Here is a 115343-nt window from a genome sequence, read left to right on the forward strand (position 1 = left end):
GGGCAAGGGTTGACCAGTTTTGGCGGATGACTTGACAGGCTTGGGGAGACTGTTCGATCGCCACCACCCACTGGGCACCCCGCAGCAGGGCTTCTGCTCCCATGGCACCGGTACCAGCACACAAATCCAGCCAGCAACATCCTTGGAGGCGACCTTGCCAAATATTGAAAATGGCTTGGCGAACTTTGGCACGGGTGGGACGGGTACTGTGACCGGAAAGGGTTTTGAGCGATCGCTGGCCAGAAATTCGCAGAGGCATACGCTTAAGGTAACGGCTTTCGCCCAAAATAAAAAGCCCCGGGAGTCTTGCCGTGTTTCGACCCCAGGACTTTTGTTTGCGAATCACTCCTCACTACCTACAAGATACTCTGAGTCCTTGGGAACTCCTGTAGCGACACATGACACTTTCTGAAGCGGCACCCTTTTGGCTTTAGGCTGCGGGCGTTGACTGCATTGTCGTGGTTCCTTTGGTTTGGGCAAGCCTGCCAATTTCCTGATCAATAAAGAAGAGTCCTTGCCCCTCCGTGCCAATCAGTTCAATCTTGTCAAGGATACTCTTGAACAAAAACTCTTCTTGGTGCTGCTCGGCCACATACCACTGCAAAAATTGCAACGTCGCATAGTCAGGCTCCGTATCCGCTAACTGCACTAACTCATTAATTTTGTGAGTTACAAACTGTTCATGCTCATAAACTTTACTGAACATCTCCCGCAGGGACTGAAATGTGTGTGGGGGAGCTTCCATACCGCCTAGGATTGCCAAGGCACCGGTTTCATGCATGTAGTTCAAAAGCCGCCGCATGTGTGCCATTTCTTCATCAGCATGTTGACTGAGGAACGCCGCACAACCCTCAAGGGCTTTGTGGGCACACCAGGAACTCATCTGCAAGTAGAGATGTGCTGAATAAATCTCAAGGTTGATTTGCTCATTGAGCCGGTTGGTCATTGCTTGGGATAGCATTGTTGATTCTCCATTCGTAAAGTTCAAGAGGGTAAAAACCACACTGATGACAGCCGCCACAGTGGCTAGGGATGATTTTTTTCACCCGTCCTTTGCGGATGAGTTGGCTAAGGATCAGTTCAATCATCGCTGGCGGTACCTGAAAATGGGCAACCAATTCTTCCAAGGAAACCACGTGGTGCTTCTGAATATAGTCCTGCAGTTGCAAGAGCATAATTATGTCCCCTGTGGCGAGGAAAACCGCTGGCGATCGCCCCAATATTTCAAGGCCATGATTACCATCCCCATCACTGCCCCTAGAGCCAGTAACCAAATTAGCGAGAACATCGGATGCGCCGCAAAGGTCATGAGTTGGTAGTAAGCAGTGGCGACCCAGTAGGCCAATCCCGTTGTCCAAGCCGCTACAAAGATAGTCCAGCCCAAATTGGTTTCTCGATAGACGGCGGCAGTGGCCGATACACAGGGAAAGTAGAGCAAAACAAAGAGCAGGAAGGCGATCGCTGCCGTTGTCGTGCCAAACCGTTGTGCCATCTGGCCAAATGTTGTGTAGTGCACGCTCTGAAGTTCAGCTGCGGCTTCGGGGTTATCTGCCTCTTGCAACACATGGAACCCTAAAGGATCAAGCACCCGTTGCCCCAGCTCACTGAGATTTTTGGGAATGCTGAGCACCGCTTCCTTTAATCCCCCCCAAACTGAAAAGGGTTCTTCTGGTCTATCTCCAGCTTCAGTGCTTTGGGCTTCTTGGCGAGCTAACTCTGTATAGAGGGCATCCATCGTTCCCACCATCACTTCCTTGGCAAAGATCCCCGTAAAGAGTCCTACGGTTGCTGGCCAGTTGTCGGACTGAATCCCCATTGGCGAGAAAATCGGCGTAATTTGGCGACTAAAGGCGCTCAAAATTGATTGAGTACTATCCTTTTGGCCAAAGCGACCATCGGTGCCGACAGAGTTGAGCAGTCCGAGAATGACCACAAGGACGACAATCATCTTGCCCGCTCCACTAATAAAGGTTTTTAGCCGCTCCCAAGCCCGCAGGAGTACCCCTCTGAAGGTGGGTAAACGGTAGGGGGGCAATTCCATTACAAACGGAGCAATCTCTCCTTGAAAGAGGGTGCGCTTCAGCAAGAATCCCGTGAAGATGGCTGTGGCAATTCCCACCATATAAAGCAAAAACACGATATTTTGGCCGCTGCGGGGGAAGAAAGCAGCAACAAACAGGGCATAGACCGGTAGGCGGGCACCACAGGACATAAAGGGATTCATCAAAATCGTCATCAGGCGATCGCGCCGATTCTCGAGTGTGCGGGTGGCCATAATGCCGGGGATATTGCAGCCAAAGGAAACCATCATCGGTACAAAGGACTTACCGGGTAAGCCCAGCCAGCGCATCAACCGATCCATGACAAAGGCTGCCCGTGCTAAATAACCAGAGTCTTCAAGAAGTGTGAGAAAAATAAAGAGCAAGCCAATTTGAGGAATAAATGTTGCCGTTGTTTGGATACCGCCCCCCACTCCCTCTGCCAGAAGACCAATGAGCCAACCGGGGGCATTAAATGTTTCCAGCACTTGGGTCGGCCAACCCACGACCAGCGTTCCGACACCAATATCAAAAAAGTCAATAAAGGCACCCCCCACGTTAATTGAGATGAGAAATATCAAGTACATGACGGCCAAGAAAATGGGAATTCCCAACCAGCGGTTGAGTGCAATGCGGTCAATGCGATCAGAGACTGTTGTTGTCAGGCGATCGCCCTGTTCCAGAACCTCAGCCATTAGGTGCTGAATCCAGCAATAGCGACTATCGGCAATCACAAGGTCTATGTCTTCTCCTAGGGTCTGGTGAATCCGCTCTCGCCATTGGCGCAGTGGTGCTACAACATCATTGGGAACTGATTCAATATATTGCAGCCAAGCCAAGGCCTGTGCCCGATTTTTGAGGCCTTGAGTCAGCAAATCAGCAATAGCCTCTTCAATCACAGGGGGTTGGGGCACACTAACGCTAGAAACAGGTGGTGCTGCCAAGGCAGTGCGAATAGTTTGCCGCAGTTGAGCAAAATGCTGTTGTTGTTTGGCACAAAAAGGCAGCACCGGTAGACCTAAGCGCTGGCTCAAGGCTGGGATATCCATCTTGATTTTGGTGGCACGAGCCACATCCATCATGTTGAGGACAAGGATGAGGGGGACTCCTAGATCAAGCAATTGTGATGTGAGGTAAAAATTGCGCTCTAAGTTAGCGGCATCCAGAATATTCACTACCAAGTCATATTCCCCCGCCAATAGAAACTTGCGGGCAATCTGCTCGTCTAAGCCAGTGCTATCCTCAGCATCGAGGGCATAGACCCCCGGTAGATCCACAACTTGGACAGTGATGTCGCGATCCCGATAGCGGCCTTCCTTGCGCTCAACAGTAACTCCTGGCCAGTTCCCTACCCGCTGATTTGCCCCCGTAAGACCATTGAAAATTGTTGTTTTGCCACAATTTGGGTTACCAATTAACGCAATTGTTGCTGCCATGTCACACTCCTTTGCTAGAGCAGATGGACTTTGAGGGCATCAGCTTCATCCTTACGCAAGCTCAAATGAAAGCCTCGCACCTTAATATCTGTGGGATCACCCAAGGGGGCATGGCGGACAACCTCAACTTCGGTGCCGGGGGTTAAACCCATGGCTAATAATTTGCGTTTGTAACTGGGGGTGGTAGGGGCATAGCCGATAATGCGCAGGCGAGCACCAAGGGGGGCACTGCGTAGGTTTACAGCTGCCAATTCCAGCTCTTTGAGCAAGATGTTTTGGGCTAGCTCGTGGTTCACACAAAACCGCTTTGAGTCAAGAGCCACCATGACTGCCCCGCGATCGCCCCGATGGAGGATGCTAATTATCGCCCCCGGTGCCAGACCCATCCCCAACAGTTGCTGGGTATTGCTGCACATTAATTTCACAATGCAGTAGCGATCGCCCACCTTAGCTTCAGCAAGAGAAATCAGATTAGACATGCCTCGTCTCCATCGCTGTCTTCGAGAGTGGGGGTCGGCGATATAGGTAAAGGGTGGCCACAAAGGTGATGACATATTGCATTTAATGATTTTTTGAAAGCTAATTATTGCATATGATTCTCAATTTATAGCACAGCTTTGCAGTGGCACCGTGACTTTAGCAAGTCTTAACCTATCTCCAATCATCCTAAGAGCTGAGCCTATTTGAAAGTTTTGGTGTGAATTTTGTCTTAAGTGAGATATTGAGACTTGCAATAAGTCTTTTATTGAGATGTCTAATCTCATAAGAGATTTTACAAAGAGCGTTTTTTATGGATGCGCAAAGCTCCTGCAAGTCACGGCGATCAAATCCGCTCAAAACGACGAAAGTCCCTATGGGTTTAGAAATCACCCTTGCTCATAAAGGCAGCTTGAAAATTTGCCTAAGTTTTGTCGTTAGCCAAGTTTTGATGCTGTTTTTCTGCGATTGGGTCATCTCCGCCTCGATAAAACAAATAAACAGGCCAGCGAGGTCAGAGCTTGTGATTGCCAAGTAGCGTTTGAACTCATTGGGTTTTTCAGGCCAATGGGGTAAGGTGTCATCCCCCGTTCCCAGCACTTTGGCAGCGACAATTAAATCGTAGTAATCCGTGTGGGTCATCCATATCGGGGAAAAGCCGAGCGTTGCCAATCAGGTAAAGGAGAGCGACTAGGATCGTTTTTCTGGTGCGGTAGAGCTGTCTCGGCGGGCAATGTTCTGCTGTGAGCAGATGAACAAGACGAATCAGGGCAAACACGCGACTTAAGGTGATCTCGAAGTCTGACCGTACTTGATGAGGGGGGATGTTCTTCTCCTTAAGGTTTACAGTTGCCATCCCCAGAGACAAGCGTTGCTATTAAACCCTTGGAAAACGGCTCTACCTGACTGGTTCTGTTTGACCGATTGTGGGTGCCGCAATAGAGCAGATTTTTCAAACTCCCTTCTGAAGAGGGTTTTCACTGCCTTAGTTTGAACTATGGACTAAAACTGGACTAAATTTCCTAGGTTGTGCCAACCGCTCCATCGCCATTGAGGAAAACCCCAGCAAGTGTTATCTTAGATAAGTTATCGGGATGTAGCGCAGCTTGGTAGCGCACTTCGTTCGGGACGAAGGGGTCGCAGGTTCAAATCCTGTCATCCCGATTGGTTAGCCTTAAACTGTTAAGATAGGTAAGAAATACCCTTGGATTTTCTTGTGCTATGACCTCGGCTGCATCCTCAGTTGCCCGTTCTGACTTAGCAGAATTGCGTCGTCTCAAATCTCTCTTGCCACCAGAGCTGCAAAGCTGGGTGACGATCGAACCGGCCAGTGGGGTGAATCCTCCCCTCATTACCTGCGAAGAAATTGGCAAAGATGAGGTGGAGATTCAAATTGATTTAGCCCGTTGGGATCAATTGGCCAAGGATCAGCGCAATCTCCTCTTTTGGCATGAGGTCGCCCGCATTCAAAATGACACGATTCCCCGCGATGGCTGGGAGATGGCAGCACTGGCGATTGGTTTAGGGGGTGCTGTGGGAGAACTCTGGGTGCAGGATGGCCTGTTGCTGCTGCTTGCCCTTGGGCTGTGTGGCTTTTCGGGCTGGCGGCTCTACCAGCGCAATAATGGTGAAAAGGTTCTCAAGGAAGCCATTGCTGCTGATGAGCGGGCGATCGCCCTTGCGACTCGTTTTGGCTATGAACTCCCTAACGCCTACAAAAGCCTTGGCAGTGCCCTCAAGCTCCTAATTGAGCAAGCCCCCAATCGCCGCCAACGCAAACGCTATGAGATGCGTCTGCAAGCCCTGAAAAAAAGTGCGGCCAAAGCCAAAGCCCGCATGCAGGCCATGCAAAACGACACTCCAGCAGAATCTTAATCATGGCTCGGCCAAAACGCCAACTGCTGCTGCCAACCCTCATTCTCCTATGGACAGTGGCCAGTCTAGGGTTTATGGCGCAGTGGGATTTACATCCTGTCCTGCGGTACTATGGCTGGGTCTTCACGGCGCAAGTTGCCTTTTTGATTTTCTTTGCGCCAGCGATCGCCCGACAGCTCAGGGGTACCAAACGTTCCCAAAAAAATGAAAGCCTGCCTTGAATTCATAAAAAACCCTCGATCGCTCTGACCGAGGGCAGCACCTATGGCTCAAGAGGGGAACTATTGCAATTAATTTTCAAGAGCTGGATTGAGAAAAGTCTCCAATTGTTTGAAATTGAATCCCATGGCGCGCAGGGCATGCCAAAGGTGACCCTGTAGGAAGAAAAAGGCAAGGAAGAAGTGGGCATTGGCCAACCAAGCCCGCGGGGTATGCTGCCCAAGGGGTAAATCAATGGTGTCCGCAAAGTAGGGAGCAATTCCCAGTTTCACTTCTAGGGGTGGTCCGTAAAACTCTACGGGATAGGCGAGGGTATTCACCGCACAAAAATAGGCCGCCACAAATCCCGCGAGGGCAATGCCGCCAAGGGAGTAGGAAAGGATAGCTTCAGCATTAAACATCAGCACTTTCCGTGCCCAATTCAGCGGCGGCACAAGAATATGCCAAATGCCACCCGCAATGAGCAAGAGGGCAACATAGATATGCCCGCCCACGAGATCTTCCAAATTGTTAATACTGGCGAAGTGGGTTTGATAGCCATAGATGACAAAGGGATCCAAGGTGGGCTGGGTGACAAGGCGTACCGTCTGCAAATTGGCATCGTACAACCCGCCCCAGATGGTTGCTTTGAGCACTAATAGCAAGGCACCAAACCCTAAAAAGAGCAAATGATGCCCCAAAATAATCCCCAGTTGTTTCGGATCGTCCCAGCGGAAATGGAAGCGCCGCGCCCGCCCTGTGGCGGTACTGAGATCGTGAGGGGCACGAAAGGTATGAAAGAGGGCACCCGCACCCAGTACGGCTGAGGAAATGAGATGCACGGCGCCAATGACAAAGTAGGGGTACAGATCCACAACTTTACCGCCCTCGCCAATGCCAAACCCTAAGGTCGCTAAATGGGGCAGCAAAATCAAGCCCTGTTCCCCCATGGGTAGATCGGGTTTGTATTGGGAAATTTCGTAGAGCGTAAAGGCACCCGCCCAAAAGACAGTTAGCGCTGCTTGCGCCACATGGGCAGCAATAAATAGACCCGACAGGTTCACGAATCGGGCATTGCCTGCCCACCAGTCGTACTTGACATTGGCTTGGCCATAGGTTTGTAAACCTGCACCTGTTGGTGGTGGTGTAGTCACAGAGGTTGGGGATTCACTGGCGATCGCCATACATTCCTCCTTCGATAAACGCATAATATCGACGCTGAACTTATTGAGGATAAATCTCAATAAAGCCTAGGCCTACTATAGCACCACTATTGAGAATTATTAGCATCTGGCAAGGATAAAATGTAAAGATATGTAACTCCCCTCCAGCGGCAATCTGTATCTCCGAGAACTTGAGCAAGATCAAGCCAAGGCAGTAGGGTAATAGCAATAGGCTGTTGGCGAGCAAGTATGGCCATTTTGCTTTATCACGACGACGTGGCAACGGCAGCAACGTTGGTCTCCATCTTGACCACTGCGGATCATCGGGTGGATGTCGTTGCTCGCTCTGAAGACCTCTGGGGACTATTGGCCAGTAGTCGCTATCACCTATTGATTGTGGATGAGTCCCATTTAGGCACGGCAGTTGAGGCCTTTTGCCAGCAGGTGCGCGATCGCGGGTTTCAAGAGCCAATTTTGATTCTTACCCGCAAGGATTGGCCAACCCAGCCAGAAACCCAAGTGATTTATTACCACTATCCCTGCTCCCCAGCAGCGCTCCTTGAAATCGTCCAGCAGCTCCTCAGCGCGATCGCCACCTCCAAGCCTGACAATCATAACGACTCAGGCCTGCCCCTTGTCCTGCACATTGATAACGACGCCGAGTTAGTTCGCTCCCTTGAGGAGCACTCCGTTGATGGTGGGTTCCGCTACGTCGCAATGGATAGCTGGCCGCTGGTCAACACCTTACTTGAGGAATGCTGGCCCAATGCTGTCATTCTCAATCCTGAAGTGATGCCTGATGAGGTAACCACCCGCGAGTTCTTGCAGCAGTTGCGGCAACATCGTCCCCCCATCCCCGCCCTAGTATTTACTGCCCGTGACACCTGGCGCGATCGCCTCGCCGCCATTCGCCTTGGCTCACGGATCACCTTGAGTAAGCCTGTTGATCTTGAGCGACTCTTGCAGACTCTCGAACAGTTACTGCAACCTCAAGAAATGACCTCCGCTAGTATCCTGACCGTGGATGATGACGCCGTCACCCTAGCCATCTTGAAACGGCTCTTGGAACCCTGGGGAATGAGTGTCACCTCCCTTCAGGATCCCGATCAATTTTGGGATGTCCTAGAGGCCACCAACCCCGAATTGGTTATTCTCGATGTCCAAATGCCCGGCATTAACGGCCTAGAACTCTGCCAAGTGGTGCGCAATGATCCCCACTGGAACCAGCTGCCAATTCTTTTTCTTACCGCAACCACCGATCCAGCCCTTGTCACCCAACTCTTTGCCGCTGGCGCCGATGATTTTGTTAGCAAGCCAATTGTCGGCCCTGAGCTAATGACGCGGATCATCAATCGCCTAGAGCGCACCCGCCTCCTGAAACGCTTGGCAGAGGTAGATCCCCTCACGGGATTGAGCAATCGTCGTAAAGCCACAGAAGAGATTGAACGCTTTTTGACCCTTGCCAACCGCCAACAGCAAACTCTTTGCATCGCCGTTTTGGATTTAGACCATTTCAAACGCATCAATGACACCTATGGTCACGACGTTGGCGATCAGGTATTGGTGACCACCGCTCGAATGTTGCGACAGTCCCTACGGATGGAAGATGTCGTGGCTCGCTGGGGTGGCGAAGAATTTTTAATTGCCCTCTATGATATTTCCCTTGATGTGGCCAAACACCGCCTTGCCATCTGTTTACAGCGATTGCGCAACCATACCTTCCACGCCCCCAACCATGACAGCTTCAAGGTGAGTTTTAGTGCCGGCATCAGTCAGTTTCCCACCCACGGGGAGACCTTACTACAACTGGTGAAGATAGCCGATGATGCCCTCTATGCCGCTAAGGCAGCGGGACGTTCTCAGATTGCCACGGCGCCAAAGGAGATGTCTCCAGAGCTGGCCAATGCTTCCCCCCAACAGGAATAAGCTATCCTATAGGAGCACCCTCATTCTTAGTAAGACTTGGCGTCAGCACCGTTAACTGCTCTGAATGTATGAACCTTGAGGCGTCCCCTGCGCAAAATGCCACGATTCTACTGGTAGATGACGACCCTAATCTTGTCCTCTTGGTCAAGGATTACCTTGAGATGCAGGGGTATCGTGTACTGACGGCAGCCCATGGCAACGAAGGTCTGGCAATTCTGCAGCAGCAGACGCCCGACTTAATTATTTGTGATGTGATGATGCCCCAGATGGATGGCTATAGCTTTGTCAGTGCAGTGCGACAACAAACACACCTCAGTTGGTTACCGGTGCTCTTTCTCTCGGCCAAGGGGCAAACCCACGATCGCATCAAAGGGTTGCAAACCGGCGGTGATGTTTACCTAGTCAAGCCCTTCGAACCGGATGAACTCCTCGCCCAAATCCAAGCCCTCCTCAAACAAACGGCTCGCCTGCGGGAAGCGCAACGACTGCAATCCCCTCCTGCGCCTACACCACCCCCCGGTGTCGAACTCACTCCCACAGAAACCCGAATTCTCCAATACGTTGCCCGCGGAATGTTGAATCGTGAAATTGCGGCAGAACTACATGTCAGTCAGCGTACCGTAGAAAGCCATGTCAGCAATATTTTGGGTAAAACCGGCTGCCATAATCGCACTGAATTGGCTCGCTGGGCGATCGATTACCATTACGTGTAACATACTCTCGACGATCGCGGGGCTTCCCACCTAGTCGCTAAACCCATATCACCGCTGCATGTGTTCTGCCAATAGGGCTTGGGCGCGGGGTTTATAGAGCAGATAGAAGAGTGCCTCCATATAGCGCATCATGTCTTCGCGGTTTTCTTGGGAAGAGAAGTTCCAGAAGCCGTAGATCTTGGCAAGGGAAAGCAGGCGTGTACAGTGAATTTTCCAAGTGTAGGTGCTATAGACCCGCTGGATACCCGCTTTGGAAATTCGTTGCCACTGCTGCGGATCGCGATCGCAAGCCTCTATAAAGCGGCGGATAGTCTCCGCCATTTCTTCTAGGTGGGTTGGGTTGATATAAAAACCATTCACCCCATCTTGGATAATTTCCAGAGGGCCACCAAAGCGGGTACCAAAGGTGGGCAGACCACTGATCATGGCTTCCAAAATCGTCAGGCCAAAAGCTTCAAACAACGCCGGCTGGACAAAAATCCCTTGGCGATCGGCAATGATGCGGTAAACTTCCCCCGAATCTGCTTTCGGTAAACGAATCCCTAGCCAGCGAATCTTACCGTGGAGATTGTACTCGTGGATGATTTGATAGAGCTTCTCAATTTCGGCGATTTCCTCGCGATCGCTGGAGTCTTCGGTACGCAATTTCCCTGCCACCAAAATTAAATTACACCGCTCTTGCAGTTCTTTGCTGCGGCCAAAGGCTTCTGCCAGTCCTGTGAGGTTTTTAATCCGATCCAGCCGTGCCATCGAAAAGAGAGGGCGTTTGTTCGGATTTTCTAAGTAACCATAGATCTGCTGCGGATCCTCAAGGGTAAAGAGCAGTTCCTCCAACCGCTGGCGATCGCCCTCTAGCCGCTCCGTATAGTGGTAGTAGGGAAAGTAAACCTGTTCATTCACCCCCGGTGGCACCACATTAAATTTCGGGCTAAAGAGTTCAATGCCGTTCACCACATGGTACAGGTCAGGCATCGTAAAGGATTGATAGGACTCGTACTGGCCAATACTGTCGGGTGTGCCCACAATCTCTTGGTAGGTGCTGCTGATGATGAAGTTGGCAGCATTCATGGCAATCAGATCCGCCGTAAATTGCATTGAGAAGTGATATTTATCCTCTAAGTCCTGCCAGTAGAGGTTACTAAAGAGGTACTTGGATTTCTCGAGGGCATGGGCAATGTTGCATTGGGTCACCTTCATTCGCCGCGCCAGCAAAAAAGCCACCAAGTTGCCATCGGAATAGTTACCAATAATTAAATCGGGCACATGGCCAAATTCCGCCCGCAACTCCCGCTCCGCGTCAATGGCAAAGGTTTCCAAATAGGGCCAGATTTCAAAGCGAGAAATCCAGTTTTGGGTCACCTTGGGATTAAATTCCCGAAACGGCACCCGCAGGATCCAGGCGTTGTTGGTGCCGTAGATTTTCTCTAGGCGTTGGTTGCACAGCGTCCCTTCGGCATTGGGAATCAGGCGGGTGAGCACAATAATTTTAGGTTGTGCTGCCAGTACCCCCAGCCCGGCCAGTTCTAAATCCTCCCGCATTTGTTTTTCAAGGCTTTTCACTTGATCGAGGATATAGACCACCTGCCCGCCGGTGTCGGGTCGCCCCAGCACCCCCTCTTGGCCAAACCAGCCGTGGGGAGAAATGAGGGCAATGCGAAAGAGCATCGGAATCCGCGAGACAAAGGCCTCTAGCACTTGGTGATCGGGCGAATCCAAGAGTTGATCTAAAATTTCTAGGGTGTCGCGTACCCGTGCCGCCGTATTGCCCCAACCCGGTTCAAAGCCCAGATTTTGCAGTTCAAAGCGAAACTCACTGTAGGACTCGTCGGAGGCGCGATCGCTCAAGGCCACAAGAGCTTGCTTCACCTGTTCTGAGAGGTGTTGAGGAGAGCGAATCCGCTCATTGATCAGAAGTTGATAGCCGTTGTAGCGGTGAATTTGCAAAAAGTTAAAGAGGTTCTGCTGCCACTGGCGCGGGTCTTGGAAAAGCTTGCTGGATAAATAGCGATTGAGAAATTCCACCCCCTTACCGATATTCTTGGCATCACGGATAATTGGCGAGTAGTCATAGAAGGGCTGGACATCAATTTCAAAAACATCCCCCTCATTGGGATGGTACCGATTGACTAGGCGATCGCGCAGATCCAGTAGCTCTGGAATTGTCATCGGCACGATCGTCAAATCCTCCACCAGCAGCCGACACACCTCCTGCTGCGCAATCCGTGGCCGAATAATCCAACACAGACTTTCGTTGTCAACAATGATCTCTTGGGTATAGAACACCAGCTTGCTGAGGCGGGATTCGAAGGGTGTGGGGACAGGGCGATCGAGGTCGCGACAGTAATCTGCAAAGGCGCCCAAAATATCATTGCGCAGGAGATAGCGTTTTTCCCCTAGTTGCAGGATGCGTGAAAATTGGCGCAGATCGGCACGTTCATCACTTTCAACAACGGATTTGAGGAGCACAGAGGTCATCGGCAAACTCACAACACGGCTTTTACCTGAGACAGCACAGCGGCTCAAGTCGTTTCTATTCTAGGGTTCTCCCTGAATGGGGTCAATTTTGCGCCAAGGATCGCCGGATTTGGCCATAGTTCCAGAATCCAAACACTAACCACAGGCCTAACAGCCCGCCCGTGAGCGCCAGTACAGGCACCACCCCAAAATTACGGATCAGAATTGGTGCCGCCGCCGTAAATAACCCACCGCCGACAATCGGCTCAAAAAGAATCTGTTTGTAGGCAAAACTTTCCAAGGCGCCCGATTGGTTGTGGGGATCCACCATACGAATCAGCAATAGCCCAGTAGATGTCACCCCCATCGATTGCCCCATGTCGCCAATTCCCCGCTCAAACCAGAACATGGGCAAAATTCGCGGCGCTAAATAGAGCATGACAAAGAGATTCCAAGCAATTCCCCCCACACTCAAGAGGAGAAAGGGAATGAGATTTTCACCAATGGCGGCTAAAGAGAGGGTGGCCAAGGCGGTAATAATCGTCACATCCAAGGCGACACCGCCAATACGGTTAATCAGTGGCCGGCTAATCAGGTACTGTTTGCGCCAACGGGTCAGGATGAGCTGCACAATAATGCCACCGATCAGCGCCAAGGGAAATAGGGGCACATAGGCCATGAGCTTTAAACCCGTTTGTCCCCAAGTGAGACGCTCTAGGAGTCGCAGCGCTTCAAGAATCACCCAGCCCACAATAATCGCCAAACCCACAAAACAGAAATTTAATGACAAAGGATCAATGAGTAACTCCCGCAGCAGTTGTCGCCGCCGTTGCCGTGTTTCTAGGTCATCGTGGGGATGAGGGTCGAGATTCTCCGCGGTTTCAGAGTCCACCAAGGGTTTGATCTGCAAGCGTCCTGTGCGCCGTGCCCAGTTGATCAGTGCCACTCCAAAAACCACCCCAGAGACTAAGCCCACAGTGGCCAAGCCCAAGGCCATATCAGCCCCAGCGGTAAAGTTTAACTCCCTAAAGGTATCGGCCATGCCGGCGGCAGTCCCATGCCCCCCCTCAAAGGTGATCTCAATCAGGGCACCAGCAATTGGATCCATGCCAAATACAGGAGTGAGAACAAGCAACGTCAGCAGCAGCCCCACCACGTATTGCCCCCAAGCCAAAATCTGACCAAAGGCGACCTGCGGTGAAGCTTTCTGCCAAATTTCCCGAGGGCTAGGGATGATCTCCCCTAGAAATAGACAGGCAAAAACTATGTTGATGAAAATACTGGGAGACTGTTTCCAAACTTCGCGGATGTCTTCGGCAAAAAGACCGTTCCCTAAACCGGAGTTGGGAGCAATTTGACTGGCGATCGCCCCAAGGACACTAGGGCCAAGAATGAGTCCCAAAACGCCCGCAATGACTGAACTGGGCATATAGAGCGATCGCATCAGTGCCCAACGCTGCCGCACAATTCGCCCCAACAGCAGCAAAACACCAATAAAAATAAACGCCCAGAAAACCGTAATCAGCCTAAACATCTGCCATGCCAACTCTGAAGATTGTCGTGATCATAGAGCCTGCAACCGTAGGACTCAACCCCTCACAAGTTCGTGGCTGCGCAACCAATCCAAAAGCAACGCATTGACGCGATCGGGCTGCTCATCGTGGGGACAGTGCCCCGTGTGATCCAACTCCACCACCTGCATCCTTGGTTGTACCTGTTGAAACTGCTGGCTCAGCATTGGCGGGATGAAGCGATCCTGTCGTCCCCAAATCAGCAATAGGGGTTGGGGCACGCTCTTGAGCATTGTCTTGGCACTCGGCCCAAAGTCCGTGCGGCTCATGGCGCGAATGATTTGCCCAAAGGCGCGATCGCTATCACGGTCATAGGCAGGGGTGAGCAGGATGTCCAGCAATTCATCATCCACACAGTTGGGGTTGGCGTAGGCCAATTGTGCCCAACGCTTGACAATGAAGGGACGGCGAATCGTGTAAAAAAGGGTGCGCAGCAGCCAAGGAGCCGTAAAAATCTGTTCAATTCCGCTCACAAGGGGAGCGATCGCCCTCGGAATCAACTCCTCGCGCACCGCTGGATCCGGCAGACTTAGCATCACCACCCCCGCCGCCATCTGCGGATAGCGATAAGCACAGGTCAGGGCAATCAACGCCCCAATGGAGTTGCCAACAATCACCGCTGGCTGCCCGACAATCTTTTGCCAAAAGGCATGAACCTGAGCCGCCCAAAACTCAGCCCCATAGGCCGCAATGGGCTTTTCTGCTGCCCCCAATCCTATTAAATCGAGAGCATAGGTCGGCTGATAGTCTCCCAAAACCCGAAGATTGTATCGCCAATGCCGTAGAGACGCCCCAAAGCCGTGGAGCAAAATCACTGGAGATCTCCCCTTCTTCTCATCTACAGCAGCAGGCCACCAAAAGCTATAGCGACTCTGCCATCCTCGCCAGCACCACTCCCGCTCGACGCCATAACGATAGGGGTCTACCAGTTGTCTCATGCACCTATTCGTCCAATAATGACTTCTATCTTAGTTATGAAGTTTTGCAACAGGTTCATCCAACCCCAAAAAGGAGTTCCACATTGAGTCCATCACCGACAGTACAGACAAAGGATGCGATCGCCCCCCACGGCGGTATCCTCGTCAATCGGATTCTCTCCTCCGAACAAAAACAGGCGTGGCTCGCCCGTGCCGATCAATTGCCCCGCATTACCCTTGATGAGCGCGCTGTCTCCGATTTAGAACTCATCGCCATTGGTGGCTTTAGTCCTCTGACGGGGTTTATGGGACAGGCCGACTACGAGCGGGTCGTTGAAGAAATGTACCTTGCCAATGGTTTGCCTTGGTCAATTCCCATTACCCTCTCTGTCAGTGCGGAGGTGGCTGCTCGCCTAGAAATTGGCCAAACCATTCGCCTCGATAACGCAGCGGGTCAGTTTTTGGGTATTCTCGAACTCACCGAAAAATATACCTATGACAAACGCCGTGAGGCGCGCTGTGTCTATCGCACTGAAGATGACAAACACCCCGGTGTCAAGGTGGTCTATGAACAGGGAGAAGTCAACCTTGCAGGCCCGATTTGGCTCCTAGAGCGGCATCCCCATCCCCAATTTCCCAACTACTGCATTGATCCGGTGGATTCCCGTGCCCTCTTCCGTGAAAAAGGTTGGCGCACCATTGTGGGGTTCCAGACCCGCAATCCGATCCACCGCGCCCACGAATATATCCAAAAATGTGCCCTTGAAATCGTCGATGGTCTCTTTTTGCATCCCCTCGTAGGTGCCACCAAGGAGGATGACATTCCCGCCGATGTGCGGATGCGCTGCTATGAAATCATGCTCGAGCACTACTTCCCCAAAGATCGGGTGATTCTGGCCATTAATCCGGCAGCCATGCGCTATGCAGGGCCACGGGAAGCGATTTTCCATGCCCTCGTCCGTAAGAACTACGGCTGTACCCATTTCATTGTTGGTCGCGATCACGCGGGTGTGGGGGACTACTACGGCACCTACGATGCCCAACATATCTTCGATGAATTTGATCCAGCAGCCTTGGGGATTATTCCCTTGAAATTTGAGCATGCCTTCTACTGCACCCGCACCCAGTCTATGGCCACCAGTAAAACCAGTCCCAGCAAACCCGAAGAGCGCATTCACCTCTCAGGGACAAAGGTACGGGAAATGCTGCGCCGGGGCGAATTGCCACCTCCAGAGTTTTCGCGTCCAGAAGTAGCAGCAGAACTGGCACGCGCCATGCGACAACCGCAACTCACGCCATAGCCTAAACATAAAACGAGGGGGTCAAGCTGATGGCAGCAAGACCCCTAACGAAGTTAGCAATGACGAAGTAACTCAACAACTAACGTGGACAAAACGTGGTTTTAGCTGGCGATCAAAACCCCCACTAGGCGATCTCAACCGATCAAGCTTGGAGCATGGACACTAGGTAATGGATTGCTGTCAACGTTGACGACCTTGGATACTAGGAGGTTACCTAGCTTTGCCTTAACTCCCATGGACGACAGGATGGGGACTTCGGCAGTAACCACACAAACGATAAGGCTGGATAAAGCGAGAGGACAACTATACAACGGTGAAGCTCAAAGGATTGGTTTTGATATTACTCGCAAGACAGGAGTGAGATTTATCTTGGAGTAACTTTGCTTTATCCCGAACTCAAGGACTGGGAGGCACAAGCCTTAAGTTCACTCTTATCGTTAACCTTTCTTTCTGTGCCTACTTTTAAGTTAGCATAGGCCTTTGGGAATGCTCAAATGTTAACGGGAAATTCAATATCTGAAATATTCCTTAACTGATTCTGAAATATGCCGTTAGATTCAGTGGTTGCAACCTTTTGGTGGTACCCTTAGCGCTGAGCGTTATTTCTAGGTTTTAACAGTTTGGGCGATCGCCCCAAGCTCATAAAAAACTGCACCAGCCCCATGATTGCCGCTATGGCGGAGCTGATGCGGAAGGAATACCAGTTATTTTTACCTGTAAAGTCTCTACAGGGATTCTGCTTGCGGAAGACAGTAACTAACTCTTACGGGAGGGTGTTCCCGTGAAGGGCTGTGCTCCTGTGGAAGGATAGTGATCATTGCGAGGGGTGAAGATGCGCCCAAATGCCTCCATCAAAAAGACCATCATACTTTGCAGTTTCTCACGTAGTGCTTTTAACATAGGTCAACTCCTAAAGAAAGCGATTTAGGCTTCAGCCTTTGGCTTAATGATTGAACACCGCAGGAAAAACTTGAAACTTGCTCTACCGGAGCAACGGAATCGGACTTTGCCTCAAGATCATTAGGTACAGCCCTTTTCACATGAATGGAACACACTCAAAACAACTAAGGCTCCTATAGAGGAGGTTCATTTCCCCTTATGCAGCCCGTACTTAGAAAAGGGCTGTAAAGGCTGTACTTTTAGTATAAAAAATCAGACCAGTGACCTGAGGGAGTTTGAGACAATTTTTTATATGCTGAATAAGAAAGTTATTCATTTGTGAAATTTTGCTCTGAATGAGATCACACCCATGACATTTATTCCCCCTCTTTCTGAGCTTTCGCTGCGGGCACAGGTGGCGCAGATGGTGGTTGTACGAGCCAGTGGCTACCTCTACGACAGCCAGATTCAGTATCCCGCTTGGGAGCCGCCCCAAAACACCTTAAAACACTGGATTAAAGACTGGGGAGTTGGTGGGGTGATTCTCTTGGGGGGCAGTGCCGTCGAAGTGGCAGAACGCTGTCGGCAACTCCAATCTTGGGCCACGATTCCACTATTACTAGCAGCGGATATTGAGGAGGGGGTTGGTCAACGCTTCAGTGGTGCCACACAATTTCCCCCGCCAGCAGCTTTAGGCGCCATTGCCCAAAAGAACCGAAAACGGGCGGTTGACCTTGCAAAGGAAATGGGGGCATACACCGCAGCCGAAGCTTTAGCCATTGGCTTGAATTGGGTTCTCGCCCCGGTGGTGGACGTGAATAATAATCCCGCAAACCCAGTGATTAATGTGCGCGCCTTTGGCGAGGAGCCAGACATTGTGAGTGCCCTTGCAACCGCGTTTATTCAAGGGGCACGGGCCTATCCAGTGCTCACAACGGCAAAGCATTTTCCCGGCCATGGGGATACAGCCACGGATTCGCATTTGGAACTGCCCGTGATTCCCCACGATCGCGATCGCCTGCAAGCTATTGAATGGCCGCCCTTTATTGCTGCCATTGCTGCCGGGGTGGATACCGTCATGAGCGCCCATGTCCACCTACCCGCCTTGGATGCCGAGCGACCCGCCACCCTGTCTCCCCCGATTCTCACGGGAATCCTGCGCCAAGAGATGGGGTTTAAGGGTCTAATTGTAACCGATGCCTTGGTCATGGGGGCGATCGCCAACACCTACGGTACCGCCGAAGCTGCCGTCAAAGCCGTAGAAGCAGGTGCCGATATTCTGCTCATGCCCTTGGATCCGCCGGCAGCCATTGAAGCGGTGGTTGCCGCCGTTGAGTCAGGGCGGATTCCTCCTGAGCGCATTCAGGCCGCTGTAGCCCGCATTCAAGCCGCGAAGGCTCGCCTTCAGCCTCTAGCATTACAGTTGGACTATTTCCAAACGACACCAGCCGTTGAGGTGGCCACCACCATTGCCCAAGAGAGTCTGGAACGTGGCGGTTCAGCCTTGCAACCTGTGCCCTTAGGGGTGAATTGTCTGATCGTGGATGATACTCTGCACGCTAGCTTTTTGAACCGTACTTGTCCCGCATTGACACTGCCCCCCACTTGGGGCTTTGACCAACGGGTGGTGATTGATCAGCAAACGCCCCTCACCATGATTGAGGGCTTCCCCAAGGCACCGACCTTAGTGCAGGTGTTTAGTCGTGGCAATCCCTTCCGAGGCAAAGCGGGTTTAAGTGCGCCAGCGATCGCCACCCTCGAACGACTGCAAGCCCAAAATCAACTGGCGGGTCTGGTGGTCTATGGCAGTCCCTACGCCTACCGCGAAATTGCCCAGCATCTGCACTCCGATGTGCCCCGCGTTTTTAGCTATGGGCACTACAGCATCGCCCAAGGTCTGGCTCTAGCGTCCTTGCTAAAGGTTTCCTGATCTTTTGCGAGGGAATCGATAGGGAACCCCTATACTCTCTGTACGTCCCTAGAGATACCCCCATAGAGCTTGGTCTTTCATCACCATGATTAAGTTTCCCACTGCGGTTGGCTTGGCAACGCTCTACACAGTCACCACAACGCTGGCGATCGCCCCCATGAGTTTCGCCGCCCCCCAGTCTTGGCTCGATCAACCGCCGCGCAACTGGAATCCCAACCTTCCTATCCTAGAGATTCCCCCACGGGGCAATCCTGATCCCAGTGAGTTGAACCGCTGTCGCAGCACCCTACGTTCTCCCCAATCCATGGCCGATCGCCTGATCCAACAGCGAGGCTGGTATCTCGTGGGCACCCCCATTCGCCATCAGAATGTGGAAATTATTCTTGGCAATAGTCGCTTTGATGGCATGTGTCGCCCGATGGGGTATCAGGCCTTTGTTTTTTCCGGAGGACGTTACTTGGGAACGCTATCGCCGAATCTCATGGATTCCCGCGCTGATGGCTCATTCCTAGGCGAGGTCAAGTTCCAAAACGATGGCACCTTCACCGCAGACTTTGCCCGCTACACGCCCAATGATCCCCTCTGTTGCCCCAGTCGCATCAGTACTGTCACCTATCGCCTCGAAGGGGGACTCCTACCCCTGCCGCGCTTGGTGCCTGTGGCGGTTTCCACACAAGCAACAGCAAATAACCCTCCCTCCCAACCCCCAGAACTGAGCCTCAGCGGTCAACGCTGGCGTCTCAGACGCATTGGCAATCAAGCCGTGCCAGTGGATACCGCCTTTATTGAGTTTGATAGTGCTAACCGCCGTGCCAATGGTTTTACGGGCTGTAATAGCTTTAATGGTGGCTACACCGCCAACGGCCCGCGGCTGCTTTTTGCCCCCTTAGCCACCACCCAACGCCTCTGCGGCCAAGAACCCCTTCAGAGTGTGGAAACCCAGATGCTACAGGGACTAAGTCGCACCAATCGCTACCGCGTTCAAGGAAATACGCTGCAACTCTTTGAGGGCAATCGCCTGCTATTAACCTTTGAAGCGGGTGCGACGGAAAGTCCCCTCAGTGGCCGCTGGCAACTGCAGCGCCTAGCCAATATGCCGATGCCACCGCGCAATCCCATGAATACGGCGTTTATTGAGTTTGATAGCAATGCCCAGCGAGCAACGGGCTTTAGTGGCTGCAATAACTTTAACGGTGGTTACAGCGTCAATGGCCAGCAATTGCGGTTTTCGGCAGTGGCGACAACGCGGCGCGCCTGTATTGGCCAACGGGCACAAAGGATGGAGATGTCGTTTTTACAGACCCTTGAGCAAACGAACCGCTACCGCATTGAGGGAAATACATTGACGTTCTATGATGGCGATCGCCCCCTTGCGATGTTTCAGCGAACACCCTAGGGAAGATCTGCAATCTTAGTGACTCTTCATGACCGAGAAACCTCGTCCCCGCAAAAAAAACCGACCGACCGCGACCCGCCCTCCTCACCCCCAGCGACGCACCCCAGCTCAACCAATTCGGAAAGCACCCCCACCCCCAACTGCCGAGGATGTCCCCGAACTCCTCTATGGTCGCCATGCCGTGCTCTCAGCCCTTGAAAGTGGCCGCCCCTGCAACCGTATTTGGGTGATTCCCTCGCTGCGCTATGATCCACGCTTTCATCAACGCTTGAATGACGCAAAACAGCAAGGAGCGATCATTGATACTGTAACCCCCGAACGCCTCGATCAACTGTGCCAAGGGGGGCGCCATCAGGGGATTGCCCTTCAGGTGGCTGCCTATCACTACTGGTCTCTTGAGGATCTCTTGGCCAAGGCCGCAACCGTGAATCAACCCGTTCTTCTAGCGGCAGATGGCATTATGGATCCGCAAAATCTCGGTGCCATGATCCGCACCGCAGAAGCACTGGGCATGCAAGGAATGATTATTCCTCAACGGCGAGCCGTGGGCATTACTGCAACAGTGGCCAAAGCCGCTGCAGGGGCGCTGGAGTATTTACCGGTGGCACGGGTGATTAACCTCAATCAAGCCCTTGAAACCCTGAAGGCGGCGGGCTATTGGATCTATGGCCTCTCGGAACGTGGCGCGGTGCCCCTACCGAAAATTACCTTCGATCGCCCCACCGTCTTTGTCGTTGGCAGTGAAGGGGAAGGGATTAGCCTACAAACCCAAAAACACTGCGATGAGATTGTCGCTATTCCCCTAGCGGGGCGCACCAATAGCCTCAATGCATCAGTGGCAGTCGGTATTGCCCTCTACGAGATCAGTTGTCAGCGATCGCCCGCTTGGGATTTGACCCAAGCATCAGAGGCCTAGGAAACCGCTACCACAGACCGCAGGGCAAAAATTTTATTGAGAACCGCCTCGACCACCTTATCGGGAGTGGAGGCACCGGACGTAATGCCAATGGTGATTGGGCGATCGGGCAGCCAGTTCTCGGTAACGGTGAGAGCGTGATGCAGCGGTTTGTGTTCAATGCGATTCCCCGGCCCAATGCGATCGGCAGAATCAATGTGGTAGGAAGGAATCCCATGTTCAATGGCAATTTCTTGAAGGTGGGTGGTATTCGAGGAGTTGTAGCCACCGATCACCACCATCAGATCTAAGGGTTCCTTGACCAAGTTCAGCATCGCATCTTGGCGTTCTTGGGTGGCATCGCAGATGGTATTGAAGCTCATGAAGTGCTCATTGAGGCGATCGGGACCATACTTTTGGATCATCGTGCGTTCAAAGAGTTTGCCAATTTGTTCGGTTTCCCCCTTGAGCATCGTTGTTTGATTGGCAATGCCGACCCGCACCAGATCGCGATCGGGGTCAAAGCCCGCAGAACAGGCCTTGGCAAACTTGGCCATGAAGGCCTCGCGATCGCCCCCTTTGAGGATGTAATCGCAGACATAGCGGGCTTCTTCGAGGTTGAGCACAATCAAATAGGTGCCCGCAAAGGAACTGGTGGCGATCGTTTCTTCGTGGTTGTACTTACCGTGAATGATCGAGGTGAAATTGACCTTTTTGTGCTTTTCAACACTGTGCCACACCTTCGACACCCACGGGCAAGTGGTATCGACAATCGTGCAGCCCCGCTCATTCAGCAGTTGCATTTCTTGGACACTGGCACCAAAAGCGGGCAAAATCACCACATCCCCTTGGCGCACCTCACTAAAGTCCTTTGCCCCATTGACCACCGGAATAAATTCCACGGCCATTTGCCGCAGGCGCTCATTCACCGAGGGATTGTGGATAATTTCATTCGTGATCCAGATGCGCTCGGTGGGAAAGTGGGTGCGGGTTTCATAGGCCAAGGCAACGGCACGTTCTACCCCCCAACAAAAGCCAAAGGCCTCCGCCAAGCGAATCGTTACATCCCCCTGTTGCCAGCGATAGCCATTGGCGCGGATTTGTTGAATCAGCGAACTTTGATACTCCCCTTGCAGCTGCTGGTTTACTTCCTCACCGTGACCAAAGCCTTTGCGGTGGTAGTTTTCGGAACTGTGTAGCGATCGCTTGAATGCGCGGGTATCCATTGGTTTTCCTCTGAAGCAATCTGTATGGTATTTTGACACACTCTATAGCGCAATCATGGGGCGAACTCCCCGTTGTGCCAACTCCTGTACCGTTTCTCGCGCCCAGCGATCGGCGGCCAAAATGTCCTCTAGGGTAGGGTTGTTAATGTTTTGGGCAGAGTAGCGATCGCAGGTCATCTCAATCAGGCGGGGAATCTCAAGGAACGAAATCGCCTCGGCAATAAAGAGCGCCACCGCCTGTTCATTGGCAGCATTCAGGACTGCCGGCATGGCTCCCCCAGCGCGACCCGCCGCATAGGCCAGCCCCATACAAGGATACTTTTGGTGATCCGGCGATCGAAAGGTTAAATCCCCCGCCTTCACCAGATCCAGTGCCGACCAATTCGTGGGAATTCGCTCTGGCCACGAGAGGGCATACAACAGCGGCAACCGCATATCTGGCCAGCCCAACTGCGCCAGCACGGAGGTATCCTGCAACTCAATCAGCGAGTGGATAATGCTTTGGGGATGGATCACAATCTCGATATTGTCGTAGTCCATGCCAAAGAGGTAGTGGGCTTCAATCACCTCTAGGCCTTTATTCATCAGGGTTGCCGAGTCCACAGTAATTTTGGGTCCCATTGACCAGTTGGGGTGTTTGAGGGCATCGGCCACCGTCACTTGCGAGAGTTTTTCCACCGGCCAATCACGAAAAGCGCCTCCGGAAGCAGTGAGAATAATTTTCCGCAGTCCTCCCTCGGGCACCCCCTGCAAACACTGAAAAATCGCCGAGTGCTCAGAATCAGCGGGCAAGAGCTTGACACCGTACTCCTGAAGCAGCGGCAAAACCACGGGCGCACCGGCAATCAGCGTTTCCTTATTGGCCAAGGCAATATCTTTACCCGCTTTAATGGCGGCGATCGTCGGCACCAGACCGGCACAACCAACAATGCCGGTGACCACAACATCGGCATCCCCATAGGCCGCTACCGTCGCAATACCGCATTCCCCCGCCACCAGTTGTGGTTTTTGGGGCAGATCGGCCAGTGCCGCCTCTAACTCTGGCAGTTGCTTGGCATCGGCAATACTGACAATCTCCGGCTGAAATTGGCGAATTTGCGGAATCAGTCGCTCCAAGTTGCGCCCGGCAGCAAGGCCAACAATACGAAAGCGATCGGGATATTGGGCAACAATGTCAAGGGTTTGGGTACCAATGGAGCCAGTGGAGCCAAGGAGAGTGAGTGCCTTCACAGTTTTTGGGGGAGGGTCAGTGGACACCTTAATATCTACCGCAGGAGGGGACACAAGGCAAACCCATACCTATTCCGTTGAGAATAGCAAGAGGCGTTTCTCTAGTCTTTCCCAGTCATGGTGTTACCCCTTTTCCAACTGGTGCAGCAACTAAATCATAAAAAGGCCGAATTTCTCAGCTATGACACCGCCCTAGCTCAGGTGCGACAGGCCTATCAACAGGCTCTCAAGACATGGCAGCAGCAAACCATTGCCGACATTACCGCTGCCATTGATCCGCAGATCCCAGATTGGGGGGCACGTCCTATTGAACCATGGCATCAGGGGTGGCGCATTCCCTTGGGGGTACAGTGGCCCCATCGTCAGGCGGCGCGGGAGTGGGCAATGACTCAACTCATGGATGTCACCACTGTGGCGGTGGATGGTTCCCAGATTGTGCCCAGTGAAGAGCTATTTTTGCCCGTGGGTGTGGTACAGGCGGGGTGGTTTCTCAATCCCCATCGGCGCGATCGCCCCTACGCCAAGGAAATTGTCCTTGAACTAATTACACCAGCGGAACTGCGCCAAGCGGAAGAACAGTTGCGACAGCCGCAAATTTATCGCTTCCACGAACGCTATATCCACCTGCGCCGCTTTGAACTGGAACTAAAAACCCTTCGGGAGCGCATGGCCGAGGTAACCGCACCCGCGTTGCTATTGTTTGATGGCTCCTTTGTGGCCACGTTTGCCGAGTCCTATGCCCCCGAGTGGCAGAGGCGATATGTGGCGGCACTGTGCCAAACCCTTGCCGCGAGCCGGCAACACCAGATTCCCTTGGTGGCCTATATTGATAGCTCTCAGGCACGGGATTTGGTGACCCTTTTAGGACATCTGGAGCAGCTGGCGCCGAGTCCCCACCTCTCGGATGCCCAACTGTTGAGCACGGTGTTGACCCAATGGGGCGATCGCTCCCCTGTGTTTATCTGCGATCGCGGCGGCATCCTTGAAAATTACGGTGCTTGGGCCAAGGGCATTGGCTTTTGCTACCTCAAGGCCCATCAAGGCTATCCCGTGCGCCTCGAACTCCCTCTCTGGCTCTACGAAGCGGGCTTACTGGATCAGGTGATTCGCTGGCTCTGCGGGGAGCTGATTACCGGTCAAGGCTATCCCTATGCCCTTGGAGCTGCCGATCAATTGGCCGTTCTCCAAGGGAGCGATCGCCAAGCCTTCCTCAAGCAATTGCAAGTCTGGGCAGAGGGCGTCGGCATGGAACTGCGCTTTAGTCGCAAATGGGTGAGTAAGCAGCAGCGGCGTTAGCTCTATTGGGACGAATTTTGCAGCGCCTTCAGTGCCTGTTCCAATTCCCCTTGCGACCTCGGCATCCAGTCTTTGCCCCGCAATCGCCGCAACATTTCTAGGGCTTCCTCACGGGTTTGACCAGTATTTTGTTGGTGCCGTTGCCAGAAGTCGTCCCACCAGCCGGGGGGTTCCTGCTTGCTGCCTGTGTATTCCGTGGGGCGCCCAGTGTCACCATCAATCACGAGGCTGCCGACATAATCGGCATTGCTATAGACCTTGGCAATTTGATCATGGATGTGGCGCATATCTTCGGCAGCAACAACGCCATTATCGGTGGCTTTATAAAATTGCACCGTGACGCGGATGGGGAAGCGGGGATCCCGCTCGATCGGCAGGTTATCAATTTCAGTGAAGGGGCCTTCCACCTTGCCATAACTAATGACTGCCGCCTCGACATTGGAGCGACCAGCGCTAGGTGCTGCCTCCATGAGGGCGGGGGCGGGCATCGAGAAAGGGGGCATAACCGATCGGGGCCGAGGGGCTTGCTTCAGGGGCACTTGGATCAGCATCACCATATTCATTCCTGCTGCCTCCGCTTGGGCAGAGGTGATCTCGCCACCGCCGCTTCTCACTCCAAAATCACTGGCGCGTTGTCCCACTAGGCTCGCCCGTTCGCCATTCTTATTGAAAAATAATCGCTGTCCCCACGTCCTGCCGGCTTCAAAGGCATCCCGCTTGTTGTCAATAACGGTGGCACTGGTACCTTGGCGCGTGACCAAAATGGCTAAGACGGCTGGGTTCTTTTCATAGCTTTGGTAGTTAAACAGCACAGGGTTAAAGGTGGCTTCCCCTTGGGAGGGAATGGGTAGGAAACAGGCTTGGGCACTGACGAGGACATGGCTATCGCGATCGGCCAAAAGGGAGCGACGATTTCCTGCCCACGATCGCGGGTTGTGGAGATACTTGCGGAAGTTACCGAGAAATTCCTTGAGGTTGACCCGTTGGAGTGGCTTGCCCTTTTCATTGCCCACAAGGATAAAGAAGCGCTCAAGGGGAATATCCGCTGTGCGATCGCTAAAATTGGGAAAGCGAATCACGGGCATCAGACTCAGTTCATAACCCTTGGTGCGTGGGTTGTACTGCTGAATTTGAATCGTCATGTCACTGATATTAGGGCCGACGGCAGAGTTGTGGTAGCGAGCGGTGTCCTCCCATGTGATGTCAAGAATGTTCAAGCCATATTGCTCGGCAAGCCGCCGCGCTTCTGAGTTGTGGATCATGCTGCGGGTGCGCTCAATGACTTGGCGATAGCGATCATAATCAGCCACAGAAACGCGCGGTGGCGGTTCAGGTTTAGAGAGTGGCGAGGGGTTTGATTCAATTCCCCAATTGGGTTGACCTTGGGCAGAGGACATAAAGTTTTCTCCTGGGGAGAGCAACTTCCCCGCTAAAAGGGTACCGAGAGCGAGTAAACCAATGAGGCCAAGGGAGAGTTTGAGGGGCACAGCCATAGTAGCGTTCTGAATCCTACCCTCTAGCCTAGTCAAGGAGACTGAAAATCCTGCCATGGTTTCACTTTTTGCAACAGGGTTTTAGGATCAAAAAGCATCCTTGCCCGCAAATTGCCTGTGTTATCCGCTGCTGAAATTCGCGATCGCGCCACCCACCTCAAATCAACACTTCCCCCCCATGTCCGCCTCATTGCCGTGAGTAAGTTTATGCCAGCGGCCGCGATTCGGGCTGCCTACGAAGCTGGCATTCGGGATTTTGGCGAAAGTCGCGTCCAGGAAGCAGCCAGCAAACGCGCTGAATTGGCTGACCTCACGGATATTACTTGGCATCTCATTGGCCACCTGCAAACCAATAAAGTGCGGCAGGCGCTGCAACTCTTTGACTGGATCCACACCGTTGACCGCTGGAAATTAGCCGAGCGCATCAATGCCATTCTTAGGGAAACCGACACTCCCAGTCCCCACTGTCTATTGCAGGTGAAGCTCCGCCCCGATCCCCAAAAACACGGCTGGGAAAGATCCGAACTGGAAGCAGCCCTGCCCCAACTCGATGCCCTCTCCCATCTGCGCTGCTGTGGCCTAATGACGATTCTGCCCTTGGGGTTGCCTCCCGCAGAACAATTGCAAGTCTTTCAGGAATTGCGGGCTTGGGGCGAGGAACTGCGTACAAAACCGTGGCAGCAGCTGCAGTGGCAGGAGTATTCCATGGGTATGACGCAGGACTATCCCCTTGCGGTACAGGCCGGGGCAACCATGGTGCGCATTGGCACGGCGATTTTTGGCGATCGCCAAGCAACGCTAGAAATTCACCATGAGTAATGTCCTTGGAAGGGGTTGGTTCGGGAATCATCGCCGGTGGCGGAAAGAGGGGACTGCCCGGCGACCAAAGTTCAACGCTATCGCAGTGCTGATCGTAGTACTCAGGATCAGTGGTGACCCGCACCGCTTGGGGTAGGCCGGGGGCGAGGTAGGTCACATCTTTGCTACCAAGGCCAATTTTGACGGTGACGCCCGGCGGCAGTAGGTGGGGTTGCTCAAGCAGCGATCGCAAGTCGGCCAAGGTATAGGCGGGTTCAGACTGGGGCGGTAGGCTCAAGTCCAAATCAGGGACGGGATCGAGATCAACCGTAGCCGTAGGCGAGGTGGCGGCCATGGCGGCTAATTGTTCCACTAGTTGGGTCTGCGGTTGCTGCCGTTCTTGGCGACGACTAAAAATCAGGGTGGCAATAGTGCTTTGCAGATTGGCCGAAACGGGCTGAAGCGACAAAATGGGCTGCAAATTGCCGACAAAGGTTTTGAACTGGGCAATGCGCGGGCGAGGTACGTATTGCTGAGCAATTTCAAGGGGCATCGGGCCATAGTGGCGTTCCATGGCTTTGAAGAGGTGCGCCAGCATTCGCCAGTCTTCGCGGCTCGGAGCAGGGCTAGCAGTGAGTTCAAAAAAAGCGACAAAACTGCTCTGCTGTCCACCTTGGGGGCAAGCCCAAGAGATTGAGCAAGTCCCAAACTTCGATTCGGATCCACTTGCATGGGTGTCGCCGTGAGCAGCACTAAACCTTGGGTGCGATCCTTGAGGTGCTGCATCAGCCGCAGCAATTGGTTGGGGCGATCGCGGGAGAGGCCTTGCCGCCGCGCATGGTGGGCTTCATCGAGGGGGAATCTGCACCAAATGCTGGTGGATCACCTGTCGGAATTCATGCCCGCGGGCGATCGCCAGTGCTTCCTCGGGTGCCAGCTTCCAGTTGGGCGAAAGCGGAATCACCCCCCCACAGTAGGGACACGTAATCGTTCGCGCCCAGAGGAAATTTGTTGGGATAGCATTTGGGTTGGGTTCGTTAGGAAAGTAAGGTAATAGTCTCTCTTCCCGTCGCTTGAGAAATTCATTTTTGAGGCGGTTAAATTCCTCTAAGAGAGCTTTGCCATATTTGGCAGGCCATTCATAGGTGGCTTTTTGAACCAGAACAGCTACTCGTCGGGCAGAGTCAATTTTTCGTCTAGTTGCAACAGGATCGCAGCGCGAGGCCAACGAATTGATGGAGAGCGAGTGAGGAAGCGTCAGAAAAGAGAGAGTTGAGTCGCAGGACGGTATAGACACCAGAAAGACTTCATAGCGCCGATGCTGTTTTCAGGATATTTGAATGCGTTAGGGTTTGTGAGCTGGCTGAGTCAATACTGTTTGCCAGCGTTAGAGAAACGTTCCCTGTTGATGATGGATAATGCACCGATTCATCCGAAAGGGGCGATTCAGGCAGTGGTGAAAGCGGCGGGTCACGAGGTGTTATTTTTACCGAAATACTCTCCTGATTTGAATGTGATTGAGCACGACTTCAGTGCGTTGAAGCGAGCGCGGAGGTATGCAGGGTCAAACAGTTCGATTGATGAAGTGATTCGCAAGTATTGTGCTGGATGATGTCTCATTCTTGATTGGAATAGCTATAGGTTCACTTCAATAATTTGCGGCCGATCCCCTGCTGTAGAAGTGGAAAAGTTGACGACAACCCCTACAGGAATTTTGAGGGTTTCCATATACTTCTTGACTTGCTTGACTTCCTTATCGCCAATGTTCTGAACAGCCTTGAGTTCAACGACTACAACCGCTTGGCCATCGTCACGCACAATGAGATCGGGAATGGCCTCCCCCACAAAATAACCGTGAAAGAAAATCGGTACCTTGCGTTGTTCTTCGTACTCAATTTGCCGTTCCCGCAGGGCAACCTCAAAAGCTTTTTGATAGATGGCTTCGCTGAAACCACTGCCTAATTCTTGGAAGATGTCTTGGGCAATCTCCTGAATAAGCTGGATCCATTGTCTCATAGGGACGTAGCGTGCTGACGGTACCAAGCAATTGTACGTTCTAAGCCTTCTTTGAGGGGAATTTGGGCACGAAACCCAAAGGCCTCTTTTGCCTTAGTGGTATCTAGGCAACGTCGGGGTTGACCATTGGGCTTATCGGTTTGCCATTCAATCTGGCCTTGAAAGTCCATCAGGTCGCAGATGAGTTCAACTAAATTCTTAATGGTGATTTCTTCACCCGTACCGAGGTTAATTGGATCAGGATGATCGTAGGCTTGGGTGGCCATGACAACCCCACGGGCAGCATCTTCAACATAGAGAAATTCGCGGCTAGGGCTGCCATCCCCCCACACGGGAATCACCCTCTCCCCCTGTTGCTGAGCAATGTAAACTTTGCGAATTAAAGCAGGAATCACATGGGAACTCAGGGGGTCAAAGTTATCCCCCGGCCCATAAAGATTCACGGGCAAGAGATAGATACCATTAAAGCCATACTGCTGCCGATAGGCTTGCAATTGCACGAGAAGGGCTTTTTTAGCAATGCCGTAGGGGGCATTGGTTTCTTCGGGGTAGCCGTTCCAAAGATCGCTTTCTTTGAAGGGAACAGGGGTAAATTTGGGATAGGCGCAAATCGTCCCCACACAGACAAATTTCTTGACTCCCGCGCGATAGGCACAATCAATGAGTTGTGCCCCCATCATCAGGTTGTCATAAAAAAGTTCAGCGGGCTTGACTTGATTGAGGCCAATTCCCCCCACATGGGCAGCAAGGTGAATGATAATATCTTGGTTTTGAACGACGGCTTGGCAAGCAGAGAGTTGGCGTAGGTCGTAGTCGCGCGATCGCACCACTGTGATTTGCTCAGGCACTGCCCCGGCGTTTTGCAACTGCGCCACCACTTGGCGTCCCAAAAATCCCGCCCCACCGGTGACAAGAATCCTTTTTTTACTGAGATCCATCACTAGTCTGCCTTACTGATAAACTGCCGCTGGGCAATGAGATCCAGCACGGTGTCGGAGGTGGTTTTGGGGGTTGTTCCTTGAATCCCCACCGCATGGAGATCCGCTTCCACCATCAACGCCACCAGTTCCGGAAAGGTAACCGAGGGCTGCCAGCCCAAAACGGTTTTGGCTTTGGTTGGATCCCCCAAGAGTAAATCCACCTCTGTGGGACGCAAATAACGGGGGTCAAATTCCACATAGTCCTGCCAGTTGAGACCGACATGACCAAAGGCCAGTTCTAAAAATTCCCGCACGGAGTGGGTTTCGCCTGTGGCCACCACATAGTCATCGGGTTTCTCCTGTTGCAGCATCAGCCACATGGCACGCACATAGTCCTTGGCGTAGCCCCAATCTCGCTTCGCTTCTAGGTTCCCCAAATACAGCTTGTTTTGCTGGCCAGCCACAATGCGGGCAACGGCACGGGTAATTTTGCGGGTCACGAATGTTTCACCGCGCCGCGGGGAGTTATGGATCCAGCCTTGGCCAATACCGGCATGAAAGGTGCCAGAGGTGGTTGCCAAATCGAATACCCATCCTTCATGGGCGATCGCGTGGGCTTTAATGACTTCGTCCTTGGGTTTACAGAGATGCTGTCCCGATTGGGTGGTCTGGGGACTGTTCAAATTCAGCTTGTAGTAGGTGCGATCGCCCCGTTCTTCGAGGCCAAGGGTAATACGCTGCTCCAAGGTGGTGCTCACCAACCAATAGAGGCCTGCCGCCAATACGGGTGAAGCCGTGCAAAAGCCCTGAAATTCATAGGTACAAGGGGTAGTGCGCAAACCATCCCCAGCGTTAAAGCCCTCAAGAAACGCCAAGCGAGCCGCATGATCAGCGTTGAGAATGCGTTGGGGAATCCGCTTGTGACCCTCACGGGTATAGATTTGGGGGTAGAGGTAGCGGCCATAGTCGCAATTGCCATTGAGATGCAGTTGGGTCACAGGCTGAGCGTTTGGGAAGCTGCTCGCAGCAGTGTACTCACTGGTATATCCTGCGGCAACTTTTCGCCATGTGGCACTGACCCGCGCCAATAATTCTGGGTTTTGGCTAGCGACTTTCACTTTACCGTCAGGGGTAATATGCCCCTCTGCAACTAGAATCCCGAGGAGCCAAGCTTCGCTGGGGCTGACATCCACTTGCTCTGTAGGGGGGGGCAGATCAATGAGGGCAAGGCGATCGCCCACCTGAACCTGCTGTGTCTCCTTCGCACAGGGCGTTTCCCTATCGAGGACAAAAACTTGATGATCAGCAGTTGTTTCGTAGAGAGCCGCCCGTGCCATGATCCGATGAACGGTTTTATCGCCGCCATTCCAAGTGGCCGTCATGCAGGTCACACTGGTCCAGCCTTGGGCATCCCAGACCTCAAAGCGATCCTCGGGTGCCAAGTCGGTTGTGTAGCGCTTACCATGCTTCGGATCCGTGCGATGGGGAACAACATCGGCAATGGGCAGAATATCCATCAGTCCCCGCCGCCGCAGAATCACTGGTGTGGTGCCAGTCACACACTCGTGGTTAAAGAGAATCCCATTACAGGCAAAAAGATTATAGGCCTCGCGATAATTCACCGTTTGCCAGTGGGCATAGACCTTGGCACAGGCATAGGGACTGCGGGGATAAAAGGGGGTCGTTTCCCGCTGCGGCACTTCCTGCACAAGGCCAAACATCTCCGAGGAACCCGCTTGGTAAAACTTCACCTGTTTGCCCGTGCGCTCTTGGTATTCGCGAATCGCCTCTAGGAGTCGCAGCGTCCCCATGGCCACCGTTTCGACGGTGTATTGCGGCGCATCAAAGCTCACCCGCACATGGGATTGCGCTCCCAAATTGTAAATTTCATCGGGCTGGCTCAGTTCTAAAATCCGCCGTAGGGTACCGCCATCGGTGAGATCGCCATAGTGCAGGCGCAGAGCCGCCCCCTCTTGGTGGGGGTCAACGTAAATGTGGTCAATGCGATCGGTGTTAAAGGTGGAGGTGCGGCGAATAATGCCGTGAACTTCATAGCCCTTTTCAAGCAGGAGTTCACTCAAATAGGAACCATCTTGACCTGTGATACCCGTAATTAATGCCCGCTTGCGATCGCCCATCCTTTATTGCCTTGTGCCTAAACGTGTTTGTTCTGGATAGCCCACAGCCCGCTTTAATGCGGCTAGGGAGCGATTATAGTTCAAAATGGCAGCAAGAAGGTTCCCTTGGGCTTGGGTCAAATTCGTTTCGGCATTGGTGACTTCTTGTTGCGTTCCTACCCCCGCTTGAAAACGCAGCCGAGCGAGGCGCAGCCCTTCAGTGGCTTGGGTAACTGCTGTTCGTGCTGTAGCAATGTTTTTCTCATTGGCTCTGAGATTGGTGTAGGCTGTTTCCACCTCTAGGCGGATGATGTTTTTCTGATTGGCATATTGTTCCTCAGCAGTTGCTGCAAGGGCTTCTTGGCGAGCCGCACTGGCGCGGGCATTGCCGCCATCAAAGAGGGCTAATTGCATTTGCAGTCCTACCCCATAGCCAAAGCGAGGTGCCAGATCATCCGTGACCTTGTCCAGCAGATTGCCACTGGCAAAGAGACTCAGTTGGGGACGGGTAGCCGCCAATACTACCTGACGATTGTTCAGGGCAATCGTGCGCTGTAGCAGCCGCTGCTCTAGCTCAACACGGTTCTGATAAGCAAGGAGAATACTATCCTCAAGGGAAAGTGACCATTCTTCAGCGGGTTCGACACGGTCAGCGATCGCCACATCCACCGTCTGATTCACATTCAATCGCTGTGCCAACTGTCGCCGGGTGGTGATTTCCAAATGGCGCGCTTGGCTCAAGTTTTGCTGGGCATTGGCAAGGTTCACCTCGGCAGTTAACACATCCAATAGAGTGCCAATCCCGGCTTGCTCAAAGGCCGTCGCATCCCGCAGGGTCACTTGGGCATTGGCTACGGCAGCTTCAGCAATTTGCACCTGAACCTTGGCCTGTTGTGCCAAGTAATAGTCATTGGTTACCTCAAGGATCAGTTGCTGGCGTTGACGCTGTACCTCCAGTTCACTGAGGCGCACTTGGTTGCGAGCTGCTGCAATGGCCGCCGATCGCCCGCCCCCAGCAAAAAGGGTATAGTTCATCACCAAGGCTGCGTTGGCAGTGGCGCCAGGCGTTGCGCCAAAAAGGTTGGTGAAAAAATTCCTGTAGTTCAATTGATTCAGTGGCGAAAGGGTAATTGGCCTGAAGTTGGAGGGGGTAGCCGCCTGACTGGCACTATTTTGCAGTTGTTGCAGTTGCTGTTGCAGCTCAAGGTTTTGCTGATCTGAAAATGCTGTGAGTTGCGGGCCTTGAAATCGCTGTTGCAGCTGTTGCACCTGAGTATTCAAAATACGGCTGGCAGCCAGTTGCTGCGTGAGAAGCTGTTGCTGCGCCTGTTGCTGTTGCTGCTGTTGCAAGGAGAGTTGCTGCTGAAAGTTGAGGGGCAGGTAGGCAGGCTGGCCACCGGGGGAGGTATTTTGGCCAATGCTGGCTTGAAACGCAAGGGTGGGATAAAGCTGTGCTTGCACCTGTCGCAGTTGTGCCCGTGCCTGTTGTAGTTGTAGCTCACTAATCTGGAGGTCAAGGTTATTGCGAAGGGCCACCTCAATCGCTTGCTCGAGGGTGAGGGGTTGCTTGAGATCAATGTTGACCGTTTCAGGAAGCGCCAGTTTATTGGGATTGGGGTTGAGGGGCGTAAGGGCATCCAAGGCTGGTATTTGAGAAGAAGATGCCTGTGCCACTGGCGTAGTGGTGGGTGTAGCTTGAACTAAGCTAGGCAGCGTCACTGTGGCGATCGCGAGGAGTCCGGCCATCAGCATTGTCTTGGGATTCAAGGCAAGAGCATTCATCATGAGGACTTAGACGCACAACCTACTCAACTCAGCCCCTAGAGGAATTCGCCTAAGCACCGCTAAAGCTTGCCAGCATCCAGCCATGTGCTTCACTCCCACAACACACCCATTCTGCAAAACTCTAGCATGGATTCTCGATTGCGATCGCCCCCTAGAGCAACAGCCGCAGACCACGAGGATTGAAAAGGGGGAGAAAACTGATCTACAATAAGGAACCCTCAAAAAGGAGAGGTGGCTGAGTGGTCGAAAGCGGCAGATTGCTAATCTGTTGATAGGCAGGTAACTCCTATCCGAGGGTTCGAATCCCTCCCTCTCCGTTGAAGAAAAGATCATCAAACCAATAGCTGACACTTATCCTTTGCTACCCCTCAGCAAAGCGCGAACGGGGCAAGGGCAGGAGATAATGAATTCACATAAACATCTTTGGGATAAGACGATGGCCAGCGACTTAGCAATGATAATTCTCCCCGGTATGACCGTGAAGGTCACCAATCCCAACGATACCTACTACCAATTTCAGGGGATTGTACAGCGGGTTACAGATGGCAAAGTGGCAGTGCTCTTTGAAGGCGGGAACTGGGATAAATTGGTTACTTTTCAGACCAGTGAGCTAGAGCCAGTGGTGACCACGCCCAAGGGAAAAACGAAAGCGAAAAAGTAAACGATGGCGCGGCGATCGCCTCCCCCCCAGCCCTTTGCGGAAATTATCCAGACAGCAACGGATCACTGCATTGCGCAGTGCCACGAACCCGCTAGCCTCGATTTTCCCGTGGTGCCCGCCTTGGGTAGTTGGGTGCGGATTCCTGAAGGCGATCGCGTCATTTATGGCGTTGTTGCTTATGTAGTAACGGCTCCCCTCGACACCATTCACCGTGCCACCGCCTTGGGGTTATCGTTGGAGCAACTACGGCAAGAGCAGCCCCATATTTTTGCCATGTTGAAAACTGAGATCACGATCGCCATCACTGGCTTTCAGGAACAGGAACGCTTTTATCACCACTTGCCCCCCCGCCCACCCCAAATGCACCAGCAGGTCTATGGCTGTCCTGTTGAGGAAGTGATTGCCTTCAGTGGTACATTGACCTTTTTGCGAACACTGTTGACCCTGCGCTATGGTCCCGGCGATGCCTTGGTGGCGGCAACGCTGCGTTCCTTGTATCAACTCCGCCAGCGCGATCGCCAGTGGCTGGTGCAGGCAGCCCAATACCTGAACCGACTCCTCAAGGATGACTACGATCGCCTGCGGGGCATTATCGAGCAGTTATGATAGCGGGCAAAACAAAAGCAATCACAATCCCCAGCAAAATAACAATTTCTAGGCTCAACAACACTTGATTGGAAGGCTTGAGCCTACCGCCACGCCACCAGTTCCCGATCCGCCGCTCCTCTGGAATGAAAAGCGAGGAGTGCCAAAATCGCGATCGCCCCATGGGCAAGGCGCAGCAGAAGGGGTTGATAGGGAATCGGTTTGGCCATCGTTATTGACGAGCGGGATGTAATTGCTTGACGAGGCGATCGTACTGCTGCGTTTCCGCCCAATCTAGAATTTCCCGTGCCCGCAGCACCGGTAGTGGGTGAGTCAGTTGACTGGCCTGCAATTCCTTGAAAAGGTTGTACCAACCCCGATCAGCGGCCTCATAGTCACGTGCTTGGGCAATGAAGGCATCGAGATTCAGGCGATCGCTCCACTGGGGCGAGCCACCACAGAGTTTCATCAGCACCGAGGCCACAACCCGCGGGTCTTGGGTCACCAACAAGGCCGCGCGATCGCAGGTGAGTTCAGCACAGCGCAACCAATGCATCAATTGGGTTTGCAGTCCTTGCGCCAAGAGCAAGCCCCAAGGGGAGAGTTGACTGGTGGCAAACAGCAGCAGGTTGGCGATCGTCAGATACACGCCATGCTCGCACTTGAGATGTCCCAACTCGTGCGCCAGTACTGCCTGCAATTCCTTGGGTGTCAGCAATTCCACAAGGGAGGAGTGCAGTACCACAAAGGGCTGCTTGCCCCGCATGGCAAAGGTATAGGCATTGGGGACAGGATGCTGTTTCAGATACAGTTGGGGTGGCTCTAGGCCTAAAATACGGCAAGCCTCGATATGAAGCCCGTAAATGTCTGGAAGTTGCTGTTCACTTAGGCGCAGACTGCTGCCAATATTTTCAAGATAAAAGGCCTGCTCCGCCACCGAACCTAGGAGCGATCGCACGAGAAGATCTAACCCCGGCAGTTGTTGGAGGGCTTGGGTGGCCTCGCGATCGCAGGGATGACGAAACTGATCAGCCCTCAGGCTGGAATACGCTGGAACAGGCATGAAATCGTGATTTTTACTTTGACCCCTCTACTGCCAATTTTAGGGTATGGCACAGGTTTCTCGCATCCCTGCCAAAACGTTCGGCGGTGTTGGGCATGATCTGCGACCTGAGACCAAAAAAAGCTACGGCAAGTGCACCCATCGCTTGCTCCTAGATTAGGTGCTCACCTTTACCGTAGCCTTCTTTAGTCAAGGGAGTTTTAGTTAAAAGGCGTCATCCTCCTCTTCCTCCCCATAGTCATCGTCCTCGTCTAGGAGTTCGTCCTCTTCATCGTCAGCATCACTACTGGCGAATTCAAAATCGCGAGTCCGTCCAGTGATTTTTTCAATCACGTGGGGCGCCGTTTCATCGTCAATGAGGACATCCTCACCGAGGTCAGCGGTCACATTGACCGTCATTGAGGGGGGTTCGGGTTCAGGGCTGATAACGTGGGTTTGACCCAAGCGATCTTCACCCTCTTCCCACTCTTCGTCGCCGTTGCTACTTTCCTCGTAGCTGTTGAAGCCGGTGCCCGCTGGGATGAGACGGCCAATGATGACGTTTTCCTTGAGTCCCCGCAGCCAATCGGACTTGCCTTCAATGGCTGCTTCCGTGAGTACCCGTGTTGTCTCTTGGAAACTGGCGGCTGAAATAAAGCTATCGGTATTCAGCGAAGCCTTGGTAATCCCCAAGAGGACAGGGGTATATTGGGCAGGTGCACCACCGGTGAGTGCCATGGGTTCGTTGGCTTGCTCCGCTTGGCGCAGACTCATGAGTTCCCCAGAGAGAACGATTGTATCGCCGGCATCATCAATCCGTACTTTCGAGGTCATCTGGCGGACGACCACCTCAATGTGTTTATCGGCAATCTCAATCCCTTGGGTGAGATACACCGACTGCACCTCATTGACCAAGAAGGATTGCACCTTCTCAAGGCTAATTTGGGCAGCTTTGAGCAACCCTTGGGGTTTGTAGTACTCAAAGTAAATGGAGAGGATGTCGTGGGGATCCACAGGGCCATCGGTGAGGGGGTCAGCGAGATTGACCTTTTGACCATCCACCACCAAGGGGTTTTGACCCGGCAGGACAGGGTATTCCTGAATCGTGCCATCCTCTTCAATGACTTTGATATCTACGCTGTCATCACTGTTGTAGGTGACTTGACAGGTGCCGGGGCGCACAGCCAGCACGCATTTTTCCTTGGGATGGCGCGCTTCAAGGAGTTCTTCAATCCGAGGTAACCCCTGAATAATGTCCCCCGTTTTCGCCCGCTCAAACACCAACAGGGCGAGGTTATCCCCGCGCTGCACAAGGTCACCGTCCTCAATTTGCAGCACTGCCCCCGGCGAGACAAGGTAGGGACGAGCTAAGCGCAGGATCACGTGCTCATCGGCCACCGCCATGACCGCTGCTGTTTCTGGGGCAGTCACCCCCTTGGCCAGTTCATCGCCGGGACGCACGAGATCACCAACTTTGACCGTGGGTTTAGCCCCGTTGGTCTCGATCCGCAGGCAATCGCTCTCAGTAACGACCAGAATACGGCGAACCGATTCCCCACTGCGCAAGATCCCCTGCACTTCACCTGCCTGCTTGGCTTTGATGTCCGTGCGGGCAATCACGGCACCGGGGCCAATGTGATCGCCATCCTTGACCAAGAGGGAAGTAAACGTACTGCCTTGGGTTTGATCGGCAGCAATGTCACGGCGAATCACCAAGGATTCCAGAATCACCAGTTGAAGGCGCTGGGCTTCTGGATCCACCTCATCCGTCACAATTTCAATGTCAGCAGCCAGTTGGGGGGCTTCGCTGCCAATTTCAAGGACTAACTGTGTCCGCAGCAGATCAACGCCATCAACGGACTTAACTCGCTCATCGTGTTTGTAGGGCAACCGCTGCACAGCCCGCAGGCGAATGGACTGTCCTGAGCTATCACTGGAGTCTTGGCTGGGTACCGATGGCTCATCAGGCACGCTAAATTCTTGGACGGGGCGCAGCAGAATCGCTGGTCCTTCGGGAGTGTCCTCCAGATAATCCACTTGCGAGAGGGTTTCGACCACAAGGCCGGGGAGTACCTCTTCACCCGGACGCGCCAACACACCATGCTTCAGCCGCGCGGCTTCCGGATCATCCACAAGGTGCAGTTCGCCGGGCTTGATAATAATTTCCCGCAGGATGTCGTTTTTCTGGATGACTTCGACGACACCGCTGTTTTGACAGAAGATGTCCTTGACAACCTCCGTCCCTGCTTCGACGTATTGGTTGTCCTCGACCATGAGCAGCGAGATGTCTTTATTGACCTCATGGGTTTCTTCGGGAATCCACAGGAGCGTCCCCCCCTTGAGGACTTCGTAGCCCTGCTTGGCTTTGCCTTTTTTGGCCACTTCAATGTCGGCATATTTGAGGATACCGCCAGTCGTGGTGTGGTAGCGATCGTCAATGAGTTCGGCCACCACTTGACCATTGGCGACTTTCGTACCGGGGGCAGCTTTCAAGGAGAAGCGCTGACCAGTGGCGGTTTCAATAATGTAATGCTCGCGTCCCTGCTGGGTTTCTTTGAGCACCTTGGCTTTATCGAGCATCACCGAGGCAGTAATAATTTCCACCTCGCGACCGCCTTTGCTGTCCTGTTGCTCAGGGAGACGCACGACACCGCCATGCTCGGTTTTCACCGTGGTTTCTGCAAGCACGGCTCCGGCTTCAATGCGATCGCCATTTTTCACCACTGGCTCCGCACCGGGGGGCAGGTTATAGACTTCCCCAGACAGTACCCAAATCAAGCCACCTTTGGGGGCAATGCGCGTTGTGGTGCCTTGGCGATCGCGCTTCTCCTCTGCTTCGAGGTTGACGAACTTCACTTGACCCGCCAAATCCGAGGCCACATCCTTGGTCACTTTCTCCGTGGACTTGCGGACACTGCGGGAGGCCTGCGCCACTTCCGCCAACAATTGACCCGCTGCAACGGTTTCACCCTCTGCCACTAGCACAATTGACCCTTGGGAGAGGTCAAATTCTTGGCTTTGCTGACCACCTTTGATCACAAGCTTGCCAGCGGTTTCGACAATAAAGGCATCATCCCCGTGACGAGTGCGGTAGGGACGTACCCGTAATTTCTTGCCGTACTCCACCGTGCCAGCAAAGGGAGCGCGTTCTTGGCGAGCCACTTCCCCCGTAAACACCCCACCGGTGTGGAATGTGCGCATGGTCAACTGCGTACCGGGTTCACCAATGGATTGAGCCGCAATAATCCCTACGGCTTCCCCCATATCCACCAGTTGGGCATGGGCAAGGCTCCAGCCGTAGCAGAGACGACACACAGAGCCAGTGGCCTCGCAGGTGAGGGGCGATCGCACCACTACTTCTTCGATACCCGCATCAACAATTTTCTTCGCTAGATCAGCAGAGATGGCTTGATTTTTGGCCACCAGCACTTCGCCCGTTTCCGGATGGCAGACATCATTGAGCACCACTCGACCCAAAAGCCGATCCTCTAGCGCCAGTACCTTATCCCCCACCGTCATACTGCGCAGCGTAATGCCCCGCTCCGTTTCACAATCCTCTTCGCGGATAATCACATCTTGAGAGACATCCACCAAGCGCCGGGTCAGGTAACCGGAGTCCGCCGTCCGCAGTGCTGTATCCACCAGTCCTTTACGCGCACCGTAGGAGGAGATAATGTACTCCGTCACCGTCAGCCCTTCGCGGAAGTTGGTTTTAATCGGCAGGTCAATGATTTCCCCTTGGGGATTGGCCATTAACCCCCGCATTCCCACCAACTGGCGCACCTGCGAGAGGTTCCCCCGTGCCCCCGAGAAGGCCATCATATACACGGAGTTGAGGACATCAGTATTACGGAAGTGCCGCACCACCTCGTTTTTCAGTTCTTCGTTGGTGGTGTTCCAAGTGTCAATCACCTTCTGGAAGCGTTCCACCTCCGTAATTTCACCCCGCGAGTAGCGCTCTTGAGCGGTTTTAATTTCCTTTTCAGCGGCTTCGAGGAGTTCCTGTTTTTTCGGGGGCACGAGCAGGTCATCAACACTGATGGAGACACCGGCGCGGGTGGCATAGCGAAAGCCAAGGTCTTTGACTTTGTCGGCCATTTCCGCTGTGCGGGCGGTGCCAAAGTTGCTAAACGACCAAGCAATTAGGTTCCGCAAGCCTTTTTTGTCAATGATGCGGTTAAAGAAAACAGGCTTTTTCTCAGTCATGGTGTTGGGGTCTCCCAAATTAACTGGCTAGGGCTTCTTGAATCGTTTGGTTGTAGATGATGCGACCGGGGGTGGTGCGGATGTATTGGGAAATCAGTTGACCGTTAGCATCCTCCTTGACCCGCCGCAGGGAATACTCCAGTAAACGGGAACCATCTTCATAGGTCGTAATCTGAGGTTCACTGGTATCACCATCGTCCACCTCACCGTCGTAGCGCACCCAGACAAAGGCATGGAGCGGCAAGTGTCCCTGTTCGTAGGCCATGACCACGTCTTGGAAGTTGGCATAGTAGCGATCGCTATAATCTGGCAGCTTCGGATTTTCTGCCGTCAAGTAATAGCAACCCAAAACCATGTCTTGGCTGGGGGTAATAATCGGCTTGCCCGTAGCCGGCGACAGAATATTATTTGAGGCTAGCATCAGCATCCGCGCCTCCGCTTGAGCCTCAATCGAGAGGGGCACGTGCACCGCCATTTGGTCACCGTCAAAGTCCGCGTTGAAGGCAGGACACACCAAGGGGTGCAGTTGAATGGCACGCCCTTCCACCAGAATCGGCTCAAAGGCCTGAATCCCCAAACGGTGGAGGGTCGGCGCCCGGTTGAGCAGCACGGGGTGACCCTCAATCACCTCCTCCAGCACATCCCAAATTTGGGGGTCATTGCGCTGGATCATCCGCTTTGCTGCCTTAATGTTGTTGACAATTTGTTGGCGAATCAAGCGGTGAATCACAAAGGGCTGGAAGAGTTCAATGGCCATTTCCCGAGGCAGGCCGCACTGGTGCATTTGCAGTTTTGGCCCCACCACAATCACCGAACGACCGGAGTAGTCCACCCGTTTCCCCAGCAGGTTTTGGCGGAAGCGACCCTGTTTCCCCTCAATAATGTCGGAGAGGGACTTCAGGGGACGGTTATTGGCGCCCACTACCGTACGACCGCGACGACCATTATCAATCAGGGCATCCACCGCCTCTTGAAGCATGCGCTTCTCATTCCGCACAATAATCTCGGGGGCGAGAATCTCTTGCAGGCGGGCAAGGCGGTTGTTGCGGTTAATGACGCGGCGGTACAGGTCATTAAGGTCAGAGGTAGCAAAACGCCCGCCATCTAGCTGCACCATTGGCCGCAGATCCGGTGGAATCACGGGAATGACCGTCAAAACCATCCACTCTGGCTTTGCTCCAGTGGCAATGAAGTTGTCAATGACCCGCAGCCGTTTGATGAGCTTGGCGCGTTTTTGCCCCTTGGAGTTGAGGATTTCCTGCCGCAGTTGGTCGGCCTCCGCTTGCAGATCTAAATTCTGAAGCAGGCGTTGAATGGCTTCAGCCCCAATACCCACCTCAATACCCTCTAGCTCCGAGTCTTCGCTGTAGATCTCTTCTTCAATTTCCTGCCACTGATCTTCGCTTAGGAGCTGCTTGTAGCTGAGACCGGGGTGATTGCCCGGATCTAGCACTACATAGGAGTTGAAATAGACAATTTGCTCTACATCCCGCAGGGGCATATCCAGCAGGATCGCCATGTAGCTGGGAATCCCCTTCAGATACCAGACATGGGTCACTGGGGCAGCCAACTTAATGTAGCCCATGCGATGGCGGCGCACCCGCGATTCGGTGACTTCAACGCCACAACGTTCGCAGACAATGCCACGATGGCGCACCCGCTTGTATTTACCGCAGTGGCACTCCCAATCCTTAGCAGGACCAAAAATCCGCTCGCAGAAGAGGCCGTCCATCTCCGGCTTGAGGGTGCGATAGTTAATGGTTTCTGGTTTAGTCACCTCGCCCACCACTTGACCGTTGGGGAGCGTGCGCTGCCCCCATTGGATGATGCGCTCCGGTGACGCGAGAGACACTTTTACATAATCAAAGCGTTGCTCGATTCTGGGCATAAACTCACAAATCCTTTGGCGGTGAATGGATCAAGGGGGCGATCGCCCCCCAAACAAGCTGACTCAGTTCTAAGTGTTTAGAATGTCGTTGCCCCTTCTTTGTCGTCCGTGTCGTCGAGGGCACTGTAGTCAATTGTGGGTCGTGCCGGGGTACGGCGAGGGCTGACATCCACCATCAAATCCACCTCGGGGTCAGGTTTCATTTCGCCATCGTCATCAAAGCTGGGAATACTGGCCTTGCGCACGGAAATATCCAAGCACAGGGATTGCAGCTCCCGCATCAGCACCTTGAAGGACTCTGGCGTGCCCGGTCGTGGAATGGATTGCCCTTTAACAATGGCATTGAGGGCTTCATTGCGTCCTTGCATATCATCGGACTTGACCGTCAGCAACTCTTGGAGAATATAGGCGGCACCATAGGCCTCCAATGCCCACACCTCCATTTCGCCAAAGCGCTGACCCCCTTGCTGGGCTTTACCACCGAGGGGCTGTTGAGTAACCAAAGAGTAAGGCCCTGTGGAGCGGGCGTGGATCTTATCGTCCACCAAGTGCACGAGCTTCAGCATATAGGCCATCCCCACCGTCACTGGCCGGTCAAAGGGTTCACCGGTGCGGCCATCATAGACGACCATTTTGCCCGGATCCTCAGGATTAAAGACCCAATCTTGACCCGTGACTTCTTTGGCCTCTTGTAGCTTGGCATGGACGGTTTCGCGGGATTTTTCCTTGCCGTGCATTTCATCAAAGGGAGTAATTTTGAACCGACGACCAAGACACTCCCCAGCCCAGCCCAGCAAACACTCATAGACTTGCCCCACATTCATCCGTGAAGGCACCCCCAAGGGATTGAGGACAATATCCACGGGGCGACCATCGGGCAGGAAGGGCATATCCTCCACCGGGAGAATGCGGGAAATAATCCCCTTATTGCCGTGGCGGCCGGCCATTTTGTCCCCCACCTGAATTTTGCGCTTCTGGGCCACATAGACCCGCACCACCATATTGGCACCGGGGGGTAGTTCATCTCCCTGCTCACGGGTAAAGACGCGCACATCGACAACGCGACCTTTTTCACCATTGGGCACCCGCAGGGAGTTATCCCGCACATCCCGCGCTTTTTCACCAAAGATGGCACGCAGAAGTTTTTCTTCGGGGGGCTGATCCGATTCCCCTTTGGGGGTGACTTTACCAACGAGAATATCGCCCGCCTCGACAAAGGCACCGATGCGGATAATGCCGTTTTCATCTAACTGTCGCAAGGCATCCTCGGACACGTTGGGCACTTCGCGGGTAATTTCCTCTGGTCCAAGTTTGGTTTGCCGCGCCTCGATCTCGTACTTCTCAATGTGGATGGAGGTATAGACATCCTCTTGAACTAGCCGCTCGCTGATCAGGATGGCGTCTTCGTAGTTGTAGCCTTCCCAAGGCATATAGGCCACAAGGATGTTTTGGCCAAGGGCTAGTTCGCCCCCCTCAGTGGCGGAGCCATCAGCAATCACCTGTCCTGCCTGCACGCGATCGCCGACAAAGACAATCGGTCGTTGATTCAAGCAAGTATCTTGGTTGGAGCGCTGGTACTTTTGCAGCGTGTAGGTCATCTCAGGGCCGTTATCGGTTTTGACGCGAATTTGATTGGCATCCACATAGGTGACCACACCATTGGTCTGGCTGAGAATCACCATCCCAGAGTCCCGTGCTGCCTGAGCCTCTAGACCTGTACCCACTAAGGGACGGTGCGGTCGCAACAGGGGGACTGCCTGCCGCTGCATGTTGGATCCCATGAGGGCACGGTTGGCGTCATCGTGCTCTAGGAAGGGAATCAGCGAGGTGGCCACAGAGATAATCTGTACTGGCGAAACTGCCACGTAGTCCACCTGATCGGGGGTGGTGGTGGTGAAATCTTGACGATAGCGTACCGGCACCACATCCCCAAGGATGTAGCCGTTTTCATCGGTGGGCACATCCCCCGGTGCTACCCGCTTATCATCTTCTTCGTCAGCGGTCATGTAGATAGGCGGCTGATCCCTCAGGACGCGACCATCTTTCACCGGATAGAAAGGCGTCTCAATAAAGCCATATTCATTGACGCGGGCATGGGTGGCCAAGGAACCAATCAACCCAGCGTTGGGACCTTCAGGAGTTTCAATGGGGCAAATGCGACCATAGTGACTCGGGTGAATATCCCGCACCGCAAAGCCCGCCCGCTCACGGGTGAGCCCCCCAGGGCCTAGGGCACTCAAGCGCCGTTTATGGGTGAGTTCCGCGAGGGGGTTGGTTTGATCCATGAATTGGGAAAGCTGGCTAGAGCCAAAGAATTCCTTAATGGCCGCCACCAATGGCTTCGGATTCACCAGCGAAGTGGGCGTCAAAGAATCCGTGTCAGACACCGTCATCCGCTCGCGGATAATCCGCTCTAGGCGATTAAGGCCAACGCGCACTTGGTTTTGCAGCAATTCACCCACAGAACGGACGCGGCGGTTGCCTAGGTGATCAATGTCATCAATCGTGCCCAGATCAAACTCGAGGTTAATTAGATAATCAATGGCCGCAAGAATATCTTCTGGGGTGAGGATGCGTACCGAGTCGGGAATATTCAGCTGCAACTTGCGGTTGAGCTTATAGCGACCCACCCGGCCAAGGTCATAGCGTTTGGGATCAAAGAAGCGCGACTCCAGAAGCTGTTGTCCCCCTGAAACCGTGGGCGGCTCCCCTGGGCGTAGTTTTTTGTACAATTCAATGAGGGCGTCTTCTTCGGAGAATTTGCCTTCTTTTTCAACAGTTTTTTGGTAGTACTCGGGGTGACGCAGCCGCTCTAGAATTTCGCTATCGGTTAACCCCAAGGCCTTGAGGAGAACATGGGCTGAAAGCTTGCGGGTTTTGTCAATGCGCACCCACAGCAAATCATTCTTGTCGGTTTCAAACTTCAGCCAAGCCCCTCGGTTAGGAATCAGGCTGGCATTGTAGGTACGGCGACCATTTTTGTCGGTTTCTGATTTGTAGTAAACACCAGGACTGCGGACAATCTGGTTGACAATGACGCGCTCTGCACCATTGATAATAAACGTGCCGCGATCGGTCATCAGGGGCAGATCGCCGATGAACACATCTTGGTCAATGATATTACCATTTTCTTTGTTAATGAGGCGAGTCGGGACATACATTTGCATTGAGTAGGTGGCATCCCGCCGCTTGGCCTCATCGACGCTATACTTCGGCTCCTTGAGTCGGTAGTCCTTGGCCAAAAAGTGCAACTCAATTTTGCCGGTATAATCAGTAATGGGGGAGAAACTCTCTAGCTCTTCAATGAGTCCTTCTTCCAGAAACCATCGGAAGCTGGCCCGCTGAATCTCGACAAGGTCTGGCAAGGTAAAAGCGGGTGGCGTGTAAATCTGATTACTAGCCATGTATATCCTCTAGAGGGTATCGCTAAAACGCGGATCTTGCATCTTAAATGAAGAGGCGTTGCCCTGTCAAGCACACCAAAAGCTCCGCTTACGGCAAACACTGCCGCCGGAGACCTCTGGCAAGATGAAGCTGTTGGAAACGAGAAGAGTTGACAAGTGCCACTGCCGCGCTTGCAAGCCGCTACCTATGACCATAGCACAGAGTTCTTACAGTTAAGCGACAGTTCACTAATAGTTATGGGGTTTGCTGCAACTTCAATCCTGTGTGCAGGGTTTCCAAAACAAGCGTTAAATGACCGTCTCTTAGGGCTGGCCAGTGTAGCCACAATCCAGAGAAGTGCCCACTGCGAAAAATGCCGTGGTCATCGGGCGCTTGACGGCGGTAGCTTGTTCCTTCCCTGAGATACCAGTGAAAATCCTGCTCCGGTACCACCCAGACCAAGTATTCCTGAACCCCACAGCGACAATAAACCTCTAGTTTGTCGTGGAGATCGTAGGCGGCACTGCTACTGGCAATTTCGACAATGAGTTCAGGCGCCCCTTCAAGATAATCATCCTCGCTGATACGGGAGGTGCCATTGACAAGGCGCAGCAGGGCATCGGGTTGCACCACTGTTTGGGCATCTAAGCGGACGGTGGCATTATCGAGCACCATGACGTTGGCTGTTGCCACTTCAAAGGCCATCAACCAGCCCATGACGAGACTGTGGGGACGGCTGTGGGAATTCACCCGCACAGGGGAGGCCACGTACACGACTCCGTTAATGAGTTCAGCTTTTTTAATATGGGGACATTGGGCATATAGGCGCTCAAAGGCCTCGCGACTGAGGCGATCGCCACTCTCCAACATTGGCACTGTCCCCTGCGGAGCTGCAAACATGATCGGCGGATTTGCCCTGCACTGCTTGCCTCTATTCTAGGCTAGGCGGAAAGGCCAATTGTGGTTTCTGAGAGGCGGCCATCTTCCATGTGAATAATGCGATCGGCGACATCAAGAATACGGTTATCGTGGGTCACAATTAAAATGGTGCAGCCCTGTTCGCGGGCAAGGGTACGCATAATTTCCACCACATCGCGCCCGGATTTTTTATCGAGGGCAGCCGTCGGTTCATCGGCAAGGACAATTTTGGGATGTCCCACGAGAGCGCGGGCGATCGCCACCCGTTGCTTTTGCCCCCCCGAAAGTTCATGGGGATAGTAGTCAAGGCGCTCTCCAAGACCAACGGCACAGAGCATGGCTTCCACCCGCTCTCGAACTTCCTGTGGACTGAGGTGGGGTTGCAAATCCAGCGCCATTTGCACATTTTGGCGAGCCGTCAAGGCATGGAGCAGATTGTGCCCTTGGAAGATGTAGCCCGTTTGCCGCCGAATTTGAATCTGCTGCTCTTTTGTGGCGTTGCGTAGCTCCTGACCCAGAACCCGCAGACTGCCCTCTTGTGCCGATCGCAAGGCACCGATCAGGGTTAACAGTGTGGTTTTCCCTGACCCCGAAGGCCCCGTCATGATCACAATTTCACCCGCCTCAATGCGAGCGCAGAGATCAAAGAGAATTTGCTTGCGCAGTTGCCCCTGACCAAAGTAGTGATTGAGGCCTTGAATGTGGATCACTGGCTCCATAACACTCTCCTAGAAAATATCGGCAGGATCAGCTGCTTGGATCCGCCGCATGGCGATCGCTCCCGAAAGGGTACACATTAAGACCGTGAGGGTAAAGACCAAACTGGCGCGCTCTACGGTCATCCACACTGGCAGTGACGTGGCTCTGGCAATCAGGATGTAGAGTAAAAATGACACGATAAAGCCTGGAACATAGCCGATACAGGAGAGAATCAAAGACTCCTGCATGACCACGCCATAGAAGAAGATATCGCGGTAGCCCATGGCCTTGAGGGTGGCATACTCCGCCAAGTGATCCGTGACATCGGTGTAGAGAATTTGATAGACAATCACCGAGCCAACGATAAATCCCATCAGGGCACCAAGGGAGAAAATAAAGCCAATGGAGGTACTCTTTTCCCAATAACTGCGCTCAAACTCAGCAAACTCCTCACGGGTCATCACCAGTACATCATTGCCGAGGGAAGCATTCATCCGCCGTGCCAATGCTTTCGTATTCACCCCCGGCTGCACCCGTACTAAACCCACATCGATTAGCCCCGGATGACGTTCGGGGAAAAGGCGCAAAAAGTTCAAATCACTCGTGAGCAAATTACCATCGGCACCAAAGTTGGCTCCCATGCGAAACAAGCCTGCCACGGTGATTTTGCGGCCAGAGACTTCGGTCGTGACCTCTTCCCCCTGGCGGTATAGCTCAGGAATCGGGCCAAACTCAGCGCGGGATTGGGCATCAAAAAGAACATGGTCCGCTAGCTTAATCGCATCTTGCCAGTGGGGGGTATCGGATACGGCAATGGATACCGCCAGCGGATCGACGCCAATCACCATCAGTTGGCGAGTACTTTTGTTAATGGGATTGCGCCAGAGACCAAAACTCAGGTAGAGGGGAGAAACCGACTCGACCCCTTCAAAGCCCGCTGCTTGGTAGAGTCGCCGCCGCGGGAAGCTGCGCATGGCAATCAGCGCCGTCGATTGGGGACTAATGAGGACAATATCGGTGTTTAAGCTCTCGTGGAAGCGCACTGCCGCCTTAAAGAGGGCATCGCGAAAGCCAAACTGCATCAGCATCAGCACCACTGCAAAGGCAATGCCCGCGATCGCCACCAAGAGCCGAATGCGCTCTCGAATCAGTTGTAGCCAAGCTAAGGGAATTGCAAAAATCATCCTTGAACCTCAGCGCGGATCAATGGCAATTTCCACTTGCATATTGGTTAGACCCGCCACCGGCTCACTGTTGTCAAGGCGAATTTTCACTTCCACAACCCGCGCATCGGTTTTTGCGGCTGGATCCGTATCAGTCACGTCATTCTTGGCCACCACCAAACCCACTTGCGCCACGCGGCCGGTAATGGGGGCCTTCAAGGCACGACTGCGAATTTCCGCGGGCTGACCCACCCGCACACGGGGAACATCGGTTTCATAGACTTCAGCAACGGCATACATTTGATCGGTGTTGCCCAGTTCGAGAATCCCGCGTTCGTTGATGGTTTCGCCGGCTCTGGTGTGAATCCGCAGCACCCGACCATTGCGGGGGGCGCGAATAATGGTGCGCTCAAGGCGGGCTTCCGCCAGTTGCAGATTCCGTTCCGCTGAGAGGAGCTGCACTTGGGTTTGTACCCGTCCCAGATTGGCTTGGGCGGCTTCGATCTGAGCAGTGGCGGTGGCAAGTTCCGTACGCCGTTCCTCCTGTAGGCGAACAAGGTTGGCTTGGGCGTTGCGTAATTCTTCCTGTAAGCTCCGGACGCGGACCGTGCGATCGTCGAGATCCTGTTGCGACACTGCCCCATCGGCAAAGAGTTGGGCAAAGCGCTGATATTCGCGGTTGGCGGTCTCGAGTTCCGCTTGAATGCGTTGAATCGTGGCCTGCTGGGCTTGAATGGCGGCAATGGCCGGTTCATTGGCGCGATCGCGACGGCGCTCGGCTTCGGCAATTTGAGCAAGAGCTAAGCGGGTTTCGGCCTCATAGCGTAGGCGGGCTTCCTGCAACTGACTGGCGGCCAAATCGCGTTCGGCTTTGCGCTCTGGATAGGTATCTAAATAGGCAAGGGGTTGACCGGCCACCACGCGATCGCCCTCGCGCACTAACAACTGCCCTAGCCGTTCGGTCATTGAGGGAGCACTGACAGCGACAACTTCCCCTTCGGGTTCCAATCGACCCAAGGCGGTAATGCGATCGCTCATGGGATCGGCAAGGGCTGCCTGAATTGCCTGTTCTTCATTGACCCGTTGACGTTGCTGCCAATAGTTCAAACTGAATGCCAAGCTTCCTAATCCGATGGCGATCGCCCCCCCGATCAGCCATGGACGACCAACTTTGCTGAGCAACGGCTGTCCCATGGGACGACCTCTTGAATGCAGTGCAGTCAAAAATAACAAGTGTTACCTCATCTTAATATAGACGCCCTCGGTTATTAAGGAATGCTAAGCAAGTCGGGCCGGTCGCCGACCACAGGCTTGCCAAAGGGCTTGCCGTTCTTGGGGCAGAACCTCGCGCCATTCTCCGGGGGCAAGGTCACCCAATTGCAGGTTGGCGATCGCCACCCGTACCAAGCGCAGCGTAGGTAACCCTACCGCAGCCGTCATGCGGCGGACTTGGCGATTGCGACCTTCCCGCAACGTCAGACTCAGCCAATGGGTGGGAATAGAACGACGATAACGAATGGGTGGCTCCCTAGGGGGTAAGGAGGGTTCCTGTTTCAGTACCTGGACAACCGCAGGTCGCGTGCGATAGCCTTGGATGACAACGCCTTCGGCTAACTCAGTCAGGGCTGCTGGGTTGGGTTCCCCTTCTACCTGTACCCAATAGGTGCGCGGGTGCCCGTAGCGCGGATCCGTCAAGCGGTGTTGCAACCAGCCATCATTGGTGAGGAGAACCAACCCCTCGCTGTCGTAGTCGAGGCGGCCAGCGGGATAAACATCGGGAATGGGAACGTAATCCTTGAGGGTCGATCGCCCCTCTTGATCCTGAAACTGACAAAGCACCCGATAGGGCTTGTACAGGAGAATGTAGCGATGGTTCATGGTTAGGAAAAGTCTAACCGCGACGCCGTTTTACCTCAGTTTATGACCTAGTAAAGCCTAGGGGGGAATGCTAACCGTAGACTTAGAAGTTTCTGGCTCAATGGCCAGTCTACTGCCGCCCACAGTGTTGATTCCCAAATGTTTTGCAATTGTAGATCACAAAACAATATTGGCAGTCACCAACGTCGCAGCCAAACTAGAGCTAGTATAGCACATCTACTCTGGGGGCTGGCTTTAGATATCGAGGTTTTCTAGGGCCAACTGGGGGCCATAGGTCTCGATAAATTCGCGACGAGGTGCCACGCGATCGCCCATGAGGATGGTGAAAATGCGATCGGCCTCAGCAGCATCTTCAATTTCCACCCGTTTGAGAATGCGCGTCTCTGGGTTCATCGTCGTTTCCCACAACTGCTCCGGCATCATTTCCCCGAGACCCTTAAAGCGCTGGATCGTGTAGTTGGCATTTTCCGGGAAGGCGGCAATCTGCTGCTGCAGCTCGCGATCGCTATAGCAATAGAAGTGCTGTCGCCCCCGTTCAACCTTATACAGGGGTGGGCAGGCAATATAGACAAAGCCTTGGTTAATCAATTCCTGCTGATAGCGATAGAAAAAGGTCAGCAACAAGGTGCGAATGTGGGAACCATCCACATCAGCGTCTGTATTGTGGGCACACAACCCACCGACACCACAAATAAAGTTTTCATCCCCCTCCACTGAGAAGTCATAGACATACTCACCCACGGGTGGAATTTCCGCAACTTGCGTCACCTCTAGTGCCATTAAGTCTTCACTAATAGGGGTAAAAGCCAGTGGCTTGTGGTGGGGCAAAGCCAGATAGGGCTTCAGGGATTCACTGTGGGGATGACGCTGCCAAATGGGCAGCGCCGCTTCCAGTTGGGGCTTGCCGCTCAGGGTGAGGCAATGCACTTCATGGCGGGTTGGTACCCGTGAATTGGCAACGGCTTCTGGTTTTAGCGTTGTCCAGCTTGCTACCCAGCCCAACTGACCAAACAGGTAGAGGAGGCCATCTTTGAGGGTAGGAGAAGTGGTGGTCATAGAGATGTGGCTGCGGGCGATCGCCCCATCGCCGAGGAAATACCCCTCCAAAAAGGCCAACTGTAGCTCTAGTGGCACCCGCCACACCAAGGAGGGCAGGCACTTCTCGTGGGCTTTGCCCCCCACCCCCAAGGCTTTGAGTAAACAGGCTGCCAAGACACTGTGGAAGTAGAGTTTTTGTCCTTGACTTTCAGGGTCAGCATCGCAGTGAGGAGACTCGCCAAAGAGGGTTTCAATGGTACGGCAGAGTTCAGGGATAAAGGGCTGGTCTTTTCGCCCCAAGCTGAGGCTAACTTGATGTTGACTCAGGCTTCCTTCGGCTACATACCAGCCTAAAAACCACAGTAACTCCCGATTGACCTCTAAATATCGGCCAAAAGCTTTGTCATGGTGGGCATGGGGTACAAGTTGCACCTCCCCAGTGAGGCACTCTAGTTCCGCAAGGGTAAAGCTATCGAGGGGCTGATAACCGCTGATTTGGCGGTAGGGGGCATTTTTGCTGTCGTCACTTTGATGCTGTATCCTTTCAAGCCGCGACAGTAACGTTTGGTATTGGAGTGGGTAATGCCACTGAATGGCCTCGAGGTAATTGAGGAAGTGTTTTAGGGTCGGCCTGGTTTGACCCCGTTCCCATTGGGAAATGATGATGGCCTGTTTGACCCCGACTTGGGCAGCAACGGCCTCTTGACTTAGCCCTTGGACTTGACGCACTTGCCGCAGGGGTTCCCACAGCTGGGGATCATAGGCAACACGCGGTTCTTGCCCCTCCGAGGAGCACTCGACCCGTGCTAGGAGTTGTTGGCCACACAGGGCTTTGACACCTTCCCCCTTGAGATACAGCCCCTCCGTGAGACCCACTTGGTAAAACAAGTGCAGCAGATCAATGCGCTCAACAATTGGGGGACGCGGTAAGCGGCGACTGGCAACAAGGCGATCGCCCACTCGAATCTCATTTCCTTTTTTCAACTTGATCTGACCGTCTTCATAAACATAGACACTGTGGGAGGCCGTCACCTTAATGGAGCGATGGTAGCGGGTTTGAATTGCATACATTGGCTCTTCATGGGAATGGCGAATCACTGCCTTCAGGGGTTGAAAGCGAGTCTGACCCGTCTTGGGATCAAAAGACATCACCTGATAGTGCTCAGCAATCCGTTGCCCCTCAATGCACTGATCAATAAACTCGCCAATTTTGACCAATTCCACATGGCCGTAGGCATTCATAACAAGGGTGGGTTCATCCCCGGCCACACTCATAATAATGATGCGGTGATAGCGCAACTTGGCAGGATCAAACTCCTCACCCTTCACGCCCAGACCAAGGGCAGTAATTAAGGACTGCACCTCATTATTCTTGTAGATTTTGGCATCATCCGTTTTTTCAATGTTGAGAATCTTGCCCCGCAGCGGCAAAATCGCTTGGAAGCGGCGATCGCGCCCTTGTTTGGCACTGTTGTGAACAAAAACGCCACTGGCCAGCGCAAAGTTATGGGTTCCCGGCACTTCTAAATCGTAAACATCAATCTTTTCACCCATAACCTCAATTGAGACAATGCGATGGTTATAGTTTTTGATTGCTTCTAAGGCACGATTTGAATCGCCATCAAAGTACCGATTACAGAAAGTTTCAAAGTGTAGGAGCGACTTATCACGTGTTTGGCAACGATATTCGCGATAAGACTCTAAATCAATATTACCTTGTTCTAACTCAATTTTCTTTAGGGCTTTAATTGTCTTGTCAAAGTAGGTCTTTGATAGTGCTTCTTTCCGCTTCTGACGGCACTTCTCCTTAACTTCAGGACGATGTAAGGTTTTATCAATGTGCTGGCGATGAAGTTCAAGATGTGCATCAGCAGACAGACGAATCAGATTCGTGGGATTATTGTTTCGCTTGTTGAAGTCAACATGATGACAATGCTCACCACTTTCTAAGGCGTATTTTTCTTGCCAGCGGTTATACCAATCTGCAAGCATGTGGGTAAACAGCCAAGAATTTGATCGAGGATCCCAAACCCTTTCGTAGCCATCGATCGTAATTCCCGAATCAGCGCTGCTAGATGCTTTTCGATAAAGTGGCATTAGGGAATCATCGGGAGTTAACGCCTGTGCCTCTTTATACTCACCATTGCGGAGCATGAAACGGTGATCGGGGGTGCAGATAATCACCTCGCCGTTGTCAAGGGTGAGCTTAATGACTTCAGCATTTGTTTTGGTTTTGCGGACGTTGACCAGTCGCTCAATACCAATCGTGCCATCGTGGCGAACTGTGTAGCCAAAATGCTCCTCGCCTGCCGCTTGTTCTGCCATTAACTCCACAAAACTGAGGCAACGGCCATCGGCGAGAGCCACCTTTGTATCACCAGCAAAGCAGCCACCCGCAGAATCACCTTCGACAATGAAAATTTCCGAGACAGCGGGATCCCGTGAACTGCAATCCGCCAATTTCCCCGGCAGCGTCGAAGACTCCAGCACCGACTTGCGCCGTACCATTTCCCGTGCCCGCCGCGCCGCTTCAGCCGCATTAAAGGCTTGGATGGCTTTTTCCAAGATCGTGTCGGTGACGGTCGGATGAAAGTCAAGGTATTCCGTTAGGGCTTCGCCCACAATGGCATCCACAATGCCGCGTACTTCGGTATTGCCCAGCTTGGTTTTTGTCTGCCCTTCAAATTCAGGGTTGGGCACCTTTACTGAAATAATGGCGGTGAGGCCTTCGCGAATGTTTTCCCCCGCCAAATTGGCGTCCCCCTCCTTGAGTTTATTGCGCTTGCGGCCAAGGGCATTGAGGGTCCGCGTTAGGACTGCCTTTAGCCCCTCCATGTGGGTACCGCCATCAATGGTGCGGATATTATTGGCAAAGCCTAGCAGGTTTTCACTGTAGGCATCGGCACACCACTGTAGGGCCGCTTCCACCTGCACATCGTTTTTTTCCCCCTGAATGTAGATGATCTCTGGGTGAAGGGGTTCCTTTTCCTGCACCATGTAGCGGACATATTCACGGATACCGCCTTCATAGCAGTAGGTTTCACTCAAGGGGGGCGTAACGCGCAAATCCTTGAAATCAATACGAATGCCGGCATTGAGATAGGCCAGTTCCCGCAGCCGTGTCATCAGCACCTTGGCGTCAAATTCAATCGTTTCTGTGAAAATCTGGCGATCAGGAAAGAAGGTCACTGAGGTACCCCGCCGTTCCTCACTATCGGGGGTCTTTTCGAGGGGAGTAATGGGAACCCCCCGTTCATAGCGCTGATGATGGACAAAACCATTGCGCCACACCGTCACTTCTAACCATTCCGAGAGGGCGTTGACCACAGAGACACCCACACCGTGCAACCCCCCTGAGACTTTGTAGCCACCATCGCCAAACTTGCCCCCGGCGTGGAGCACCGTCATCACCGTCTCAACCCCAGAGACGCCGGTATCGGGGTGAATATCCGTTGGAATCCCGCGCCCATTGTCGGTGACCGTGACGGAGCCATCAGCATTGATCTGAACTAGAATGGTGGAACAGTATCCCGCTAAGGCTTCATCAACGGAGTTGTCCACGACTTCATAAACCAAGTGGTGGAGTCCCTTGGGGCCAGTGCTGCCGATGTACATCCCCGGTCGGGTTCGTACGGGTTCAAGGCCTTTGAGTACCCGCAACTGGGCAGAGGAATACTCGGCGGTCATGGCAACTCCCTAACTGCTATAGAATCGAGGCAAATGCGTCTTCACTTGCCTAAATGTCAAATCTGACCTAAATTTTAGCACATAAGGGTTATAGGCGATTCTAGGAAATTTTCAGGCTGTATTTGAGTGGGGGATGCAGGGCTAATTGTTATTGGGGGGGCAACGGCCACCGGCAAAACGGCACTGGCGATCGCCCTCGCGCAGCAATTGAATAGCGTGATTTTGAGTGCCGACTCCCGCCAAGTCTATCGCGGCTTTGATATTGGCACCGCCAAGCCCACCCCCGCCCAGCAACAGCAGGTGCCTCACCACCTCATTGATATATGTGACCCCCGCGATACTTTGACCCTAGCGATTTACCAAGCCAAAGCCCAAGCCCTCATTGCCCACTACCACGCCCAAGGAATCACACCCCTCTTGGTGGGGGGGACAGGATTGTACATCCGCAGTATTACCCAAGGGCTAACAATGCCCCAAGTCCCACCGCAACCACATCTACGGGCACAGTTGATGGCGCTGGGTCAGCAGGAATGCTATCAATGGCTTCAGCAGGTGGATCCTGTGGCGGCGCAACGCATCCATGCCCACGATCACGTGCGTACCCTGCGGGCTTTGGAAGTCTATTACGTAACGGGGGTACCCCTCAGCCAGCAGCAGCGGCGCGAACCGCCTCCCTACCCGATTTGGTACTTTGCCCTGCCAGGGGGCGATCGCCAACAGCAGCGGGCACGGATTGAAGAACGCACCCAGCAAATGCTGGCCATGGGATGGCTCGATGAAATTCGGCAACTGCAAGCGCAGTACGGTGATGAACTGCCCCTATTAGATACACTGGGCTATCGCGAGATGCGCCAATATCTGCGGGGAGAAGTCACACTTGCGGAAGCTATTGCCCTCACCGTGCAGCACACCCAACAATTTGCCAAACGGCAGCGGACATGGTTTCGGGCAGAACCCGGCATCCATTGGCTGCAAGCCACCACCCTAGAGGAGCAACTAGCAGAGATTCAAGCACAACTGGGAATATAGCCCAGCACCACCTCAACAAAGCGGCGGATCAACTGATTGGCGTAGGGGGTAGGACGGGCTGTTTGCTTGAGTTTTTCCAGTTCGGCAGTGCCCAATTGATAGCGATCGCAATAACGGCTAATGCGGGCAATCAGGTCGCGATCGTCCACCTCGGGATGAAACTGAAAGCCATAAAAGGGCTTGCCCTCCAAACGAAAGGCATGGTAGGGACACAACTCACTGTAGGCCAGTAAGGTCGCTCCCGCTGGCAGGGTCAAGGCGCGCTCCTGATGTCCGGAAATGGCCAAAAAGGGATTGGGAAAGCCAGCAAACAATGGATCCGCAACCCCTGCTGGGGTGAGATACAAAGGGTAGGTGCCCATTTCCATGGCCTCGCGATCCACAATCACTTGCCCTCCCAAGGCCTGCACTGCCAATTGAAAGCCAAAGCAGGAGGCCAACACGGGGATCTCCTGCTCAATACAGGCCAAAATTAAGTCCATTGCCGGCGGTACAAAGCGATAGATCTCTGGCTTGAGCACTGTGGCATCACTGGAGCCACCGATAAAAAGGGCATCAAAGCCTTGAATACAGTCGGGGGTAAAGTCAGCACACTCAAAGCCATTGAGCACTGTAAATTGCTCGGCGGCCAAACCGCTCAAGCGGATAAATTCTGCCAATTCCTCCTGCTGCGTAGTGCGATCGCCCCGTGCCTGAAGCAGTAGAATCCGTAGGGACTTCACCGTTCTCTAGCGTTTAGAAATCTCAATGGGCTGAGGGGTCGGTGGACGTTGGGTGTCCACGAAACTAAAAACCAGAGACGTTTCAAAAAGTCCCACGATTTGCTTGAGGGTTGGCTGCATCCGCGTTTTGCCCGTCATGCCATAGGCCACAGCAAGGCCACAGGCGCCCTCAAGGTCATTGACCTCCTTGATCCAATCGAGGAGCAGCGAACCACTTTCGGGGTCAAAGGTATCCAAAAGCCAAAGATGGTTGGCATTGGTTTGGGCAAGGAGCATGACTATTTGCTCGGAACCTGAGAGGGGAAAGACCGTTAGATGGTGAATGCCGCCCTCCTCAGCAATTTTGGCGGCGAGCGTCTCCGCTGCGGCTTTTTTGGTTTGAATCGTCAACACGGGATAGCCCTCAAACGCCTCGGGAATCTCCCCCCGTTGATGGTAAGAGACGGCTGCTTGTAATTCCTGTAGCTCTTTCGGCGGAAACAACTTAAAGAGGATATAGGCTTCCCCCGGAATTGCTTCCGTATCAATGGGAATCTGGTGCTGTGATTCGCTCTCCTCAGGGTCACCATTGATTTCTGCCATCATCTCTGGCACTGTTGCCACGTGCACCTGATAACTAAGGGCAGAATGGCGGGGTGAAGGAATCTTGAACCTCAGGTCTAGTTCAGGGCACTCCTCCTTCTCAAACTGTTTCTTGGTCTTTTTCCAGAATTTGATCAGAGCCTCGATTGCCACATAGACCATTTCCGCTTCTTCAGGGGCGTAAAAGGGTCGCATTCCCTCCAAAGGATGGATGACACCCGGTTCAATGGTGTAAAGATGCCCCTTGAGGACAAAAGAGAGATCATTGCCTAAATCCTCTTCGTCAACCTCGGAAAAATTCAAGAAGAGACAATCGTTGCGCAGAACCGTTTCCTCTAAGCGCTCATCATCGTCTTCGTCAATGTAGGGATATTCTTGATCAATCTGCTGCCAAAAGTTGCGTAGTGCCTCCTCCCCGCGGTAGAGCATTAGACCAAAGTCACGGTTGGCCCCTTGGGGGTTCACCAGTACCGCAAAGAGGGTGGAAGAGTCCCAAGCGTCGCAGTGGAGTTTAAGGGGGGTAAGACTGTCTAGGCGCCGCCAGATGTCCAGTTGAGCAAATTCCCTAATTTTCTGTTTGTACAGAGAAACATATTCAGGGGGGAGCACCTCGATATCTTCATCATCACTGGTGACTTCCGCCGCAATGAATTCAAAAAATTCAGCCAGCAGGGGAATGTGGGCTTGATACTCCACCTGAATATCGAGAGGAGCCACCACACCGCGCAGAAAAAATTGCAACTCGCGGTCATCAACGATGATGGTGTGGGGACGGCAGGGCTGAGCTTGGGGATGGCGGGGATATTCGATCGCCTGCACCAACAGCCGCATCAGTTGCTCTGGGGTGGGTGGAAACTGACCCACCTCCATGCTGCGTACCCCCTGATCCTTGGGATCGAGCCAAGCCGCACAAAAGACCTCGTCGTTCTCGCTGTCCAGCCTGCGGCCGCCACCGACCCAAATGGCGGCAACTTGCGGTACATTCAACAGACGACGGATGGTCGCAGCGGGTAGGCTCACAGGGCGATCGCTCCCAATTCGATAACCTTTCCACTCTAGCAAATGACGCAAATGGGTCGCACTAAGTATTTATTGGGGTTTGATCCAGGGCGGGACAAGTGTGGGTTAGCCCTTGCCCTTGGTCAAGAAGTGGTGCGCTATGAAGTGGTGGCCAGCGATCGCGCGATCGCCCGTGTCCAAGAGTGGCATCAAGCCTACCCATTTGAACAGGTGATTATGGGCAATCAAACCACCTCCCGCCAGTGGCAGCAGCAATTGCAAGCGGCTTTGGCTGTAGAAATTATTCCAGTGGATGAGCGCAATAGTACCCTAGATGCCCGCGATCGCTATTGGCAACTCTTTCCGCCCCAGGGTTGGCAGCGGCTGATTCCCAAGGGGTTGCGCCTGCCCCCCCGACCCATTGATGATATTGTCGCCATTGTGCTGTTAGAACGCTACTGTGGTTATCCCCTGCTGCTCAGTCAGAGGCAATAAACTTTATAATTGTCAGGTTATGGTACAGCACGGCAGCCGTGGAGAAAGGCACCCTCATTGAATTTCGGGTCAATAACCAGCGTCGCTTGGCGGTGATCGATCGCCCCGAAGGTAAAAAGCATTGGATTGCCATTGATCAGCATTTACAAGCCCACACCATTCATCCGCGCCAACTGACCTTTACGGTGCCCGAGGAGCGGTTTCGTCCCCAAGAGATTCCCACATTTTGGCAGCAGGTGCAGCCGCTCTTGGATGCCGACAGTCTAGAAGTGGCTTGGGAAATTATCCGCGAGGAAAACCGCCCCATTACGCCAGCGGATCTAGCGGAGCTGCTGTTTTCGGAGCGATCGGCGGTGGCCTGCTATGCGGCCTACTATCTCCTTAGCGAGGATCGTTTCTACTTCAAGCTCAAGGGGGAAACCTACGAGCCTCGACCGGCTGCCCAAGTGGCAGAACTCAAACATCAAAGCGAGCGGGAAGCCCAACGCTTAGCGGAGGAAGTTAGCTTCCGTGAACATTTGACCCAAGCCCTGAAGGGGGAAACTGTGGCGTGGTCTGCCAGCGATCGCAAACGCCTTGAGCAGTTAGAACGTTATGCTATAGCCATTGAACCCAGTGGCCAACACCAAGCAGCCATTGACCTCCTCAGTGAATTGCAGCGTCCCACCCAACCCTTGGGCGCTTTCCAACTGTTGGTGGATCTCGGCCTCTGGTCAGAGCACGAAAATCTGTTCCTGCGCCGGAGTCAAATTGACGTTGAATTCTCTGCCAAGGTACTTGCTGTGGCCCATGAACGCCTCACCTCACCCCCTACAGATATTGACGCTCCCCTGCGCCGCGATCTCACCCATCTCAAGGTCTATACCATCGACGACGAAAGCACCCAAGAAATTGACGATGGCCTCAGCCTCGAAGTCGTGGGCGATCGCCAAAAGCTGTGGATTCACATTGCCGATCCCACCCGCTGGGTGATGGTGGATGATGTCTTGGATCAGGAGGCTCGCCGCCGCGCCACAACGGTCTATCTACCGACGGGGATGATTCCCATGTTTCCCACGGAGTTGGCCACAGGACCGATGAGTTTGGTCGCGGGACAAACCTGTTGTGCGCTGAGTTTTGGCATTCTTTTAGCCGACAACGGCGAAGTGCTGGAGTACGAAATTTGCCCCAGTTGGATTCGCCCCACCTATCGCCTGAGCTATGACGATGTGGACATGATTTTGGAGCAGGGGGTGACTGGGGAAGCGGATCTGCTGGCGATCGCCCAATGGGGACAGCGGCGTAGTGAGTGGCGACAACAACGGGGAGCGATTCGCATTAATATCCCTGAACCCAACATTAAAGTGGCTGGTGAAGAGGTGGAAATCTCGCCCCTCCATGACTCCCCCGCCCGCCAACTGGTGGCAGAAATGATGATTCTTGCCGGTGAAGTAGCCGCCCATTTTGGCGCCCGTGAAGGCATCCCTCTGCCCTTTCGCAGTCAATCACCGCCAGAACTGCCCTCAGAGGAGGAATTGTTGCAACTGCCCGCTGGAATGGTGCGGGACTGTGCCATTCGTCGTTGTATGCCCCGCAGTGAAATGAGCACCCAACCCAATCCCCATGCCAGCCTAGGTCTTGATGCCTACTGCCAAGTGACCTCCCCGATTCGTCGCTACACGGATCTGCTGGCACACCGTCAGATTAAAGCCCACCTGCGGGGAGAAAGGCCGCCCCTGACACCAGAACAACTCAATGAAATTTTATTGGGACTGATGTCTTCGGTTCAGGAGTCCGCTTTGGTGGAGCGGCAGACCAATCGTTATTGGTGCCTAGAGTACTTGCGGCGGCATCGCGAAGAGGTGTGGCGGGGCATTGTGCTGCGTTGGTTGCGTCCGGAGGAGGGACTGGGGCTAGTGCTGCTGGAGGATTTGGGGGTAGAACTGGCCATGCGCTTTCAACGGCAGGCAAAGTTGGGAGAATCGGTACTGGTGCGGGTGAGTCGGGTTGATCCCCGCAGTGATCAAATTTGGCTGGAGGAAGTGCCCCCAGATGCACTGACCTCAACAGAAACGGTCGCTTTATCTTCAACATGATCCCGATGAGAAAATGGCAATGCATGCAGGGGTGTGGCGCCTGTTGTTACCTTGAGTTGCGCGATCGCTCAGAAGTGCCCACCATTCTCAATGCAGAGGAATTTGCCCTCTACCAATCCCTCATTGGTGCCGATGGCTGGTGTATTCACTTTGACCCCCTCAGCCGCTGCTGCCGCATCTACGAGAATCGCCCCCGCTTTTGCCGCGTCACGCCAGAAGTCTTTGAGGATTTGTATGGGATTACGCCTGAGGAGCTAGACGAGTTTGCCATTCAGTGCTGCTGCGAACACATTCACGATCGCTACGGTGAGCGGAGTTTTGAACTGCTGCGCTATGAATATCTGGTGGGTCAGGGCGTAGATCCCCCGCAGGGGGAGGAGGCTCCCTAGGGCTGTCCTTTGTGAACGGACACCTATAATGACAGCAAATGACAACAGTTGTGTGCAGCCAGAGCCTATGGATGACTATCGGATGCGGGTGAACTTGGTCGAAGGCTCGGTGAGTTTTCGCTTCTCTCGGACAGCCGCAGAGGCCCTACGGCAAGAGATTCAGACTTTAATGGAACGCATGCGGGCGATCGCCCATGCCAAAGCCAGCGGTACTCCCCTGTCTCCCCAAGCGGCCATGGAATATCAGCACGTGGGCGAGGTCTTCCTCGAAGTGTTTTGTAATCCCAATATCTGGCCCAATCCCTATGCCGCCAAGGTTCTATTGACCGTGCGAGATGATCGCATGCGCCTGACGACAGAGGCAGAGCTAAATCGTCTCGTGGAAGACCTCAACCAGTTTCTCGAAAGCGCTCCCCCCTAGGGGGACAACATCTGTTAGGTTGAGGATATGGTTACTCTTCCTAAGGCTGGCCGCTCTGGCCGTTTTCGTCGCCTCTTGGCCTATTTGCGTCCTCACCAAACAAAAATTTGGGGGGGGATTGTTGCGCTTTTTATCGTCAACCTTTTGGGCACCTATTTGCCGCTGCTGATTGGTACTGCGGTTGATGAATTGCAGGCTAAGTTTGACTTGCAGCGGGTGGTGTTCTATGCCCTGCTGCTGATTGGCCTAGCCTCCCTGATGTGGCTGATTCGCATGGCCTCGCGCCTGTGGATCTTTGGGGCTGGGCGATTGGTGGAATTTGACCTCAAGCAACGGCTCTTTGAACATCTGCTGCGTTTAGAACCCAGTTACTTTGCGGAGAATACCCCCGGGGATCTCATTAGCCGTGCCACCAGTGATGTGGATAATATTCGCCGTCTGGTGGGTTTTGCCCTTTTGAGTGCGGCGAACACCGTGTTTGCCTACGGTATGACCCTGCCCGTGATGCTGGCAATTCATCCGGGGTTGAGCTTGGGGGCGATCGCCGTTTATCCAGCGGTTCTTTTTATTGTCCAAACCTTTAGCGATCGCCTGCGGGCAGAGCAGCTCGATGTGCAACAAAGCCTCGCGGAACTCAGCGATCTCATTCAAGAGGACATGAGTGGCATTGCCCTGATTAAAATCTATAGCCAAGAAGCCAATGAACAACGCCAATTTGACCAGTTAAATCAAGACTTACTCCGCAATAACTTGGTCTTGGCTAAAACTCGCAACATTCTCTTTCCCCTCTTGGGGGGGATGGTCAGCTTTAGTTTGCTGATTTTGCTGTGGTTTGGCAGCCGCATGATTGCAGCCAACACAATTCAGGTGGGGGATTTTATTGCCCTACTGCTGTACATTGAGCGGCTGATTTTCCCGACGGCACTCTTGGGCTTTACGATTACCACCTACCAACGGGGGGAAGTGAGCATTGACCGGATTGAAGCCATCTTGAGCGTGGAACCCCGCATTACCGATGCCCCAGATGCCATTGCTTTACCCCGCGATCGCGTTCAGGGACACCTGCGTTGTCAGAATCTAACTTTTACATATCCCAATCGCCGCACCCCTGCCCTCAATCAACTTAGTTTTGAAATTCAAGCAGGGGAAATGGTGGCGATCGTTGGCCCCATTGGCTGCGGCAAATCCACACTGGCCAGTGCCCTGCCTCGACTCTTGGAGATTGCCCCGAATCAGATTTTTCTGGATGGCATCGACATTACGCAGCTGCGCCTTGCTGATCTGCGGGGGGCGATCGCCTACGTGCCCCAAGAAAGCTTTCTCTTTAGCACCACAATCAAAAACAACATTCGCTACGGCGAACCCGATGCCACGGAGCTAAAGGTGATTGCCGCCGCCAGCCAAGCCCAAATTCACAATGAGATCCTCAACTTTCCTAAGCAGTACGACACCCTTGTGGGCGAGCGGGGCATTACCCTCTCTGGGGGACAGCGTCAACGAACCGCCTTAGCCCGTGCCCTACTGGTGGATGCGCCGATTTTAGTCCTCGATGATGCCTTGGCCAGTGTTGATAACCAAACGGCTAGCCAAATTTTGCAAGTGCTGCGGGAACAACGGCGCACACGCACGGTGCTCTTTATTTCCCATCAATTGTCGGCAGCGGCAACCTGCGATCGCATTCTGGTCATGGATCAAGGGCGCATTGTTCAACAGGGTACCCATGATGAACTGGTGGCAGCAGGGGGGTTATATCAATCCCTTTGGCAGCAGTATCAGTTAGAAAGCTCCCTTGGATAACTGGATCGCCTGCTGGAGAATGCCAATTTCCCATTAGAAGGGGGCAACCCTGACGGCTACCCCTAGCTTCAGTATCATTAAGAATAGACAATATCGCTAAAAGCTAAAAGGAACTACTGCCCTGGTGTTTGCGGACTGGGGGACTCGGTTGGCGTTTGGTTATCGGTACCACCGCCGCCACCACCACAGGCAACCAGCGTTGTCGAAAAGCCCACTAAAATTAACCCTAAGGCGGCGAGTTTGTAAAGAAATTTCATAGAACTCCTCACGGCAGATAATTAGGCAAGGATTGGACAGTTCTTTTCTACCAATTCTGCTCGGGGATTGGCAACTCTGTGGCAACGATTGGTCTATAGAGATTTCCCTCAAAAGTGCCACCACATCCTAGAAAGCAACTATACCCCCTATGACAACTGAGCGATTACAAAAAGTCCTTGCCCATTGGGGAGTGGCCTCGCGACGCCATGCAGAAATACTCATCCGCAGTGGTCAGGTCTTCGTGAATGGTCAGCGGGCAAAATTGGGGGACAAAGTGGATCCCACGCGCGATCGCATTGAATACAAAGGACAACCCCTGAACCCACCCCGCCCACCCCAACGGCTCTACCTGCTGCTCCATAAGCCCAAGGGGGTTCTCTGTACCTGTCACGATCCCCAAGGGCGCACCACCGTTTTGGATCTTTTGCCGCCTAGGTATCAGGGTGTGGCCGGTCTTCATCCTGTGGGTCGCTTAGATGCCGACTCTAGCGGTGCCCTGCTGCTCACCAATGATGGGGCGTTTACCTACTATCTCAGTCATCCCCGCCATCACATCCCCAAAACCTACCGCGTTTGGGTGCAGGGACAGCCTACGGAAGGGGTCTTGCAACACTGGCGAAAGGGCGTTCCCTTGGACGGGGTGATGACACTACCCGCAGCCGTTAAGCTCCTGCGCACCGAGGGCGATCGCTCCCTCTTGGAAATCATCCTGCACGAAGGTCGCAACCGCCAGATTCGCCGTGTGGCCGATCAGCTGGGTTATCCTGTTGTTGCCTTGCAACGGATCGCGATCGGCCCAGTTCACCTCGGCAATCTTCGCCCCAGAGCCGTTCGCCCCCTCAGCCGCCGTGAATTGGCCGCCCTTGCTTATCCAGCCAACCGCGAAGGCTCAGCCTGAGAGCCAGTCATTTTGGGTGGAATATGCTGCACCGGATGATCGGGATGGGTGGCTTCCCATTCGGCAAGAAATTCCTGTGTGTCTTTGACGGGCGGTAAGGGCAACGAGCCACCGGGACCTGCCAAGGGGCGCAATCCATTCAACTCCGCTAAGATGGCTGTGCCGTTGTTAATAACCACCGCCAAAATCGGGTCAAGGGCAAAGAAGACCCCCGACAGCAGCGCACCAATATTAGGAATGGCCACGATCGCTGTATTTTGCCAGACAATTTCCATCGCCTGCTTGGCAATCCGAATCGCAAGGGTCAATCCCCGCAAGTCATCCTCCATGAGCACCACATCGGCGGTTTCACGGGCAATATCGGTTGCCCCGGCAAAGGAAATAGAGACATCGGCATAGGCAAGAGCGGCAGAGTCATTGATACCATCGCCACAGAAAGCCACGACTTTACCGCTGTCATGGAGGGCACGCACCACCTCCACTTTCTTTTCCGGGAAGGCTTCGGCGTAGATATGCTCAGGGGCAATGCCTAAGTCTTTGGCCACCGCACGGGCAACGCGGCCAATGTCACCCGTCAGCATATGGGGAGTAATGCCTGCCCCCTTGAGTTCACGGATGACTTCAGGACTTTCATTGCGGATTGGGTCACTGTAGAGAATCACCCCAATCAAACGCCCATCCCCGGCCACATAGACAATTGACGCCCGCCCAGAATCGAGATCGGGGAAACGTTCATTGAGATCAATCAGGCAAATGTTTTCCTGCTCCATCATGCGGCGGCTGCCCACCCGCAGATCCACACCCCGCACTTTTGTGGCCACACCGAGGCCAACGCGGTATTCCCAGTCTTCACAGTCAAAGAGGGGCTGATGGGTTTCGCGAGCATGGCGGACAATGGCTTCAGCCACAGGGTGGGTGAGTCCCTGCTCGGCACTAGCGGCCATACTGAGAATGTCATCGGCACTGAAGCGCGGATCCATGACTTTAATATCCGTCACGCCAGCATGACCTTGGGTCAGGGTGCCCGTTTTATCAAAGACAATCGTGTCAATTTGCGCCAGTTTTTCAATCGCCCGGCCACTGCGAATGAGAACGCCATGTTGGGCTGCATAGGTGAGCGCCGACAAAATCGTGGTAGGCACCGAGACGCGAATCCCTGTACCGAGGTCAAGGGTCAGCAGGGCGATCGCCCGATTGAGATCCCCTGAGAGTAAGCCAACACCTGTGCCAATGGCCAAGGTTGGAATGACGGCTTGGTTGGCCACCATGGCAGCATAGTTTTCAATGCGCGTGTCATGCACCGGTGCCGACTGCATTAAGTTCACAATCACACCTGCACGGGTATTGTTGCCTACTCGCTCCGCTAAGATCACCAGTTGCCCCTCGACCAGCAGCGTTGACGCAAAAACCTCCATTCCCTCGCTGCGCGTTACCGGCACCGATTCACCCGTGAGTTTGCACTGATCAATGAGACCTGTACCCCGCAGGATGATGCCGTCAACGGGAATTTGATCCCCTGGATAGACAACCACGCGATCGCCCTCGACAAGGTCTTTCACTTCAACTTCAACCTCAACCCCGTCCCGTTCCACAAAGGCGGTTTTGCCGAGGCAATCCAGCAAATCAAGGTTGGCGCGCTCCGATCCCCGTGCCGTGAGGTCGCGGATCACTTCCCCCCCCTCAATCAGACCCAGCATAAAGGAGGGGGCAAAATAGTGCCCTTGCATGGTGTGGAGGGAAATTGCCAAGCCATCGAGGAAGTCAATCGTTAACTGTTTCTCCTCTTGAATCGCTTCCCATGCTCGCCGAAACACCGGCATTGCCCCGGCAATCACCACACTGGCAATCACATAGCCGGGAATCGGTACCCCCATCAGGGAGGCCACACTCAACCCCAAGCCCAGAGCCGGTAAGCCCAAGCGTTCCCAATAGTTAATTTCGTGAGCTTCCGCCGCAGGGGTGGCCTTCTCAGTACTTAGGGCGGGAAGATCTGGATTGGCCGCCACTTGAATCGACTCAAAAATTTGCCCTTGAATCGTTGCTAGGGCTTCCCCAAAGAGCTTGGGATTATATTCCACCACCAGGGAGCGGGCAGGGGGGTTAATGCGTGCCGTTGTCACCGCGGGTAAACTGCCCACAATGTAGAGCAGCCGTGCCCCATATTCAGCATCAAAGCCCAGTCGCGGAATGCGAATCCGAAAGCGACCCCTAATCCAATGCACAACTTGATAGTGAACGGTCTCTGTGGTGATAGGGTGGGTGAGTACTTCAGACTGCGGGGAACGACTTCGGGCAATAGTGGTCATAATGGATTCCTACGAATGGTCGGGCAAGTGAAGCTGGCTAAAAGTCTTAGTAATCGTTTTCCCCCAATTGTGGATGATAGACACCAAAATTGAGTCAAATTAAACCAGTCTCAGACAAGAAAGGCAATGCAATACAGGACACTTTATAGCTTAGGTCATCCTTAAGCCATTTCAGTTTTATCGGGCATCTATCGTACAATCTAGCTGCATATTGAGGAACAAGCAGATGATGGATACGGCGATCGCAACGATTCGTGCCCGCGAAATTTTGGACTCGCGGGGGCGCCCCACGGTAGAAGCAGAAGTTGAACTGGATTGTGGCATTGTTGGACTGGCGCAGGTTCCTAGTGGTGCCTCAACGGGGAGTTTTGAAGCCCATGAACTGCGGGACGGCGATCCCAAGCGCTATGGTGGCAAAGGTGTCCTCACAGCGGTGGAAAACATTGAAACCACGATTCTCAGTGCCCTTGTGGATCTCAACGCCCTTGATCAGACAGTGATTGACCAGTGCCTCTTGGAACTGGATGGCAGTGAGAACAAATCCAACCTTGGCGCCAATGCCATTCTTGCGGTTTCCCTTGCCACGGCCAAAGCAGCCGCAGAATATCTCGGTCAACCCCTCTACCGCTATTTGGGGGGGCCTCTGGCCAATGTCCTCCCCGTGCCGATGATGAATGTGATCAACGGGGGTGCCCATGCCGCCAACAACATTGACTTTCAGGAATTCATGATCATGCCCATTGGTGCCCCTAGTTTTCGGGAGGGACTGCGCTGGGGGGCAGAGGTTTTTGCCGCTCTGAGTAAAGTGCTAGCTGATAAGGGGTTACTGACCGGGGTGGGGGATGAAGGGGGCTTTGCGCCTAACCTCGACTCCAACCAAGCGGCCTTGGATATTTTACTTCAGGCGATTGAAACCGCAGGTTACACCCCCGGCACTGACGTTGCCCTTGCCCTCGATGTCGCCGCCAATGAATTTTATGAAGACGGCAAATATGTGTTTGATAATGCCAGCCGCACTGGCTCTGAGTTAATTCGCTACTATGAAGAATTGGTGAGCAACTATCCCATTGTCTCGATTGAGGACGGCTTGCAGGAGGAGGACTGGGATCACTGGGCACTCTTGACCGAAACCCTTGGCAGTCGTATTCAACTCGTGGGGGATGACTTGTTTGTCACCAATCCCAAACGCTTACAACGGGGGATTGACAATGGCGTGGCCAATGCCATCTTGATTAAACTCAATCAGATTGGTTCCTTGACAGAAACGCTGCAAACCATTGATCTGGCGACTCGCAAGGGCTACCGCTCGGTGATTAGCCACCGCTCTGGCGAAACCGAAGATACCACGATTGCGGATTTGGCTGTAGCTACCCGTGCGGGTCAAATTAAAACCGGTTCCCTCTGCCGCAGTGAACGGGTTGCCAAGTACAATCGCCTGTTACGCATTGAAGCGGAACTAGGGGATCAGGCAGTCTATGCGCCCACGGTGGGCTTGGGGCCGCGCTAGGTGATTCGTGCCCGCAAACGGTTTGGCCAGCATTGGCTGCGTAGTGAATCGGTTTTAGCTCAGATCATTGCAGCGGCTGAACTGCACGCGGGCGATCGCATCCTAGAAATTGGTCCCGGTCGGGGTGCCCTCACTCGCCCTCTTCTAGCCAGTGGTGCTGAGGTGGTGGCCGTTGAACTGGATCGGAATCTGTGCAGTAAGTTGCGGCAGCGGTTCAGCGGGGATCGATTTCAGTTGATTGAGGGGGATATTCTCAAGGTTGATTTAGCCCCCTTGAACTGCCACAAAGTGGTGGCCAATATCCCCTACAACATCACAGGGCCGTTACTGGGGCATCTGCTTGGCAGTATTGCCCGACCGCGTCGCCCGGCCTTTGAGCGGTTGATTCTACTGGTGCAAAAAGAAATTGGCGATCGCCTGATGGCCACCCCCGGTAGCAAGGCCTACGGTGCCCTCTCCGTACGGGTGCAATTTCTGGCCACCTGTGAGCCGGTCTGTGCAGTGCCCCCCCGCGCCTTTCAGCCGCCGCCTAAGGTGGATTCTGTGGTGATCTGTCTGCGACCCCACGCGACACTGCCAAGGGTGCGATCGCCCCAATGGTTAGAAACGTTGCTGAAACAGGGGTTTGCCACTCGCCGTAAGATGCTGGCCAATGCCCTCAAGTCCCTTGTCGAACCCGATCAAGTGCGCCAAGCGCTGCTTCAGTTGGGGCGAGATGTCAATAGCCGCGCCGAAGCCCTTAGCTTGGAAGACTGGCTAGCCCTCAGTGAACTCCTACAGCAGCCCCACCAAGATTAACAAAATCCCCAACCCACCACATGCGGCAGCGCCAATGGTTGAATAGAGTACGGCATTACTGGTGTCTTGACTCAGGCTGTCTTCTGATTTCAGGGAGACAAAGAACTTTTGTCCCTTGACGGTGGGACGTTCAATGCGTAGCGTGCCCGTTTGATCACTGGCGGTGCCCACGACCAACACCTGCCGATCCACTGGCGTGATCCATTCCTGATAGCGATAACCAATGGTATTGCCACTGCCAAAGGTGAGGCTGCCCACGTTTACTTGGAAGCTGCCAAAGCCAAGGCGGGCAGTGTTATTGGCGGGTCGAAATTCATCGAGGACTTGGACTGTTTCCATATCAGCCCCCCGCGGATCCACTTCAATCTCGCCGTAGCGATCGCGCACGCGGAAGGGAATGGTTTGGCTATTGCTGCTAATCGTGTCGGAGCGGCGTTCAGTGCGCCAGCGGGTGCGGCCTTCGCTATCGGTTTCGCGCACCTGTTCTTCATACTCGCGGCTGACACACATGCGGTAATGGACGCAGGGCACCTGCTTTAACTCCGAGATCAGGGGCTGATCGACAACAATCTGACCAGAGACCTTCACATATTCCCGTAGGTTGCCACCGCCAATTTCCTGCGCCACCTGCTGTTGGAGCTGATGGAGATCCGCCGTGGTGGATGGCGTGGCTAGCTTAAGACTACGCAGCTTCAGGCGATAGTGGCGCTGTACAAAAAAGAGGGCAATCGCCGCAATTAGCAAAAGGCCACCAAAAATGCCCATCGGAGACTCCGCAACAGTAGCGCCGCCAATCCCTAGTTTAGCGATGGGTAGCCCATTATGTTATGGGGCGATCGCCCGCCCTTCGGGGTCTTCAAGAACAAAGCCAGCATCGGCAATCATTTGCCAGTCTTGGTGGGGGGCTTGGCCGGGGGTCGTTAGATAATCGCCGACAAAAATGGAGTTGGCAGCATAGAGGCCAAGGGGTTGCAGCGATCGCAGGTGTACTTCGCGGCCACCGGCAATGCGAATCTCCTGACGCGGCAATAATAGGCGAAACAGCACCAAGATGCGTAAACAGTGGCGCGGATTGAGGTTGTGCTGTGTCCCAAGGGGTGTCCCCGGAATGGGAATCAGAAAATTCACTGGTACACTGGTCACCTGACGCTGCCGCAGGGAAAGGGCAAGATCAATGACATCGTCATCGGATTCCCCCATACCCAAAATGCCGCCAGAGCAAGTTGTAATTCCAGCGGCTTGGATATTGGCCAAGGTCTGGTCGCGATCGCTAAAGGTGTGAGTGGTGCAAATTTCGCCGTGGAAGTTTTCCGAGGTATTTAGGTTGTGATTGACGCGATCGACGCCTGCTGCCGCTAGCCGTGCCGTTTGCTCAGCGGTGAGTAAGCCCAAGCAGGCACAGATTTTCAGGGGATAGCGCTCCTTAACTGCCCGAATAGCAGCAAGTACCTGCTCAAAGACCTTCTCATTGGGCGATCGCCCGGAAATGACCATGCAAAAGGTACCAGCCTTGAGTTGGGCAGCGCGATCGGCCGCAGCAAGAATTTTTTCCTGCGAGAGCAGGGGATACTTTTCAATCTCAGCCGTGGAGATTTTTGATTGTGAGCAGTAGTGGCAATCCTCTGGACAGAGACCACTTTGGGCATTGAGCAGATAGTGCAGCCGTACCCGATTCCCCCAGTAGTGGTAGCGCACCCGATAGGCCGCCGCCAGTTGATTCAGGAGTTCAGTATCCGCGGCTTGTAACACCGCCCGCGCTTGATCGCGGCTGAGGCATTCATCGGCAAGGGCTAAATCGGCAAGGTGCTGCCAATCGGTCGTCAATACTGTGTTCATGGTTTTTTCTTAGCTACGGAGGGTCACGGCGTATTTTTCCACAAGGCTGTCGCGAATGCGCTGATGTAATTCATTCACCTCGGCCTCGGTGAGGGTGCGATCGCTGGCGCGGTAGGTGAGGCGAAAGGCCAAACTGCGCTGCCCTTCGGGAACACCAGTGCCACTGTACTCATCAAAAACCTCGACACTCTCAAGGAGGGAGTCGCGCCCGCCTGCAGCTTTCCAAATGGTGCGGCTGAGTTCTGCCACAGTGAGATCCACCGGCGCAAAAAAGGCGAGGTCGCGATCGCTGGCGGGATAAGTTGAAAAGGGCTGAAAGATAATCTGGCGATAGCGTTCCTCAAGGCGGCTCAGGAATACCTCCAGATCCAGTTCAAAGACATACACCGCCGCCGGCAGGTCGAGGGTCGCCGCATACTGCGGGTGTAACTGGCCAAAAATACCGAGCCGTTCTCCATTCAAACAAAGGGCCGCCGTCCGCCCCGGATGCAAGCGTTCGTCTTGGCGATCGCTCTGATATTCCACATGCAAACCAAACCGCTGAAAGACACTCTCGAGAATCCCCTTAGCTTCATACCATGTGAGGGGTTGGGCTTGCTGTGAGCGGCGTACCCATTTCCCCTGCCACGGATCGCCACCGATGATGCCCCCAAGGCGATCGCTTTCCCAGAGACCCTCTTCATCTTGACCAAAAACACGGCCAATTTCAAAACCATTGAGGGGCGGATTCCCCTGTTCTTGGTTGTAGCGGAAGGCTTGGACGAGACCCGTAATTAGATCCGTACGCAGCGAGGAAAACTCCGCCACTAGCGGATTCACGACGGTCACTTGGTTGGGCTGACCACCTTTTACCCAAGAATAGTGCATCAATTCCGTCAGACCCGCCCCGCGAAAGGCCGCCCGTAGCTCCCGCAGTAGGGTGAGTTCCAGCGGTAGTGCTCCCAATTCCGATTGAGCGGGCAAGGTTTCCTCAAAGCGGTCGTAACCGTAGAGCCGCGCAATCTCCTCAATCAGATCCACCTCTCGCTCAATATCCCGGAAGCGGTAAGGGGGCACCGTCACCGACCACACCACTAACTCGTCCTCAAAGGTTTCTTGACGGCTGAGGTGAAAGCCAAGACGGCTGAGTAGCTCTTCAACGGTCTCTGCGTCCAAATAGGCGACTTCCTCGCTCTCCGCTTCGTCAGCAACCACGGCCCCCAACAGCCGGTGCACTTGTTCCAGCCGCAGGGTGAGGGTGCGCTCAAGGGGCGGACGCTGATCCGCTAGTGTAGTGTAGGTCACTGTCCCTTGAGCCACTTCAGTCAATAGGGCGATCGCTTCAGCGGTGGCCGCCTCTAGTTCTGCGGGGTTCACCCCCCGTTCATAGCGAGCCGAAGCTTCCGTGCGTAATCCTTGGGCGCGAGCCGATCGCCGAATCACTGGACTGGCAAAGAGTGCCGCCTCAAGGAAGACATTCTGCGTACCCTCGTAAACTTCAGTCTCTTCGCCCCCCATTACTCCGGCAAGGGCAACGGGCACATCCCCGGCGGTAATCAGGAGATTGTCGGCACTCAGCACCCGCTGCTCACCATCGAGGGTTTTCAGGGTTTCCCCGGCCTTGGCAAAACGCACGCCGACACTCACTGGGGTTTGGGTAGCAACCCCTTGCAACCGATCCCAATCAAAGGCATGGAGGGGCTGACCCCACTTCAGCAGGATGTAGTTGGTGATATCCACCACATTATTGATGGCACGCAAACCGGCAGCCTCTAAGCATTGCTGGAGCCAATGGGGCGAAGGGGCAATCTGGACATTGGTGATCAGTGTGCCACAGTAGGCAGGGCAGGCTTGGGAGTCGGCGATCGCCAGCTGTACAGGTACCTTAGCACGGGACTTTTTGGGGGCGATCGCCTTTGGGGCGGGTAGCGTCAGGGGAGCACCAGTAAGTGCGGCCACTTCACGGGCAATGCCTACCATACTCAGGGCATCCGCACGGTTGGCAGTTGAGGTCAGGTGCAAAATCACATCATCCAAGCCGAGGAGAGGACGTACATCTTCCCCGACGGTTACTGCATCAGCGAATGTGTGAATGCCCTCAGACGCTTTGGTTAGCCCCAACTCAGCAAGGGAGCAAATCATCCCCTCAGATTTCACGCCCCGCAGTTTTGCCGGTCGAATTTTCAGATCAATTTTGGCCAGATATGCCCCCGGTAGTGCCACAGGTACATACAAGCCTGCGGCGGCATTGGGTGCCCCACAGACAATCGTGCGGGGTTCCCCTTGACCCACATCCACTTGGCAGACCCGTAATTTTTGGGCATTGGGATGGGGTTCACAGGCCAAAATATGACCCACCACAACCCCTTCCGCCCATGTGCGCCGATCTTCAATTTCTTCGACTTCAAACCCCGCCATCGTCAGGCGATCGGCCAAAGTCATCACATCGAGATCAACAGCCACTAATTCCCGTAGCCACCGAAGGGAAACCCGCATGGAATCCTCAACAAAACGTCATACTTTGCCATTCTTCTTCAGCCTACCAAAATTCGCCGCAGTGCTCCGCCTATACCGCAAAGCGGTTAGGTGGTAGTGAGGTGATAGGCGACCATAGGGAGCAGTCACTCAATCTCAGCTTGTTGCTGGATATATTGAGCTAGCACCGAACATCGGGCGCGACTAATAGCTATAGTCCACTCATGCTCACCCTGACGTACGAGTACAGGCTAAAACTAACCCAGCAGCAGGCTAAGCAGATCGACTACGATCTAGACGTGTGTCGCCAAGTTTGAAATGATGCGCTGAGGGAGCGCAAAGACTAGATTGCTTCGCGCAAATGTCCAGTCAATGCCTGCTCTGTGCCTAGCGAGTACATCATCCCAGCGGATGCCCCCTACCCCAGCTTCAACGTGCAGTGTCAACGATTCACCCAAGCAAAGCAGACCAACCCTGATTTAGCGTCGGTTAACGCCCAAGCATCAGCAAGTCTTGAAGCGGGTGGTTGGCCTCGATGTTGGCCTAGAATACTTTCTCTCCACCTCGGACGGACTTCAACTAGCACGGCCTAGGTTTTTCGTAGAGATGCAACGCAAGCTTCAATTGCTGCAACGCAGACTGAAGCGGAAACAGATTGGGTCAGCCAACTGGAAGAAGATTCAACGCAAGGTGGCGAAGCTGCATGAACAGATTGCCCGCACCCGCAGGGACTGTCACTTCAAGGTTGCCCACCAACTTTGCGACGGGGCTGATGTGATTGTGGTGGAGGATTTGAATCTGATTGGCCTCAGTCGTGGGACGCTGGGCAAGCACATGCTGGATGCGGGTCATGGGCCATTCCTGAACTCGGTGTTGCCTTGGGTGGCCTGCAAGCGTGGCAAGGTGGTTGTCAAGGAGAAAGCAGCGGGCACCTCTCAAGAGTGTCCCAACTGTGGCGAAGCAGTCCGCAAAACGCTATCAATCCGTTGGCATGAGTGCCCCTGTGGCTGTTCAATGCCTAGGGATATTGCCGCTGCATTCGTGTTGCGGAATCGATTGATAGGCGGTGGGGCGCACCGTCTTGAAAATGCCCCTGGAGAGGTTCTGGCGGGGATGACTTTCGGGTCATCTAGTCAAGACTCTGTGAACGGGGAATCTCCTGCTATACGCCTAGCGTTAGCGGGATGAGCGTCAATGTCCTGTGATGGCATTACACAAGTGTAAGTCGGTATGAAGCAAGGATTTCAAGAACGATCGCCGATGCCAAGGGGTCAGGCCGTACTGATCAAGGGCTTGACGGTGTTGGGGGGTGCCGTAGCCCACATTGCGTTCCCAGCCATACTGGGGATAACGCCGAGCTAAGCGTGCCATGAAGCGATCGCGCCGTACCTTGGCAATAATCGAGGCACAGGCAATACTATAGCTGTGGCGATCGCCCCCGATAATGGCCGTTACCTTTTCAAAGGGCGCTGTTTTTGTTAATTTGCCGTCAATCAGGGCATGATCCCAAGGGGCAACCCGCGCTAGGGCACGCGCCATGGCTCGATAGGTGGCTTGCAGGATATTCACCTGATCAATTTCCGCCACACTGGCACTACCAATGCCAATGGCAATCGCTTGGTTATAAATCTGCCCAAAGAGGCGCGATCGCTGGCGGGCACTCAACTGTTTGGAGTCGCGCACCTCTGGAAGAGGCACACAGTCTACTGGTAAAATTACGGCTGCTGCCACCACTGGCCCCGCCAAACAACCCCGACCCACCTCATCCACACCGACCACGCGACAATAGCCCTGTTGCCAGTAGGCTTGCTCATAGATCAGGCTGGGCGGTTCCATGCTTAATGGCCAATCCCCACATAGCGGAAGCCGAGTGACTCTAGCCCCTTGCGATCCAAGAAGTTGCGGCCATCAATGATCACGGGTTGGTGCATCACCTTGGCCAGTTCCCCATAATCCACCTCTTGGAACTGTGGCCAGTCGGTCACCAGCACCAAAGCATCACAGCCATCGGCAAGGTGCAGCAGATCCGTTTCCACAATCACATGGGAGAGACCCGATCGCAGACCCGACTGGGACACGAGGGGGTCATAGGCCTTGACCTTGGCACCCAAGCGATACAGTTCCTCGATCAAATTCAGGGCAGGGGCATCCCGCAGATCATCGGTGTTGGGCTTAAACGTTAACCCCAAAAGGCCAATGGTTTTACCTTTGAGGATTTTTAGCACCTGTTGTAGTTTTTCAATGACAATAAAGCGTTGCCGCTGGTTGACTTGAACGGCTGCTTTGAGCAACTGGGCATCGTAGCCGTAGTCTTCCGCCGTGTGGATGAGCGCCGAAACATCCTTGGGAAAACAGGAACCACCCCAGCCCAAGCCCGCTTGCAGAAATTTCTCGCCAATGCGGGAATCTAGGCCAATCCCCTTGGCCACTTGAACCACATCCGCCCCCACGCGATCGCAAATATTGGCAATTTCGTTGATAAAGCTGATTTTAGTGGCCAAAAAAGCATTGGCAGCGTACTTAATCATTTCCGCCGAACTGAGATCCGTCACCAACACCGGCACGGGGGGCAAGGTGGGATCAGCCGCATACTTACGTTCAATGATCGGCGCATAGAGTTCCTGCATGATTTGAATCGCTTTGCGGCTACTACTACCCAAGACAATGCGATCGGGATTAAACGTGTCATAGACCGCTGAACCTTCCCGCAGAAATTCAGGGTTGCTGACCACATCAAAATCCAACGGCGGATGGGTCGCCCCCCCTTTAATGGCATCCGCTAGATCCGGTTCGCGCTCCACCACACCATCGAGAATAATCATTCGCACCCAGTCTCCTGAGCCAATCGGCACTGTGGATTTGTTGACAATGACTTTGTACCCCAAATGCAAATGGGCACCAATACCGCGGGCAACCGCTTCCACATAGCGGGTATCGGTTTCACCATTGGGTAAGGCGGGTGTACCGACGGCGATAAAGAGCACGTCACCAAACTCCACCCCAGCGCCAAGATCACTACTGAAGCGAATGTGGCCACTGGCAATGCACCCACGGAGTAACTCCGTCAGACCGGGTTCATAAATGGGGGATTCCCCCTGTTGCAGCAGCTTAACTTTATCAATGTTGTTGTCAATGCAAATCACCTCATGGCCGATATGTGCCAAGCACACTCCCGTCACCAAGCCCACATAACCGGTGCCAATCACACATACCCGCATTCCCTGTGGCCTCCCTAAACTTCCACCATCATAGGCGTATAGGGCACGCCTAGTCGCTCGGCAAAGTCAGGAATTGTGCGCTGTAATCCCTCGAGGAGGGGGACGGTCGGTTGCCAGCCCAACACCGTGCGAGCAAGGGTAATGTCAGGACGACGGCGCTGGGGGTCATCACTGGGCAGGGGCTTAAACTGAATTTCCACCCCCGGATTAATCAGGGCTTGGATTTTTTGGGCTAGCTCCAGCACGGTGTATTCATCAGGGTTGCCCAGATTCACAGGGCCAATGTGATCGCTATTCATCAGCCGAATTAACCCTTCCACCAAGTCGCTGACATAGCAAAAACTGCGGGTTTGGGAGCCGTCGCCATAAACGGTGAGGGGAATGCCCTGCAAGGCTTGAACAATAAAATTGCTGACTACGCGGCCATCGTTGACTTGCATTTTGGGGCCATAGGTATTAAAAATCCGTGCCACCCGCACATCCACATTGTTTTGGCGGTGGTAGTCAAAGGTGAGGGTCTCTGCCACCCGCTTGCCTTCGTCGTAACAGGAGCGGATACCAATGGGGTTGACATTCCCCCAGTAGGACTCAGATTGGGGATGCACCAGCGGGTCACCATAGACTTCTGAGGTGGAAGCAAGGAGAAACCGTGCCTTTACACGTTTGGCCAACCCCAGCATGTGGAGGGTGCCCATGACATTGGTTTTAATCGTTTTGACGGGGTTGTACTGGTAGTGAACTGGCGAGGCGGGGCAAGCCAAGTGATAGATTTGATCCACCTCAAGGCGAATCGGATCGGTGACATCATGGCGGATCAGTTCAAAATTGGGGTGACCCATCCAGCGCAGAATGTTGCGCTTTGTACCAGTGAAGTAGTTATCTAAGCAAATGACCTCATGACCCGCTTCCATCAGCCGATCAACTAGATGGGAACCAATAAACCCAGCACCGCCAGTAACCAGAATACGCATTGTGTTGCCTAAATAGAGTTACGCTATTCCTTTGCCTCAGATTAGCACGAGTTCATAGGAACCCAGTAATGTCTCATTCCAGTTCGCGATCGCTCCCCGTTAGCTGCCAAATTGAAGGGGGCGGCCACGCACGTCGGTATTCACCCGCCCTTGGCTAAAAACAATCTCACCATTGACAAAGGTGTAAACTGGCCACCCCGTCAATGACCAGCCCTCAAAGGGACTCCAGCCGCACTTGGTGAGCAGTTCCCCGCGGCGCACTGGGCGATAGGTCTGCAAATCCACGAGCACCAGATCCGCATCGTAACCGGGGGCAATTTTGCCTTTATTGGGAATGTCGTAGGACGCAGCAACGGCAGTGGACATCCAACGCACCACTTGGGGCACCGTACAGCGACCGGCCATTGCTTGGGTCAACATCAGGGGCAAAGAGGTTTCCACCCCCGGCATACCCGAAGGGCTTTGGGGATAGGGCTGCGCCTTTTCCTCTAGGGTGTGGGGAGCATGATCGGTGGCAATAAAGTCAATCACCCCATCCAATAGTCCCTGCCAGAGTTTTTCATTATCTCCTGCGGTGCGTAGGGGCGGGTTCATTTGGGCAAGGGAGCCAATGTTGGCATAGGCCTCTGTGGTCAGCAATAGGTGCTGGGGGGTAACTTCCACCGTTATCCAAGGAAGCTTGTGCTCGCGCAGAAAGTCCACTTCAATTCCTGTAGACAGATGGAGAATGTGCAGGCGGCGTTCGTATTTACGGGAGAGCTTCACTGCTAACTGGGTGGCGTTGAGGGCAGCAATCTCGTCTTGAATTTGCGAGTGTACGGCCACATCGCTAATGCCAGCAAATTGTTCGCGACGGGCACGGATTCGCCCTTGATCTTCGGCATGGACAGCAATGAGGCGTTTGCCCTCACTAAAGATACGGTCTAAAATTGGCTCCTCATCCACCAAAAGGGGGCCGTGCATTGACCCCATGAAAATCTTGATGCCACAGACGGGCTGGACGCTGTTGAGGACGGCAAGATTCTCCTTAGTGGCGCCAATGAAAAAGCCATAATTAACAACACATTTGGCAGCAGCACGGGCGAGTTTATCGTCGAGGCTGGCCTGATCAATGGTCAGTGGCCGAGTATTGGGCATTTCCAAAAAGCTGGTGACCCCCCCCTTGGCACAGGCACAACTGGCAGTAAATAGATCCTCTTTGTGCTCTAAGCCCGGTTCACGAAAATGGACTTGGGGGTCGATCACACCGGGCAGGAGAGTGAGACCAGTCGCATCAATAACCGTATCCTCTGGGTGGATGGTGACAGTTTCTGCGACTTCGGTGATGCGATCGCCCTCAAGGCGTACCTGTTGTTGTCGCAGTTCTCCCTCTGGGGTACAAATCACCGCATTTTGGATTGCGATCGCCACCCTGTTCTCCTGCAAAATTGGCTCTCTCCCTTGATCCTACTGGCATCTGAGACCCAAAGACACGAGGTGTAAACTATAAACATCTGTAATACTTGTGGTGATAAAAATTTGCCCCAGATCTATCTTCGTAACGGAAATAAAACCCTTATACTGTAGAGCGTGTCTGTAGGTGGGGCGCGATCGAATCGCTATGGAATCTGGTATTGACTTACAGGGGCAGTTTATTCGTGCATTGGAATCCCTTGGCCTCTCCCATGATCTGGCCAAGTTGCTATGGTTACCCCTGCCAATGTTAATGATGCTCATTGTGGCCACCGTGGGCGTACTGGTGGCCGTTTGGCTAGAACGTAAAATTTCTGCCGCTGTGCAACAGCGTATTGGCCCGGAATACATTGGTCCATTGGGGATTTTGGCACCCTTAGCCGACGGCCTAAAACTGATTTTTAAGGAAGATGTTCTCCCCGCGAATACCGATCGCTGGCTGTTTACCCTTGGGCCGGCGGTGGTCGTGATTCCTGTCTTTTTGTCCTATATTATTGTCCCCTTTGGCCAAAACCTACTGATCTCCAACTTGGCGATGGGGGTCTTTCTCTGGATTGCCCTCTCCAGTATTGCGCCCATTGGCCTGCTGATGTCGGGCTATGCCTCCAACAACAAATACTCCCTACTGGGGGGACTGCGGGCAGCGGCACAATCCATTAGCTATGAAATTCCCCTTGCCTTGGCGGTGTTGGCAGTGGCCATGATGTCCAATGGCTTGGGTACGGTGGAAATTGTCGAGCAGCAGTCGGAGTATGGCATCCTCACTTGGAATGTCTGGCGGCAGCCCATCGGCTTTTTGATCTTTTGGATTGCAGCTCTGGCAGAGTGTGAGCGCCTCCCCTTTGATTTGCCGGAAGCCGAGGAAGAACTCGTGGCTGGTTACCAAACAGAGTACGCTGGCATGAAGTTTGCCCTCTTTTACCTCGGTGCCTACGTTAATCTTGTGCTTTCGGCACTCTTGGTCAGTGTTCTTTACTTTGGGGGTTGGAGCTTTCCCATTCCCCTAGAAACCATTGCTAATCTTCTTGGGGTGAGTGAGAGCAATCCCTTTTTGCAGATTGCCTTTGCGGTGCTGGGCATCACGATGACCCTGATTAAGGCCTACTTCTTTGTCTTTTTGGCGATTCTGCTGCGCTGGACTGTGCCCCGTGTGCGCATTGACCAACTCCTAGACCTTGGTTGGAAATTCCTATTACCCGTGGGTCTAGTGAACTTGCTGCTGACCGCTGGCTTGAAGCTCGCCTTTCCCGTAGCCTTTGGCGGTTAAGAAACTCCCCATTTCCATGAGGTGACACCATGAAATTCCTCCATCAGATTACCAACTATGCCAAAGAGGCAGTGCAGTCCGCTAAGTACATTGGTCAAGGCCTCTCCGTGACCTTTGATCACATGCGGCGGCGGCCGGTGACGGTGCAATATCCCTACGAAAAACTCATTCCGTCGGAACGGTTTCGGGGACGGATTCACTTTGAGTTTGACAAGTGCATTGCCTGTGAAGTGTGCGTGCGCGTCTGCCCGATTAACCTGCCGGTGGTGGATTGGGTCTTCAACAAAGAGATCAAGAAGAAAGAACTGAAGCACTACAGCATTGACTTTGGTGTGTGCATCTTCTGTGCCAACTGTGTGGAATACTGCCCCACCAATTGCCTTTCAGTAACAGAGGAGTACGAACTGGCCACCTACGATCGCCATGAGCTGAACTACGACAGTGTGGCAATGGGACGCATTCCCTATAAAGTGACCCAAGATCCGATGGTGACCCCGATCCGCGAGTTTGCCTACCTGCCGGCGGGGGTAATGTCTGGTCATGATTTGCCTGCGGGTACCCAACGGGCGGGAGAGCGTCCAGAGGCGATCGCCAACACTGCTGAATCATCTGAGAACTAGGAGTTGTTGCTGTGGACTTAGCCACCCTGACCCAAACGATTACCTTCTTTGCCCTTGCCGCTGCAGTGATTGTTGCTGCCCTTGGCGTTGTGCTCCTGAACAATGTTGTCTATTCTGCCTTCTTGCTGGGGGGCGTGTTCCTGAGCATCTCTGGGCTGTATATCCTCATGAATGCTGACTTTGTCTCAGCGGCGCAAATTCTCATCTATGTCGGCGCGGTGAACGTTCTCATCCTCTTTGCCATCATGCTCGTCAATAAGCGTGAGGCCTATACCCCAGTGCCGGGGCGTTGGCTGCGTCAGGGGGGTGCCGCAGTAGTCTCCCTTGGCGTCTTTGCCCTGCTGACAAAAATGATTTTGCAAACTCCTTGGCAGCTCAGTTCCCTGCCGCCCACGACTGACAGTATCACAACCATTGGCCAGCACTTTTTTAGTGACTTTCTTCTGCCCTTTGAGTTGGCCTCGGTCTTGCTGTTAATGGCCTTGATTGGGGCAGTGGTGCTTGCACGGCGCGAACTGGTCTTGGAACCTGAACCCATCTTAGGGGAAGAGGTGGTACCCCCCTTGGAGTTGCCGGAACGTCCCCGTGAACCTGTAGCCTTGTCTGAAAAATAGGGGAAGACGATGCAGTTAACCTATGTTTTGATCTTGGCAGCACTGCTGTTTTGTATTGGCATCTATGGCCTTGTCACCAGTCGCAATGCTGTGCGTGTGCTCATGTCCATTGAGTTGCTTTTGAATGCTGTCAACCTCAACTTGATTGGGTTTGCCAACTATCTGGATGGCCAGCAAATCAAAGGGCAAGTCTTTGCCGTGTTTGTGATTACGGTAGCAGCCGCCGAAGCAGCCGTGGGTTTAGCCATTATTTTGGCCATCTATCGCAACCGTGACACTGTTGACATGGAGAAATTCAACCTCCTGAAGTGGTAGACTAGAAGTCGGAACTTGCTTCCCTCAATTGCCGTCTACTTTCAAGAACCAGTGTCAGCAAAAGGGCAATCACCTATGACAGTGCGTCTTGGTAAATCGGTCACTTATCTGTCGTTAATGGCATTGGGGGCAGCCGCTGCAATGTTTGCCACCCACCTAATGCCAGCGTCATCGCCCTTGGTGACCCCCAGCTTGGCGCAGTTACCGGCACCGCTACCAGCGGGAAATGACATTAACTTTATTGCCCGTGCTGTTGAGCAAGTCGGCCCGGCGGTGGTGCGGATTGATGCTTCCCGTACGGTGCAGACCCGTGTGCCCGCCATCTTTAATGACCCTTTCTTTCAGGAATTTTTTGGGCCAATGATGCCCCCCCGCAGCCGCGAGGAGCGGGGTCTTGGGTCTGGCTTTATCATTAGCAGTGATGGCTTGATCCTCACCAATGCCCATGTGGTGGATGGTGCTAACCGGGTGCGAGTAACCCTCAAGGATGGCCGCACGTTTGAGGGGCAGGTTTTGGGTCAAGACCGTCTGACGGATGTGGCCGTAGTCAAGGTGAATGCCAACAATTTACCGGTGGTGCGCCTTGGCAATTCTGATCATTTACGTCCCGGTGAGTGGGCGATCGCCATCGGCAATCCCTTGGGTCTCGATAATACGGTGACTGCGGGCATCATTAGTGCGACGGGACGTTCCAGCGGTGATATTGGCGTGCCCGATAAGCGGGTGGGCTTCATTCAAACCGATGCGGCCATTAACCCTGGCAACTCTGGTGGCCCCCTGTTGAATCAACGGGGAGAAGTCATTGGCATGAATACCGCGATTATTGGTGGTGCCCAGGGCTTGGGATTTGCCATTCCCATCAACACGGCTCAACGAATTGCCAACCAACTGATTGCCAACGGTCGCGTCGATCACCCCTTCTTGGGTATTCGCATGGCCAATCTCACCCCTGAGGTGCAGCAACGTCTCAACGCTAATCCCAATAGTCCCGTCCGCGTCCAAGAAAGTTCGGGGGTTTTGATTTTTCAAGTCCTGCCTAACTCGCCAGCCGCCCGCGCGGGTCTGCAACCCGGCGATGTGATCCGTCGTATCAATGGCCAAAACATCACCAAAGCGGATCAAGTGCAGCAAATGGTGGAAAGCACAGGCATTGGTCGCACCATGGAACTGGAAGTGCGCCGTAGGGGTCAAACGGTGACCGTGGCCGTGCAGCCGGCTCCCCTCCCTACCCAGGCTAGTCGCTGACGTGCTGACGGCCGTTCTGATCATTCCAACGGGCATTGGGGCTGCCATTGGTGGCTATGCGGGTGATGCGATTCCAGTTGTTCGTGCTTTGGCGCAGGTGTGCGATCGCCTGATTACCCATCCTAACGTTCTCAATGGGGCGATGCTCTATTGGCCACTGCCCAATGTTTGGTATGTGGAAGGCTATGCCCTTGATGAATTTGCGGTTGGCCGTTGGGGATTGCTGCCACCGCGTCCAAATCGCATTGGCCTGTTACTGGATGCAGCGATTGAAGCGGATCTCCAACTGCGCCATCGTCAAGCAGCGGCGGCCTGTTCTGCCACCTTGGGTCTAATGATGACTGAACCTGTGATTACAGATGAACCCTTGGGCGTGCAGTTGCAAACCGCTGCCTCGGGGGCAACCTGGGGGACTCTGGCGAACCCCGCTAGTTTATTGCGGGCGGCAGAAAAGCTGATTCAAGTGGCTCAGGCAGAGGCGATCGCAATTGTGACCCGCTTTCCGGATGATCCGGGCACAGACGCATTGCACCACTATCGCAGTGGCCAAGGTGTCGATCCCCTCGCCGGGGCAGAAGCGGTGATTAGTCATTTGGTTGTCCAGCACTTTCAGCTTCCGGCAGCCCATGCCCCCGCCCTGCAACCATTGCCCCTAGAGGAGACTGTGCACCCCCGTGCCCTTGCCGAAGAAATTGGTTATACCTTTTTGCCGTCCGTGTTGGTGGGGTTGAGTCGTGCTCCCCGCTATAGCCCGACTGCCCCGCAGGCGCTGTGGCGACAGGAGGTGAATGCGGTGATTGTACCCGCCACTGCCCTTGGTGGACGGGGAATTCTGGCCTTGGCTCAACAGGGCGTCCCCATCCTAACGGTGACTAACAATACCACAACCCTCAATGTTACAGCTGTCGATTTGGGGATAGAGACAATCCCTTGCCAGTCCTATGCCGAGGCCATTGGCGTGTTGAGTGCGATGAAGGCGGGCGTGTCTTGGCAAACGGTTACACTGGCAACCTGAAAAAATTTTTGCTTCTATCCCCATCGTCAAGTGGAACAGGTGTCCTTTGAACCCTATGAGGTGTTGGTGAATAGTCATCACCTGCATCGGGTCTATCTGAATGAATTGGAGTCACTTGAGACATTGCCATTGAGCCTAGCGCTGATGCAACTCACTGTGTTACCCGAAGCAAAAATGCCGACAGCAGCACGGTTGTTGGCAGAGCGAACTCGCACAGAGGCAGTGCCAAGGCCAAAAGTCATAATAGAGTTATATGGCTATTCCAATCACTGGAACGGTGGTCGGGGTGCCCCTGCTGGACAAGTGATGCTCTGAAATGTGGAAACGCGGCAAGTGGTGGGCACATGGCCTGCACGGCTGGAAAATCGCTACTATTGGGTCGTGCAACCCGAAATTGTGGTAGCGCCGGGGCGGTATGCAGTGTTGACCTCCAGCCCGCAAACGTGGTCTTATAATGCGACTTCCAAAAATGCTGGCATGACTTGGATTGAAGGGTACCCAATGCCTCGCTAGTGTCAAAGTTGGAGAAATTGTTGGCAGGGGGGCGATCGCGAGTCGCAGGGCGGGGCTTTAGACCCAATTCTTTGGTAAGCTAAAGAATGCTTTCTAAAACCGTGCTAAAACCTCCTATGGCTGCATCCGTAAGCTTTGACCTCGATGCCCTGAACCAACGCTTTGAGGGGGCACATCCCCGTGAAATTCTAGCGTGGGCAGTGGCTGAAATTCCCCAAGGGCTGGTGCAGACCAGTGCCTTTAATGTCGATGACATGATGATTACGGATTTGCTCTACCGTGATCTACGCCCCAATCCGCCGGTGCCTGTTCTCTTTTTGGATACGCTGCATCACTTTCCAGAAACCCTTGAATTTGTGCAGCAGGCCAAGGAAAAATATGGTCTGGATTTGCGCACCTACAAAACCCCCGATGTGAACAGTCGTGAGGCCTTTGCTGCTCGCTATGGCGACAAGCTTTGGGAAACCAATGTTGAGCAGTTTCACCATCTCACTAAAATTGAACCACTGCAACGGGGCTTAGCAGAACTCAATACGGTGGCTTGGATTACGGGACGGCGTCGGGATCAGGCGGTTACCCGCGCCAATATGCCCTACGTGGAACTGGACAAGCAGGGTCGTCTGAAAATTAATCCCCTCGCTGCTTGGACACGCAAACAAACATGGGCCTACGTGATGGAGCACGGAGTAATTTACAATCCCCTCCACGATCGCGGCTATGCCAGCATTGGCGATGAACCCCTCACTACCCCTGTAGCCGAAGGGGAAGACGAACGGGCAGGTCGCTGGCGTGGCATGGGCAAAACCGAGTGCGGCATCCACATCTAAGCCCATGTACTTTCAGGACGTTATTGCCACACTGCACCAGTTTTGGGCGGCTCAGGGATGCCTGATTGCCCAGCCCTATGACGTGGAAAAGGGCGCCGGTACCAAAAGCCCCCATACCTTTTTGCGTGCCCTCGGCCCTGAGCCTTGGGCAGTGGCCTATGTCGAACCCTGTCGCCGACCCGGAGATGGCCGCTATGGCGAGAATCCCAACCGCTATCAGTACTACTACCAGTACCAAGTGCTGATTAAGCCGTCCCCTGAGAATATCCAAGAGATCTATTTGGAGTCGCTACGCGCCCTTGGCATTCGCCCCCAAGAGCATGACATTCGCTTTGTTGAAGACAACTGGGAGGATGCGGCCGTTGGCGCGTGGGGTGTGGGCTGGGAGGTCTGGCTCGATGGTATGGAGGTGACGCAGTTTACCTATTTCCAGCAGTGTGGTGGCTTAGATTGTCGGCCGGTGTCCATTGAGATTACCTATGGCTTGGAACGGTTGACCATGTACCTCCAGGAGGTGGATGCGATCGCCAGTATCCGCTGGAACCCCACGCTCACCTATGGCGATGTCCATTTGCAAGGGGAAATTGAACAGTCCACCTACAACTTCGAGGCCTCAGATCCGGAACGATTGTTCACCCTTTTTAGTCTCTACCAGCAGGAGGCGGAGCAGCTTCTAGAAAAGCAGTTGGTACTACCCAGCTTGGATTATGTGCTCAAGTGTTCCCACACCTTTAACTTGCTGGATGCCCGTGGTGTGATTTCGGTGGCAGAGCGCACTCGCTACATTGGTCGCATTCGGGGCTTGGCACGGCGGGTCGCCCAAACCTATGTGCAACAACGGGAAGCCTTGGGATTTCCACTGCTAAAGGAGCCAACGCCGATCGCCCCCTAAGTCACCATCGCTCAAGGAGTATCCATGGGACGGCAGTGGTACCTGTCGGTGGTCTTGGCCTTGTTTGCAGCATCGGCAACGCTAGCAGCGGATGTGCCACGCTTTCTCAGTCCTAGCAAGTTTTGGGGGCAGTTGGTCTCTCAAGTCAAACCCTTGAAGCCCGAAAAAGTGGTGGCGCTGACCTTTGATGATGGCCCTTGGGGAACCTCAACCCGCCAAGTGCTGCGAATTCTCAAGGAGGAGGAGGTCAAAGCCACATTTTTTGTGATTGGTAAGCACGCCCTCATGTACCCCGATATCATTGCTGACATTGTCAAAGCCGGTCATGCCGTTGGCAACCATAGTTGGAGTCATCCCTATCAGCCCGTTGGTCCTGAAGTCGCCAAGCAAGAAATTGAAAACACCTCTGCGCTCATTGCCAAGCAAAGCCAAGCGCAAACGCGCCTGTTTCGGCCACCGGGGGGCAATCTGACCACGGGGCTAGTGGATTATGCCAAGTCGAAAAACTACGCCATCATCCTGTGGTCGGTGGATACCCACGACACCCGCCCCAACACCACAGCAGCGGACATTGTTGAGCGCACCCTCAAGGAAGTGAAACCGGGTAGTATTATTTTGCTTCACGATGGCGGCGGCGATCGCGCCACTACCCGCAAAGCTCTCCCCACGCTGATTCGTCGCCTGCGGCAAAAAGGTTATCGCTTTGTCACTGTGCCGGAACTGCTGCAACTGGCAGTTAAAGCCCCCACGCCGAAGCCTGAACCAACACCAACACCTCCGCCTCCACCGACAATCACACCAACACCCACCCCTGAGCCAACTGCCACCCCGAAACCCAGTCCTGAGCCGATACCTACCCCTCCCGTCCCCAGTGAACCGCAATTGGAGACGCCACGCATGCCCCCTAACTAAGGCTCTAGGGGAAATTCACTAATCTGTGGCGTCGAGGTACCATTGAGGGTTTCCCCCAGTTGATGGAGGGGTTCATAGACCGGTTCTAAACTGGCTTGGGTGTGGGCGATCGCCCGCAGGAGTTCAGCCGTGAGATATTCCAAGGGATGGGGAGGGGGCGGTTGGCGGCGGCGGTATTTGGGGGTGGGCACAAACTCACTGGCTACGGCCTGAAGCTGGTAGGCCAATGCTTTCACCTTGGCAAGGTAGGTCAGGGTTTCCTTAAGGTGCTGGGTAATTTGCTGGTGTTGGGCTTGCAGTTGTTGCCACTGTTCGGGGGCGATCGCACCCGCTGCTGGTTTGAGATCGAGGGGAGTCAAATCCTGAAACAGTGCTTCTATATCTGGGGTTTCACTACTCACGAGTCCCTCCAACAAGGCCGCATCAAATAACTCCCCGAGCACTTCGGGAGAGACGGCTGCCCACTCACTGGGGGAAGAAAATGCAGGGTCAGGCGCTGTCATGGGCATTTACCAAGTCGCGTTGGGCGGGATTGCAGTGCATCAAAAGGGGACGGTTGCCCTAACTTTGTTAACCTTATAACGGTTTTGTTTGGTGATCGCGGTTGTGACCTCCTCTTCTTTGCCAATTGTTTTGGGTGTAACGGGTGCATCGGGTCTCATTTACGCAGTGCGTGCCATTAAATTTCTATTACAGGCGGACTATCCTATTCAATTAGTGGCATCAAAGGCCGTGCACCAGGTGTGGCAAGCAGAATATGGCCTCACCCTGCCGATTCAGCCCGAGAAGCAGGAACTGTTTTGGCGCCAACAAGCCCAAGTCTGGACGGGATCCCTCACCTGTCACCGACCCACGGATGTGGCAGCGGCGATCGCCAGCGGTTCCTTTCGCACCTTGGGCATGGTGATTCTGCCCTGTAGTATGAGTACGGTCGCTAAGTTGGCGGCAGGACTGAGTTCGGATCTCCTAGAGCGGGTGGCCGATGTCCACCTCAAGGAACACCGTCCGTTGGTGCTGGTGCCCCGCGAAACGCCTTTTAGTCTCATTCATCTGCAAAACCTCACCCAATTGGCAATGGCCGGGGCGCGAATTGTACCCGCCATCCCTGCATGGTATCACCGGCCGCAGACCATTGAGGATCTAGTGGATTTTGTCATCGCCCGTGCCCTTGATCAGTTAGGGTTAGATTGTGTGCCGCTGCAACGTTGGCAAGGACCCCTTTCCTAATGCGCGCTTGGATTTATCTGGGGGCGATCGCCCTGCTCAGTACACTGGTCGTCCAAAATTGGCAGCCGCTGGTCTCGCTGCGCTTTTTGGGACAGCAAACTCCGGCGCTCCCCCTTGCCGCTTGGCTTGTGGTGGCAGCCCTCTCAGGAATCGTGGCGGGGCAGTGTTTACTCTGGCTAACCGCAGAAGCGCCAGTAGCGCGGCCAACCCCGCGATCGCAACCCCCTGAACCAGAACTGGATGCCTCGATGCGTCCGCCGGAGGATGAACCAGAGATCGATACCAGCGATGTGGAGGATTGGTTTAGCGAGCCTGAGCCAGCCCCCCGCGAACCAGAGATTCAAGATCGCCCCCGCACGACCTACTCGTACCAATATCGCCCTTCCCGCAAAACCACCGCCAAAGCCCCGCCACCCCCAGAAGAGGTTGTGGATGCCGAATACCGCATTCTGACGCCGCCACCCCCCAAGGACGCTCCCCCAGAGGATGAAGAAGACTGGGATATTCCCCTATGATCAAAGGCGTTGCCATCGGAGGAACAGCTTGTGAAAGTTGCCGTGGTTGGTGCCACAGGTCGCACGGGTCATCGCATTGTGAGTGCCCTACAAGCGTCTGAGCATCAGGCGATCGCTGTTGTGCGCAATCCCGCCAAAGCCCAAGGGCGCTGGCCAACGGTAGAGATTCGCACCGCTGATGTGACCCAGCCGCAGACGCTACCCCCAGCGCTCAAAGAGTGTGAAGCAGTCATCTGTGCCACGGGAGCCAGCCCCAGCCTCAACCCCTTGGAACCCCTAAGTGTGGATTATCTGGGCACCAAGAATCTGGTGGATGCCGCCAAAGCTGCCCATGTGCAGCAGTTTATTCTCGTCTCGTCGCTGTGTGTCTCGCAATTTTTCCATCCCCTGAATCTTTTTTGGCTGATTTTGTATTGGAAGCAGCAGGCAGAACGTTATCTCCAAGAAAGCGGTCTAACTTACACGATTGTGCGGCCGGGGGGTCTGAAGGAAACCGATGACGGTGGCTTTCCGATCATTGCCCCAGCAGATACCCTCTTTGAGGGGAGTATCGCGCGATCGCGGGTGGCGGAAATCTGTGTGGCAGCCTTGGGCGAGCCGAGTGCCTACAACAAAATTTTTGAGGTGGTCAGCCGTCCTGATCAAACCCCAGCCGCCTATCCAGAGTTATTCCGCTCAATTGCGGCAGTGTGAGGATCAGTTGGTGCGGTTTTCCCGTTGGTTGCTGGCGATCGCTCTTCTAGTGGGCATGGGCTATTTCTTTTTTGGGTCGCGTTCAAGTGCCCTCTGGTGGTACTGGTACCGCTGGCAGCCGGGTCAAATTGCCCCCTTAGTCATGCAGGGGGGTGATCCCTATGTACGGGCACTGATGCGCACCATTTCTGCCAGTGAGGCCAACGACGCCAATCCCTACACCCTGCTCTATGGTGGCGAACACGTCCAAGACCTCAGCCAGCATCCCGATCGCTGTATTCCCATTCGCCGCGGTCCCAATCAGCACCTATGTACCACCGCCGCAGGCCGCTATCAATTTCTCACCACCACTTGGGAAGAAAAAGCCGCCCGCTATCATCCCCAACCGCCGAGCTGGTTTTGGCAGGGCTATAGCTTTGCCCCAGAGTATCAAGATCAGGTGGTCTATCGCTGGCTGACAGATCCGGCTGCTTGGAATGCCGATATTCCCCAACTCTTGCGGGAGGGGCGTGTACAGGAAGTTTTTGCCCTACTGTCGGATACATGGACTAGTCTGGGCTACGGCCTTGAAAGCAACCTGATCACACCCCACCTCGAAGAGATTTACCAGCAACTGTTGGCTCAAGAATTAGCCGCCTCCCAGACTGCACACTCTCCGGGGAGGGATGCGTTACGCTAGTCAATTTTCTCTGCCGACGGATCTATTCGAGTGCCCCAATTTCTGATTCTTGCGTAGAATCCCTCGGAGTCGCTCTAGAAGAGGGTTTGAGTATTTTCAGTGGCTTCGTAGAAAATGATTTGACACCCCTCGCAGGGGATCCCTCGGAACAGGGGGTTACAATCCGCTCAGGGAGAGGCTATATTGAAGATGCTCTTGCTTCCCTTCGGGGAAGTAGATTAAGTGGAAACATTTGTTCCGCAAGCATTTCGATGTGGTTGATGCTGGTTGGCTTGCTTCCCTTTGGGGAAGTAGATTAAATGGAAACATGGAAACATGGAAACATGAAGAACGGAGAAATACCAATTTCTGTGAGGGGGTGTTTTCTGCACCCCTAATTTTTTTGTCGCAAGAAGTGTCAAGGCCGAGCTGTCAGTTCCATCCGTGAGCAAAGGGCTGTACCGCTCCCGGAGAGATTAAAATCAGAAAAACCCTCTGGTGCAAATCGGCTGGCCTTGGTGGATGTCTATGTCGTTTCTTGAGTATCTCCATGCAGAACCGCGGCGCGTCATTGTCTTTGATGGCGCAATGGGCACGAATCTTCAGGCGCAAAACCTGACGGCAGAGGACTTTGGGGGCAAGGCGTACGAAGGCTGCAATGAATACTTGGTCATCAGCAAGCCAGAGGCGGTGGCCAAGGTGCATCGGGACTTTTTGGCAGCAGGCGCCGATGTCATTGAAACAAATACCTTTGGAGCCTCCTCCGTTGTTCTCAGTGAATACAATTTGGGCGATCGCGCCTACGAAATTAGCAAGAAAGCCGCCGAACTGGCCAAGTCCGTGGCCGCTGAATTTAGCACCCCCGAAAAACCCCGCTTTGTCGCTGGCTCAATGGGGCCTGGTACCAAACTCCCCACCCTTGGCCACATCGACTACGACACCCTCTACACAGCTTTTCGCGAACAAGCGGCGGGTCTCTTTGATGGCGGGGTTGACCTATTTATTATTGAAACCTGCCAAGACGTGCTGCAAATCAAGGCGGCACTCAATGGGGTAATGGCCGTCTTTCGGGAGCGGGGAGAACGCCGCCCTCTCATGGTCTCCGTGACGATGGAGCAGCAGGGCACGATGCTGGTTGGCTCGGAAATTGGTGCTGCCCTGACGATTCTGGAACCCTATCCCATTGATATTTTGGGACTCAACTGCGCTACGGGGCCTGACCTGATGACGGAGCATATCCGCTACCTCTCGCAGCACTCCCCCTTTGTGATTTCCTGCATTCCCAACGCCGGCTTGCCTGAGAACATTGGTGGTTGTGCCTACTACAAATTAACGCCGATGGAATTGCGGCTGGCTCTGACCCGCTTTGTCGAGGACTTTGGGGTGCAAGTGATTGGCGGCTGTTGTGGCACTCGACCGGATCACATTGCTGCTCTGGCGGAGATTGCAGCAACCCTGACCCCCAAGGCGCGATCGCCCCAACGGATTCCCGCGGCTGCCTCGATCTACAGCCCGCAGCCCTACGACCAAGAGAATTCCTTCCTGATTATTGGTGAGCGGCTCAATGCCAGTGGCTCGAAAAAATGCCGCGATCTCCTCAATGCCGAAGACTGGGATGGCCTCGTTGCCCTTGCCCGTGCCCAAGTGCGTGAAGGTGCCCACATCCTTGATGTCAACGTGGACTATGTGGGGCGCGATGGCGTGCGGGATATGCACGAGTTGGTGTCGCGGTTGGTTACCAATGTCACCCTGCCCCTGATGCTTGACTCCACTGAATGGCAAAAAATGGAAGCGGGGCTAAAGGTGGCTGGCGGGAAATGCCTGCTCAACTCCACCAACTTTGAGGATGGTGAACCCCGTTTTTATAAGGTCTTGGAACTGGCAAAAACCTACGGCGCTGGCGTTGTGGTCGGCACGATTGATGAAGAGGGGATGGCACGAACGGCTGAGAAGAAGTTTGCCATTGCTGAACGGGCTTATAAAGCCGCCCTTGACTACGGCATTCCCCCCTACGAGATTTTCTTTGACCCTTTGGCACTGCCGATTTCCACAGGGATTGAGGAGGATCGGGTCAACGGACGTGAAACCATTGCCGCCATTCGCCGTATCCGCGCTGAACTGCCGAACTGTCATATTTTGCTGGGGGTCTCGAATATCTCCTTTGGGTTAAATCCAGCGGCGCGGCAAGTCCTGAACTCGATGTTTCTCCATGAGGCGATGCAGGCGGGCATGGATGCTGCCATTGTCAGTGCTGCCAAGATTCTGCCCTTGGCGAAAATTGAGCCAGAGCACCAAGAAGTGTGCCGTGATCTGATCTATGATCGGCGGCGATTTGAGGGGGACGTGTGTGTCTATGACCCCCTTGCGGAACTGACCCGTCTCTTTGAGGGCAAAACCACCCAACCGGATCGCTCGCAGATGGAGAACCTGCCCATTGAGGAGCGGCTAAAGCGCCACATTATTGATGGCGATCGCCTGGGGCTGGAGGACACCCTCGCCAAAGCCCTTGAAACCTATGCTCCCCTTGAAATTATCAATACCTTCTTGCTCGATGGCATGAAGGTGGTGGGTGAACGCTTTGGCGCTGGGCAGATGCAACTGCCCTTTGTTTTGCAGTCCGCAGAAACGATGAAGGCCGCCGTCGCCTACCTCGAACCCTTTATGGAGAAATCTGCCACGGGGGACACCGCCAAGGGCACGGTTGTGATTGCCACGGTGAAGGGGGATGTCCATGATATTGGCAAAAACTTGGTGGATATTATCCTCACCAACAATGGCTATCGGGTGATTAACTTGGGGATTAAGCAACCCGTTGAAAATATCATCCAAGCCTATGAGGCGCATCAGGCAGACTGCATTGCCATGAGTGGCCTCTTGGTGAAATCCACCGCCTTTATGAAGGAGAATCTGGAGGTCTTTAATGAGCGAGGCATTACCGTTCCCGTGATTCTGGGGGGGGCGGCCCTCACACCCAAATTTGTCTACGAGGATTGCCGCGCCACCTACCACGGTCAAGTGATCTACGGCAAGGATGCCTTTGCCGATTTGCACTTTATGGATCGGTTGATGCGGGCAAAGGCCGCAGGGCAGTGGGACGATCGCCAAGGATTTTTGGATGGCACAACGGTCTCTCCCCCAGAGGCAGAGGCCACACCGGCGATCGCCCCCGAACCCCCCTCGGTGACTGAACCCGAAACGCCAGAAGTAGTAGATACACGCCGTTCTGAAGCTGTTGCGGTGGAGATTCCCCGCCCCACACCCCCCTTCTGGGGCATTCGTCACCTCAAGGCGGATCAGATTCCCCTTTCTGAGGTCTTTGCCTATCTGGATCTCCAAGCCCTGATTGCGGGTCAGTGGCAGTTTCGCAAACCCAAGGATCAAGACCGTACCACCTATGATGCTTTCCTTGCCGAGAAGGTCTATCCCATCCTTGAGGAGTGGAAACAGCGCATCCTTGCGGAAAACCTACTCCATCCTGAACTGATTTATGGCTACTTCCCCTGCCAAAGTGAGGGTAACACGGTCTATATCTACGATCCGCAGCGGGTTGGTGACAAAAGTGCCTGCATCCCTGAGCGGGCGATCGCCCAGTTTACCTTCCCTCGTCAAAAGAGTGGCCGCCGCCTCTGTATTGCCGACTTTTTTGCCCCTGTGGCATCGGGCATCATTGATGTCTTTCCCATGCAAGCGGTGACCGTTGGTGAAATTGCTACCCAAGTGGCGCAGGAGCTATTTGCGGCCAATCAATACAGTGACTACCTCTACTTCCACGGCATGGCGGTGCAAACGGCGGAAGCCCTCGCAGAGTGGTGTCATGCCCGCATTCGCCGTGAATTGGGCTGCACTCCCGATCCAGAGTCGATTCGCGATATTCTTGCCCAGCGCTACCAAGGCTCCCGCTATAGCTTTGGCTATCCTGCCTGCCCCAATATGCAGGATCAATATACGCAACTGCGACTCCTCGAGAGCGATCGCATGGGGATGTATATGGACGAGAGTGAACAACTCTACCCTGAGCAATCCACCACGGCGATCATCTGCTACCATCCCACCGCCAAGTATTTCAGCGTCTAAGCCTCAGCTTTCTTCGTGCTAAAACTAATCATTCAAAAGACGGTGCCATGGGTACACCAAGGGCATCCCCTAAACAGGCACCCAATAATCCATTGACAACATATTCAGCATTCATAGGGAGCAACCAGATCGGATTTTTCAAGAGTTCTCAAGAATTCTTATCACCCTAGGTACCCCATGTTTTAGAAAAGAACTGTCGCGATCGCCCCAATGATAAACTGCAAACGAAAGAGTGTCGGAGATGCCCTCGGTGACGCGCCCAAAAATGATTGTTCTAGATGATGACCCCACCGGTTCGCAGACAGTTCACAGTTGCCTGCTGTTGACCCGCTGGGATGTGGATACCCTCTGTCGTGGCCTCACCGATCCTGTGCCCATTTTCTTTATCCTCACCAATACCCGTGCTTTGCCACCAGAAATCGCAGCGGAGGTCACGCGCACCGTTTGCTGTCATTTGAAGGCGGCGATCGCCCAAACCGGCACCACCGATTACATGGTTGTCAGCCGTTCCGACTCCACCCTCCGCGGCCACTATCCTCTGGAAACCGATGTGATTGCCGCTGAACTGGGACCCTTTGATGCCCATTTTCTGGTGCCTGCCTTTTTAGAGGGGGGGCGCATTACCCGTGATAGCCAGCACTATCTGCTTGTTGCAGGTCAGCCGGTGCCCGTTCATGAAACGGAGTTTGCCCGCGATTCCGTCTTTGGCTATCACCACAGCTACTTACCCGACTATGTGGCCGAAAAGACCCAAGGGCGCATCCCCGCCGCAGCCGTAGAGCGTTTTGTCCTTGCCGATGTGCGCAATCCAGAGACCCTGCGCAGCCGCTTGAGTCAGTTACAAGGCAATGTCTGCGGGGTGGTGGATGCCGAGAGCCAAGAGGATTTAGACCAGTTTGCAGCAGCAGTGCTTGAGCTTGCCAGCCAAGGAAAACGCTTTTTGTTCCGCAGTGCTGCCAGTTTGCTCACGGCCTTAGCGCAGCTGCCGCCCCAGCCCACCCCCCCAGAGGCAATGGCCACCTATTGCCGCCCTGGCCGCTATGGTGCGATTTTGGTGGGTTCCCACGTGCGCAAAACCACTGAACAACTGACCGCTTTGCTGGAGGAACCCGATGTGTTTCCCATTGAAGTGCCCGTGGCTCGATTGCGCGACAGTGGGGCGGCTGAACCTGACATTATCAACGAAGTCTTGGCGGCAGTGGATCAGGCGATCGCCAGTGAGAAAACCCCCGTCATCTTTACCAGTCGTGAGGAACTCACCTTCGCGGATGCAGCGACACGGTTAGCCTTTGGGCAGCGAGTCTCGGAAGTGCTGATGGCAATTGTTCAACAGTTACCCGCCGATTTGCGCTATCTGATCAGCAAGGGGGGCATCACCTCCAACGATGTCCTCAGCAAAGGGTTAAACCTAGCCACCGTTCGCCTCTTGGGGCAAGTGATTCCCGGCTGCTCCGTGGTGCGCACAGGTGCTGATCATCCCCGTTTTCCCGAATTACCAGTGGTGCTGTTCCCCGGCAATGTCGGCGATCGCGAGGCATTGCGCATGGTGTATCGTCGCTTTCACAGTCCTTAGTGGATAGCTCAAGCCCTTGCTTTTGTCTAGGAATTTTTACTTAGTGGCTTGAATCTCGCTGAGCTCAGGGTTTAGAATGCAGTTGTAACAATAATAAACAATTTTTAATCTTTCCCGATAAGTGAATGAGTTTAGTCAACACAGTTGGGGTTCGATCAACGGTATGGCGCTGGCTGCTGCCTGTCTTGGTCGTGCTGGTGGTGGGTGGCGGTTGGGGGGTTTCTCTGCTATTGCCCCTGCGGGATCCCTACATTCAATCGGTACGAGCAGCGGTGGGCGATCCGAGTCGCGGCGAGCAAATTTTTATTCTCAACTGTGCGGCTTGTCATGGCATTGATGGCAAGGGCGAAGTGGGTCCTAGCCTTGTGCAGATTAGCCACCGCCGATCGCAAGCAAAGCTCATCCAGCAAATTATTAGCGGCGATACCCCTCCCATGCCCAAGTTTCAAGCCCAACCCCAAGACATGGCCGACCTATTAAGCTACTTGAAGACACTCTAAAACTTTTGACAAAAATCTCACAGGCGAAACCAGTATATTAAATTGAAAATTGTGCTACCAGAATTACGCATTTCGAGCATTTTTTGGTGGGAATGGAAGAAGCCTTTGCGGTGGGCGATCGCGTTCGCCTTGTGGAACTGCCCCCCTATGTGAAAACAGCGGAGCCAATGCCAATGTTGCGTCCCGCCAGTATCCTCACCCTCGGTGAAGAGGGGGTGATCCTCGGCCAGCAACCGGGGAACTATTGGGTCGTGCGCCTAGCGCGGGGTGCCTTTTTGCTGGAAGCCAAGTATCTCAAACGGCTGTAGTGCCTTCGCTGCTATGGCTCCGCTGCTGTCTCTGTGCATGATTGTCAAAAACGAAGCCCATCAATTACGGCGCTGCTTGCAGTCGGTGCAGCCTTGGGTGGATGAAATCATTGTTGTGGACACGGGTTCCACCGATGGGACGATCGCCATTGCCCGCGAGTTTACCCCCCATGTCCACGCCGTTGTCTGGCAAGCAGATTTTGCTGCCGCCCGCAATGCCTCCCTAGCCCATGCAAGCGGGGAGTGGGTCTTTTACATTGATGCCGATGAAGAATTGGTGGTTACAGATCCCCAATGGCGAGACCAGTTGAGCGCTGCAAGTGGGGATGCTATCAATCAGTGGAGTCTGCTGCGCCGTGAACAGGCGAGCGATCGCAACTGGAGTGAGTTTTGGAATGTCCGCTTTGGCCGCCGTTTTCCTGATCTTCACTTTGCCGGGGCACTCCATGAGCAACTCTATTACCGCGAACGCCCAGCGGTGGTGGGTCAGTTGCAGGGGGTCTATCTCATTCACCACAACCAACAGACGCCAGATCAGTTTCTGGCAAAGCTTCGCGATCGCAATATTCCCATCCTCGAAAAAATGGTGCAGCAGGGCGATCGCCGACTGCAAAACTTGGTGTGTCTTGGGGATCACTATGCCGCCTGTGGCGATGGCGATCGCGCCCAAGCTTGGTATGAACAAGCCCTTGAGCAAATTGCCCCTGCCGTGGCACAGGGAATTCTGCCTCAGGAGACGACTTGGCTGCGCCATCTTCTTTTTTGGGTGAGCTACCGTGCCTTTGAGGCCAAGGACTACGAAACGGCTCAGTATTACCTCAGCTATGGCCTACGCTTCTTTGATCGCTATCCGCCCCTACTCTATGTGGCGGGGTTACTCATCTTTGAATTGGGCTTGCATCGCGGAGCCTTGCCCTACTTTCACCGCTGTTTAGAACTCTTTGAGCAGGGAACCTACGATCGCGCTGAACCCTTCGATCGCCAGTGGATGACCACCCAACCTGCCTATAGTCTAGGTTTTACCTACATGACCCTTCAGGAGCGCGATCGCGCCATCGCCTATTTTCAAAAGACCCTTGAATTTAACCCTGACTATTCCCCTGCGCAGATGTACCTGCAACAACTGTTGACGGCATCGGCAAATCAAGGGTGATGCGAGTTCCCGCCCCTGCTGCCGAGCGAATCCAGTGCTCAACGCCTTACGGCATCAGAGGTAGAGGCACAATCAAAAGTTTCGGGAAAAAGTTCCAAACAGTACGTGCTCAACGCCTTACGGCATCAGAGGTAGAGGCACATATTATGTCTATCAAGCAATCCAAAAAAGTTCTCTGTGCTCAACGCCTTACGGCATCAGAGGTAGAGGCACCTCTTCAACAAGCAAGAATATACGATCGCTAAATTGTGCTCAACGCCTTACGGCATCAGAGGTAGAGGCACAACCTATCTGCCATTTCAGAGGCAGTTCTAACCCTTAGTGCTCAACGCCTTACGGCATCAGAGGTAGAGGCACTCCAACAAGCAAAAGCGCCTCGACGCTCTCCTTTGGGTGCTCAACGCCTTACGGCATCAGAGGTAGAGGCACTGATTATGTCCTAGAGAAATGGAATACTTTTTCTAAACGTGCTCAACGCCTTACGGCATCAGAGGTAGAGGCACATTATATTGATTTGCAATAGATACATTTTGCAGTTCGTGCTCAACGCCTTACGGCATCAGAGGTAGAGGCACTTTACTGGGGCGTTGAAGATTGGGATCTAAAGCAAGTGCTCAACGCCTTACGGCATCAGAGGTAGAGGCACAGCTCAGGGGGAGCTGCATTTAATTCATCAAAAAAGTGCTCAACGCCTTACGGCATCAGAGGTAGAGGCACTGCCTAAAAGATCGCTTAAATTTGAAGGATCGCCGTGCTCAACGCCTTACGGCATCAGAGGTAGAGGCACTTATTGTATAAAGTCTCAGCAAGTTTGAGTTGTTGTGCTCAACGCCTTACGGCATCAGAGGTAGAGGCACACAAGGGCTAACGGCTCAACCGCTACTTGAATGAGTGCTCAACGCCTTACGGCATCAGAGGTAGAGGCACTTAATTGACCTGCTACAAGCTCTTCTTTATTTACGTGCTCAACGCCTTACGGCATCAGAGGTAGAGGCACTACCTCCAATAAACCTGCCAATAAACAATTAAACTGTGCTCAACGCCTTACGGCATCAGAGGTAGAGGCACCCCTTCGGCCTCCGCCTCCCTCTCCCTTCGGCCTCGTGCTCAACGCCTTACGGCATCAGAGGTAGAGGCACACGACGCGGGATTTTTGCTGTCCCGGCTCAGTGGGTGCTCAACGCCTTACGGCATCAGAGGTAGAGGCACGCGCTTTGGAACTTGAAAAGTCCGAATATAATCCGTGCTCAACGCCTTACGGCATCAGAGGTAGAGGCACCCTCCTCCGCTCCTCCTCCGCTCCTCCTCGTGCTCAACGCCTTACGGCATCAGAGGTAGAGGCACCGTGGCGATATAACTTCTGCCCTTCTGCCCTTCTGCGTGCTCAACGCCTTACGGCATCAGAGGTAGAGGCACTTTTTATCCTTGGTCAGCACCGCCAAAGCTAAAGGCTGTGCTCAACGCCTTACGGCATCAGAGGTAGAGGCACGGCCAAGGACGGCCAAAAACAGCCAAAAACAGCGTGCTCAACGCCTTACGGCATCAGAGGTAGAGGCACAGCGGCGCCCTAGAAATGCCTCTAGGACTAGCTTAGCACAGTCACTTTTCAAGCACCTCTGGCACTTGGTTTTTTTGTGACTGTAAAATTTTTAGCCTCGGCCAGTATTCAGTTGTCAATCCCGCTCTGGGGAATAGGTTCAGAGATTTTCAAGCACCTCTAAATCTAACAAAAACTCTCAAACCAAGTCAAGGGGCTATCTTTGAATATCAGCCGTATCAGAGAATATTTGAATCCAGAGGTGCTTGCATGCGCCACAATCTTGGACAAAACTCAGCTGGCATTCTCTGGGGTCTCGCAAATTTTAGTGCTGCTGACCCGTCAGCAAGAGAAAGATTAACTGCTCTTAGCAAAACTGCAAAGCAATTGTCCCAGCGCCTCAGCGTTCTTTCTTGTGCCCCTATTCCAGAAAAGAGCAGGTTGGCAGTTTGTTAGGATCAAGGGGAAGTGAAGCGGTTGAACACTATGGCGCTGCTGGGACAGTCCGCAGTAGAGTTGAAAGCATGGGTCGAAGCCCAAGGGCAGCCTAGCTATCGGGCACAACAACTCCATCAGTGGCTCTATCAAAAGGGGGCGCGATCGCTCCAAGAGATTACAGTTTTTCCCAAACGGTGGCGTGATACCCTCGCAGGAGTAGAGATTGGCCGCTCAGAGATTCGCTATCGCCATGATGCCCAAGATGGCACTGTCAAGCTTCTGTTGACCTTAGCTGATGGCGAAACCATTGAAACGGTGGGCATTCCCAGTGGCGATCGCCTGACGGTGTGTGTATCTTCCCAAGTGGGTTGCCCCATGGCCTGTGATTTTTGTGCCACGGGCAAAGGGGGCTATCGCCGCAATCTGGCTTGCCATGAAATCGTCGATCAGGTGCTAACGATCCAGAGTGAAATGAGGCGGCGCGTCAGCCATGTGGTGTTTATGGGTATGGGAGAGCCACTCTTAAACTTAGCGGCTGTTATCCCAGCGGTCACCTGCTTGAATCGCGATATTGGCATTGGTCAGCGGCACATTACCCTCTCAACGGTTGGTATTCCCCAACAAATTCAGCGACTGGCACAATATCAGTTGCAAATCACCCTTGCCGTCAGCCTCCATGCCCCCAACCAAGGCCTGCGAGAGCAGCTCATTCCCAGCGCCAAGCACTATCCCCTCAGACAGCTAATTGCCGATTGTCGTGCCTATGTGCAGCAAACGGGGCGCCGCGTCACCTTTGAATATACCGTTCTGGCGGGGGTCAACGATCGCCCCCAGCATGCTGAGGAGCTAGCGCAGCTATTGCGGGGCTTTCAGAGCCATGTCAATCTGATTCCCTACAATCCGATTACTGAGGCAGCCTATCAACGTCCCAGTGATCAGCAATTGCGACAATTTTTGGCTCAACTGCACGCCTTGGGGGTAACCGCCAGCATTCGGCGATCGCGGGGCTTGGATCGGCAAGCCGCCTGTGGTCAACTGCGCCAAGCCCAACTCAGTGCCTAAAGATTTTTTGCTATCATGATTCTCTAATTCATGTTATTCCTATCACATTTCCTTTTTGAATGAAGCCAGAGCTTTGGTTGATTGCTCCTGTTAGCGCGATCGCCCTCGGTGGTATTGCCACACTGATTCAACCCCAACAACCCTTAGCAACCCTTTTAGGGAGTGGCATCGGTGCCCTTGCGGGTGCACCCCTCATTGAAAAGAACCAACGCCGTAGCGATCGCCTCATTCGAGACATTCACACCGTCCTCTCCTCCTCCCCAGAGACCACCGAACTCAAAGCACTTCTGCTGCGAGAACTGGAGCAACAACGCCGACAACTCACTGACCTTGAACAGCAACTGCACCAAGCACTTCCTGAAGCCTTGAACCCGATTCACAACGAGATCATGCAGAGGCTGGAAACCCTCAAGGACAATCAAAGGGACGCTGCTGTTAACACGGCGACGGCGCAGCAACTTGAACCGCTCATTGAAGCCATTCATGCCCAGAGTGCCGCTCTGCAAACCATTCAAACCCTTCTGCAAAGACCCCAACCCCCAGCAACCACCCTAAAAACCGCTGTCCTCTACGACATTGAGAATTTAGTCTTTAACCAAGGGCAGCGACTAGACCCCGCCCAAGTGAATGAGCTTGTTTCCCTAGACAACGTTCTGGAGGCAATTAAAAGCACTATTGATCTGGGGGAAATCGCCATCCAGCGTGCCTATGGGAACTGGCAAAATCAAATTCTCCAAGCCCTCAACGCTCAACTGGAGCGATCGCAAATCGAGCGGGTTGGCGTCTATGGTCGCAATCACAATCAGCGTAATGCAGCGGACATTCAACTTGCCCTTGATGCCATTGATCTAGCCTACCAACATCCCGACATCAATACTTTTGTGCTCATCTCCGGGGATGGTGGCTTTGGCTCCATTGCCCTGCGCCTGCGGGATTACGGTAAAACCGTGATTGGCTGTGCCTACCGTAACGCCGCCAGTGATAGCTTTCAGCGGGTGTGCCACCAATTTATTTTCCTTGAGAATCCCTTCATTCAGTCCGACCCCGCCACCAATGGCAGAAACGGCACGCCTCCCCCGCGTCAACCCAATCGAGAAAATCGCACCGCGCCATCCTCACCTCGGCGTCTTCCCATTGAGCCGTTGAACTATGAACAAATTCCGCCATCGGCGATTCAACAACGGGAAACTGAAAAACTTTTGGAGCTATTCTCCTACTACACCACTGATGCAACAAGACGGCGAGAATTGGCTAGGGGTATGGTCTTTAATACCGTATTTTTAGAAATGAGATCCGTTGCCCCCCAATTGGATCCGCTGCGATTTGGCTTTTGCAAGCCCTCTGAATTAGTGGCCTACTTAACCACACACCATCAGTTACAAATTGGCGTTGCGGTGAATGGTCAATTGGGTAGAACGATTCTCTGCTGGCGCAATAACCTACCTGAGCGCTACACCCTGCGCACCTCCAGTCCCCAAACCATTCACACCGTCTCGATCTACCGTGGTATCTTTGCCGATGAAGTGGCGGCAGATTTTTTACTGACTCAGGTGGGACAGTGGTTAATTGCCCATCGTCCCCGCAATGCCCCTTTTGAGAGAATGATAAATATTATTCTTGAGCAAGCTCGTCGGCGGCAGCAGCGCATTGGTCAGCAGGGGATTAAGCGGGCGATCGCCAACTACGTCAAAGCGGGTATTCTGACGCGCGCATTACACCCCAGTGGTGACACCCTTACCCTCAACCCTGCCATCAAGGACTTTGATGCTTTGGTCATTGCGTTACAAAAAAGTTTTCGCCAAGCCGTGGCAGAACGCCTCAGCAAGATTGGTGAAACCATCAATGAGCAGGTCTTTGCCCAAGCGGTTCCCCTCAAGCCTCTACAACTACCGACTGCGAACAACCCAACCTAGGATGCAGATGGTGGCTCAATCTGACTGGGCAGTTCTAGACAATAGCCAGCCCCATAGACGGTTTTGATATAGCGCGGATTCCGCGGATCCGGCTCTAGTTTTGTCCGCAGGTGGCGGACGTGGACGCGAATAGTTTCAATATCATCATCGGGGTCATAGCCCCAGACTTCCTTGAGAATTTCACTGGGGGAGACCGTTTGGCCATGGCGTTGCAGCAGGCAGTGCAGGAGTTCAAATTCAAGGCGCGTCAGCTTAATAATTTTGCCAAACCAAGAGACCTCAAATCGTTCAGGCACTAGTGTCAATGGCCCATAGCTGAGGATTTCGCGATGGCCTGCCGTGGCGGGAATGCGATCGGCGCGGCGCAAGAGGGCGCGTACCCGGGCCAGCATTTCCTCCAATTCAAAGGGCTTGGTGAGATAGTCATCGGCACCGGCATTAAATCCTTCCACTTTATTATGGGTTTGGCTGAGGGCCGTCAACATCAAAATCGGAATATCTTGAGTACGGGGATCGCGGCGCAGGCGTTGGCAAATTGTAAAGCCATCCACTTGGGGCAACATCAGGTCAAGGAGAATCAGATCGGGAGAGAGTTGCACGGCGAGGGCTTGCCCTTGCATCCCATCTAAGGACTTTGTGACCTCGTAGCCCGCCATTTGCAGGTTAATTGCCAAAACGTCAGCGATCGCAGGGTCATCATCAATGATTAAGATGCGGGGCTTCATAAAATTGACAGTACTCAATCCTCACGGGCGGCCAACTACCGCTTCTGAGAGAATTATAAACATGGCAGCAAAAACCTTAAGACTTTGTTGAGTTTCTTTAGATTTTCTGAATATTTGACACCAATCTAGGGATACAGAACTTACTCTAAAATAAGGGATACCTCCAGCAGATCAGAGGCTATCCTGCATCAACTTGTCCAGTGCTGAGCGTGGCCAATCTATAGGACACTGAACAATCGAGAATTGGCCTAGACCACTTTCTAATCAGCACTTGGCGCAGTCTGAAACCCAGTTCTAGGCTGGCATTACGCGCAGCAAGCTAAACCGGAATTACGTTCATGCCGCGAGCTCTATGCGGTCTTGAGCGGATTTTCTACAAACCTAGGCTATACTTTGGGAATGCAACTTTTGGGCAGAAACGATGATCCTGTCCTGACTTTTGCGAACTGCTCACTCATGTAATGCTGTGGTTTGGATCGAATATGCTTGCTCCCATTCTTGTGGCACAAGCCGCTCTAGCAACTCCACCCCAACATGCATCCACTCTGGTACAGGGATATTCGCTTCGCTCGAATGTTGTTGTCCAAGCCAATACTGTACCCGCCAATCTAAGACCCCCTGAAGTCCCCTCGCCACCTGCGGCAACGGCCTACGTCACACCCACCAATTTTGCCTACTTCCCCCAAGACATTCGTCCTTTACCCGGCAAGTTGGACGATGTCCCCGTGTTTAACAGCAATAGTCCAGAGATGGTGCGCTCTGAGGGGATTCTCCTCTCCACCTTTCCACCCCACGGGAAATGGCAACCGGCGGCTCACCTCAACTATCCCTTAGAGGGGCGCTTTGATGTCTTTGCCCACCACATTACCCAATCCAATCGGGCGGTGAGTACGCCAACCCTCTATTTGGGGCTGCTTGCCTATAACCCAACGGATCGCTATGTCACGGTGAGATTTCATCAAGCCGCTAGTTTTTTAAGTACGCCAGATGCTCCCTTCCGCAATTTGCCCGCCATGCTCGATAACCCCACGGGCTTTGTTTTTTCAGGGCCTGGGAGTCGCGTCACCAACCAAGTGCTGCGGGGGGTACGGCAGACGTTCTTTCCCTCACAGATAACCATTCCCCCTCGCGAAGCGCGGATGCTGGCGAATTTGCCGCTGCCGTTGCCCACTCAATTTCCCAATGCGGTACTCAATCGGGTTCGGGCAGAGTTTATGCTCAATGCCGATGGCAGCGTCGGCCCCAAGTTACCCCTAATCCCGGATACAAATCCCTTTGGTGAGGTCTCCTCCTCCAATGGCCGTTCCACCCTGATGTATTTAGAAAGTAGTGGCCCGATTTACTTAGCGCAAATGTCAATGTTTGCCCGCATGAACGAGCAGGGCACCGAACGGGCACCCACCCTAGAGGAATGGTGGGCAATGCTCCATCGCGGTCAACTGGTTACCCCCCGCGACATTCCACCCACGCCCCCCAATAGTGGTCAGTTTGGGCGCTTCTTTTATGGCCGTGTGGCCGGTGTCAGTCAAGGCTCTCGCTGGCAAGCCACCCTCACCGATGGCCAAACCCATGGACAGGCTTTAACGATTCCGGCACCGGGGCGAGCCATCTCCTATGGCATTAGTACGCTGCACCGCGGCACCCTTGGCACGGGTCAAATTCAAAGTGCCCCCATGTTGGTACGCTATCCAGACACCGCCTACTACGCCCATGGCAATTATGGTGTTCACTATAGTTTGACCTTGCCCTTGGTCAACAATACCCGTCAGTTCCAGTCGGTGGTGCTAACGCTGCAAACCCCTCTCAAACAAGATCACCGCAGTGTCGTCCTCCAATTTTTGGAACCCCCGGCTCCCCAAGTGTTTTTCCGGGGAACGGTGCGTGTTCGCTTTACAGATGATTTAGGACAGAGGCAAGAGCGCTATGTCCATTTGGTACAGCGGCGGGGTCAGCGGGGAGAACCATTAGTGACATTAAATATGCGTCCAGGTGAAAAACGGGATGTTACTGTGGATCTACTCTACCCACCCGATGCCACCCCACCCCAAGTGCTGACAGTAGCGACATTGCTTGGTCCTAGCTATGAGAACACGACTCAAGTGCCGGCCGCTCCCAATTCTTTGTCCCTCACACCCGTGACGACACCCTAGGAGTGACGAGAGTGGGCGATCGCGCCGCGTGGCCAAAGGACAATCGCCTTGTTCTCATTGGGGATGTCCACGGTCACTATGAAGGCCTGTGCCGTTTACTGGATCTCATCTCACCTCGGGTGGGCGATCGCCTGTACTTTCTTGGCGACCTTGTGGATCGAGGGCCGAGTAGTGCCGCTGTCGTGGAATTAGTGCGCCAGTGTGGCTATGGTGCTGTGCGCGGCAACCACGAAGACATGATGCTCCTCACCTTTGAGAATAAACAAATCAATCCAGCGCGGCTCTTTGTCTGGTCGAATAGTGGTGGGGATGAGACCCTTGCCAGCTACACCTCCACAGAGTTGCTTTGGCAGCACCTCGACTGGCTGCACAGAGTGCCTTTTTATCAGGATTTGGGAACGGTGTTTATCGTCCATGCGGGGCTTGATCCAACACTGCCCCTAGTGCAGCAAACCAGTAAAGAGTGCTGCTGGATCCGCGAGTCGTTTTTAGGCCACCCCATCCCCTACTTTGCGGATAAAACAATTGTGGTCGGCCACACGATTACCTTTACGTTTCCCAATGTCGAAGCAGGACAAATCGTGCGGGGTGCTGGCTGGATAGACATTGAAACCGGTGCTTATCATCGCCGCAGTGGCTGGTTGACGGCGCTGGATTGGACGAATCAATGGGTCTATCAAGTGAATGTCCTCTACGGCGGTACCCGCCAAGGGGAACTGGAAACATTCCTTGTGGATTTGGCAGATTTCTCTTGGAGCACGAGCTAGCGCTGGCGCCATGCCGACCACAAAAGACACGCAATGCCGATATTAATGGCAATATCCGCCACGTTAAAGACGGGAAATTGAATCCAGCGAAAATCCAAGAAGTCAACGACTTCGCCCGTGAGAAAGCGATCAATGCCATTGCCTAAGGCGCCACCCAGTAAACAGCCATAGCCCACTTGCTGCCAGCGATCTAATCTCGGACCGAGCACCGCCCAAGTGATCAGACCCAAGCTCACGATGAGAGACAGCCAGCGCAACCAGACACTGCCATTGGCAAAGAGGCTAAAGGCCGCCCCAGTATTTGTAACGTAGGTAATGTGAAAGACACCGGGGATAATGGGCGTTGTTTGCGGCGGTACTGTTAGGGCATAGGTGGCCACAATCCATGCTTTCGTCAGGCGATCGCTAACTAAGGCGAGGCCAGCCGCCCACCAAAAAAGGGGATTCTTGATCTTGAGCCGCTTACTGCTCATCCCACAGGACTAAGGGCGGCCACTGAGACCCGTGCCGCCACCTGTTGGGCGATCGCCCGTAGGGCTTGCGCCGAAGCAGACTGCGGATCCGCAATGAGAATCGGTTGACCCAAATCTCCCCCTTCCCGCACGGGCAATTCCAAAGGCACCTGTCCTAAAAGGGGTACACCCATTTCCGCCGCCAAGGCTTCGCCGCCCCCACTGCCAAAAATGTCATAGCGACGATTGGGCAAATCGGGGGGAATAAAGTAGCTCATATTTTCCACTAGCCCAAGGACTGTGACTCCCAACTGCTGAAACATCCGCAATCCCCGCCGTGCATCCCCAAGGGCAACAGGTTGGGGCGTTGTTACAATCACTACACCTGCCATTGGTACCGCTTGCGCCAGTGTGAGTTGGGCATCCCCAGTGCCGGGGGGCAAATCCACAATCAGATAGTCCAATGCGCCCCAATCGCTTTGGTAGAGAAATTGGCGAATAATGCCATTGAGCATGGGACCGCGCCAAATGACCGGCTGATCACGATCAATCAGGAAGGCCATCGACACCACTTTCAAACCATGAGCTACCGGAGGTAACAGGACATCGCCTCTGGCTTCCTTGCGCACTTCGACAATGGCATCCTCTAGCCCCAGCATCGTGGGAACATTCGGCCCATAGATATCCGCATCAATAATGCCAACGGCAGCCCCCGCTTGGGCAAGGGCAAGGGCTAAATTCACCGCAACGGTACTTTTGCCGACCCCCCCTTTCCCACTGGAGACGGCAATAATGTTCTTGACTCCTGCTACATCGGTGCGATCGGGCAGGCTCTTTTGCTGCGGCGTTTCAGCGGTAACCGCCACTTGCACATCCATCACCCCCGGCAGAGTAAAGACGGCCTTCTTGCAATCCTCGACAATAAATTCCCGTAGGGGACAAGCCGGGGTTGTCAGTACCAGTGTAAAGCGAACCGTGCCATCCTCAATGGCAACATCGCGGATCATGTTGAGTTCCACTAGCGATCGCCGTAACTCGGGATCTTCCACAGGACGGAGAACGGCCAACACAGACTCAACAGTAAGGGGGGCACTCATGCAGGTGATTCGTTACATTCGCTACTTAGATAGCGATCGTACCATCGTTGGGCAGATTCCTCCGCCAGCCACAGCAGCGATACAGCCAACGATGCAAGCCAAGACCGCTCTCAGACAGGATCACACCCCCATTTGCCTACACTATATTTCAGAAAAGGGCGGTATTCTGGAAAGTATTAGCCATTTGGGATCAGAAGGATTGCAACGTTGACTCACTCCACCCTCCACCAACCGGCCACAGCCGCCGGCCAAGACCTGCAACGCCAACTCATTGTCATTCTTGATTTTGGGTCGCAATACTCGGAACTCATTGCCCGCCGCATTCGAGAGACCCAAGTCTATTCCGAGGTCATTTCCTACCGCACCACTGCCGAGCAACTGGCACAACTGGCTCCCAAGGGCATCATTCTCTCCGGTGGCCCCAACTCCGTCTATGACGAGAATGCTCCCCAATGTGATCCAGAAATTTGGAACCTCGGCATTCCCATCCTTGGCGTGTGCTATGGCATGCAACTGATGGTGCAACAGTTGGGGGGAACTGTGGAGCGAGCCACCGCTGGCGAGTATGGCAAGGCAGCGCTCTTTATTGACGACCCCACGGATCTGCTCACGAATGTTGAGCAAGAAACAATTATGTGGATGAGTCATGGTGATAGCGTCACCGAGTTGCCCCCCGGTTTTCGCGTCTTGGCGCATACCCACAATACGCCAATGGCGGCGATCGCCCATCCAGAGCGGAAACTCTATGGCGTTCAGTTCCACCCAGAGGTGGTGCACTCCGTGGGCGGTATTGCCCTGATCCGCAACTTTGTCTATCACATCTGCGATTGTGAACCCACTTGGACAACGGCTGCCTTTGTCGAAGAAGCGATCCGTGAAGTGCGCGCCAAAGTGGGGAACAAACGGGTACTCCTTGCCCTATCGGGGGGGGTGGATTCCTCGACACTGGCCTTTTTGCTCCACCGCGCCATTGGCGATCAACTCACCTGTATGTTCATTGACCAAGGGTTCATGCGCAAAGGCGAACCGGAGCGACTCCTCAAGCTCTTTCAAGAGCAGTTTCACATCAAGGTGGAGTACGTCAATGCCCGCGATCGCTTCCTTGCCCAACTGGTGGGCGTCACAGACCCCGAAGAAAAGCGCAAACGCATTGGCCATGAATTTATCCGCGTTTTTGAAGAAGAGTCGCAGCGGCTAGGGCCTTTTGACTACCTTGCTCAGGGCACGCTGTATCCCGATGTCATTGAATCGGCAAATACCAACATTGACCCGCAAACCGGCGAGCGCGTAGCGGTGAAAATCAAGAGCCACCACAATGTGGGCGGTCTGCCGGAAAACCTGCGCTTTAAGCTGGTGGAACCCCTGCGCAAGCTCTTCAAGGATGAAGTGCGCCAAGTGGGGCGATCGCTGGGTCTGCCCGAAGAAATTGTGCGGCGGCATCCTTTTCCCGGTCCCGGTTTAGCGATTCGGATTCTGGGGGAAGTGACCCCGGAACGCCTAGAGATTCTGCGGGATGCGGATCTGATTGTGCGGCAGGAAATTAACCGCGCCGAGATGTACCACGACTTTTGGCAAGCCTTTGCGGTGCTGCTGCCGATTCGCACTGTGGGGGTAATGGGCGATCAGCGAACCTATGCCTATCCAGTGGTGCTGCGGTTTGTCACCAGTGAAGATGGAATGACCGCTGATTGGGCACGGGTGCCCTACGATCTCCTCGAGCGCATTTCCAACCGCATTGTCAACGAGGTGCCGGGGGTGAATCGGGTGGTCTATGACATTACCTCCAAGCCACCGGGAACCATTGAGTGGGAATAAATTTGCCAGAAAGGGGAGCGATCGGTTTAACTGGGAGAGATGGTGGTGTGAGTGATGTGGCATGAATGGCAAATGGACGCTGGCCCTTGGCTTTAGTGCAGGTGTATGGCTGCCCCTCGCGGCAACGGCGCAATCTAGCCCGCCCCAATGGCAAATTGAGGCTCGGCCAATAACTCACCCCACCTTTGAAGTGGCACCAACGGTGGAAGCACTGCCCCAATGGCAAGCCGTTCCCGAACCTAGGGGCGATCGCCCGTGGCAGCCAGCAACGCCAGAAGAACTGGCGCAACCCATTTTGCCCCCTGTAGCTGAGCAGGCACCGACACCCGTCATTGCCGAGGAACCCCAGTATCGCATTCCTCCCTTAATGCGTCCGCCCACCCGTCTCTTTAACTTGGAGACCGCCAATATCCTGCCGGAGCAAACCCTTGAACTACGGGGGGGAATTCGCAACTATGATCCCCAAGTGGCTGGGGGCGGCGGCGGTCTGCAAATTTTCTATGGCTCCATTGACTATGCGATCAATCATCGCTTGCAAGTGAGCTTTAGTGGCAATTACTACGACGATCCCTTGGGACGCTTGGTGAAGGGGCTACAGCCCGACCTTCAGTTTGGGGCGATCGCTGCTGGTCTCAAATATCAAGTGCATCGCGGCGAGAATCTATCGGTGGCTGTGGCTGGCTCCCTAGAGGCAGTACGGGTGCGATCGGACAATTTCCTCTTTGTGCCGGGTGCTGCCCAAGCAGGTACTTGGACGGTTGCCGCCTCATTGCAAGCGCCAATGACCTATTCCTTTAATCCCCAGTTGCAGTGGCACTTTACGCCCAACCTCACCTATTTTCCCGACACAGTGAACAAGGGAGGGGAATTTTACGGCACGAACTTCAACTTTGGCACAGGCATCAGTTGGCAGCCCCATCCTCGCTTTAATCTTTTTGCCGATGTCAATATGCCCGTCGGTCCGGGGGGCAATGCCGTGCGCAGTAGCGATGGCGCGATCGTCAACCTGCCCGTGTGGAGTGCCGGTGTGCGCTTTCTAGTGAACCCTTCAGTGAGTATTGATTTGGCAGCCACCAACGCCTTTGGCATTACACCTGCAAGTCGTACCTTGGCTTTTTTGCCCGGTGCGGATCAAGTGGGTGTCATGGCGGGATTAAGCTATACCCCCAATATGGGGCCTGATTTTGCGCCACCCTTTTTGCCCAGTTTTCGCAGTGGGCCGCGGCAACCCCTCACGGATCGCGATCGCCAGCTTTTACTCAATGGCCTCACCCTTACCTCCCCCAGCACCCTTGATCCGGGGATGCTGCACCTGCGGGGCAATAGCGGCACCACAGGAACCGGTTTTCAAGTGGGCTTTGGTCTTGCCTACGATGCCCAATTTGCCATTGCCATTGAACAGTGGGAACGCGGCGAAACCCTCATCGAAAACATCAACTACAGCGGTAACTTGCAGTTGGGGCTAGCAGCGAAGTTGCGTTTCCTCGATCAGGCTCAAGGGGATCCCTTTTCTTTGGCCTTTCAAGGCTCATTTAATCGTGGCATTAAGCAGGGGGGAGGTGGCAGTCGTTCCCTAGGCGGCTTGGAACTGGCCTTTATGTATGAGCCAACCAAGAATGTGGCACTCCTGTTGAATCCCAAGTTGGGCATCTTTAGTCCCAGCCAAAAAATCGTCGGTGGTGTGGGGGTCGGCCTCAATGTTGAGGTAGTCCGCAACCTCCAATTCATTGCCGAAGCCACGCCGGTCTTTGGGCAAACGGGGGTCTATAGTGCCGGCTTGCGTTACGTCGTGCCCCAGTGGGGACTAGGCATTGATCTCTATGGATCAACGGCAGTCGGCAGCAGTATTCCCAATGCAGGTCTTGTCGGTCAGGGGTCGCCGGGGGTGGGGGTCAACCTCCATTGGCTGTTTGGCGGATCGCGGCCACAGGAGAATTAAAGTCATGCAAACTCAATAGTTGTTAGTCCCCCCTCAAGCGCAATGAAGGGGGAGCAGGGGCTAACGCCTAACTGCCGTAGATGCCTTTATCATCCCGTTGGAAGAGGCGTTTGATGTGCTCCCACGCCTTAATGAGGGCATTTTTTTCATCGTTGGACTCCTTCAGCGCCTCGTTGTAGGCTTCGACAAATTTAGACTGAGCGGCCTCCGAGAGATCTGCGCGTACCTCTGGGGAAATATCCTCTGGCCCAGACAACTGCCCCTCAGGCTGACGCGGAATTTGCATCTCCGTAATGGCTGCCTCTTGACCGCCAGCGGATTGCAATAGGAGAAAAATCTCGCCGGCTTTGTCCTCAGGGACTTCAACGACCAGCAAAAATTCACCTGCCTGTACCCGCGTTTGATAAATGGCAGCTTTGTCCTGCGGCATCCCCAAGGAAATCAGTGCGGATCCTAGGCCGGCGCCCAAAGCACCATAGAGCGCACCACTGGTCGCCCCCAAAAGGGCAGCCGCCAGAGGGCCAGCAGCAGCCACAACGCCAATAAAAGGAATAAACAGAACGCCGACTCCGGTCAGCAAACTCAGCAGTGAACCAAACACCGAGCCATAGAGGGCACCCGTGGTGACGCCATCCAAAATAATATCTTTCTTAGTAATAAATCCACTAATGCGGGCTTCAGACTGAAAATTGCGGCCAATGATTGAGATATTTTCCTTGAGCACACCGCGATTCAAGAGTCGTTCGATCGCCTCTTTGACTTTGGCCTCTTCCTTGAAGGTGGCCGAGACACATTTTGTTGCTGGTTGAGCAAAAGTCGTACGCATTGATGGGTTTCCTCATCAGGACATGACCCCAGTATAGATACGAGCAATTATCGTTGACACCGAACCTCCAAGGTGAGGAAACAGAACGCTCTCCCCACTCGACTAATCGCGGGCAAGGTTTTCAAAGCGAGTGTATTGGGGGTCAAAGAGGAGCTTGACGGTGCCCACTGGGCCATTGCGGTGCTTGGCAATCAGGAGTTCACAAATGCCGCGATCGGGGGTGTCAGGGTTGTAATATTCATCGCGGTACAGCAGAATCACTAAGTCGGCATCCTGTTCAATAGAGCCGGATTCGCGCAAATCAGACATCAGGGGGCGTTTATTTTGCCGTGATTCAACACTGCGGCTGAGTTGGGAGAGGGCAATGACAGGGACATTGAGTTCCCGCGCCAGTCCCTTGAGGGAGCGGGTAATTTTGGAGAGTTCCTGCACCCGACCTTCGGTAGTTTCTTCGCCACCCATTAGTTGCAGATAGTCAATCAAAATGAGGCCGAGGCCATTGGGATGCTCGGCATGGAGACGACGGGCAGTGGAGCGAATCTCCCCAAGGGTGGGATTGGGAGTGTCGTCAATGTAGATGGGCAGTTGCGAGAGAATACCGATCGCCCGACTTAGGGGTTCCCACTGGTGTTGGCTAATGCGCCCCGCCCGTAAATAGTTGCTGTCAATGCGGGCTTCGCTGGCAAGGAGACGTTGCACCAGTTGCTCCTTGGACATCTCAAGGCTGTAGATCGCCACCCCCAGATTATGAATTTCGGCAATGCGACGGGCAATCTGTAGGGCGATCGCCGTCTTGCCCATTGAAGGACGACCGGCAATGATAATCAAGTCCGATCGCTGGAAGCCTTGGGTCATGTTGTCCAGATCATAGAAATTGCAGGATAGACCCGGCTGAATATGACCGATCGCCCGCTGCTCCAATTCCGTAAACGTGCGGGTAAGAATTTCATCGGTGCGGGTCAATCCCTGCTGAATCCGATCCTGCGTCACACTAAAGATCTGCTGCTCGGCCTGATCCAAGATCACATTCAATGGGAGGCTGCTATCGTAACCCAGCTTCACCACATGGGTACCGGCTTCAATAAGCTTACGGCGCAGGTATTTTTCCTTGACCAAGAGGGCGTAGCGATCAATGTTAATTGCACTAACCGTACGCTCGACCAGTTCTGCCAGTTTGGGGTGCCCGCCAACTTTGTCCAGTAGCCCTTGATCCTGTAGCCAAGCAGTCACACACAGCAGATCTGTGGGACTACCGCGACTGTGGAGCGAAACCGCTGCCCGATAGATCTCGCGGTGGGCACTGAGGTAAAAGGCCTCAACCGGCAAAATATCCACCACCCGGTTGATCGCTTCCGGGTCTAAGAGAATACCCCCCAAGATCCACTCTTCCGCTTCGAGGTTCTGGGGGGGAATCAGTTGGCTATCGGGCTGAAAACTTGGCTCCTGAACCATCAAGGAGGCTAGCCCTAATCGGCAACGACTTGGATATTGAGTTTGACACTCACTTCGGGGTGAAGCTTGATTTCAGACGTGTAGGTGCCCAATTTGCGAATCTCCGGCAGAGTTATTTCGCGACGATCGATGGTTTCACCCGTAATCGCTTGAATCGCATCGGCCACATCTTTGGGTGTAACGCTGCCAAAGAGCATATCTTTTTCGCCCACGGGCATTGAGATGGTAATGGTGGCCAGTTTTTCGAGGGTGGCTTTTTGTTTTTCAGCAACGCCTTTGAGTTCGGCAAGCCGCTGCCGTTCTTTTTCTTGGAGCCGCTCTACGCGCCGCAGGGCACTGGGGGTTGCTGGCTCGGCAATCCCTCTTGGAAATAGGTAATTACGGGCATAGCCGGGGGCGACTTCGACAACTTGACCCATTCGCCCGAGTTTATTGACGGTTTCATTCAAGACAACTTGCACCCGCTTTGCCATGGGGATCCTCTTTCATTGAACTGGATGGGTTAACAGCAAGCGTCAGCGCTGGTGGCTACGGCTGCTATTTTAGGACAAATAACTATTCTATAGCCTCTCGGCAGCAATTGCGACAAAAAAAGGGCAGAACGCTGTTCCACCCTTGTACCGAGTTTGTTCCAAAGTTAAGGGTTCACTTAGAGGGGATGGAAGAGCAAGTCGGGATAGAAACGATTAAACTCAATCAAAATCCCAGCGGTAATCGTCATCCAAATGGCGGCCAGCACGGGCGCGGTGGAAAGATAGGTCAAAAAGTGTTTCATGGTACGTCGTCCTTATGACAGTCAACAAACAGTGAAGCTAGCGAGGGGAAACGGTGATTTCGTTGTC

98 protein-coding genes, 2 tRNA genes, 1 other RNA gene, 5 pseudogenes and 1 CRISPR repeat array (2 of these 107 only partly in view) are annotated in these 115343 nt (G+C 53.8%); of the genes and pseudogenes, 54 read left to right on the top strand and 52 right to left on the bottom strand.

Going from position 1 to position 115343, the window contains the following annotated elements:
• The 6 genes from rsmD to RHH53_RS01945 form a co-directional block, all read right to left on the bottom strand.
• Positions 1–259 carry the start of a 16S rRNA (guanine(966)-N(2))-methyltransferase RsmD gene (gene rsmD, locus RHH53_RS01920; protein WP_206200828.1) on the bottom strand. 299 nt of this gene lie to the left of the window's left edge, so the window shows 259 of its 558 coding nt (coding positions 1–259); it begins with the start codon at positions 257–259; its stop codon lies off the left edge, out of view.
• A 171-nt stretch (positions 260–430) separates the two neighbouring features.
• Complete coding sequence (ftnA, locus tag RHH53_RS01925; protein WP_206200829.1) at positions 431–961, bottom strand: non-heme ferritin; 531 nt, start codon at positions 959–961, stop codon at positions 431–433.
• Positions 927–1175 carry a FeoC-like transcriptional regulator gene (locus RHH53_RS01930; protein ID WP_206200830.1) on the bottom strand — a complete coding sequence of 83 codons (249 nt, stop codon included), beginning with the start codon at positions 1173–1175 and terminating at the stop codon, positions 927–929. The genes ftnA and RHH53_RS01930 overlap by 35 nt, the downstream gene beginning before the upstream one ends.
• 2 nt (positions 1176–1177) lie before the next feature.
• Complete coding sequence (gene feoB, locus RHH53_RS01935; protein WP_310744013.1) at positions 1178–3475, bottom strand: Fe(2+) transporter permease subunit FeoB; 2298 nt, start codon at positions 3473–3475, stop codon at positions 1178–1180.
• A 14-nt stretch (positions 3476–3489) separates the two neighbouring features.
• Complete coding sequence (locus RHH53_RS01940) at positions 3490–4029, bottom strand: ferrous iron transport protein A (protein ID WP_399364497.1); 540 nt, start codon at positions 4027–4029, stop codon at positions 3490–3492.
• 322 nt (positions 4030–4351) lie between these two features.
• Positions 4352–4594, bottom strand: coding sequence for a hypothetical protein (locus RHH53_RS01945; RefSeq protein WP_310744014.1), 243 nt, complete (start codon positions 4592–4594; stop codon positions 4352–4354).
• 448 nt (positions 4595–5042) lie between these two features.
• On the opposite strand from RHH53_RS01945, the gene RHH53_RS01950 reads away from it, so the two are divergent.
• From RHH53_RS01950 to RHH53_RS01960, 3 genes are all read left to right on the top strand, one after another.
• Positions 5043–5116, top strand: a tRNA-Pro gene (locus tag RHH53_RS01950).
• Positions 5117–5173: 57 nt separating this feature from the next.
• Entirely contained in the window at positions 5174–5827 is a 654-nt protein-coding gene (locus RHH53_RS01955; RefSeq protein WP_302678700.1) for a DUF3318 domain-containing protein, read from the top strand.
• Between the two features lie 2 nt (positions 5828–5829).
• On the top strand, positions 5830–6048 hold the full coding sequence (locus tag RHH53_RS01960; protein ID WP_206200833.1) for a hypothetical protein: 219 nt from the start codon (positions 5830–5832) through the stop codon (positions 6046–6048).
• Between the two features lie 69 nt (positions 6049–6117).
• On the opposite strand, the gene RHH53_RS01965 is transcribed toward RHH53_RS01960, so the two are convergent.
• Complete coding sequence (locus RHH53_RS01965) at positions 6118–7209, bottom strand: chlorophyll a/b binding light-harvesting protein (protein ID WP_302679141.1); 1092 nt, start codon at positions 7207–7209, stop codon at positions 6118–6120.
• A gap of 228 nt (positions 7210–7437) precedes the next feature.
• Between RHH53_RS01965 and RHH53_RS01970 the strand changes: the two genes are divergently transcribed.
• Positions 7438–9114, top strand: coding sequence for a diguanylate cyclase (locus RHH53_RS01970; protein ID WP_206200834.1), 1677 nt, complete (start codon positions 7438–7440; stop codon positions 9112–9114).
• Positions 9115–9182: 68 nt separating this feature from the next.
• Positions 9183–9827: a response regulator transcription factor gene (locus RHH53_RS01975; RefSeq protein WP_206200835.1), complete on the top strand. Its 645-nt coding sequence runs from the start codon at positions 9183–9185 to the stop codon at positions 9825–9827.
• A gap of 48 nt (positions 9828–9875) precedes the next feature.
• On the opposite strand, the gene RHH53_RS01980 is transcribed toward RHH53_RS01975, so the two are convergent.
• The 3 genes from RHH53_RS01980 to RHH53_RS01990 form a co-directional block, all read right to left on the bottom strand.
• Positions 9876–12302: a sucrose synthase gene (locus tag RHH53_RS01980; protein ID WP_310744015.1), complete on the bottom strand. Its 2427-nt coding sequence runs from the start codon at positions 12300–12302 to the stop codon at positions 9876–9878.
• Positions 12303–12384: 82 nt separating this feature from the next.
• Entirely contained in the window at positions 12385–13815 is a 1431-nt protein-coding gene (locus RHH53_RS01985; protein WP_206200837.1) for a sodium/glutamate symporter, read from the bottom strand.
• Positions 13816–13869: 54 nt separating this feature from the next.
• The gene (locus tag RHH53_RS01990) at positions 13870–14790 is read right to left on the bottom strand and encodes an alpha/beta fold hydrolase (RefSeq protein WP_206200838.1); all 921 of its coding nucleotides are present in this window, start codon (positions 14788–14790) and stop codon (positions 13870–13872) included.
• A gap of 83 nt (positions 14791–14873) precedes the next feature.
• On the opposite strand from RHH53_RS01990, the gene sat reads away from it, so the two are divergent.
• Positions 14874–16070, top strand: a complete 1197-nt coding sequence (gene sat / locus RHH53_RS01995) for a sulfate adenylyltransferase (protein ID WP_302678705.1) — start codon at positions 14874–14876, stop codon at positions 16068–16070.
• Positions 16071–16826: 756 nt separating this feature from the next.
• Here the strand turns inward: sat and RHH53_RS02000 are convergent.
• The gene (locus RHH53_RS02000; RefSeq protein ID WP_181495457.1) at positions 16827–16970 is read right to left on the bottom strand and encodes a hypothetical protein; all 144 of its coding nucleotides are present in this window, start codon (positions 16968–16970) and stop codon (positions 16827–16829) included.
• 349 nt (positions 16971–17319) lie between these two features.
• On the opposite strand from RHH53_RS02000, the gene RHH53_RS02005 reads away from it, so the two are divergent.
• The 3 genes from RHH53_RS02005 to rlmB all read left to right on the top strand — a co-directional run bounded on the left by RHH53_RS02005 (position 17320) and on the right by rlmB (position 21191).
• Complete coding sequence (locus RHH53_RS02005; RefSeq protein WP_310744016.1) at positions 17320–18879, top strand: glycoside hydrolase family 3 N-terminal domain-containing protein; 1560 nt, start codon at positions 17320–17322, stop codon at positions 18877–18879.
• Positions 18880–18964: 85 nt separating this feature from the next.
• The gene (locus tag RHH53_RS02010; RefSeq protein ID WP_206200841.1) at positions 18965–20275 is read left to right on the top strand and encodes an META domain-containing protein; all 1311 of its coding nucleotides are present in this window, start codon (positions 18965–18967) and stop codon (positions 20273–20275) included.
• 28 nt (positions 20276–20303) lie between these two features.
• Positions 20304–21191 (top strand): 23S rRNA (guanosine(2251)-2'-O)-methyltransferase RlmB, encoded by an 888-nt coding sequence (gene rlmB / locus RHH53_RS02015; RefSeq protein WP_310744017.1) that lies wholly within the window; start codon positions 20304–20306, stop codon positions 21189–21191.
• Here the strand turns inward: rlmB and RHH53_RS02020 are convergent.
• Together RHH53_RS02020 and RHH53_RS02025 are read right to left on the bottom strand one after the other, a co-directional pair.
• Positions 21188–22396 (bottom strand): 4-hydroxy-3-methylbut-2-enyl diphosphate reductase, encoded by a 1209-nt coding sequence (locus tag RHH53_RS02020; RefSeq protein WP_206200843.1) that lies wholly within the window; start codon positions 22394–22396, stop codon positions 21188–21190. The two genes, rlmB and RHH53_RS02020, sit on opposite strands and share 4 nt — an antisense overlap.
• 42 nt (positions 22397–22438) lie before the next feature.
• Positions 22439–23626 (bottom strand): 1-deoxy-D-xylulose-5-phosphate reductoisomerase, encoded by a 1188-nt coding sequence (locus tag RHH53_RS02025; protein WP_302679142.1) that lies wholly within the window; start codon positions 23624–23626, stop codon positions 22439–22441.
• Between the two features lie 117 nt (positions 23627–23743).
• Here RHH53_RS02025 and RHH53_RS02030 point away from each other — a divergent pair, with 117 nt between their 5' ends.
• Positions 23744–24922 carry a DNA double-strand break repair nuclease NurA gene (locus RHH53_RS02030; protein WP_310744018.1) on the top strand — a complete coding sequence of 393 codons (1179 nt, stop codon included), beginning with the start codon at positions 23744–23746 and terminating at the stop codon, positions 24920–24922.
• A gap of 2 nt (positions 24923–24924) precedes the next feature.
• Here RHH53_RS02030 and RHH53_RS02035 read toward each other — a convergent pair whose 3' ends face one another.
• Complete coding sequence (locus RHH53_RS02035; protein ID WP_310744019.1) at positions 24925–26415, bottom strand: hypothetical protein; 1491 nt, start codon at positions 26413–26415, stop codon at positions 24925–24927.
• A gap of 117 nt (positions 26416–26532) precedes the next feature.
• Between RHH53_RS02035 and RHH53_RS02040 the strand changes: the two genes are divergently transcribed.
• From RHH53_RS02040 to RHH53_RS02055, 4 genes and pseudogenes are all read left to right on the top strand, one after another.
• Complete coding sequence (locus RHH53_RS02040) at positions 26533–27234, top strand: YggS family pyridoxal phosphate-dependent enzyme (RefSeq protein ID WP_206200846.1); 702 nt, start codon at positions 26533–26535, stop codon at positions 27232–27234.
• Between the two features lie 379 nt (positions 27235–27613).
• Positions 27614–27910, top strand: coding sequence for a hypothetical protein (locus RHH53_RS02045; RefSeq protein WP_310744020.1), 297 nt, complete (start codon positions 27614–27616; stop codon positions 27908–27910).
• 62 nt (positions 27911–27972) lie between these two features.
• Positions 27973–28200 (top strand): hypothetical protein, encoded by a 228-nt coding sequence (locus RHH53_RS02050; RefSeq protein WP_310744021.1) that lies wholly within the window; start codon positions 27973–27975, stop codon positions 28198–28200.
• Between the two features lie 232 nt (positions 28201–28432).
• Positions 28433–28825: pseudogene (locus RHH53_RS02055) on the top strand (transposase); the annotation flags it as partial.
• 23 nt (positions 28826–28848) lie between these two features.
• Here RHH53_RS02055 and RHH53_RS02060 read toward each other — a convergent pair.
• The 5 genes and pseudogenes from RHH53_RS02060 to RHH53_RS02080 form a co-directional block, all read right to left on the bottom strand.
• A complete protein-coding gene (locus RHH53_RS02060; protein ID WP_206200848.1) occupies positions 28849–29229 on the bottom strand; it encodes a GxxExxY protein in 381 nt (126 codons plus the stop codon).
• Complete coding sequence (locus RHH53_RS02065; protein ID WP_310744251.1) at positions 29226–30167, bottom strand: GDP-L-fucose synthase; 942 nt, start codon at positions 30165–30167, stop codon at positions 29226–29228. Before RHH53_RS02065 ends, RHH53_RS02060 begins: the two co-directional genes overlap by 4 nt.
• 2 nt (positions 30168–30169) lie before the next feature.
• Positions 30170–30679 (bottom strand): annotated as a pseudogene (locus RHH53_RS13215) (GDP-mannose 4,6-dehydratase); the annotation flags it as partial.
• 1032 nt (positions 30680–31711) lie between these two features.
• Positions 31712–32287, bottom strand: a pseudogene (locus RHH53_RS02075) (GDP-mannose 4,6-dehydratase); the annotation flags it as partial.
• 3 nt (positions 32288–32290) lie between these two features.
• Positions 32291–34051 carry a TolC family protein gene (locus RHH53_RS02080; protein ID WP_310744022.1) on the bottom strand — a complete coding sequence of 587 codons (1761 nt, stop codon included), beginning with the start codon at positions 34049–34051 and terminating at the stop codon, positions 32291–32293.
• A 225-nt stretch (positions 34052–34276) separates the two neighbouring features.
• Here RHH53_RS02080 and RHH53_RS02085 point away from each other — a divergent pair.
• The 3 genes from RHH53_RS02085 (at position 34277) to RHH53_RS02095 (ending at position 35318) form a co-directional block, all read left to right on the top strand.
• Positions 34277–34368 (top strand) — tRNA-Ser (locus RHH53_RS02085).
• Between the two features lie 11 nt (positions 34369–34379).
• On the top strand, positions 34380–34712 hold the full coding sequence (gene ndhS / locus RHH53_RS02090; RefSeq protein WP_310744252.1) for a photosynthetic/respiratory NAD(P)H-quinone oxidoreductase subunit S: 333 nt from the start codon (positions 34380–34382) through the stop codon (positions 34710–34712).
• Positions 34713–34715: 3 nt separating this feature from the next.
• On the top strand, positions 34716–35318 hold the full coding sequence (locus tag RHH53_RS02095; protein ID WP_310453194.1) for an HAS-barrel domain-containing protein: 603 nt from the start codon (positions 34716–34718) through the stop codon (positions 35316–35318).
• 83 nt (positions 35319–35401) lie between these two features.
• On the opposite strand, the gene RHH53_RS02100 is transcribed toward RHH53_RS02095, so the two are convergent.
• The 13 genes and pseudogenes from RHH53_RS02100 to RHH53_RS13150 all read right to left on the bottom strand — a co-directional run.
• A complete protein-coding gene (locus RHH53_RS02100; protein WP_302677173.1) occupies positions 35402–35527 on the bottom strand; it encodes a hypothetical protein in 126 nt (41 codons plus the stop codon).
• A 2-nt stretch (positions 35528–35529) separates the two neighbouring features.
• Positions 35530–36360, bottom strand: a complete 831-nt coding sequence (locus tag RHH53_RS02105) for a M48 family metallopeptidase (RefSeq protein ID WP_302677174.1) — start codon at positions 36358–36360, stop codon at positions 35530–35532.
• Positions 36361–36564: 204 nt separating this feature from the next.
• Complete coding sequence (locus RHH53_RS02110) at positions 36565–40545, bottom strand: DNA-directed RNA polymerase subunit beta'' (RefSeq protein ID WP_310744023.1); 3981 nt, start codon at positions 40543–40545, stop codon at positions 36565–36567.
• 19 nt (positions 40546–40564) lie between these two features.
• Positions 40565–42433, bottom strand: a complete 1869-nt coding sequence (locus tag RHH53_RS02115) for a DNA-directed RNA polymerase subunit gamma (protein ID WP_206200855.1) — start codon at positions 42431–42433, stop codon at positions 40565–40567.
• 77 nt (positions 42434–42510) lie between these two features.
• Entirely contained in the window at positions 42511–45837 is a 3327-nt protein-coding gene (gene rpoB / locus RHH53_RS02120) for a DNA-directed RNA polymerase subunit beta (protein ID WP_302677177.1), read from the bottom strand.
• A gap of 235 nt (positions 45838–46072) precedes the next feature.
• On the bottom strand, positions 46073–46717 hold the full coding sequence (locus tag RHH53_RS02125; protein ID WP_310744024.1) for a Uma2 family endonuclease: 645 nt from the start codon (positions 46715–46717) through the stop codon (positions 46073–46075).
• Between the two features lie 41 nt (positions 46718–46758).
• Positions 46759–47454 (bottom strand): DevA family ABC transporter ATP-binding protein, encoded by a 696-nt coding sequence (locus RHH53_RS02130; RefSeq protein WP_206200858.1) that lies wholly within the window; start codon positions 47452–47454, stop codon positions 46759–46761.
• Between the two features lie 9 nt (positions 47455–47463).
• Positions 47464–48618: an ABC transporter permease DevC gene (gene devC, locus RHH53_RS02135; protein WP_206200859.1), complete on the bottom strand. Its 1155-nt coding sequence runs from the start codon at positions 48616–48618 to the stop codon at positions 47464–47466.
• A gap of 9 nt (positions 48619–48627) precedes the next feature.
• On the bottom strand, positions 48628–49791 hold the full coding sequence (locus RHH53_RS02140; protein ID WP_310744025.1) for an ABC exporter membrane fusion protein: 1164 nt from the start codon (positions 49789–49791) through the stop codon (positions 48628–48630).
• An 84-nt stretch (positions 49792–49875) separates the two neighbouring features.
• Positions 49876–50475: a pseudouridine synthase gene (locus RHH53_RS02145; protein WP_310744026.1), complete on the bottom strand. Its 600-nt coding sequence runs from the start codon at positions 50473–50475 to the stop codon at positions 49876–49878.
• A gap of 10 nt (positions 50476–50485) precedes the next feature.
• A non-coding RNA gene (gene ssrS, locus RHH53_RS02150) (6S RNA) lies at positions 50486–50672 on the bottom strand.
• 37 nt (positions 50673–50709) lie between these two features.
• The gene (locus tag RHH53_RS13145; protein ID WP_315863525.1) at positions 50710–52788 is read right to left on the bottom strand and encodes an LAGLIDADG family homing endonuclease; all 2079 of its coding nucleotides are present in this window, start codon (positions 52786–52788) and stop codon (positions 50710–50712) included.
• Between the two features lie 21 nt (positions 52789–52809).
• Positions 52810–55200 (bottom strand): annotated as a pseudogene (locus RHH53_RS13150) (ATP-binding protein); the annotation flags it as partial.
• Positions 55201–55326: 126 nt separating this feature from the next.
• On the opposite strand from RHH53_RS13150, the gene miaA reads away from it, so the two are divergent.
• Entirely contained in the window at positions 55327–56229 is a 903-nt protein-coding gene (miaA, locus tag RHH53_RS02160; protein ID WP_310744028.1) for a tRNA (adenosine(37)-N6)-dimethylallyltransferase MiaA, read from the top strand.
• Here the strand turns inward: miaA and RHH53_RS02165 are convergent.
• Positions 56208–56951 carry a type 1 glutamine amidotransferase gene (locus RHH53_RS02165; protein WP_206200864.1) on the bottom strand — a complete coding sequence of 248 codons (744 nt, stop codon included), beginning with the start codon at positions 56949–56951 and terminating at the stop codon, positions 56208–56210. The two genes, miaA and RHH53_RS02165, sit on opposite strands and share 22 nt — an antisense overlap.
• A 6-nt stretch (positions 56952–56957) precedes the next feature.
• Entirely contained in the window at positions 56958–58553 is a 1596-nt protein-coding gene (locus tag RHH53_RS02170; protein WP_310744029.1) for a DUF6930 domain-containing protein, read from the bottom strand.
• Between the two features lie 42 nt (positions 58554–58595).
• On the opposite strand from RHH53_RS02170, the gene RHH53_RS02175 reads away from it, so the two are divergent.
• The 5 genes from RHH53_RS02175 to RHH53_RS02195 all read left to right on the top strand — a co-directional run bounded on the left by RHH53_RS02175 (position 58596) and on the right by RHH53_RS02195 (position 63709).
• The gene (locus RHH53_RS02175; protein WP_302678719.1) at positions 58596–59027 is read left to right on the top strand and encodes a resolvase; all 432 of its coding nucleotides are present in this window, start codon (positions 58596–58598) and stop codon (positions 59025–59027) included.
• Between the two features lie 38 nt (positions 59028–59065).
• The gene (locus tag RHH53_RS02180; RefSeq protein ID WP_310744030.1) at positions 59066–61102 is read left to right on the top strand and encodes a ribonuclease R; all 2037 of its coding nucleotides are present in this window, start codon (positions 59066–59068) and stop codon (positions 61100–61102) included.
• Between the two features lie 5 nt (positions 61103–61107).
• On the top strand, positions 61108–61491 hold the full coding sequence (locus tag RHH53_RS02185) for a YkgJ family cysteine cluster protein (RefSeq protein ID WP_315863516.1): 384 nt from the start codon (positions 61108–61110) through the stop codon (positions 61489–61491).
• 67 nt (positions 61492–61558) lie between these two features.
• On the top strand, positions 61559–61912 hold the full coding sequence (locus RHH53_RS02190) for a hypothetical protein (protein ID WP_206200869.1): 354 nt from the start codon (positions 61559–61561) through the stop codon (positions 61910–61912).
• A gap of 27 nt (positions 61913–61939) precedes the next feature.
• Complete coding sequence (locus RHH53_RS02195; RefSeq protein WP_302678723.1) at positions 61940–63709, top strand: ABC transporter ATP-binding protein; 1770 nt, start codon at positions 61940–61942, stop codon at positions 63707–63709.
• 113 nt (positions 63710–63822) lie between these two features.
• Here the strand turns inward: RHH53_RS02195 and RHH53_RS02200 are convergent, their stop codons facing one another.
• On the bottom strand, positions 63823–63966 hold the full coding sequence (locus tag RHH53_RS02200; protein WP_206200871.1) for a hypothetical protein: 144 nt from the start codon (positions 63964–63966) through the stop codon (positions 63823–63825).
• A 149-nt stretch (positions 63967–64115) separates the two neighbouring features.
• Here RHH53_RS02200 and RHH53_RS02205 point away from each other — a divergent pair, with 149 nt between their 5' ends.
• Entirely contained in the window at positions 64116–64865 is a 750-nt protein-coding gene (locus tag RHH53_RS02205) for a pseudouridine synthase (RefSeq protein ID WP_206200872.1), read from the top strand.
• On the opposite strand, the gene RHH53_RS02210 is transcribed toward RHH53_RS02205, so the two are convergent.
• Entirely contained in the window at positions 64835–67171 is a 2337-nt protein-coding gene (locus RHH53_RS02210) for a heavy metal translocating P-type ATPase (RefSeq protein WP_302677194.1), read from the bottom strand. The genes RHH53_RS02205 and RHH53_RS02210 overlap by 31 nt on opposite strands.
• 226 nt (positions 67172–67397) lie before the next feature.
• Between RHH53_RS02210 and eno the strand changes: the two genes are divergently transcribed.
• Positions 67398–68678, top strand: coding sequence for a phosphopyruvate hydratase (gene eno / locus RHH53_RS02215; RefSeq protein WP_206200874.1), 1281 nt, complete (start codon positions 67398–67400; stop codon positions 68676–68678).
• Positions 68679–68681: 3 nt separating this feature from the next.
• Positions 68682–69476, top strand: a complete 795-nt coding sequence (gene rsmA, locus RHH53_RS02220; protein ID WP_315862908.1) for a 16S rRNA (adenine(1518)-N(6)/adenine(1519)-N(6))-dimethyltransferase RsmA — start codon at positions 68682–68684, stop codon at positions 69474–69476.
• Here the strand turns inward: rsmA and RHH53_RS02225 are convergent.
• From RHH53_RS02225 to pheT, 3 genes are read right to left on the bottom strand one after another with little or no spacing between them, the layout of a single operon-like run.
• Positions 69453–70241, bottom strand: a complete 789-nt coding sequence (locus RHH53_RS02225) for an E3 ubiquitin ligase family protein (protein ID WP_302678725.1) — start codon at positions 70239–70241, stop codon at positions 69453–69455. The genes rsmA and RHH53_RS02225 overlap by 24 nt on opposite strands.
• 60 nt (positions 70242–70301) lie before the next feature.
• Positions 70302–71312, bottom strand: coding sequence for a biotin synthase BioB (gene bioB / locus RHH53_RS02230; RefSeq protein WP_206200876.1), 1011 nt, complete (start codon positions 71310–71312; stop codon positions 70302–70304).
• A gap of 9 nt (positions 71313–71321) precedes the next feature.
• Positions 71322–73787 carry a phenylalanine--tRNA ligase subunit beta gene (gene pheT / locus RHH53_RS02235; protein WP_310744031.1) on the bottom strand — a complete coding sequence of 822 codons (2466 nt, stop codon included), beginning with the start codon at positions 73785–73787 and terminating at the stop codon, positions 71322–71324.
• 501 nt (positions 73788–74288) lie between these two features.
• On the opposite strand from pheT, the gene RHH53_RS02240 reads away from it, so the two are divergent.
• Positions 74289–74954 carry a transposase gene (locus RHH53_RS02240; RefSeq protein WP_310744253.1) on the top strand — a complete coding sequence of 222 codons (666 nt, stop codon included), beginning with the start codon at positions 74289–74291 and terminating at the stop codon, positions 74952–74954.
• A 3-nt stretch (positions 74955–74957) separates the two neighbouring features.
• Here RHH53_RS02240 and RHH53_RS02245 read toward each other — a convergent pair whose 3' ends face one another.
• From RHH53_RS02245 to RHH53_RS02260, 4 genes are all read right to left on the bottom strand, one after another.
• Positions 74958–75602, bottom strand: a complete 645-nt coding sequence (locus tag RHH53_RS02245) for a ribonuclease HII (RefSeq protein ID WP_206200878.1) — start codon at positions 75600–75602, stop codon at positions 74958–74960.
• Positions 75603–75604: 2 nt separating this feature from the next.
• On the bottom strand, positions 75605–76984 hold the full coding sequence (locus RHH53_RS02250; RefSeq protein ID WP_206200879.1) for a UDP-glucose/GDP-mannose dehydrogenase family protein: 1380 nt from the start codon (positions 76982–76984) through the stop codon (positions 75605–75607).
• A gap of 14 nt (positions 76985–76998) precedes the next feature.
• Positions 76999–77955 carry a UDP-glucuronic acid decarboxylase family protein gene (locus RHH53_RS02255; protein ID WP_149820594.1) on the bottom strand — a complete coding sequence of 319 codons (957 nt, stop codon included), beginning with the start codon at positions 77953–77955 and terminating at the stop codon, positions 76999–77001.
• 99 nt (positions 77956–78054) lie between these two features.
• Positions 78055–79365 carry a dihydroorotase gene (locus tag RHH53_RS02260; protein ID WP_310437957.1) on the bottom strand — a complete coding sequence of 437 codons (1311 nt, stop codon included), beginning with the start codon at positions 79363–79365 and terminating at the stop codon, positions 78055–78057.
• Positions 79366–79555: 190 nt separating this feature from the next.
• Between RHH53_RS02260 and nuoH the strand changes: the two genes are divergently transcribed.
• The 11 genes and pseudogenes from nuoH to RHH53_RS02315 all read left to right on the top strand — a co-directional run bounded on the left by nuoH (position 79556) and on the right by RHH53_RS02315 (position 87627).
• The gene (gene nuoH / locus RHH53_RS02265) at positions 79556–80674 is read left to right on the top strand and encodes an NADH-quinone oxidoreductase subunit NuoH (protein ID WP_206200881.1); all 1119 of its coding nucleotides are present in this window, start codon (positions 79556–79558) and stop codon (positions 80672–80674) included.
• Between the two features lie 29 nt (positions 80675–80703).
• Positions 80704–81294, top strand: a complete 591-nt coding sequence (ndhI, locus tag RHH53_RS02270) for an NAD(P)H-quinone oxidoreductase subunit I (protein WP_206200882.1) — start codon at positions 80704–80706, stop codon at positions 81292–81294.
• 11 nt (positions 81295–81305) lie between these two features.
• Positions 81306–81908 carry an NADH-quinone oxidoreductase subunit J gene (locus tag RHH53_RS02275; RefSeq protein ID WP_206200883.1) on the top strand — a complete coding sequence of 201 codons (603 nt, stop codon included), beginning with the start codon at positions 81306–81308 and terminating at the stop codon, positions 81906–81908.
• A gap of 9 nt (positions 81909–81917) precedes the next feature.
• Positions 81918–82223, top strand: a complete 306-nt coding sequence (nuoK, locus tag RHH53_RS02280) for an NADH-quinone oxidoreductase subunit NuoK (protein ID WP_011056517.1) — start codon at positions 81918–81920, stop codon at positions 82221–82223.
• Between the two features lie 75 nt (positions 82224–82298).
• Positions 82299–83468, top strand: coding sequence for an HhoA/HhoB/HtrA family serine endopeptidase (locus tag RHH53_RS02285; protein ID WP_206200884.1), 1170 nt, complete (start codon positions 82299–82301; stop codon positions 83466–83468).
• Between the two features lies 1 nt (position 83469).
• The gene (locus tag RHH53_RS02290; protein ID WP_302678731.1) at positions 83470–84483 is read left to right on the top strand and encodes a DUF3326 domain-containing protein; all 1014 of its coding nucleotides are present in this window, start codon (positions 83470–83472) and stop codon (positions 84481–84483) included.
• Positions 84484–84507: 24 nt separating this feature from the next.
• Positions 84508–84798 (top strand): annotated as a pseudogene (locus tag RHH53_RS02295) (DUF2887 domain-containing protein); the annotation flags it as partial.
• A gap of 3 nt (positions 84799–84801) precedes the next feature.
• The gene (locus tag RHH53_RS02300) at positions 84802–84996 is read left to right on the top strand and encodes a hypothetical protein (RefSeq protein ID WP_206200887.1); all 195 of its coding nucleotides are present in this window, start codon (positions 84802–84804) and stop codon (positions 84994–84996) included.
• Between the two features lie 116 nt (positions 84997–85112).
• Entirely contained in the window at positions 85113–85823 is a 711-nt protein-coding gene (gene cysH / locus RHH53_RS02305; RefSeq protein WP_310744032.1) for a phosphoadenosine phosphosulfate reductase, read from the top strand.
• 4 nt (positions 85824–85827) lie between these two features.
• Positions 85828–86715 carry a glycine--tRNA ligase subunit alpha gene (gene glyQ / locus RHH53_RS02310; protein WP_206200889.1) on the top strand — a complete coding sequence of 296 codons (888 nt, stop codon included), beginning with the start codon at positions 85828–85830 and terminating at the stop codon, positions 86713–86715.
• Between the two features lie 24 nt (positions 86716–86739).
• Complete coding sequence (locus RHH53_RS02315) at positions 86740–87627, top strand: polysaccharide deacetylase family protein (RefSeq protein ID WP_302678733.1); 888 nt, start codon at positions 86740–86742, stop codon at positions 87625–87627.
• Here RHH53_RS02315 and RHH53_RS02320 read toward each other — a convergent pair.
• Positions 87624–88130, bottom strand: a complete 507-nt coding sequence (locus RHH53_RS02320) for a hypothetical protein (protein WP_310744033.1) — start codon at positions 88128–88130, stop codon at positions 87624–87626. The two genes, RHH53_RS02315 and RHH53_RS02320, sit on opposite strands and share 4 nt — an antisense overlap.
• A gap of 118 nt (positions 88131–88248) precedes the next feature.
• Here RHH53_RS02320 and RHH53_RS02325 point away from each other — a divergent pair, with 118 nt between their 5' ends.
• From RHH53_RS02325 to RHH53_RS02375, 11 genes are all read left to right on the top strand, one after another.
• Positions 88249–88854, top strand: a complete 606-nt coding sequence (locus RHH53_RS02325) for a flavin prenyltransferase UbiX (RefSeq protein ID WP_310744034.1) — start codon at positions 88249–88251, stop codon at positions 88852–88854.
• The gene (locus RHH53_RS02330) at positions 88854–89369 is read left to right on the top strand and encodes a hypothetical protein (RefSeq protein WP_302678736.1); all 516 of its coding nucleotides are present in this window, start codon (positions 88854–88856) and stop codon (positions 89367–89369) included. The genes RHH53_RS02325 and RHH53_RS02330 overlap by 1 nt, the downstream gene beginning before the upstream one ends.
• A 30-nt stretch (positions 89370–89399) precedes the next feature.
• Positions 89400–90062, top strand: a complete 663-nt coding sequence (locus RHH53_RS02335; RefSeq protein ID WP_286668649.1) for an SDR family oxidoreductase — start codon at positions 89400–89402, stop codon at positions 90060–90062.
• Between the two features lie 55 nt (positions 90063–90117).
• Complete coding sequence (locus RHH53_RS02340) at positions 90118–90741, top strand: lysozyme (protein ID WP_399364952.1); 624 nt, start codon at positions 90118–90120, stop codon at positions 90739–90741.
• A gap of 501 nt (positions 90742–91242) precedes the next feature.
• On the top strand, positions 91243–94794 hold the full coding sequence (metH, locus tag RHH53_RS02345; protein ID WP_310744035.1) for a methionine synthase: 3552 nt from the start codon (positions 91243–91245) through the stop codon (positions 94792–94794).
• A 265-nt stretch (positions 94795–95059) separates the two neighbouring features.
• Entirely contained in the window at positions 95060–96367 is a 1308-nt protein-coding gene (locus RHH53_RS02350) for a four-carbon acid sugar kinase family protein (protein WP_310744036.1), read from the top strand.
• 125 nt (positions 96368–96492) lie between these two features.
• The gene (locus RHH53_RS02355) at positions 96493–96867 is read left to right on the top strand and encodes a cytochrome c (RefSeq protein ID WP_302678739.1); all 375 of its coding nucleotides are present in this window, start codon (positions 96493–96495) and stop codon (positions 96865–96867) included.
• Between the two features lie 92 nt (positions 96868–96959).
• Positions 96960–97175 (top strand): regulatory protein SipA, encoded by a 216-nt coding sequence (sipA, locus tag RHH53_RS02360; protein ID WP_302677217.1) that lies wholly within the window; start codon positions 96960–96962, stop codon positions 97173–97175.
• A gap of 13 nt (positions 97176–97188) precedes the next feature.
• Entirely contained in the window at positions 97189–98328 is a 1140-nt protein-coding gene (locus RHH53_RS02365; RefSeq protein ID WP_310743315.1) for a glycosyltransferase, read from the top strand.
• 34 nt (positions 98329–98362) lie between these two features.
• A CRISPR array of direct repeats spans positions 98363–99886; the repeat unit is 36 nt; unit sequence GTGCTCAACGCCTTACGGCATCAGAGGTAGAGGCAC.
• 465 nt (positions 99887–100351) lie between these two features.
• Positions 100352–101365, top strand: a complete 1014-nt coding sequence (rlmN, locus tag RHH53_RS02370; protein WP_310453226.1) for a 23S rRNA (adenine(2503)-C(2))-methyltransferase RlmN — start codon at positions 100352–100354, stop codon at positions 101363–101365.
• 59 nt (positions 101366–101424) lie between these two features.
• A complete protein-coding gene (locus RHH53_RS02375; protein ID WP_310744037.1) occupies positions 101425–103278 on the top strand; it encodes an NYN domain-containing protein in 1854 nt (617 codons plus the stop codon).
• Here the strand turns inward: RHH53_RS02375 and RHH53_RS02380 are convergent.
• The gene (locus RHH53_RS02380) at positions 103275–104003 is read right to left on the bottom strand and encodes a response regulator transcription factor (RefSeq protein ID WP_206200901.1); all 729 of its coding nucleotides are present in this window, start codon (positions 104001–104003) and stop codon (positions 103275–103277) included. The genes RHH53_RS02375 and RHH53_RS02380 overlap by 4 nt on opposite strands.
• Before the next feature lie 482 nt (positions 104004–104485).
• On the opposite strand from RHH53_RS02380, the gene RHH53_RS02385 reads away from it, so the two are divergent.
• Together RHH53_RS02385 and RHH53_RS02390 are read left to right on the top strand one after the other, a co-directional pair.
• Positions 104486–106153: a DUF3370 domain-containing protein gene (locus RHH53_RS02385; RefSeq protein WP_302678743.1), complete on the top strand. Its 1668-nt coding sequence runs from the start codon at positions 104486–104488 to the stop codon at positions 106151–106153.
• Positions 106154–106164: 11 nt separating this feature from the next.
• Positions 106165–106920 carry a metallophosphoesterase gene (locus RHH53_RS02390; RefSeq protein WP_310437963.1) on the top strand — a complete coding sequence of 252 codons (756 nt, stop codon included), beginning with the start codon at positions 106165–106167 and terminating at the stop codon, positions 106918–106920.
• Here the strand turns inward: RHH53_RS02390 and lspA are convergent.
• Positions 106917–107393, bottom strand: coding sequence for a signal peptidase II (gene lspA, locus RHH53_RS02395; protein ID WP_206200904.1), 477 nt, complete (start codon positions 107391–107393; stop codon positions 106917–106919). The two genes, RHH53_RS02390 and lspA, sit on opposite strands and share 4 nt — an antisense overlap.
• Positions 107390–108469 (bottom strand): Mrp/NBP35 family ATP-binding protein, encoded by a 1080-nt coding sequence (locus RHH53_RS02400; RefSeq protein ID WP_149820305.1) that lies wholly within the window; start codon positions 108467–108469, stop codon positions 107390–107392. Before RHH53_RS02400 ends, lspA begins: the two co-directional genes overlap by 4 nt.
• On the opposite strand from RHH53_RS02400, the gene RHH53_RS02405 reads away from it, so the two are divergent.
• The 3 genes from RHH53_RS02405 to RHH53_RS02415 all read left to right on the top strand — a co-directional run bounded on the left by RHH53_RS02405 (position 108468) and on the right by RHH53_RS02415 (position 112223).
• A complete protein-coding gene (locus tag RHH53_RS02405) occupies positions 108468–108680 on the top strand; it encodes a hypothetical protein (RefSeq protein WP_302678745.1) in 213 nt (70 codons plus the stop codon). The two genes, RHH53_RS02400 and RHH53_RS02405, sit on opposite strands and share 2 nt — an antisense overlap.
• Positions 108677–110284 (top strand): glutamine-hydrolyzing GMP synthase, encoded by a 1608-nt coding sequence (gene guaA, locus RHH53_RS02410; protein ID WP_310744038.1) that lies wholly within the window; start codon positions 108677–108679, stop codon positions 110282–110284. Before RHH53_RS02405 ends, guaA begins: the two co-directional genes overlap by 4 nt.
• Before the next feature lie 61 nt (positions 110285–110345).
• A complete protein-coding gene (locus RHH53_RS02415) occupies positions 110346–112223 on the top strand; it encodes a hypothetical protein (RefSeq protein ID WP_206200906.1) in 1878 nt (625 codons plus the stop codon).
• Between the two features lie 67 nt (positions 112224–112290).
• Here the strand turns inward: RHH53_RS02415 and RHH53_RS02420 are convergent, their stop codons facing one another.
• From RHH53_RS02420 to RHH53_RS02440, 5 genes are all read right to left on the bottom strand, one after another.
• A complete protein-coding gene (locus tag RHH53_RS02420; protein ID WP_302677228.1) occupies positions 112291–113049 on the bottom strand; it encodes a ChaB family protein in 759 nt (252 codons plus the stop codon).
• A gap of 102 nt (positions 113050–113151) precedes the next feature.
• Complete coding sequence (gene dnaB / locus RHH53_RS02425; protein ID WP_310744039.1) at positions 113152–114501, bottom strand: replicative DNA helicase; 1350 nt, start codon at positions 114499–114501, stop codon at positions 113152–113154.
• A 14-nt stretch (positions 114502–114515) separates the two neighbouring features.
• Positions 114516–114974, bottom strand: coding sequence for a 50S ribosomal protein L9 (gene rplI, locus RHH53_RS02430; protein ID WP_302678747.1), 459 nt, complete (start codon positions 114972–114974; stop codon positions 114516–114518).
• Between the two features lie 176 nt (positions 114975–115150).
• Complete coding sequence (gene psaJ, locus RHH53_RS02435; protein ID WP_011058244.1) at positions 115151–115276, bottom strand: photosystem I reaction center subunit IX; 126 nt, start codon at positions 115274–115276, stop codon at positions 115151–115153.
• Between the two features lie 37 nt (positions 115277–115313).
• Positions 115314–115343 carry the 3' end of a Photosystem I reaction center subunit III gene (locus RHH53_RS02440; RefSeq protein WP_206200909.1) on the bottom strand. The gene runs 465 nt beyond the window's last position, so only the last 30 of its 495 coding nucleotides appear in the window; its start codon lies off the right edge, out of view — the gene reads right to left on this strand; the stop codon is at positions 115314–115316.

It is taken from the genome of Thermosynechococcus sp. PKX82 (assembly GCF_031583255.1).
In the GTDB taxonomy this organism is placed as follows: Bacteria; Cyanobacteriota; Cyanobacteriia; order Thermosynechococcales; family Thermosynechococcaceae; genus Thermosynechococcus.

What these genes read in the sequence shown, in the direction of transcription:
- RHH53_RS02140 (WP_310744025.1), bottom strand. Translation starts at nt 49,791, where the DNA reads ATGGGACAGCCGTTGCTCAGCAAAGTTGGTCGTCCATGGCTGATCGGG.
- RHH53_RS02400 (WP_149820305.1), bottom strand. Translation starts at nt 108,469, where the DNA reads ATGAGTGCCCCCCTTACTGTTGAGTCTGTGTTGGCCGTTCTCCGTCCT.
- metH (WP_310744035.1), top strand. Translation starts at nt 91,243, where the DNA reads ATGTCTATGTCGTTTCTTGAGTATCTCCATGCAGAACCGCGGCGCGTC.
- RHH53_RS02105 (WP_302677174.1), bottom strand. Translation starts at nt 36,360, where the DNA reads ATGCCTGTTCCAGCGTATTCCAGCCTGAGGGCTGATCAGTTTCGTCAT.
- RHH53_RS02065 (WP_310744251.1), bottom strand. Translation starts at nt 30,167, where the DNA reads ATGGATCTCAGTAAAAAAAGGATTCTTGTCACCGGTGGGGCGGGATTT.
- rplI (WP_302678747.1), bottom strand. Translation starts at nt 114,974, where the DNA reads ATGGCAAAGCGGGTGCAAGTTGTCTTGAATGAAACCGTCAATAAACTC.
- RHH53_RS02320 (WP_310744033.1), bottom strand. Translation starts at nt 88,130, where the DNA reads ATGACAGCGCCTGACCCTGCATTTTCTTCCCCCAGTGAGTGGGCAGCC.
- RHH53_RS02200 (WP_206200871.1), bottom strand. Translation starts at nt 63,966, where the DNA reads ATGAAATTTCTTTACAAACTCGCCGCCTTAGGGTTAATTTTAGTGGGC.
- psaJ (WP_011058244.1), bottom strand. Translation starts at nt 115,276, where the DNA reads ATGAAACACTTTTTGACCTATCTTTCCACCGCGCCCGTGCTGGCCGCC.
- RHH53_RS01960 (WP_206200833.1), top strand. Translation starts at nt 5,830, where the DNA reads ATGGCTCGGCCAAAACGCCAACTGCTGCTGCCAACCCTCATTCTCCTA.
- RHH53_RS02355 (WP_302678739.1), top strand. Translation starts at nt 96,493, where the DNA reads ATGAGTTTAGTCAACACAGTTGGGGTTCGATCAACGGTATGGCGCTGG.
- RHH53_RS01985 (WP_206200837.1), bottom strand. Translation starts at nt 13,815, where the DNA reads ATGTTTAGGCTGATTACGGTTTTCTGGGCGTTTATTTTTATTGGTGTT.
- RHH53_RS02385 (WP_302678743.1), top strand. Translation starts at nt 104,486, where the DNA reads ATGCTTGCTCCCATTCTTGTGGCACAAGCCGCTCTAGCAACTCCACCC.
- ftnA (WP_206200829.1), bottom strand. Translation starts at nt 961, where the DNA reads ATGCTATCCCAAGCAATGACCAACCGGCTCAATGAGCAAATCAACCTT.
- RHH53_RS01975 (WP_206200835.1), top strand. Translation starts at nt 9,183, where the DNA reads ATGAACCTTGAGGCGTCCCCTGCGCAAAATGCCACGATTCTACTGGTA.
- RHH53_RS02130 (WP_206200858.1), bottom strand. Translation starts at nt 47,454, where the DNA reads ATGGAGCCAGTGATCCACATTCAAGGCCTCAATCACTACTTTGGTCAG.
- RHH53_RS01990 (WP_206200838.1), bottom strand. Translation starts at nt 14,790, where the DNA reads ATGAGACAACTGGTAGACCCCTATCGTTATGGCGTCGAGCGGGAGTGG.
- eno (WP_206200874.1), top strand. Translation starts at nt 67,398, where the DNA reads ATGATGGATACGGCGATCGCAACGATTCGTGCCCGCGAAATTTTGGAC.
- RHH53_RS02315 (WP_302678733.1), top strand. Translation starts at nt 86,740, where the DNA reads ATGGGACGGCAGTGGTACCTGTCGGTGGTCTTGGCCTTGTTTGCAGCA.
- RHH53_RS02100 (WP_302677173.1), bottom strand. Translation starts at nt 35,527, where the DNA reads ATGGCCAAACCGATTCCCTATCAACCCCTTCTGCTGCGCCTTGCCCAT.
- RHH53_RS02405 (WP_302678745.1), top strand. Translation starts at nt 108,468, where the DNA reads ATGCAGGTGATTCGTTACATTCGCTACTTAGATAGCGATCGTACCATC.
- RHH53_RS02185 (WP_315863516.1), top strand. Translation starts at nt 61,108, where the DNA reads ATGAGAAAATGGCAATGCATGCAGGGGTGTGGCGCCTGTTGTTACCTT.
- nuoK (WP_011056517.1), top strand. Translation starts at nt 81,918, where the DNA reads ATGCAGTTAACCTATGTTTTGATCTTGGCAGCACTGCTGTTTTGTATT.
- RHH53_RS02195 (WP_302678723.1), top strand. Translation starts at nt 61,940, where the DNA reads ATGGTTACTCTTCCTAAGGCTGGCCGCTCTGGCCGTTTTCGTCGCCTC.
- cysH (WP_310744032.1), top strand. Translation starts at nt 85,113, where the DNA reads ATGGCTGCATCCGTAAGCTTTGACCTCGATGCCCTGAACCAACGCTTT.
- RHH53_RS01970 (WP_206200834.1), top strand. Translation starts at nt 7,438, where the DNA reads ATGGCCATTTTGCTTTATCACGACGACGTGGCAACGGCAGCAACGTTG.
- RHH53_RS02095 (WP_310453194.1), top strand. Translation starts at nt 34,716, where the DNA reads ATGGCGCGGCGATCGCCTCCCCCCCAGCCCTTTGCGGAAATTATCCAG.
- RHH53_RS02175 (WP_302678719.1), top strand. Translation starts at nt 58,596, where the DNA reads ATGACGCAAATGGGTCGCACTAAGTATTTATTGGGGTTTGATCCAGGG.
- RHH53_RS02415 (WP_206200906.1), top strand. Translation starts at nt 110,346, where the DNA reads ATGAATGGCAAATGGACGCTGGCCCTTGGCTTTAGTGCAGGTGTATGG.
- RHH53_RS02010 (WP_206200841.1), top strand. Translation starts at nt 18,965, where the DNA reads ATGATTAAGTTTCCCACTGCGGTTGGCTTGGCAACGCTCTACACAGTC.
- RHH53_RS02330 (WP_302678736.1), top strand. Translation starts at nt 88,854, where the DNA reads ATGCGCGCTTGGATTTATCTGGGGGCGATCGCCCTGCTCAGTACACTG.
- lspA (WP_206200904.1), bottom strand. Translation starts at nt 107,393, where the DNA reads ATGAGCAGTAAGCGGCTCAAGATCAAGAATCCCCTTTTTTGGTGGGCG.
- RHH53_RS02365 (WP_310743315.1), top strand. Translation starts at nt 97,189, where the DNA reads ATGGCTCCGCTGCTGTCTCTGTGCATGATTGTCAAAAACGAAGCCCAT.
- RHH53_RS02080 (WP_310744022.1), bottom strand. Translation starts at nt 34,051, where the DNA reads ATGATGAATGCTCTTGCCTTGAATCCCAAGACAATGCTGATGGCCGGA.
- ndhI (WP_206200882.1), top strand. Translation starts at nt 80,704, where the DNA reads ATGAAATTCCTCCATCAGATTACCAACTATGCCAAAGAGGCAGTGCAG.
- dnaB (WP_310744039.1), bottom strand. Translation starts at nt 114,501, where the DNA reads ATGGTTCAGGAGCCAAGTTTTCAGCCCGATAGCCAACTGATTCCCCCC.
- RHH53_RS02350 (WP_310744036.1), top strand. Translation starts at nt 95,060, where the DNA reads ATGATTGTTCTAGATGATGACCCCACCGGTTCGCAGACAGTTCACAGT.
- RHH53_RS02285 (WP_206200884.1), top strand. Translation starts at nt 82,299, where the DNA reads ATGACAGTGCGTCTTGGTAAATCGGTCACTTATCTGTCGTTAATGGCA.
- RHH53_RS02030 (WP_310744018.1), top strand. Translation starts at nt 23,744, where the DNA reads ATGGTGTTACCCCTTTTCCAACTGGTGCAGCAACTAAATCATAAAAAG.
- RHH53_RS02190 (WP_206200869.1), top strand. Translation starts at nt 61,559, where the DNA reads ATGGATGACTATCGGATGCGGGTGAACTTGGTCGAAGGCTCGGTGAGT.
- RHH53_RS02245 (WP_206200878.1), bottom strand. Translation starts at nt 75,602, where the DNA reads ATGGAACCGCCCAGCCTGATCTATGAGCAAGCCTACTGGCAACAGGGC.
- RHH53_RS02125 (WP_310744024.1), bottom strand. Translation starts at nt 46,717, where the DNA reads ATGTTTGCAGCTCCGCAGGGGACAGTGCCAATGTTGGAGAGTGGCGAT.
- devC (WP_206200859.1), bottom strand. Translation starts at nt 48,618, where the DNA reads ATGATTTTTGCAATTCCCTTAGCTTGGCTACAACTGATTCGAGAGCGC.
- RHH53_RS02225 (WP_302678725.1), bottom strand. Translation starts at nt 70,241, where the DNA reads ATGGGCATTTTTGGTGGCCTTTTGCTAATTGCGGCGATTGCCCTCTTT.
- rlmB (WP_310744017.1), top strand. Translation starts at nt 20,304, where the DNA reads ATGACCGAGAAACCTCGTCCCCGCAAAAAAAACCGACCGACCGCGACC.
- RHH53_RS02375 (WP_310744037.1), top strand. Translation starts at nt 101,425, where the DNA reads ATGAAGCCAGAGCTTTGGTTGATTGCTCCTGTTAGCGCGATCGCCCTC.
- RHH53_RS02110 (WP_310744023.1), bottom strand. Translation starts at nt 40,545, where the DNA reads ATGACTGAGAAAAAGCCTGTTTTCTTTAACCGCATCATTGACAAAAAA.
- feoB (WP_310744013.1), bottom strand. Translation starts at nt 3,475, where the DNA reads ATGGCAGCAACAATTGCGTTAATTGGTAACCCAAATTGTGGCAAAACA.
- RHH53_RS01980 (WP_310744015.1), bottom strand. Translation starts at nt 12,302, where the DNA reads ATGACCTCTGTGCTCCTCAAATCCGTTGTTGAAAGTGATGAACGTGCC.
- RHH53_RS02145 (WP_310744026.1), bottom strand. Translation starts at nt 50,475, where the DNA reads ATGAACCATCGCTACATTCTCCTGTACAAGCCCTATCGGGTGCTTTGT.
- RHH53_RS01930 (WP_206200830.1), bottom strand. Translation starts at nt 1,175, where the DNA reads ATGCTCTTGCAACTGCAGGACTATATTCAGAAGCACCACGTGGTTTCC.
- RHH53_RS01955 (WP_302678700.1), top strand. Translation starts at nt 5,174, where the DNA reads ATGACCTCGGCTGCATCCTCAGTTGCCCGTTCTGACTTAGCAGAATTG.
- RHH53_RS01965 (WP_302679141.1), bottom strand. Translation starts at nt 7,209, where the DNA reads ATGGCGATCGCCAGTGAATCCCCAACCTCTGTGACTACACCACCACCA.
- RHH53_RS02115 (WP_206200855.1), bottom strand. Translation starts at nt 42,433, where the DNA reads ATGCCCAGAATCGAGCAACGCTTTGATTATGTAAAAGTGTCTCTCGCG.
- rlmN (WP_310453226.1), top strand. Translation starts at nt 100,352, where the DNA reads ATGGCGCTGCTGGGACAGTCCGCAGTAGAGTTGAAAGCATGGGTCGAA.
- RHH53_RS02035 (WP_310744019.1), bottom strand. Translation starts at nt 26,415, where the DNA reads ATGGCTGTGCCCCTCAAACTCTCCCTTGGCCTCATTGGTTTACTCGCT.
- RHH53_RS02005 (WP_310744016.1), top strand. Translation starts at nt 17,320, where the DNA reads ATGACATTTATTCCCCCTCTTTCTGAGCTTTCGCTGCGGGCACAGGTG.
- RHH53_RS02020 (WP_206200843.1), bottom strand. Translation starts at nt 22,396, where the DNA reads ATGGATACCCGCGCATTCAAGCGATCGCTACACAGTTCCGAAAACTAC.
- RHH53_RS02060 (WP_206200848.1), bottom strand. Translation starts at nt 29,229, where the DNA reads ATGAGACAATGGATCCAGCTTATTCAGGAGATTGCCCAAGACATCTTC.
- RHH53_RS02420 (WP_302677228.1), bottom strand. Translation starts at nt 113,049, where the DNA reads ATGCGTACGACTTTTGCTCAACCAGCAACAAAATGTGTCTCGGCCACC.
- rpoB (WP_302677177.1), bottom strand. Translation starts at nt 45,837, where the DNA reads ATGGCTAGTAATCAGATTTACACGCCACCCGCTTTTACCTTGCCAGAC.
- bioB (WP_206200876.1), bottom strand. Translation starts at nt 71,312, where the DNA reads ATGAACACAGTATTGACGACCGATTGGCAGCACCTTGCCGATTTAGCC.
- RHH53_RS02205 (WP_206200872.1), top strand. Translation starts at nt 64,116, where the DNA reads ATGACAACTGAGCGATTACAAAAAGTCCTTGCCCATTGGGGAGTGGCC.
- glyQ (WP_206200889.1), top strand. Translation starts at nt 85,828, where the DNA reads ATGTACTTTCAGGACGTTATTGCCACACTGCACCAGTTTTGGGCGGCT.
- RHH53_RS01940 (WP_399364497.1), bottom strand. Translation starts at nt 4,029, where the DNA reads ATGTCATCACCTTTGTGGCCACCCTTTACCTATATCGCCGACCCCCAC.
- RHH53_RS02255 (WP_149820594.1), bottom strand. Translation starts at nt 77,955, where the DNA reads ATGCGTATTCTGGTTACTGGCGGTGCTGGGTTTATTGGTTCCCATCTA.
- RHH53_RS02250 (WP_206200879.1), bottom strand. Translation starts at nt 76,984, where the DNA reads ATGCGGGTATGTGTGATTGGCACCGGTTATGTGGGCTTGGTGACGGGA.
- RHH53_RS13145 (WP_315863525.1), bottom strand. Translation starts at nt 52,788, where the DNA reads ATGAGTGTGGCCGGGGATGAACCCACCCTTGTTATGAATGCCTACGGC.
- RHH53_RS01945 (WP_310744014.1), bottom strand. Translation starts at nt 4,594, where the DNA reads ATGACCCACACGGATTACTACGATTTAATTGTCGCTGCCAAAGTGCTG.
- RHH53_RS02000 (WP_181495457.1), bottom strand. Translation starts at nt 16,970, where the DNA reads ATGTTAAAAGCACTACGTGAGAAACTGCAAAGTATGATGGTCTTTTTG.
- RHH53_RS02210 (WP_302677194.1), bottom strand. Translation starts at nt 67,171, where the DNA reads ATGACCACTATTGCCCGAAGTCGTTCCCCGCAGTCTGAAGTACTCACC.
- RHH53_RS02380 (WP_206200901.1), bottom strand. Translation starts at nt 104,003, where the DNA reads ATGAAGCCCCGCATCTTAATCATTGATGATGACCCTGCGATCGCTGAC.
- pheT (WP_310744031.1), bottom strand. Translation starts at nt 73,787, where the DNA reads ATGCGGGTTTCCCTTCGGTGGCTACGGGAATTAGTGGCTGTTGATCTC.
- sipA (WP_302677217.1), top strand. Translation starts at nt 96,960, where the DNA reads ATGGAAGAAGCCTTTGCGGTGGGCGATCGCGTTCGCCTTGTGGAACTG.
- nuoH (WP_206200881.1), top strand. Translation starts at nt 79,556, where the DNA reads ATGGAATCTGGTATTGACTTACAGGGGCAGTTTATTCGTGCATTGGAA.
- RHH53_RS02340 (WP_399364952.1), top strand. Translation starts at nt 90,118, where the DNA reads ATGGGCTATTTCTTTTTTGGGTCGCGTTCAAGTGCCCTCTGGTGGTAC.